This is a genomic window from Achromobacter sp. HZ34, from assembly GCF_002209485.1.
Classification (GTDB): domain Bacteria; phylum Pseudomonadota; class Gammaproteobacteria; order Burkholderiales; family Burkholderiaceae_B; genus Bordetella_C.
On record NZ_NJIX01000002.1, the window covers coordinates 745,803 to 859,535 of the forward strand.

Sequence of the window (113,733 nt, forward strand, 5' to 3'; positions counted from 1 at the left end):
GCTGCACACCCGCTTCGTGCATGCCCTGGTAGACGCCGGCCTGGTAGGAGCCCAGCGCACCGCCGCCTTGCAGCACCAGGGCGATGGTGTCGTATCCGGATTTGGAACGCTTGACGCGCCCGTTCGCGTAACCTGCCATGTCACTCCCGCCATCGAAAACGATGGCGGGTATTGTGCCGCGTTTCTCCGTCCGGCGTCGTTGCGGCGGGAACCGCGGCCGGCGCCAGGACTGGAGCCGGCGCCGGGGCCACGCATCGCCCCAGGGGCGGCTACCCCAGCAGCAGCGCGTCGTCCGACAGATTCTCGCCGCGCACCTGCTCGAACATGGCCAGCAGGTCGCGCACCTGCAGCCCCTTGCGCTGCTCGCCCGCCACGTCCAGCACCACGCGCCCCTCGTGCAGCATCACCGTGCGGTCGCCCACCTCCAGCGCCTGGCGCATGCTATGGGTCACCATCATCGTGGTCAGCTCGTGCTCGGCCACGATGCGCGCGGTCAGTTCCAGCACGAACTGCGCCGTGCGCGGATCCAGCGCGGCGGTGTGTTCGTCCAGCAGCAGGATGCGCGACGGCTGCAAGGCCGCCATCAGCAGGCTGACCGCCTGGCGCTGCCCGCCCGACAGCAGGCCGATACGGTCGCCCAGGCGGTTTTCCAGCCCCAGGCCCAGGCTGGCCAGGCGTTCGGCGAAACGCGTGCGCAAGCCGTCGTTGAGCGCGCGGCCCAACCCGCGGCGCCCCCCGCGCGACTGCGCCAGCGCCATGTTTTCCTCGATGGTCAGGTCTTCGCAGGTACCCGCCAGCGGGTCCTGGAACACCCGCGCCACGCGTTGCGCACGCGCCCAGGACGGCAGGCGCGACACGTCGATGCCGTCGATATCGATACGGCCGCTATCGATGGCGATATCACCCGCCACCGCATTCAGGAACGTCGACTTGCCGGCGCCGTTCGAACCGATGACGGTGACGAACTGGCCGCTGGGGATGTCCAGCGACAGGCCGCGCAAGGCGCGCGTTTCCACCGGCGAACCGGCGTTGAATGTCACTTCCAGGTTTTCCGCCCGCAACATGTCAGCCTCCCTTGCCGCCGCGGCGTCGTCTGAGCCTGGGCAGGACCAGGGCTATCGTCACCAGGACGGCGGTGACCAGGTTGAGATCCTGCGCCTGCAGGCCGATGAAATCGGTGTTCAAGGCCAGGGCGATGAAGAAACGGTAGACCATGGCGCCCAGGATCACCGCCAGCGTGGCCAGCGCCAGCCGGCGCGAAGGCAGGATGCTTTCCCCGACGATGACCGCGGCCAGGCCGATGACGATGGTGCCCAGGCCCATCGAAATATCCGCCCCGCCCTGCGCCTGCGCGAACAGCGCGCCGGCCAGGGCCACCAGGGCGTTGGACAGGGCCATGCCGCCCATGACCAGGCGGCCGGTGTTCACGCCCTGCGCCCGCGCCATGCGCGGATTGGCGCCACTGGCGCGCAGCGCCAGGCCGCTGCGGGTGCCCAGATACCAGTCGAGCAGGCCCTTGCATATCGCCACCACGATCAGCAGCAACAGCGGCCGCATCAGGTAGTCACTGATACCCGCCGGCTGCAACAGCGTGAATACGGTGGGATCGGTGATCAGGGGCACATTCGGCCGGCCCATGATGCGCAGATTGACCGAATACAGCCCGATCATCACCAGGATGCTGGCCAGCAATTCCATGATGCGCAGCCGCACATGCAGCCACGCCGTCAACAAGCCGGCCAGGGCGCCGGCAAGGATGGCGGCGCCGGTTGCCAGGAAAGGGTTGCAACCCGCCGAGATCAAGGTCGCCGCCACCGCGGCGCCCAAGGGAAAACTGCCGTCGACCGTCAGGTCGGGAAAGCGCAGCAGGCGGAAGGAAATCATCACGCCCAGCGCCACCAGGCCGAAGATCAGGCCGATCTCCAGCGCCCCCATGAAAGAAAACAAGGACATGTGCTAGCGCCGCCTCAAGGGATGACCTGGGCGGCTGATTTGAGCATCGCGTCGGACAGCGTGACGCCCTGCTTCTGCGCCGCCGTCGAATTGACGTAAAGCGCCAGCTTGCCGGCGCTCTCCGGCGGGATGGCGCCCGGCTTGTCCCCTTTCAGGATACGGACCACCATGCGGCCGGCCTGCACGCCCATGTCGTGGTAGTTGACGCCCAGTGCCGCCACGGCACCGCGCTTGACGCTATCGGTGTCGGAGGCGATCAAGGGAATCTTGGCGTCGTTGCTGACCTTGGCCAGGGCTTCGAAGGCGGCCACCACGTTGTTGTCGGTGTTGGCGTAGATCACGTCGGCCTTGCCGATCAGGCTGCGCGCCGCCGAGCCGACGTCCACCGTGCGCGGGGCGGCGGCTTCGATCAGGCTCATGCTGGATTTCGGCAGCACGTCCTGCATCTGCTTGACCACCACCACGGAATTCGCCTCGCCGGGGTTGTAGACCATGCCGATGCGCTTGGCCGTGGGCACCAGTTTCCTGATCAGTTCGATCTGGCGATCCAGCGGCAAGGCATCGCTGACGCCGGTGACGTTGGTGTCCGAGCCCTGTTGCGTCGAGGGCAGCAGCTGCGCCGCCACCGGATCGGTCACCGCCGCATAGACCAGCGGCACGTCCTTGGTGGCGGCCGCCACGGCTTGCGCCGCGGGGGTGGAGATGGCGACGATGGCATCGGGCCGGTCGCCGACGAATTTGCGGGCAATCTGTGCTGCCGTGGCGTTATTGCCCTGCGCGCTCTGGAATTGCCATTTCAGGTTCTTGGCGGGATCGTAGCCGGCGGCCTTCAAGGCATCGCGCACGCCGTCGCGCACGGCATCCAGTGCCGGATGGTCGACGATGGCAATCACCGCCACCGACTTCGGCGCGGGGCCCGCGGCCCAGGCCGACGGCCCCGCCATTACGGCGGCTTGGGCCAGCAGGCCCATGACGGCGGCACGGAGTACTTTCACCATAATTTGGCAATCCTTTTGTCTGATGTCTGTTTCGGGTATCTCGTGAATACCGTACGCGGGCGCGCGCCGGGCTTGTCGCCCCGCGCCGTAGCCTGTCGCCCGGGCGTTGCCGCGGGCAAACGAAGGGTACAGCACGCCAGCGGTCGCATGCCGCAATACATAGTCTAACGGACGGCGTGCCGCGGCCGGGGGCGGATGGGCACGGGAAATCCCTGAGGCCATAGGCGTCGCAGCCGATTACGCTTATTGGTCGATATACTGCCTTGGAGCAGGTGTGAAAAGGAGTAGCGGGCAGGATCAGCGTAAGTCCGAGGCACGAGCTTGGGAACAGGCTGAGGAGTAGACTCAATCACCATAAAAAGAACATCAAATACGATGTCCCCAAACCTAGTAGAGACACACGATGCAACTACGCCAATTGGGCCGTTCAGGCCTTACCGTCCCTCCCCTGGCCTTCGGTGGCAATGTGTTCGGCTGGACCGTCGGCGAGGCCGACGCGTTTTCACTGCTGGACGCCATGGTTGATGCCGGGTTGAATTTCATAGATACGGCCGACGTCTATTCGCGCTGGGCACCGGGCAACCGGGGTGGCGAATCGGAAGTCATCATCGGGAAATGGCTGGCCAAGAGCGGCAAGCGTGACAAGGTGATCATCGCCACCAAGGTCGGCATGGAGATGGGACCCAAGGCGCAAGGCCTTGCGCCCGGGTACATCGCGCGTGCCGTGGAGGATTCGCTGGCGCGCCTGCAGACTGATTACATCGATCTGTATCAGTCCCATAAGGATGATCCGGATACGCCGCTGACCGATACGCTGGCTGCCTATGGCAAGCTGCGCGACGAGGGCAAGGTGCGCGCCATCGGAGCGTCGAACTACACCGCGGCGCGGTTGGCGGAAGCCTTGGTCTTCAGCGAGCGCAACGGCCTGCCGCGCTACGAGAGCATCCAGCCCGAGTACAACCTGTATGCGCGCGAGCCCTTTGAAAGCGGCCTGCAGGATGTGGCGGTGGCGCAGGGGGTGGGGACCATCAACTACTACGCGCTGGCCAGCGGTTTCCTGTCGGGCAAGTACCGGTCGGTTGCCGATGCCACCAAGAGCGTGCGTGGGCGCAAGATCGTCGACACGTATCTCAACGATCGTGGGCGGCGGATCTTGGCGGCACTGGACGAGGCCGTGGACGCCACGGGGGCGAACCATACGCAGGTGGCGTTGGCGTGGACGATGGCACAACCGGGCATCACTTCGCCGATCGCCAGCGCGACGTCGCTGGAACAGTTGGATGATCTGGTGGCGGCGACACGGCTGACGCTTCCGGGTGAGGTGATCCGGAAGCTGGATCAGGCGAGCGCCTGGCGCTAAGTTTCTTGCGCCATCCGCCGGCGGCGAAGTGATTTTTTGGTGGCATTCGCTGCCGGCGGAGATAATTTTTTTATTGTGGGGGGTAACCCCCCACACCCCCTCGCCCCCCTTCGTCCGCCCCAGACCACAGCGGACCATAAGTTTTTTTGCCAACGAAATCCTCCTGAACCGCAGGCTTCCAAGCCATGGGGCGCCAGCCCAAGTGAGGGGTGCAGGGGGTTATCCCTCCGAAAGAACTGGCGCACCAGGAGCGCGTTCTCCAAGACCGACTGGTGCAGCGCCATGGGGCGCTAGCCCAAAAAAAGGGGCTTGGGGGTTTACCCTCCAAAATAAAAATACCTCTTTGCGAGCAGCGAACGCTGCCCACTCGCCCCTTCGTGCGAACGCCCTAGTCCACCCCACCAAAATCGTAATCTGTTGACAATCTGCAAATTACCTCCTAGCCTTCATCGCTAGAAGTGAGCCAGCGGGAGTCATAGAAACCGGCCACTTAAAGGAGGCTTGGGTGTCTTTCCTAGAATTGGATGGGCTGACCAAGAGCTATGGCTCATTGGCGGTCGTCAAGGACGTGAACCTCTCGGTCGACAAGGGCAAGCTGGTCTGCCTGCTGGGCCCTTCCGGCTGCGGCAAGACCACCACCCTGCGGCTTATCGCCGGCTTCGGCAAAGCCAGCGGCGGCGAAATCCGCGTGGGTGGACAAACGGTCTCCTCGGTGCAAACCACCGTCCCGCCCGAATCCCGCAACATGTCGATGATCTTCCAGAGCTACGCGCTGTGGCCGCACATGACGGTGTTCGACAACGTCGCCTACGGCCTGAAATTGCGCCGCCTGCCCGCCCGCGACCTCGCTGAAAAGGTCAGCACCATACTCGCGGCCACCCAGCTCACCGCGCTGCAAGAACGCTACCCCGGCGAACTCTCCGGCGGCCAGCAGCAACGCGTGTCCCTGGCCCGCGCCCTGGTGGTGAAACCGGAAATCCTGCTGCTCGACGAACCGCTGTCCAACCTCGACGCCAACCTGCGCGAGGAAATGCGCTTCGAAATCCGCCGCCTGCACGACGAATTCCGCTACACCACCGTCTACGTCACCCACGACCAGGCCGAAGCGATGACCACCGCGGACATCATCGTCGTCATGAACGAAGGCCGCATCGAACAGTCCGGCTCGCCCGAAGACATCTACGAACGGCCGCAAACCGAATTCGTGGCGCGCTTCATCGGCGGCACCAACATCCTCAAGGGAACCCGCGCCGGCGACGACGCCGTGCGCTGCGACGACGGCCTGGTGCTGCGTTGCGCCAGCGGCACCTTCCCCGCCAGCGGCCACACCGCCGTCTCGGTGCGCCACCACGACATCCAGCTTTCCCCGACCCGGCCCGATGACACCACCACGAATTGGGCCACCGGCACTGTCCAGCGCCAGATCTATCTCGGCTCCCACCGCGATTACCTGGTAACCCTTCGTGGTGGAGCAACCGTGCGCACGATCGCACCCGTCAATGTCGCAATCCCGGTCGGCCAGGAGGTCAGCCTGTACTTCGCGCCGGAAGTCTGCCGGGCCCTTGCGCATTGAAGGCATAAGAAAGCACACAGGAGACAAGACATGAAGAAAATCGCCATCATCGCCCTGCTGGCCAGCGCCGGCACGGTCTGCACATCCGCGGCCCTGGCCGCCCCGCCCGCCCCCTACGACATCACGCCCGACCTGGTGAAAGCCGCCACGGCAGAGAAAAAAGTCGTCTTCTACACCTCCACCGACGTCGCCGTGGCCCAAGGCCTGGCCGCGGAATTCAAGAAGGAATATCCCGGCATCGACGTGCAAGTGGAACGCTCCGGTTCCGAACGCGTGTTCCAGCGCCTGGGCCAGGAGTACTCCACCGGCATCCACAATGCCGACCTCATCGAAACCTCCGACGCCGTCAACTTCGTGTACTTCAAGCAGCAGGGCTGGCTGCGCGCCATGGTACCGAAAATCGTGGCCGACAAATGGCCGGCTTCGGCGCGTGACGCCGACGGCTTCTACGCCGCCTACCGCGCCCACCTGTCCGTCATGGCCTACAACACTTCACTGATGAAGGAAGCGGACGCCCCCAAGACCTGGACCGACCTGCTCGACCCCCGCTACAAAGGCAAGATGGTCAAGGCCCACCCGGGCTATAGCGGCACGATCATGACGTCGACCTACGTACTCAGCCAGTTACTGGGCTGGGACTATTTCGAGAAGCTGGGCAAGCAGGACGTCATGCAGGTGCAGTCCTCCACCGAGCCGCCCAAGAAGTTGGCCGAGAAGGAAAGAGCCCTGGAGGCCGACGGCAACGAATACAACGTCTTTCGCCTGCAGGACCAGGGCGTGCCGCTGAAGATCATCTATCCGCCCGAAGGCACGCCCATCGCCACCGGCAATGCGGCCGTGCTGAAGGACGCGCCCCACCCGAACGCGGCCAAGCTGTTCTACGCCTTCATCTTCTCCACGAAGGCGCAGCAGATCAACAGCGACGCCGGCGGCCTGCGTTCCTTCAATCCGGACGTCAAGGAAAAAGCCGGCCGCACGCCGCTGTCGCAGATCAAGGTGCTGAACTCGGACCCGACGAAGATCCTGCCGCAGATACAGACCATCAAGTCGAACTATGAGAAGTACTTCGGTACTTGAACCGTCAGCACTTCGGACCCTCTGCCTGGTGAAGGAACCATGACCACTGCCCCGCTTGCGTACAAGCACGATCAGCCGCAGACCACGCCGCAAGAACAGGAACAGCGGCAGGACCGGCAACCGCGCAAGCAGCCGTCGCGCCGCATCGAGTTCTCGACCGTGGTCTTCGTGCTGCTGGCGCTGCTGCTGGGGGTACTGGTCATTCTTCCCCTGTTCTGGCTGCTGTACTACGCCCTGCGCGGCGACGATGGCACCTTCACCCTGCAGAACCTGGCTGCCCTGTTCTCCGACGACAGCCTGTTCCAGGCCTACAAGCGCACGCTGGGCATGGGCCTGGGCGTGGCCGTCCTCACCTGCGCCGTGGCCACGCCGATGGCCTGGCTGGTGGCCCGTACCGACCTGCCGCTCGCGCGCCATGTCCGCATGCTGGTGACGGCCTCGTTCGTCACCCCGCCCTTCCTCGGCGCCATCGCTTATGAAATCCTGGCCGCGCCCAACAGCGGCCTGGTCAATGTGATCTACCGCGCCCTTTTCGGCCTGGAACGCGCCGACCGGCTGGTGAACATCTATACCTTCACCGGTCTGGTCTTCGTGCTGGCCTGTTTCACGTTCCCCTATGTCTTCACGCTGGTCGCCAACGCCCTGGACAAAGTGCCGTCCGACCTGGAAGACGCTTCATCCATGCTGGGCGGCAAGCCGCTGACGACGTTGCGCAAAGTGACCATCCCGCTGGTCCTGCCGGCCATGCTCGCCGGCATGCTGATCGCCGTCCTGCAATCCCTGACGATGTTCGGCTCGCCGGCGATACTGGCGCTGCCGGCCGGCTTCCACGTGGTCACCACCAAGATCTGGAGCTTCTTCCAGTTCCCGCCTCGGCTGGGCATGGCGGCGGCCGCCTCCATTCCCCTGCTGTTGATCACGGTGGCGCTGCTGCGCGCCCAGAAAGCCATCCTGGGCCGCAAAGGCTATACGGTGCTGGGCGGCAAGAGCGGCACGCCGCGCGTCACCGAACTGGGCCGCTGGAAAGCCGTGGCCATCGCCTTCGTCCTGGCGGTGCTCTGCCTGACGGTTTTCCTGCCCTATGCCGCGCTGCTGAAGGTTTCGCTGACCCGCACGGTGGGCGACCCCATCAACTTCAGCACGCTGACCCTGCACCACTGGCACTTCGTGCTGTTCGAGCTTTCCGCCACCCGGCTGGCCCTGACCAATACCTTGATCCTCGGCCTGTCCAGCGCCACCGTGGTGACCGCGCTGGCGCTGGTGGTGGCCTACCTGGCCGGCCGCCGGGCGCTGGGCGGCGCGTCCATCCTGGGCATGCTGGCGACCGCACCGGTGGCCATCCCCGGTATCGTGCTGGGCGTGGGGTTGTTCCTCAGCTACGCCAATCCCACTTTCCAGCTTTACGGCACCCTGTGGATCCTGCTCATCGCCTTCGTCACCATCGAACTGCCGGCCGGCTACCAGCAGATATCGTCCGCGTTCTCGGGCGTGCATCCCGAACTGGAGGAAGCCAGCCGCATCCTGGGCGCGTCGCGCATGCGGGCCCTGTGGCAGATCACCGCACCCCTGCTGCGCACCAGCGTGGTCGCCACGTGGTGTTTCGTGTTCGTCGGTACCATCCGCGAACTGTCCGCCACCATCCTGCTGACCACGGCAAATACCAAATTGGTATCGGTTATCATTTATGACTTGAATGAGAGCGGCGATCTCGGCGCGATCTGCGTGCTGGGCATCATTCTGCTGGTGGTTTCGTTCGCCGTCGTTTCCGTCGCCAATGCCGTTCCCATCCTTGGCGGATCCCACGCGGGATCCCGCCACCGAGCAGGGGACGCGACATGAGCATCGTGCGAACAGCGCCATCCGCGGGCCGCGAGTCAATGCAGGACTCAATACAAGCCGCGGCGATGCCGTCCGCGGCCGCGGACAACTCACCACGCCACACGATGTCGGACACCCAGAATCCCCCCAGCAGCTTCTCCGCGATCGACTTCCTGCGCACCAAGTCGCTGACCAATGTCGTGCAGGCCGAGATCGAGCGGATGATCATCGATGGCGAGTTCCAGCCCAACGAGCGCGTCAACGAGAACGGCCTTTCGCAGCGCCTGGGCGTCAGCCGCGGACCGATCCGGGAAGCGTGCAGCGCGCTGGCGGCGCTGGGGCTCATCGAGATCATTCCCAATCGCGGATTCTTCATCCGCGCATTGTCGAACGAGGAATCGCTGGATCTGTCCGAAGCGCGCGCGGGCATTTTCGGCTGCATGACCATGATGCTGGCCGAACGTGCCACGGACGCGCAGGTCGGTATCCTGCGGGCCCTGATCGCGCGCATGGACGAGATCGTCGCGCAGGGCGAGGTGCATACCTACTACCCCGTCAATCTGGAATTCCACAAGCAGATCGCGTCGATGTCGGGCAATAACCGGCTCAACTCCATCTACCAGAGTTTCGTGCGGGAATTGCACATCCAGCGCTTCCGCGCGCTGTCCAGTCCGGACGTCCTGCATATCTCCAACTCGGAGCATCGCGAGATCGTCGACGCCGTGGAGGCGCGCGATCCGGTACGGGCGCTGATCGCCGGCCGCGCGCATATTCTCAATGGCATCGTGCGCTCGAACCGCGCGCGGCCGCCGGAAGGCGGGGTGGTATCGGGCAGCGCGGCGGCGACCACGACCGCCAGGGTCGCCAAGACAGCGGCGGCCGCCAAGACCGCCAAAACCACCAAGGTCACCAAGGCGACCGGTAGCGGTGCTGGCACGGCCGGTACCCGCACGGCAGGGGCCGGCTCCGCCAAACCGGCACGAGGCACACGCCGCACGATCTGAATTCAGTCGTCCCGGACCACTCCGGGTTTACCTAGTATTGTTGACAATTTACAGTTATCAAATTTCACGCCACCTCGGAGGAAGACATGCAGAAAAACGAATCGCCCGACATCGAACTCACCAAATACGTCGCCGAGTTCATCACCCGCAGCACGGCCGCCGACCTGTCGCCCGAGCTTGTCGCCCTGGGCAAGAAGTCCATCCTCGATGGCCTGGGCCTGGCCCTGTCCGGCTCGGTGTCGAAAACCGGCGAACTGGTGCGCCGCCACCTGGACGACTTGAACCTGGGCGAAGGCAGCGCCACCGTCATCGGCGGCGGGCGCAAGGTGGCGCCGCGTTTTGCCGCGTTCGCCAACGGCGTCGGCATTCATGCCGATGATTACGACGACACGCAACTGGCCGTGGCCAAGGACCGCGTGTACGGCTTGCTGACGCACCCCACCGCGCCCGCCCTGCCGGCCGCGCTGGCCATCGCGGAACAGACCGGGGCGTCCGGCCGCGATTTCATGCTGGCCTATCAGCTGGGCGTCGAGGTGGAGTGCAAGATCGCTGAAGCGATCGCCCCGCGCCATTACCAGACGGGTTTCCATGCCACGGCCACCTGCGGCACGTTCGCCGCCGCGACCGCCGCCGCCAAGTTGCTGGGCTTCGACGTCGCCACCACGCGGCGCGCGCTGTCCATCGCGGGCAGCCAGTCCGCGGGCCTGCGCGAAAACTTCGGCACGATGACCAAACCGTTCCACGCCGGCCGCGCCTCCGAAAGCGGCGTGGCCGCCGCCCAGTTCGCCTCCTACGGCTGGACGGCCGCGCCGCGCATCCTCGAAGCGCCGCGCGGCTTCTTCTCCGCCGCGGGCGGTGGCTATGATCCCGCCGCCATCCACGGCAAGCTGGGCGCGCCGTGGACCTTCGTGGATCCAGGGGTATCGATCAAGCCGCACCCGTCCGGCTCGCTTACCCACCCCGGCATGACGGAGATGCTGCGCCTCATCAAGCAGCACGGCATCCGCGCACAAGACGTGCGGCACGTGCGCGTGGGCACCAACCACAATATGCCCAATGCGTTGATCCATCACAGGCCCAAGGACGAACTGCAGGCGAAGTTCTCGATGGAGTTCTGCATGGCCATCCTGCTGCTGGACGGCCGCGCCGGCCTGAACGAGTTCACCGACGCCGCGGTGGAGCGCGAAGACGTCAAGGCCATGATAGAGAGAGTGGACTTCGTGGTGGACGAGGTGGCGGAAGCGGCGGGTTATCACTTGATGACCACGATCATCGACATCGACCTGGCCGACGGCCGGCGCGTATCGGGCCGGGCCGACATGGGCAAGGGCAGCCCCGCCATGCCCATGAGCTATGAGGAAGTGGCGGGCAAGTTCCATGAGAACGCGGAGTTCGCCGGCCTGAACCGGCACACCGCCGCGGAGATCGTCGAACTGGTAAGCAAGCTGGAGACGCTGGCTTCGGCGGACCTGCTGACCCAACGCCTGATCCGCATTTCGTAAGGGGGCATCTCCCACCGCTGCACTGCCTGCCGCCTCACTGGCCGATGCCCGACCGGCCGATGCTTCATGGCGCGCCCGTGTGGGTCGCGCATCGCTCCGACCGCCGACGGCGGAGGCGGCGGCGGCGGCCGAAATCTCATCATCAATTTCAAAGGTCTGTTCCTATGCATACTCCCTTGGTAATCGCCGTCCTCAACGGCGACGACATCGGGCATGAAATCGTCCCCGCTGCCGTGGAGGTCACGCGTGCCGCGGCGGATAAGGCCGGGCTGCGCATCGACTGGCGCCCCATGCCCATCGGCCGCAAGGCCCTGGACACCCATGGCTCGACTTTTCCCGACGGCACACTGGAGGCCCTGACCACCATGGACGGCGTCATCCTGGGCCCGATCGGCCATCAGGCCTACCCCAAGACGCCTGGCGCCATCAATCCGCATCCCATCCTGCGCAAGCGCCTGAACCTGTTCGCCAACGTCAGGCCGACGCGGTCCTATCCCGGCCTGGGCGCCATTCGCGACGATATCGACCTGGTCATCGTGCGCGAGAACAATGAAGGCTTCCAACCGGATCGCAACGTGGTGGCGGGCTCGGGGGAGTTTCGCCCGACCGAGGACATGACCATCTCCGTGCGCGTCATCACGCGGGTCGGCTCCGCGCGGGTCGCGCGCGTGGCGGCGGAGATCGCGCGGCAACGTGGCAAGCGCCTGACGCTGGTGCACAAGGACACCGTGTTCAAGCTGGGCTGCGGCATGTTCGTGGAGGAATGCCATCGCGTCGCCCGGGAATTTCCCGACGTCACCGTGGACGAGGTCATCGTCGATACCATGGCCATGCGGCTGGTGCGCGACCCGCAGTCCTTCGACGTGATCGTCACCACCAATATGTTCGGCGACATTCTTACCGACGAAGCGGCGGGGCTGGTCGGCGGCCTGGGCATGGCCCCCGGCTTATGCATCGGCGAGGGTAATCTGGCGATGGCGCAGGCCACCCATGGATCGGCGCCCGACATCGCGGGCAAGGGCATCGCGAATCCCTATGCCATGATCGAATCCACACGCATGATGGTCGATTGGCTGGGGCATAACCGCAAGCTGCCGGAAGCGGTGCACGCGGCCGCGCTGATGGAACGGGCCATCACCGCGGCGCTGGCACAACCCGCCACGCGCACGCGGGATATCAAGGGGACCGGTGACACGAAGGCCATGACCCAGGCCATCGTCGCCGCGATAGGGAAGGAATAATCCCCGCGCCCGCTGACGCAGGCCCCTCAAAAAAGGGCCGCGTTCTTGCTGCGGTAGCGGCGCCTCCGCGGGCGCCGCTCAAACTTCGATTCTTTCCGGCTCGCGCCCGCCGAAGAACTCCCACAGCGCCCGATACACCAGATCGGGACGCTGTTCGGCGGGATAGTGCCCCGTGGGAATCGCCCATCCGCGCAGGTCGGGCGCCCAGGGCTGCCACGCTTCGACCGGCTTGAAATGGCGCCCGCAGTGGCTGTTCGACCCCCACAGCACCAGCACGGGGCAGGCAATCGTCTTCTTGCCGAAGTCGGCCGTGTCCATGGCCAGATCCACCGTGACCGTGGCGCGATAGTCTTCGCAGATCGCGTGTATCTGTTCCGGCGTCGTGCAGCGCTTGTATTCGGCCATCGCCTCCGGACTGAAGATCTGCAAGCCCACGCCCTTCTTGTTCAGCTTGTAATCCATGTAGTAGTTCAGGTCGGAGGTAATCAGCTTCTCCGGGAACGGCGCTTTCTGCGCCATGAAGAACCAGTGGTAGGACTCCAGTCCCCAGCCCAGGCTGACGTTGGTCAGCACGTGATGCGTGGGCACGATATCCAGCGCGACAAGGCGTTCGATCCGTTGCGGAAAGTCCAATGCCATGCGAAACGCCACCCGCGCGCCGCGATCGTGGCCGGCGACCGGAAAGCGGTCGAAGCCGAAGTGCGCCATCACCGCGACATTGTCCTCGCCCATCGTCCGGAAAGAGTAAGCCGCATGGTCGTCGCCACCATCGGGCTTGGAACTGTCGCCATAGCCGCGCAGATCCGGCGCCACCACCGTGTAGTGCTGCGCCAGTGTGGGTGCGATGCGGTGCCAGCTGACATGCGTCAAGGGGTTGCCATGCAGCAGCAGCAAGGGCGGCCCCTCGCCGCCGATGGCGACGTTGATCTCCGCGCCGGCGGTGCGCACTTTCTCATAACGAAAACCGTGCATCAAACCGCCCTGGCATTCAGGAATCGGCGGCATTTCACGCGTCTGCATGGCTGTCTCTTGGCCCATTATCTTCCTCCAGAATTCGTGCTATCGTCGTCTTGCACCTGTAAATTGTCAACAGTCTTTAATTTACAAAAACATGAATACGCAGGTGCCCGGCAGGTACATGCGTGCGTTCGCGCTGTCGTCCCAGTGAGCGAATTCGCGCCCGTACGGCCTGTACGGCCCGAACGAGACCTCCACCACGAAGGACATCATGAGCCAACTACCCATCATCGCCCTGACTCCCGGGGACTGCACCGGCATCGGTCCGGAGCAGCTTGCGCGCATCCTCCATGACCGCCGCCTGGCCGGCATTGCCCGCATCGTCGTGGTCGGCGACGCGCGGGTGCTCGACCTTGGCATGCGGCAGGCCGGCGTGTCGTTCGACTACCGGCGCTACGACAGCCCGGCGCAGGTGGATTGGTCGCACAGCGCGGTGCCCCTGATCGACCTCGCCAACACGGATCCCGGCCTGTACCCGCCCGGCATCAACAGCGCCGAGTCGGGGCGCGTCACGGGCGAGACGCTGGCGCGCGCCATCGAGTTCGCCAAAGCGGGTGTCGTCGACGCCATCAGCTTCGCGCCCCTGAACAAGCGCGCCATGTTCGACGGCGGCTGGAAATTCCCGGACGAGCACAAGATGTTCGCCCACCTGCTGGATCATCACGGCTATTTCAGCGAGATGAATGTGCTGGGTAATCAGTGGATGTCGCGCGTGACCTCGCATATCGCCTTGCGCAAGGCGCTGGACCAGATCACGCGGGACGCCATCGAAGAGGCCATCGAGCTTTCCGACGTGATGATGAAGAAGGCCGGCATCGCGCAGCCGCGCATCGCTGTCGCGGCGCTCAATCCGCATGGCGGCGAGAACGGCCTGTTCGGGACCGAAGAGATCGACATCATCCGCCCTGCCGTCAAGGCCATGGCGGCGCGCGGCATTGCCTGTGCCGGCCCTTTCCCTTCGGACACGGTCTACTTGAAGGCCTTTGCCGGAGAGTATGACGGCGTCGTGTCCATGTATCACGACCAAGGGCAGATCGCCACGAAGATGCAGGGCTTCAATCGCGGCGTCACGATCACCGCCGGGCTGGATACGGTGTTTACGACGCCGGCGCATGGAACGGCTTTCGACATTGTCGGCCAAGGCGTCGCCAACACCGGCGCGATCGAGGCGGCCGTGGCCCTGGCCAGCCGCTTGGCCGCCAAGGCTTGAGCAGCGCGGGCTGACAGAACCAGCGCCAGGCCTGCGTCCAGCCCCCACGCCAGGTGCGGCGGCGGCACGCTCAGGACGCGCTGCCTGTTACCCCATTGCTTGCCGGTGCGCTTGCGCCATGGCGGCCATGCTCTTGAAATGGAAGTCGACGTGCGGCGTGCGGGCCACGGGCACGGTGGCGCCCCAGCCGGCCTGGTCGTGGCGCCGGTCTATCCACGCCGACGCCAGGCCGAAGGCATTGGCCGATGCATGGTCGTGGTACAGGCTCTGCGCCGTATGCAGGATGTCAGCCTTCTCGAAGCCGAAGTCCGCGCGCAGATGCGCCAGCATGTAGTCGAAGTTCCTGCGGCTGGGTTTGTAGGCGCCGATGTCCTGGGCCGAGTAGATCGCATCGAATTCCACCTTCAGCCGCTGGTTGCTGCTGCGGAAGGAAATGCGGTCGACGTTGGACAGGATGACCAGCTTGTAGTGCTTCCCCAGATACGCCAGCGCCTCGGCGGAGTCCGGGAACTCGGGCCAGTCCGGCACAGATGCGCCGAAGATATTGGCCTCGGCATTCATCACGGGGATGGCCCACTCATTGGCCAGGCGCCTGTACACCACCGAAAGCAGCTGGGAATACGGCATGTCCGGCGTCCTTTCCTGCTGATCGGATTCATGCCGCGCGAAGATTTCCAGCGCCTGGTCCTTGGTCAGCATGGCCTTGTGCCTGGCCAGCAGCGGCTGCAGGCCATTGTGGATCCCGGTTTCCCAATCGATCAGGGTACCGTAGCAATCGAAGGTCAGTACTTTGAAATCGGTCAATTCCATAGGGGCTCCCGCTCAGTTCGACATGTCTTGCGACGTGGTGTACGACGTTGCCTGCATGCACGGCTACCCCTGACGTTACCTCATTCCCGTTATCCCCATCCTGCTTTTCCCCATTCCGGCCTCCCTCATTCCGGCTTGATCCCGGCTTCCGTGACGACGCGTTTCCAGCGCGCGGCCTCCTCGGTGATCAACTGCCCATAGCCGGCGCTATCCCGATACGCGATGGCGGCGCCCTGCCCCTTCAGCCTTTCCGCCAGGCCGGGATCCTGCAAGGCCTTGCTGGCCGCCGCATTCAGCGCCTGGATGACATCGGCCGGCGTCCCCGCCGGCGCGTTCAATCCCACCCAGCCGAACACCGTGGCCTTGGGATAACCCAGTTCGGCGACCGTGGGCACGTCGGGCAGCAGGCCGATGCGCTGCGGGCTGGTGACCGCCAGCGCCCGCAGCTTGCCGGCCTGCACCTGCGGCAGGGCCGCCGGCAAGGAAGGCGTGGCCACCTGCGCCTCGCCGCTGACCGCGGCCATCAGGGCGGGGCCGGCGCCCTTGTAGGGAATATGGGTCCATTTCAGGCCGGTTTCCAACCGCAGCGCCTCGCCGGCCAGATGCAGCGGCGAGCCGATGCCGCCAGAGCTGAAGTCGATCTTGCCCGGCTGCTTTTCAGTCAGCGCGATCAGCGCCTTCAGCGTATCGGCCGGCAGCGCGGGATTGACCACCAGCACATGCGGCACGGTGACGAACAGCGTGACGGCCCGCAGATCCTTGAGCGGATCCATGGGCATGCTGGGGTAGAGACTGGGCGCCGTGGCCACGCTGGCGTCCCCCACCAGCAGGGTGTAGCCATCCGGCGTGGCGCGCGCCACATAGGCCATGGCGGTCTGCCCCCCCGCGCCGGCCTTGTTCTCGACCACGATGGACTGCCCCAGGATGGGCCCCATGGCCTGCGCAAGATTACGCGCGATGACATCGGTGCTGCCACCGGGCGGATAGGGCACGACCCAGGTGATGGCATGGTCGGGATAGCCGGCGGCGTGGCTGGCCTGCATGGCCAGCATCAGGCCGCATGCGGCGAACCAGCCGGTACGGCGGGAAACCGCTGTCGGGCGATTGGGAATGGAAGCGGTGTACATAAGCATGTCTCCGGTTCGGCGATGGCCGGCGCTGTGCCGGTCCCGCGCTTATTTGCTCGGCGGCAGCTCACACGACGCGAATCCGTCGCGGACGCGTGGCAACCGCGTGCTGTGGAACGCCGACCTCAGCGTCCCGGTTCCGCCACTTCATACAACAAGGCATACACGCCGTAGGCCTCTTCCTGCCAGCCACCCGCGGCCAGCGCGGCGGGGGCGAACAGGTCTTGCCGCAAGGCGTGCAGGTCTTCGACGCGCGTGGCCTCGACCAGCACCACGTGTTCCACCTTGGCATCGGCCAGGCCGGTCACCCGCACGGAATCCATGCTGGCGCGGACTTCCGGCGCGGCCTCAAGGCTGTGCGCACCGACCACGGCATGACGCTGCATGGCGTCGCGCAGGCGCGCTTCCAGCCAGGCATGTGCCGCGTCGGCGGCCTTGTTCGGGTCCAGCTTCAGCCGCAGGCTGATCATCACCGCGCCCAGGCCGCGCCCATGCGTGGCCCGCACCCGAAAGGTATTGCGCGCCACATTGGAGAACCCGGCGCGGATGCGCCTGGACTGATCGCTGATCTTGCCCACCAGGCTAAGGTAACCCTGGCTGGCCAAGGCCGCGGGCGTATCCGCCTCGAACAGCGTCAGGTAACGCGGCGTCCCTTCCAGCGCCTGCAGGCGGCGCGCGCGGCGGTAAGCGCCAATGTCGATACGCTCGGGCATATGTTCTTCGATGTACCAGGCATCCGACTCCCTATCCAGGGCCGGGTCCACGTCTATCCACAGCGCCAGCGCGCCGGTTCCTATCATTGCTGCCATGGCGCTTCCCTCAATCTGCCTTGATGCCTGCTTTCTTGATCACGGCCGACCAGCGAGCATAGTCGGCGCGAATGATGGCCGCGAATGCTTGCGGCGCTGTGTACGTGGTTTCCGCGCCGACCAGTGCGAACTTCTGCTGGATGGCAGGGTCTTGCGTCGCCTGCTTGAGCGCCTGCGCCAGCTTGTCGATGACGGCAGGGGGCGTGCCGGCCGGCGCGATGACGCCGTTCCAGGTGGTGACGACGACGCCAGGCAGGCCGGATTCCTGCGCCGTCGGGACGTCGGGCAGTGCCGCCGAGCGCTCGGTGCCGGTCACCGCCAGCGCGCGCAGCTTGCCGCTCTTGATCAGCGTCACGGCCGACGGTAGCGTCGCGAACATGGCATCGACGTGGCCACCCGTCAGGTCGACCAGCGCCGGGCCGCCGCCCTTGTAAGGAATGTGCGTGATGGTCACGCCGGCCTCGGTCTGATAAAGCTCGGCGGTCAGGTGGTTGGTGCTGCCCTGGCCCGACGAGGCGAAGGTCAGGCTCTTGGGCCTGGCCTTGGCCAAGGCGGTGAGATCCGCCAGCTTGTCGGCCTGTACCCGGGCGCTGACGACCAGGACGTTGGGAAACTGCGCCACGATGGACACCGGCGCGAAGTCCTTGGTCGGATCGTACGGCAAGGTGCCGTACAGCGTGGGGCTCATCGCCATTTCATTGGTAGTGCCCAGCAGCAGGGTATAGCCGTCCGGCGCGGAATGGGCCACGTAGGCCGCGCCTATGGTGCCGGTGGCGCCGCCGCGGTTTTCCACGATGACCGGCTGGCCCAGCGACAACGTGAGCTTCTCCGCGATGGGACGCGCGATGATGTCGGCCACGCCGCCCGGCGGGAAAGGCACGATCAGGTGGACAGGCTTGTCCGGATAGGATGATTGCGCGGTGGCGGCCAGCGGGAAAAGCCAGGCCGCAAGCCATGCCAGGCGCCTGAAATAAGAGCGGTTCATGTTTGTCTCCGTGCTGCGGCGCCTTGCGCCGTATCGTTGTTGTCGTTGTCGGCATCAGTTCAATCCGGCGCGAGCAGTGGCGTGAAATCACGCAGGTCCTGGCACTCATCGAGATGCAGCACCGCATCGCGCAAGGCTGCTGCGCGCATGTGGCCCAGCACGGGCTGCGCATAGCCCAGGAATTTCGCGGCCAGTTCCTCATCGCTCAGTGCCAGCCGGGGATGACCCGGCGGATAAGGGCACATGCGCGACACCGTCGTGCCGTCATGCAGATGCAGCACGATGCCGCCACCCGCGGCCTGCGGCCAACGCGTATCCAGCTCGGCGTCTTCCCGCAGTTCGATCTTGGCCAGCAGCGCACGCAAGGCGGGATCGTCCAGCACGTCTGCCTGGAACTGTGCTTCTCCGCATGCACCGTCACGCAGCGCCACGGCGGCACAGAAGTAGAAGCTGTGCTGGGCGCTTTCAATGCCGGCGGGGTAGCGTCGATCGGGATGCGCTGACGGCGTGCGCAAGGCAAAGCTGGGCAGGCGCACTTCGATACGGGCGATGGCATCGGCGGCGGGCAAGCCTTGCCCATGCAGATCGATGGCGGCGCGCACCGGCGCCGACGCCGTAGCCACCACGGGATAAGGCTTGATGCTGGTCTCCAGCAGGCGGTAGCGGCCGTCCAGGGGCGCCGTCAACGCCGCGATATCGACTTTGCCGGCGACCGTATCCGCCCAGCCGTTCGAGCCTTCGATCAACTGCAGCGGCCCCGTCATGCCGTGACGCGCCAACAGCGCGGCCTCGACGCCGGCCTTCGCAACCCAGGCTTCCGCGGTCGCCTTGATCATGGAAATGGCGCCGCTCTGCAACTGCGCCAGGGTGTTCTGGTGACTGCCGGCGATGGCCATGGCGTGCGCCGTGCGCAGGGGATCCAGGCCCGCCAGGCGCGCGGCCAGCGCCGCACTGGAAAACTGCGCGTTGGTGCCATGGTGCCACCCGCGCTTCCACAGCGAGGGTTCACCCGCATGGTCGGCCAGCCGCAGATGGACTTCATACGCGGCCACCAGGCCGGCGATCAGCGTCCTGCCATCGCGCCCTTCCCGCTCCGCCAGCGCCAGGGCCACCGCCAGGTTGCCGCTGGGATGCGCCGGGTCGCGGCCGAAGTAGTAGTCATTGCAATCCAGGTAGCGCAGCAGCCCGCCGTTGACCAGGGTGGCCAAGGCCACCGAGGTCTTCACGCCGCTGCCTATCAGGGTGGCTTGCGGCGCGCCGCCTGCCTCTTCGGCGTAGCGGCGCAAGGCATGGGCGACGTCACTGTCCATGGCACCGAAGGCGCAACCCAGCGTATCCAGGATCAGGCGTTTGGCGTAGCTGACCACTGGCGGCGGCAGTGGCGTGTCGCTCACGTCATGAACGAAGGCGGCAAGCTGCTGCAGCACCGTCGAGGTAGCGCGATCGGCAGGCGCGGCCATGGCGGTCAGAACGCGAAGCGGCTGGAGCCGCCATCCACCGGGATGACGGTGCCGGTGACATAGCTGGCCTGCTCGGAAGCCAGGAACAAGGCGACCGCGGCGATTTCCTCCGGTTCGCCGAAGCGCCCCACGGGGATTTCGGCCTGGGCATATTCACGTTCGCTTTCGGCGGTGGGATAGCGCTTGGCGATCTGTTCGCTGTGTATGCGGCCGGGCTGCAGGCAGTTGATCGTGATGCCGTGCGGCGCGACTTCGCGTGACAAGCCCTTGGCCCACACATGGACGGCGGCCTTGGCGGTAAAGGCGGCGTTCAGCATGCGCGGTTCGGACGTGCCCGTGAACGTGACGATGCGGCCCCAGCCGTGTTGGCGCATGCCGGGGACGATGGCGTGGGTGAGTTCACGGATGCGGAAGAAGTTCAGCACCATGCCTTCGTGCCATTGCTCGCGGGTCGCGTCGAAGGGCACGGGGCGGCTGGCGCCGGCGGCGTTCATCAGGATGTCGACGCGGCCGAGCAGGCGTTGCGCTTCGGCCGCGACGCGGTCGGGCGCGTCTTCATCGTAGAAATCCGCCGCCAGCGGGATGATCTTGCCCCCCTTGCCCTGCTTGCCCACCTGCTCGGCGATCTCCGCCGCGCTCTGTTCCACCAGTTCCACGCGGCGTGCCACGGCGACCACGTTGGCGCCGGACAGCGCCAACATGCGCGCCGTCGTGCGGCCTATGCCTTGGCTGGCGCCCGTGACCAGGGCGGTACGTCCGTTGAAGTTCAGTTCCATGTTGTCTCTCTGCCTGTTGAGCCGGTCCGTGGGACTGGCATTGCCCGGGCATTGCATGTCGCGGTGCCCGCTGTTATTCTGATATGTCTCACTGAGTGAGACATAAGTCCATTGAGTGATAATTGTGAAGCGGGACCCGGGCTTTTGTCAACGACAGGACAACGCGACGCGGCTCTTACAATCCCCCGGCACGAGACCGAGCAGCAAACCCGCGCAGCGAACGACGCAGCGAGCGACGCAGCGAGCGACGCAGCGAGCGACGCAGCGAACAACGCAGCGAACGGCGCAGCGAATTCGCCCGCGTCAGCGGGCGAATTCAAAACCCTCCGCGCGTGCACAACGCCACCTAATGCATCCAATCAGTTAAATGAAACAAACGAAGATCGAGGACGAAGCCACGCCCGGTGAAGGCAAGGAGCCAGGCACCGTGAAGCGCATTCTGTTGCTGCTGCAATGCCTGGTGGATCACCCCGGTGAATCCGCACAGGCGCTGGCCCAGCGCCTGAACCTGCCGCGCAGCACCGTGCACCGCCTGCTCGCCACGCTGCGGGAGAACGACTACGCGGGCCATGAAACCGGCGGCACCTTCGGCCCCGGCCTGGAGCTATATCGCATGGCCGCCAGGCTGGGCGGCGACATGCCTTATCGCCGGCTGGCCGAACCCTGCCTGCAGGCACTCTCCGAGGAATTTCACGAAACGTCGCTGCTGACCTTGCTGGAGCGGCGGCATTTGAAGATGTTCCATGCCGCCAGCGGTTCGCCCGACGATCCGATGCGCTACAACATCAGCTTGAACGTGTTGGAACCGCTGGTATGGGGCGCCACCGCGCGCGCCATCCTGGCCCATCTGAGCCCCGCCGAGATCCAGGCCGCCATCGACGCCAGCGGACCCTCGCCGGTACAGGGCTTGACGCCTGACGCCAGGGAAATCAACGCGGCGCTGGCGGACATCCGCCGGGACGGCCACGCGGTGACGTACTCGCACCGCACGCCGAACACGGTGGGCGTCGGCGCGCCGTTCTTCAATGCGGAAGGACAGGTAGTGGGCAGCCTGGGCTTCCTGATCCCCACCTTCCGCTGGGAGCAATCTGACATCGAGCGGGTGCTTGCGGCCCTACGCGAAGCCGCCGGCGCCCTGTCGGCGCAGCTCGGCTACCGCGTGGCGGCCCCAAACACCTAATACCCGTTGTCGAGAGCCTGCTGCACTTGCGCGGGCGCGGTCACGCCATTGCCTATGAGCAATTGGGTAAGCAGCGTGGCTTTCTGCGGGTTGAGGTCATAGGACACGACAAAGCCGGCCTTATCGTCCGCCACTTCGACGTTGCGATTGACCAGGCCTCCGCCGGCGTCATAGGCGATGGTGCCGCCGGTGGCAAGCACCAGGATGCGGGGAAGATGTCACCGCGAGGACGGCAAATCACACATCGATCATTGCGTGAAACGCGTGCCCGCGCCCGGACACGCCCGCGTCATGCCGCATACAGCGACGTATATAGATCTTCCCCGAACAGCGGATCGAGTCCGCTGGCGACGATCTCGGGCGCCGCTGCATCGGAGGCGAGGAAACGCACGACCGCCCTCGCGCTTTCGATATCGCGACTCCAGGCCAGCGCGCCGGTGGCGACCCACACATAGGACTGAAGCTCGTCGGGAATGGGGGTGATGTGCGCAATGCCCGGTACCGGCCGCAGTTCGCTGACCTGCTGGAAGGCCAGATCGGCTTCGCCCCGCGCCACCACGGCGCCGGTGCGCTCGCCATTGCCGACGAAATGGCTTTTCGGCAGGCACTCACCATCGATGCCAAGACGATGGTAAAGCTTGGTGATCAGGTACTTGCCGCTTTCGCTGGCTGAATAGGCGATGCGGCCGGCCCGCAAGAAGGTGTGTTTCAGCGCCTCCGGCGTCCTCGCATCAGGAGGCGGCTGCCCCGCGCGGACAGCGACAGCGGCCACGGATCTGGCGATCAGTGTCCGCGTGTCCGCCGCGATGTGGCCGGCACGGACGAAATTCGTCATATTGGGTTCGGCGACGATCACCAGATCGGCCGGTTCGCGTCGCTGCAAGCGATTCGGTATGGACTGCTCACCCGTGCCTATGGAAGTCGTCAGGGTCACGACCGGTTTGCCGATGAACGCTTCTATCGCCGGCACCAACGCCAGGTGCGCGGCGGTGAATACCCCGGAAGTCATGACGCGAAACGCGTCGTCGCTGCTGTGTGTCATTACTCAACCTTGATATGGGCTTGCGCAACCACCTTCTGCCACTCGCCCACCTCGGCCTGGATCTGGGTACGCAGTTGTTCCGGTGTGCCAGGCGACGCTTGATCGCCCTCCATGCTCAGTTGCTGCGCGACCTCCGGCTTGACGATCGCGGCGTTCAGCGCCTGATTCAGTTTCTGCTGCACGTCCTGCGGCAAGCCCTTGGGCGCGATCAGCCCGTACCAGATCACCACCTGGTATCCGGGCAGCCCCGTCTGCGCCACCGAGGGCAAGTCCGGCATGTCCGACCAGCGCTCCGGCAAGGTCTGCGCCAGCACCTTCAGACGGCCATCCTTGATGTAAGGAATCGCCGCGCCCGGTGTGCTGAAAAAGACATCGGTGCGGCCGGCCAGCGTGTCCATCACCGCGGGTCCCGTACCCCGATAGGGCACATGCGTCATCTTGATGCCGGCGTCCATCATGAACAGCTCGGTGGCCAGATGCGAAATGCCGCCCACGCCGGACGAAGCGAACGACAGGCTGCCCTGCCTGGTTTTCGCCAGCTGGATCAGTTCCGCAAGGCTCTTTACGGGCAGCTTGCTCGACGTCGTGACCAGGAAGGGCCCATGGGCGATCATGCCGATCGGCGTCATGTCCTTGACCGAGTCGAACGGCAGTTGGTAGAGGGCGGCGTTGACCGCATAGCTGTTCGAAATCAGCGTAAGCGTGTAGCCGTCCGGCTTTGCACGTATGCCGTTGGCGGTACCGATCTTGCCGCCCGCGCCAACCACGTTCTCGACCACCACGGACTGGCCCAGGGACTCGGTCAGCAGTTTGCCGATGGTGCGCCCGACCGCGTCGTTGCCGCCGCCAGGGGCGAAGGGGATGATCAGCTTGATCGGGTGATCCGGGTAAGCCGCGTGGGCCGGGGCGGTTGTCGCCAGGACTGCCGCTATCGTCGCCGCAGCGGCTGCCAGGACGTGCGCTGTCCGCCTGCCGAGCCGATTCCGGGTATGGCTTGAAAACATTCTGGTCTCCTCACTTGCACATCTTCTGGTGCATGCGGAGCTTATAAGCAATATGTATGCCAATTTTTGGTGGCAAATAAACTTCCGACAAAACAATGGCTTGCACAAACCCGACGTTCCACTGCAGGTTTCATGTTTCAATTGAACCATTCTTTGAAACGGCGCAGCAACATGAGCCAGACCTCGGCGAACGAGCCCTTACCCGTCATCTGGGCGATCAGCGGCTATCGACTGACTGACGTTTTCCGCCAGGTCGCCCCGGAACTGGACGGCCGCGCGTCGGTGTCGATCATTCACCGCGGCTACGAAGAAGCACTGGCTGAAATAGAGCGGCGCAGCGAGCGCCACCATTGCGACGTCATCGTGGCGGCGGGAAGCCATGGTGCGTACTTGCGGCGCAATCTGCCCCATCCGGTCGCTTTGGTGAAGGTCGGCGGGTCGGACTTGCTGGCGGCGCTGTGCAAGGCGCGGCAGCTCTCGGACAGAATCGCCATCCTGATGCTCAAGCGCATTCCACCGGAAATCCAGCGCTTCGCCGATCTGTTTTTTCTGCCGCTGGTGTTGCGCTCATATGAGACATCCGAGGAGGCCCGCCATTGCCTGCGGCAATTGGCCAGCGAGGGTATCCAGGTGGTGGTGGGTCCCGGCCAGGTGGCTGATCTTGCCGACGAGGCGGGGCTGACGGGAGTATTGGTGTACTCCGCGGAGTCCGTAAGGGCAGCCTTCGATGATGCGATCGAAATGGCCACGGCGCAGCGCGCGGAAAAATCCCGGCGCACGCAGCTCGATTCCATTCTTTATCACCTGGGCGACGGCGTCATTGCCGTCAACATGGACGCCCGCATCGTGATGGCGAATCCCGCCGCCGAGCAGCTTACCGGCAAGTCGGTACGCACGACCTTGGGCAAGCCCTTGCGGGACGTGCTGCCGGCATTGCAACTGGGGCACGTCCTGGCAACCGGCAAGGCTGAATTGGGTGCGGTCGAGGAACTTGCCGGAAAATCCATCGTGGTGGACCGTGTGCCGTTGTTCGACGAGGGCAAGCAGACGGGCGCCATCCTGGCGCTGCACGGTTCAAGCCGGCTGGAACTCGCGGTCAGCAAGCTGCGCGCGCACACGCACAGGCGTTCGCAGGTCGCGCGTTACCGGCTGGATGACGTGGTGTCCGCATCGCCGGCGATGCAGCACGTCATCGCGCAGTGCAAGGTGTTCGCGCAGCATAGCGACGCCGGCATCCTCATATATGGCGAAAGCGGTACCGGCAAGGAGTTGCTCGCGCAGGGCATCCACAACGCCAGCCGCCGCGCGCGTCATCCCTTCATTGCCATCAATTGCGGCGCCTTCACCGAGACCTTGCTGGAAAGCGAACTGTTCGGCTATGACGAGGGGGCGTTCACGGGCGCGCGCAAACAGGGGAAAGCCGGCCTGTTCGAGGCCGCCAATGACGGCACGCTGTTTCTCGATGAAATCGGGGAAATGCCCTTGCCGCTGCAGACACGTCTGTTGCGTGCCTTGCAGGAGAAGGAAATCATGCGCGTGGGCAGTGTCGACGCCCTGCCGGTCAATGTCCGGGTAGTGGCGGCCACGCACCGGGATCTGGCGTCGATGGTGGCGGGGGGCTTGTTTCGGGAAGATCTGTACTACCGCCTGAACATCCTTCGCGTCGACGTCCCGCCGTTGCGGGAACGGCGGGAAGACATCGAGGTCCTGGTCCGTAAACTGGTTCCCGCGGCGTTGGCGCGGACGGGGCTGGAAGCCCTCTGCCCTGACGTCTTGAAGACCGTGCAGCCTGTCATGCAAAACTATGGGTGGCCAGGCAATGTGCGCGAACTGGAGAATGCCGTTGAACGGCTGACCATGATCTGCCTGGCAACCGGCAGGGCAGTAAAGCCCTTCGAGATGAGCGAAGCGCTGGACCCGGCCGCGAGCCGTGCGCACGGGCCGGGCGTTCGACCCGCGCCGCCGGCGAACGCGCCACTACCCAAGCGCCGCGCGCGCATCAGCCCGGAAGACATGGAGCGCATGCTCGTGGACTGCCAGGGCGACCACCAGGAAGCCGCTCGCCGGCTAGGCGTCAGCCGCACCACGTTGTGGCGTTGGCGGACACGAGGATGAGCGCAACTCACTGGGTTGGCGCCGGTCAATGCACCGGGCGCAGAGGCTGGTCCAGTATCTCGAACAGGGAGACGCCCATCAAGCGCGTGGGATGGCCACCCGTACACAAACGACCGATGACTCTCACGTAGGCACCGATCGTCTTATGCGCGGTGATCGCCTTTTCATAGCCGTCCGCGTCGAGCGTCACTGACGCCAAGACCATGCGGCCCCCGCCAGGCAGGAGCAGGTTGAGCATCGCGTCCCCGGCTCGGCGCCCACCCCTGTCGATGAAACCGTCCAGGCATTCCACGGTGCCGACGAAAACGCCAACCCCGCCACCGACCAAGGGCTTGACATCGGCGAGAAGCACTTCCAGCATGTCCTGGCTGAGGGTCGTGATTGCCGGACGAATTTCGTCTTCTTGGCAGCGAGCCGTGGTGGTCGGACGAATGCCATCGTCCCGCCAGAGTCGAACTCTCGCAAGCAGCGTAGGCACGGGAACGCTCGTCAAACTCGACAGATGCTCTATCGTGCGTGACACGCAACGCTCATAGTCGAAGACCGACTCGTCCATCGGGAACACGATCTGGCGCGCAGGGTAAGCGTCATGTTCCAGTACGTAAAAACGATCGCGCGATCGAGTGGCAAGCGCTTTCCAACCTTGGGATATCAAGTAGTCCAATAGTTGCAATGGGTCCATGACATTTTCGAAATTTGAGACCCGCGGATGATGATGCCGCTGCACGCCAACGTCCAGAATTGATTCTTCCACGGAGAATCGCGATACGCCATGAGTGCATCAGATCGTTTCGGCTAATTCCGTGTGGTCTGTTGCTGTTCCCGATGACTGAATCCTGCGCTTGCAAGACCTGGGGATAAACCTGCTATCCGCCAAATGACCTTTCTTGGCAGTCAGGGACGTTTTCGCGATCCGCAGGTCTACGTCCATTTCCTTAAAGGCCTTTGTGAGCTTTTTGCAGGAAGTTTTCCCCTCTCCTGCTCCATGGGACGAACTTGTACGATCCAGGACGCCAGCTGCTGGGTAGCGCATGGGCAAACCTAGGGATGGTTGACAATTCAACGTCATGGATTAGAGTCCTGCTGAGTTCCGATGTGTCATCCCGAAAATCACGCATATAGACAAAAGCCTGTGGCATACATGACTAATTACGCATCGAGCGCACTGTTGGGAACATTGCTCCTTGCCTTCAGCGCCAGCGCGGCTGCCTTCGATTGCGCTGCCGCCAGAAACGATGCAGAGCACACCATCTGCGGCGATCCCGATCTGTCGAAGCTCGAAGAAGCACTGAGCGCCCAGTATCAAATCTCCCTGCGGGACACCAACTCGCCCGAGGCATTGCGGCGGGACGAACTAGGCTGGCTGAGCCGGCGAAACGCATGCCGCAAAGATGCGCGCTGCCTGTCTCTGCAGTATCGGCAGCGGCTGTTGGAACTCTCGTCCGAGGATCGCGGGTCGACCAACGATGACATGAAGCGCTCATTGCCCGTGCTTCCGTGTGAACATGAGGCAAGTCTGGCGTCGATCGAAAGCCATACGCCAACGGAAGTGACTTTTTTGAACGACTCTGACGAGCGCGTAACCGTCTACTGGCTCGGCTTCGACGGCAATCGTGTGAAGTACATGGACCTCGCGGCAGGCGGCAGCTATCGGCAGCAGACCTACCTATCGCACCCATGGGTCGTCGCCGGCGCCAACGATCGCTGTCTGGGTCTTTACTTACCGCGCGCTACTCGCGGCGTCGCGGTAGTCGGCTCACCCGCGACTCGCTAAAAAAACGGCCCCATGCGAGGAGACATGGAGCCGTCGTACTGCGTCGAGAGGACATTCTGAACTGCACCCCGCCTCTCGTCGGAGAACCCGCCAAGCCAGCACGCCTGGCGAGCCGGACTTATGTTGGGATCGCGCGCATGGCGCGGTTTACTATTCGCGGACCAGCCAGTCGCGGCTGCCCGCCGCATTCTTGACCGCGATCTCGCGATTCGTCCCCGGCGACCTTGCGACCGGCAAGCAGACAAACCCGAGATTCATACTTCATCGATCCCGGGATCACCCTTGGAACGGCACGTTGTTCGAGTCACCGAAGGCAGTGGCGCCGGGCGTTGCCGCAACGTCAGCAGCAACTTGGGCACGCGACACGCTGGAATCGGCTTGGGCCGAGAACGCGACGTTGTCGCTGTCACCGAAGGCAACCAGGCCTTCGTTCTTCGCTTGTTGCAGTTCGGCTTGAATCTGGGCACGGCTGGTCGAGTTATCGGCTTGGCCGTAGGTACCTTGGAAAGGCACGTTGTCGATGTCGCCGCGGGGCGTGCCGGCTTGGGCGGCACCAATCAGGGCAAACGAAACGATCAGCGAGGTGGCGATGGTTTTCATGGCAGTTCTCCTAGTCCTAGTCAGTGGGAGCAGACCGTGTCGGCTAATTCCGTGTGGTCTGTTGCTGTTCCCGATGACTGAATTCTGCGCTTGCAAGACCTAGGGATAAACCCGCTATTCGCCAAATGACCTTTCCAAAAATCGCGGCAATGTGGCTATTGCGCTCATAAGCAGCACCTATTGAAGCCCGCCGACAGCGGCCTACGTCGCCAGCAAAGCCGCCTGCGCGCGCTCGAAATCTGGCGTGCGATATAGCTCTTCGGCGATTTCACCCAGTCTCGACGGGTGTAGCTTGGGCCCCAGGCCGTAAAACTCCTGGAAGCTCATGATCAGCGGGCGCCATTTGTCAGGATCGATCCGATTCGGGTTGCCCGCCATCAGAATGGATTCGTCGACATGGACGCGTTTGATACGCGCTTCCAGCACGGCCACGTACCCATTCAAAGGACCGTCCTGGTCATAGCTGTGTTCGTGTTCGAAGACGGCTTCGAGTTGCACGGGGCACTCCGCCACCCGCGGCGGCGCCACGGTCTCCGCCGCAACGGCGGTGAGTCCGGCGGCCGCGAACTTGTCTTTCACATGGTAGTAGCCGCGCTTGACCTTATCCTGCGGAACGGGATCGGACCCCGTGGTTCGCGCGAGCCGATCGACGGCCTCGACCTGCGCCGGTGACGGCAGATTGATTACCAACTCTCCATTGCGACGCATATTCTCGACGGTCTTCGAGATGGATTGCAGGCCCAGATAGCAGCGCCAGCCGATCCAGAACACCGATGACATAGGCGCCAGGTTGATCGAGCCATCTTCATTGACGGTGCTCAGTAACGCGACGGGCGTGCCGAAATAAAGAATGGACGGGTGTGCGGTGACATGCATGTTGAAGTTCCTTTGAAATGACCCAGTCAGAATGACGGATCGCGCAAAGGACCACACTCCGTTTCTTATCGTGGTATCGGAACAGGTTTCATGGCGCCTCCCGCCGCATCCGGCCGTAGCAGCGACGACGGCAGGCGGCCAGTTGTGCGCAGGAACGCGCGGCGCATGCCCTGCTCGGAAACGAAGCCGCTGCGCCGCGCCACCTCCTTGAGCGACGCGCTGGTCGAGCCGAGCAGCGCGCCAGCATATTCCACACGGATACGTTCGAGCGCGGAGGCAGGCCCCTCCCCCGTCGCTTCGACGAACTTCCGATAGAACGATCGCACCGAATGGTTGCTCGCTTCAGCCATGTCAGCGATGCGCCACGGCGCCGCGGGCCGCGCGGCCATCTCCGCCAGCAGCGGCGCGAACGGCTGGGCTTCGACGTCCTGGAATCGTAGGGCATCGCTGTACTGCGCCTGTCCGCCAGGACGCCACATATGCACGACCAATCTGCGCGCCACAGCATGCGCACACACGCGACCGGCGTCCTCTTCTATCAGCGCGAGCGTGAGGTCGATACCCGCGGTCACGCCGGCAGAGGTGTACACCCTGCCGTCTCGCAGATAGATAGGCTGCGGATCGACGTTCACCTCGGGATAAGCCGACGCCAGCCGTTCCGCCGCCCGCCAATGCGTACACGCTGAGCGGCCATTCAACAATCCCGTGGAAGCCAGCAGGAACGCGCCAGTACAAACCGCGCAGACCCGTCGCGCGTCGGCCGCCAGCGTTTTTACCGCCTGCACGACCAGCGCATCCTTCGATGCGTCATCGACGCCCGGCCCGCCAGGCACGATAAGCGTATCGACCCGGTCCGCCAAGGCGGCATACGGCTCGGTTGAAACCTCGAACGGGCCTGCCCCTTTCACAGGACCACCAGCCGCGCTGACGATACGCAAATCGTAATGCACCCCACCCTCTTCCGCCGCGGTGGCGAAGGCTTGCAACGGACCTGCCAGGTCGACCGGCTGAAAGCCTGGGTAAACCAGAAAGAGGACAAGCGATGGCACGGTTTGATTGTGAATTGGCAGGGGCATGACCGTGCGCATTCCTATTATCGACAGCTGGACATCCCGCCGGGATTCACTCAAGCGGCCACTGCGGCCGCCATACACAAGGGGAATACAGCAATGCGTGCAAATTTTGCGCTGTTCGAAGGTGTGACGCAACTGGACCTGACGGGTCCATATGAAGTCCTGGTTCGTGCTCCGGGTTTTCAATGCGAGCTGGTCGCCAAGGCGCCAGGAAACGTCCGCACGGATAGAGGCCTCATGCTGGTGCCGACCACGACTGTCGCGCAAGCTGGACCGTGCGATCTGCTGGTCGTTCCCGGCGGTCCCGGAACGGATGCCGCGTTGGAGGATCCGACATGGGTGGATTTCGTCCGCACCCAGGCGGCTTCGGCCAAGTGGGTCTTCGGCATCTGCACCGGTTCCCTGCTGCTTGGCGCCGCAGGTCTGCTGCAAGGCCGCCGCGCATCCTGCCACTGGCTGGCCCGTGATCTTCTTGCCGAATTCGGGGCACGGCCCGTCGATGATCGGACCACGATAGACGGCAAGTACTTTACGTCGGGCGGCGTCACCGCGGGCATTGACATGGCGTTGCTGGTAGTGGCCAACGTTCTGGACCAGGCCGCTGCGGAACAGATTCAACTGCAAATCGAATACGATCCCGCGCCGCCTTTCCCGGGAGGGACACCGTTCACCTCGCGCGCCGAAATCGTGCAGCGCTGCGTATCGGCCGGCGCTGAACGGCGGGCGTTGCGCGAGGCAGCAGTCAAGGCCGCCGCCGCCAAATTGCGTGGCGAGGAACCGGTGCGATGAGGACCGCTTTCATGCCTTCCCTACGCCGGATGGCTGCTTTCGTGCCCCTCCCGCGGCGGCTGACCGGTCTGCTGCTGTCATCGGGTGCGACAGGCATCGGCATCGCATTGCTGGCCGCGCCTGCACAGGCTGCGGGGTATCCCGAACACGCTGTCACGCTGGTCGTGCCCTATGCGGCCGGCGGCCCCATGGACCTGGTTGCGCGGCAAGTCAGCAATACCCTGGCCGCGCAGCTCGGCGTCGCCGTCATTGTCGAGAACGTCCCGGGCGCCGGCAGCACGATAGGCACCTTGCGGGCAATACGCGCCAAGGCAGACGGCTACACCCTGCTCCTTCAACACGTGGGTCTGGCGACGTTGCCGGCACTCTATCCGAAACTTGGCGCGGACCTTCGGCGCGATCTCGTGCCATTGGGTGTCGTCGCCGACGTGCCAATGGTGATAGCAGTCAAGGCGTCGTCAAGCATCGCCGGACCGCGCGAATTGCTTGCCCGGAAGACGGCATCGGCGCTCAACTGGGGCACGGCCGGCGTGGGATCGGCATCCTCGCTTTGCCTGCGCCAGATCACCGAAGCCGCACACGCAGGGGCAACGGAAGTGCCTTACAAAGGCACGGGCCCCGCCCTGGTGGATCTGCTGGGCGGACAGATAGACGCAATCTGCGACCTGTACACCAATCTGAAACCCATGCTGGACAGCGGCAAACTGCGCGCGCTTGCAAGCCTTTCCGAAGCGGGACATTCGCCTGTGGCCGGCATGCAGGCGTTGGGCGAGACCGTGCCGTCATTGCAGGTCTTTACCGCATGGTATGGCCTGTTCGCGCCACGCCAGACGCCGGATGAAGCGCAGGTTCGCCTGCGGGCCGCGACGGCGTCCCTCGTGGAAGACAAGGCCTACCGCAATGCGCTCGGCGTCGCGGGCGCAACGATTCCGTCGGGTGAAGATGCCAGCGCGCAAGCACTGGCTACGCTTCTGCGACGTGACATGACGCGTTGGAGCGGGTTAGGCGCAACCGCCAACGCGCAATAAAGCCGGGCACGAGAGAGCCTCGACCTTGCAGTGGAAAGCGACACGGCCCCATGCGAAGAGACATGGGGCCGCGTTACTACATTGCGATGCGCGATCAGGTGGTTGTCGGTCAGCAGAACTTTCATCGACCGAGCTTGCGATCGCTGATCAGCGATCGCTGATCAGGCGACCCCGCGATCAGCCTTGGAACGGTACGTTATTCGTGTCACCGAAAGCGGTGGCGCCGGGCGTCTTCGCAACGTCGGCGGCGACTTGGGCACGCGACACGCTGGAATCGGCTTGGGCCGAGAACGCGACGTTGTCGCTGTCACCGAAGGCAACCAGGCCTTCGTTCTTCGCTTGTTGCAGTTCGGCCTGAATCTGGGCACGGCTGGTCGAGTTGTCGACCTGGTTGTAGCTACCTTGGAAAGGCACGTTATCGATGTCGCCGCGGGGCGTGCCGGCTTGGGCGGCACCAATCAGGGCAAACGAAACGATGAGCGAGGTGGCGATGGTTTTCATGGCAGTTCTCCTAGTCCTAGTCAGTTGGGAGCAGACCTTGCCGGGTGATTCCGGGAGGTCTGTTGCTGTTCCCGATGACTGAATTCTGCGCTCGCAAGACCTAGGGATAAACCCGCTATCCACCAAATGACCTTTCCAAAAATCGTGGCAATGTGGCTATTGGCCCTATAAGTAGCGACTATCCGTGCCAGGCAACGCGGCTGCCTTCGGTACGCTATGCCTCATTTGGTGGAATTTCTTGCAGAGGTGATTCGGGTTAGACTGGAGTCCTAAGTGGATTGGGGGTTCCCGGTCGGCGTCTTGGCCTCGGTGGGTACACCGGGGCCTTTCGCTTTCTGGGGCGGAAAAATTATCAATCCTGCGTCCTCGTACCCCGTGCCCACACGCAGGCGCCCGCCATCGCAGAAGAACTTCATCTTAAGCAAGGCGAACGCCTGGTTCGATTGCGTCGGCCGGATGTAGCTGAGACCTATGGGCCGGGCCACCAAATCGGCCAGTTGCAAGCCCACCAGATTGGCTTTTTTGTCTGCAAAGACAATGTCGAACGGCAAGGCTCGATTGCCAGGATGATTACCGGCGCAAATACGACGAAATTCGAGTTCCAACTGCGTGTCTTCTTTCCTTCCGCGGCACTCTACGACCACATACGTGGTAGCTTCAACTTGCCCTTTCTCCGCAAGAAAGCCGCACAACTTTTCCAGGCAGATGCCTAAAGCAATGTGATAGGGGTTGGAAACGGCTTCTGCCGTTCTGCTCACGCGAGCCTTGTCCACCACGCAGGCGATAAGAATGAAGTTGCTTGCTTCCATGATGGAAGTCAGATCGTTCATGAATGCCTCTCGCGTCGGGCGATGGACCAGGAATGAAAAGCTCCCCTTCTGCCTACGGATCTCGTTCTCGTGCAGGACCACACTGTCGTGACCAAAGTAGCTGAACTTCAACCTCTCGACGGCAGGAATAATTTTTTCCGCGTAGTGCCGTTTGTGAAAGATGCACAATGCAAGAACAAAGACAGGATAGTCTTTGTCGACACTCACCAATGAATGATCGCCGCTTTCATCGACGTACACCACATAGTCACTGAAATGTCGACTTCGAGGATGGCAGGCACCAGATCCTGGCGCCATGGCCTGAGATGAATCAGAGGGTCTGTGCGAAGTGGCAGGCGCGCTCACCCTCTCACCTCGTCAACGGAAACGGGGCGTCAAGGCAGAAACGCTTGTTGGAGAGGGCCATCGATAAATTGCGACCGTGGACATGGCGTTCACCTGAAGACGGTCCGCCGGTCGAGTGTCTGAGGTAACCCTGAGTCGATCTTGCGCTGATTCGGTTCCAAGCCGCAACTCCAGTTTTTCCAGAACACAGAAATAAAACGACCCCGGGGCCAGAAGACCCGGGGTCGTCATACCGCATCGAGAGGACATCCTGAACTGCGTCCCGCCTCTCGCCGGGAAACCCGTCAGGCCAGCACGCCTGGCGAGCCGGACTTTCATTCGGACCGCGCTCATGCGCGCGGTTTGCTCACAGCAGGCTAGGCCCGTAGGCTGCCTGTCGAGTTGTTCACTGCAATCCTGCGATCAGCCTTGGAACGGTACGTTGTTCGAGTCACCGAAGGCAGTGGCGCCGGGCGTCTTCGCAACGTCGGCAGCAACTTGGGCACGCGACACGCTGGAATCGGCTTGGGCCGAGAACGCGACGTTGTCGCTGTCACCGAAGGCAACCAGGCCTTCGTTTTTCGCTTGTTGCAGTTCGGCTTGAATCTGGGCACGGCTGGTCGAGTTGTCGACCTGGTTGTAGCTACCTTGGAAAGGCACGTTATCGATGTCGCCGCGGGGCGTGCCGGCTTGGGCGGCACCAATCAGGGCAAACGAAACGATGAGCGAGGTGGCGATGGTTTTCATGGCAGTTCTCCTAGTCCTAGTCAGTTGGGAGCAGACCTTGCCGGGTAATTCCGGGAGGTCTGTTGCTGTTCCCGATGACTGAATTCTGCGCTCGCAAGACCTAGGGATAAACCCGCTATCCACCAAATGACCTTTCCAAAAATCGTGGCAATGTGGCTATTGCACTCATAAGCAACACCTATTGATGCCTACCGCCAGCTGTTTAGGTCGCCAGTAAAGCCAGTGAGTTCAGCTGCACCTCCAGGTCCTGCATGGATCCGAGCACCTCTGCGAGATCCGGCAAGGGTCCAAAGATCACGGTGCCCATGGCCTCATAATCACGCGCGAGTGCGTCGCGCATCGCAGTTGACGGGGATAAGGTCAATGAGCCACGCCTGGCATTCACGTTGCCCGGTTACGGGCAATCGCCTGGACAACCGCCTTGTAGCCAGAAGACGTGACGCGCTGCATCAGCCAGAACCACCGGCGGCGGCAGGGCGGGCAACAGAGGATATGATGGTGGCCACGCGGGCACGCACGTGCGCACCCGCAACGACCACCGCCCCCGCTTCAGGCAGAACCGCTAGTGCAACAGGCGAAGCTTTTGCCCGAAATCTCACCAAAAGGCCGACCATGAAAACGATTACCGTCGAAGCACTGTTCGGGAAGCTCACGGCGCAGACGTCGTTGATCTCGTCGCTGATACGCGTATTGCCGCTGGATGCGCTGCGCACGCTGGAGGCGGAGTTGATGCGCGAGGCCCAGAAAGCCAAGGTCTACCTGGTCGGCCAGGCCGTTTCCGCGGAGGTGTTGGAAAACCACGACCAGCAAACCGCGGCAAACCTTGCGCTGGTGCGCGAGGTTTGCACGCAGAAAGAGTATCAGCGCCCTTCCGATAACGGCGGCGGCTGAACCAACACGATCAATCCAACGTCACCCCCGCATCCTTCACCACCTTCGCCCAGCGCGTAATCTCGCTATCGACAAAGGCGCCGAAGGCCGGGCCGCTCAGGTCCGGAACATCAGAACCATTGCTGGCCCATTGCTCCTTGAGCTTGGGCGTGTTCAAGGCAACCTTCACCTCGCGAATCATGCGGTCGATCGCCGGTTGCGGTGTCCCCTTGGGTGCCCATAAGGCATACCAGGTCGACACCTCGAAATGCTTCACGCCCGCCTCGGCCGCCGTCGGTACGTCCGGGAAACTGGGCGAACGCTGCGCCGAAGCCACCGCCAAGGGCTTGATGGTGCCCGCCCGTATCTGCTGGGCCGACGATCCCAAGCCATCGAAGGCCAGATCCACCTGCCCGCCCATCAAGGCCGACATCATGGGCCCGGCGCCCTGGTAAGGCACATCCACCAGATCTATCCCCGTCTGCATGGCAAACAATTCGCCCGCCAGGTGATGCGTGCTGCCCTTGCCCGCAGTGCCGAAATTGATCTGCCCCGGCCGCGCCTTGGCGTAGGCGATGAACTCCTGCAGCGTCTTGACGGGCAGCTTGCCGGTGTTGATGACCACCACCTGCGGCGGCTGCGCCAACAAGGCCACCGGCACGAAATCCTTCTGGATGTCGTAGCTGAGCTGCTTGTACAAGGAAGGCGCCAGGGCATGATGCGCGCCACCCATGAAGAAGGTGTAGCCATCGGGCCTGGCCTTGGCTGCCACGCCCGCGCCCACCGTGCCGCCGGCGCCACCCTTGTTGTCGATGACCACGGCGTGGCCCATCTGCTGCGTCAATTGCGCCGACAACGGTCGCGCGAAAGTATCGGTGCCGCCGCCCGCGGGGAACGGCACGATGATGGTGACGGGTCGGTCCGGCCAGTCGGCCCGCGCCGACTGGGGAACGATCGATGCCGCGACCGCGGCCGCCACGGCGGCACACGCCGCGATGCTGTTTCGAAGCTTCATGTCTCTCCTCCCGATGCTGCGTAGGATGGGCAATAACCCATCGGTTGTGACAGCGCCATGCGGGCCGTCGTTATTACTGTTCTTACGCAAACCACCTTGGCGATATTTTTCTGGCGCATCCTCCTGTTGCATCACAATGACGTTGATCACACTGACGTTGAATCACGCTCCGGCGCCACCCGGCCGGCACGAGGCCAGCCGGGCGGCAGGATCAACGCCCGCCGTCACCCTTGCCCGTACGTATCCCGCAACACGTTCTTCTGTACCTTGCCCATGGTGTTGCGCGGCAACTGATCGGCAACATGGATCCGCTTGGGCACCTTGAAGTTGGCGATCCGAGTCTTCAATTCCGTCTGCATGGCGGCCGGATCCAGATTGGCCCCCGCGCGCGGCACCACCACCGCGACCACGGCCTCGCCAAAGTCCACATGCGGCACACCAATGACAGCGGATTCCGCCACCCCCGGCATTTCATCGATGATGCTCTCGATTTCCTTGGGATAGACATTGAACCCGCCGGAAATGATCAGGTCCTTGCTGCGCCCGACGATGGACAGATAATCGACCGGAATCGGATGCCCGGCCGCCTCGCCGCCCCAGCGGCCGACGTCGCCGGTCTTGAACCAGCGATCCTCGGTGAACTCTTCGGCCGTCTTCTCCGGCATACGCCAGTAGCCTGAAAACACGTTCGGACCGCGCACCTGCACATTGCCGATCTCCCCCGGCGGCAAGGCCACCCCCTTGTCGTTGACCACCCGCACGTCCACGCCCGGCAAGGCCGGCCCCACGGTGCCACCCACGCGCGGCCCCAGCACGGCGTCGTAGGGATTGGACGTCAGCATGACGGTCTCGCTCATGCCGTAGCGTTCCAGGATGGTATGGCCGGTGCGCGTCTGGAATTCGTTGAAGGTCTCGGTCAGCAGCGGTGCCGAACCGCTGATGAACAGGCGCATGCGGGCGCAGGCTTCGCGCGTGAAGCGCGCATCGGCCAGCAGCCGCACATAGTAGGTGGGCACGCCCATCATCACCGTGCTTTGCGGCAGGTAATGCAAGGCCTGCTCGATGTCCAGCTTGGGCAGCCAGATCATCTTCGCGCCAGCCAGCAGGGCGCCGTGCGACGCCACGAACAAGCCGTGCACATGGAAGATGGGCAGCATGTGCAGCAGTACATCGTCGCTACGCCAGCCCCAGTACTCATTGAGCGTGCGCGCATTCGCCGCCAGATTGCCGTGCGACAGCATGGCCCCCTTGCTGCGGCCGGTCGTGCCCGACGTGTACAGAATGGCGGCCAGGTCGGCGGCATCGCGCTGCACCGTGCGGAAGGTCTGCGGCTGCGTGGCGGCGGCCTGCAGCAGCGTGCCGGTACGGTCTTCGTCCAATGTGTATACGTGCGCCGCGCCCGTCTTGTCGGCCAGCTTGCGCACCCACGCTTCATTGGCACTGGCGCACACCACCACGTCAGGCTCGGCATTGCCCAGGAAATATTCGATCTCCGCTTCGCGGTAGGCCGTGTTCAGCGGCAGATAGACCAGCCCGGCACGCAGCGTGGCCAGGTACAGCAACAGCGCCTCCGGCGACTTCTCCACCTGCACGGCCACGCGAGCGCCCTTGGGCAAGTCGAGCGATTTCAGCAGATTGGCCAGGCAGGCGCTGGCGCGATCGATGTCATCCCAGGTGTAACGCAGCGTCGGCGTCTCCAGGGCCACTAATCCGCGGTCTTGCGGGAAACCCGCCTCCAGCACGGCATACAGATTGGCATTACTCACCGTCTTCAGTCTCCGGAAAATGTTGGTTCTTCACCTGCCAGGAAGGCACGCACGCCTTCCCGATGATCATGGCTGTCAGCGTAGGAAAAAAAGCCAGGATATTCTTTTTCTTGCAAGGGTTCACCACGCGCCAGCCGGCGCAGGGTCCGCTTGTTGATGCGCGCCGCCAGCGGGGCGCCGCGCAGGATACGGGCAGCGCATTCCTGGGTCGCAGCGGTCACCTCGGCATCGGCCACCACCCGGGTCAACAGGCCCAGCGCATGCGCCTCGGCGGCGTCGACGATGCGGCCTTCGAGCAGCAGCGCCAGGGTCGCGGCGGGCCCGGCCAGGGCCAGCAGGCCCTGCATTTCGTCGGGCGCCATGGGAAAACCAAGGCGGTTGATGGGTACGCCGAAGCGCGCCGACGCACCGGCGATACGCAGATCGCACTGGCTGGCGATTTCCAGGCCTCCACCCACGCAGACGCCTTCGATGCTGGCCACCACCGGATGGGGGCAGTCGGCGATCGCGCGCAGGGTGGGCGCCAGGATATTGCGGTGGTAATTCTGCACCGCGGCGCTATCGCCCCGCTCCTGGGGAAATTCACGGATGTCGGCGCCAGCAGCGAAATTTCCACCCGCGCCCGCGACGATCACGCAGCGCACAGACAGATCCGCCGCCAGCTCGCCGAATACCTGCCCCAACTGCCGCCACATGGCGACGGTGATGGCGTTCATCCGCCCAGGATGATCCAGGGTGACGAAGGCGATTGCGCCGTCGCGCTCATACCGCACTTGCCCGGACGCGGACCGAGCGTGGGGGGCGGCCCCAGGCTGGGCCTCAGCCCCGCGCAGGGTCCGAGCCTGAGGCCCGGCCCCTGACGCGGGCGGCGATGACGCTGCGGACATGCGATCTCCCCACTCAGGACATGCGCGCGATGGCGCGGCTGATGGCGGGCTTGCCCTCACCCAACCGGGTCAGATTGTCGTCCAAGGCGTCCAATTCGTACAGATAGTTCACCATCATCGCCGAGGATTGCGCCAGCCCCTTGCTCGACCGGTCCGCGCCCCAGTTCAGGCGCTCGATGCGGGCACCGTTGCCCAGATGGAAGCGCGCCACTGGATCCACGGGCTGGCCGTTCTTGATCGACTGCAGATAGTGCACTGCCAGCTTGTGCCCGGCCCGCCGCACGGTCTCCGACCCCGCCCCCGTGCCGGCCCGGCTCAGGCGCGCCACCCAGCGCGCGCCGTCGGGCACGCGTTGGCGGGGACGTTCGCGCGTCTTGTCGCGCACGATGGCCTCCACCGCCTCGGCGTCCAGCTTGCCCAGCCATTCGTTGAAACCGGGGATGGGCGACAAGGTGGCGAAGGACTTCAGCTTGGGCAGGTCATCCACCAGCGCATCGATGACCCGCTTGAGCAGGAAATTGCCGAAGCTGATGCCGCGCAGGCCTGGCTGCGTATTGGAGATGGAATAGAAAATCGCCCAACGTGCCTTGTCCAGGTTCTGCGCCGGCTGGCGCGCGTCCAGCAAGGCCTGCACGTTATCGGCCATCTGCGTGGCGAAGGCCACTTCGACAAAGATCAGCGGCGTATCCGGCATCTGCGGATGGAAATAGGCATAGCAGCGGCGATCTTCCGCGACCCGGCGCTTGAGGTCATCCCAGGACTGGATCTCGTGCACTGCCTCGTAGATGATCAGCTTTTCCAGCAGGGACGCGGGGCTGTCCCAGGTCAGGCGGCGCAGTTCCAGCAGGCCCACGTCGAACCATGCCGACAGCAGGCCCTCCAGCGTCTTGTCCAGGGCCGGCAGGCCGCTGACCTGCTTGCGCCAGCGCAGCATGTCGGCGCGCAGGCTGACCAGGAAGCGCAGACCGTCGGGCTGGTTGTTGAAGCGGCGGAACACGCGCGCGGCGGGCTCGCCATCGGGCTGGCCGGCGGGTTGGCAGGCAGCCAGCATGGTCAGCATGGCGCGCCGCCCCTTGGCGTCGGCCGCCGTATAGCTCTGGCACCAGGCGGCCGCCAGGCGGTTGGCCGCGACATCGGTCGAGCGCGCGGCGAACAGCGGCAGCAGTGCATCGGTGCTGGGGAAACGATCGCGCTCCCACAGCCGCACCAGGCGCGCCATCAGACCGGCCTCGGCGCCCACCTCCTGGACGGTGGCGGCGTCCTGCGCGGTGGGGGCAGGCACGGTAGCAACCCCGCTGTTGCGCGCCGGCGTGAGGGCATTGTCAGACGTGCGCGCGGCGCGCACGGGGGCTTGCACTTGCGGATCGTTCATGGTCGGGCTCCGGGATATCGGGATGCGGGGCGGGGGGGATGACGGATGTCGAGGCGGCGGACGTCGCGGCGACGGAATTCAGAGCGGCAGACGACGACGCGGCTGTCGTCGCCGCCGCCGCGGTCAGACCCGGGGTCAGGCCCGGCGCCAGGATGGGCCGGGGTTGCTGCGCGTCCAGCACGCGCAGGGCGTCGAGCTGGCGCAGCAGGTGGCCGCGCGCCAAGGCTTCGGCACCCTCGGCGTCATGGGCGGCGATGGCGGCGTAGATGGCCATGTGCTCGGCGCAGGACGCCTGCATGCGGCCGGGCAAGGCCAGGCTTTTGTGGCGCGACAGGCTCAGCACCTTGCGCAGGTTGCCGATCATGTCGGACAGCCAGCGGTTATCGGCAAGGGCCTGGATGGCTTCGTGGATGACGTAGTTCGCTTCGTAGTAGGCGTCGATGTCGCCGGCGGCGGCATGCGCCTGCAGGGTGTCGTGCAGCCCGCGCAGCCGCGCCATGTCCTCCGGCCGGGCCTTGCGCGCGGCTTCGTGCGCGCAGCGGCCTTCCAGCATGGCCATCAGCGGAAAGATCTCGTCCAGGTCGCGTGGCGACAACTCGTTGACGAAGCAGCCGCGGCGCGGTTCCAGGCGCACCAGGCCTTCGCTGGCCAACAGCTTGAGCGCCTCGCGCAGAGGCGTGCGGGATATTCCCAGCTGCGCCGCCAGACGCAATTCATCGACCCATTCCCCCGCCGCCAACGCGCGCGACTGGATCATGGCGCGCAAGCGGTCAGCCGCTTCCAGGTACAGCGCTTGACGGACGATGGGCGCGTTCATGGGGGTTCCGTAATTCATAATTATGGAGACCTCCATGGTAGTCCGATCCACCGACATTGCAAGCGCTGGATGGCAGGCGGGCCATCGTGCACATGGCGGAGACACGGCCCGCCATGCCGCATGCCGGCGCGCCCGGCGACGGCGGCGACAGGGCAGGATGCTCGCCCTATAAGCGAAAAATTTTCATGAATTGTGGGAATTAATATCGCTTGTTGCAAAGATCATCCCCCCTTAGTCTCATCGGCGTAAACGGCAAAAGCCAATAAAGACGAGGAGACGACAACATGCAGTGGAGAGTTCTTGCAGCCTGCCTGGCGGCAGCCGCCCTGGCCCCCATGGCCGCATCGGCCGATACCTATCCTTCCAAGCCGATCAGGATGATCGTGCCCTTCCCGCCAGGTGGCACCGCGGACATCATCGCCCGGGTGGTATCGGACAAGATGGCGCAGGATCTGGGGGTGGCGTTGATCGTCGAGAACCGTCCTGGCGGCGCCGGCGGCGGTGTCGGCACCATGGAAATTGCCCGCGCGCCCGCCGATGGCTACACGATAGGTATCGCCACGGTAGGCACGCTGGGCACGGCCCCCGCCACCGCGCCGAAGGCCCTCTATGATCCCGCCAAGGATTTCTCCTACATCAGCAATGTCGCGGCGATGCCCATGCTGATCGCCGCGGGCCCCTCCTCCGGCGCCACGTCGCTGGCGCAGTTCATCGAGCTGGCAAAGAAGAGTCCCGGCAGGCTTGCGTTCGCATCGGGCGGCACGGGCGGGGTCGCCCACCTCATGGGCGCACGCTTCGAAGTGGCCAGCGGCACCAAGCTGACCCACATCCCCTATCGCGGCGCCAACCCGGCCTTGAATGACGTCACGGGAGGCCAGGTCGACGTGATATTCGACGCCCTGGCCTCTTCCTGGCCTTACCTGCAGACGGGTCGCATCCACGCCCTGGCCGTATCCGGCGATCACCGCATTCCCGCCCTTGCCCAGGTGCCCACGTTCGCCGAAGCAGGCCTTCCCACTGTCAGCACGCGCGCCTGGTATGGCCTGATCGGCCCCGCCCAGATGGATCCGAAGACGGTGGACAGGCTCTATGCCGCGGTGAAGAAAGCCGTGGACTCACCGGAGGTGCGTACGCGTCTCGGCAAGCTGGACACCGAGGCGATAGGCAGCACGCCCGACGCGTACAAGAAGCAGGTGCTCGAAGAACTCGACGGCTGGAAGCAACTGGCGACGTCGCAACACATCGTGGCCGACTGAATGCCGCACGAGGCCTGCCCGGCCGGCCGTGGCCTAGCGCATGGGCATGAAGGCGGACGACGCCCGCGTGAAGTCGCATGTATCGGTGGCCAGCGACGTCACGAAGCGAATGAAGTCGTCAGCCGCGGACCGGTCATACAGCATGACGTAGGGCACGCGCGGCAACGCCGGCGTGCTGTGTATCACCCGCAGTTGCCCGGACCCGATGGCCGGATCGAACATGCGCCGGGGCAGGTAGCTGATGCCCAGGCCGGACAAGGTCAGCGACGCCAGCGCGGCCAGGCTGCTGCTGGACAGCGAGTTCTCGATCTGCACGCCGTTCTCGCGCAGCCACCGTCCGACCATATCGCCCAGCCCGGACGCATGCAGCTGGACGATGATGGTGTGTTCGGCGAGCGCGCGCAAGGGCACATCGTCGACCCCGTCCAGATAGGCAGGACTGCACATCCAGGCATATTCGACCGAGTCCAGCGGCACGGTCTCGAAATGCGTGTCGCGGAAAGCATCGGGCACGACCGCCATGTCGAGCTCGCCGGCGCGCACGCTTTCCACCAGGCGGACGCTGGTGTCCACCACGGGGGAAAGGGTGACCTGGGGATGGCTGTTGCGTATGCGCTGGATCCAGGCCGGCAACCACGTCATCGCCGTCAGCTCGGTGACGCCCAGTCGCAGCGTGCGCGTCACGGGCGTCAACGCCGTGCTGAGATCCATGATGCGATCCCGGTTCGACAACATTTCGCGCGCGTAGGTGAGCAAGCGTTCGCCTTGCGGGGTGATTTGCGCGCGACGCCTGCTGCGGTCGAACAGGTCTATCCCCAGCACGCTTTCAAGCTCTTGCAGCCGCTTGGAGATGGCCGACTGGGTGGTATTGAGACGCTGCGCGGCAGGATCGAGTCCGCCAAGCTCAGCCGCCCAGTAGAAGGCCTCCAATTGTTTGAGCGTGATCATGCAGGTCCCGAGGCGATGCTCTCATTCGAATGAATTCACTTGCCGCATCTTATCTCACCGGCTGCGGCACATACCGACCATCAAAACGCGCAACAAGGAATCACATGGATCTCGGACTTGAAGACAAAACGGCACTCGTACTGGGCGCGGGCGGAGGCCTGGGTTCGGCTATCGCGCAAGCCCTGGCCCGGGAAGGCGCCCGGGTAGCCCTGGCCGACATCGACGACAAGGCCGCCGCCCACGCCGCCGCCGCGCTCGATCCCGCCAGGACACTGGCTTTGCCATGGGACCTGGCCGACCTCGACGGCATTGCAGGCCGCCTGGCCGCGATACGCGAAAAGCTCGGGCACATCGATATTCTCATCAACAATACCGGCGGCCCGGCGCCCTCGCCCGTCAACGGCCAGCCCACCGCCACGTGGCGCCAGCGCTTCGAAAGCATGGTGCTGCCCGTGATTGCGATCACCGATGCGGTGTTGCCGGCCATGCGTGAACGCCGCTGGGGCCGCATCGTCACCAGTACGTCGTCCGGCGTCATCGCCCCCATCCCCAATCTGGGCTTGTCCAATTCCCTGCGATCCACCCTGGTCGGCTGGTCGAAGACGCTGGCCCGCGAGGTCGCTGCCGACGGCATCACCGCCAACATCGTGGTGCCGGGCCGCATCGCGACAGACCGCATCCGCTTCCTCGATGAAGAAAAAGCCCGCCGGGAAAACAAGTCCGTCGACGACATCAGCAGGCAGAGTACCGCTGCCATTCCCGTCGGGCGCTACGGCGAGCCACAGGAATACGCCGACCTCGTGGCCTTTCTTGCCAGCCAGCGCGCGGCTTACATCACGGGATCCATCGTCCGCGTCGACGGTGGACTCATCTCCAGCATCTGAACCTTCCACGTAGGCCCAATCCGCTCATGGACATCCAAACCACGCCCCTGGCTCCCCACATCGTCGAGACGCTTTCCCAGGTCACCACCGCGACGCTGACGACGATTCTCTTCAAGAAAGGCCTGCGCAACATCTGGATCCGGCAGACGGCGCCCCTGATGCCAGGACAGAAGCGTATCGTCGGTCCCGCATTCACGCTGCGCTTCATCCCGCAACGGGAAGACATCACTTCGCCCGCCTCGTGGTCTTCGCCTACGTCCACGCGGGCCGCCGTGGAAGCCATGCCGGCCGGATGTGTCGCCATCGCCGACACCGCGGGCATCGTCGACAGCGGGATCTTCGGCGACATCCTTTGCGCCCGCATGCACCAGCGCGGCGTAGCCGGGCTGGTCACCGCCGGCGCCGTGCGCGACCGCGCCGGCATCCAGGTTGCCGGACTGCCCGTCTGGAGCAGCGGTGTTTCCGCGCCGCCCGCCGTAGCGCAACTGGCCTTCGTCGGCTGGCAGGATGCCATCGGCTGCGGCGGCGTCGCCGTCATGCCCAATGACATCATCGTGGCCGACGAGGACGGCGCCATCGTCATCCCGGCGGCCTTGCTTGACGACGTACTGGAGACGGCACTCGACCAGGAGCAGACCGAAGCCTGGATCCTGGACGAGGTCCGCAAGGGCGCACCGCTGACGGGCCTGTATCCGATGAACGAAGAAAACAAGGCCCGCTACGCGGCCTCCCGGCGCGGTAGCTAAGTAGCCGCGGCCAGGCCGCCGGGCGCAGCCGGACTCAGGGCGCGGGCGCCCGGACCCGCCCCCGTCCGGCATGCTCCATGTCCTCCGCCGGCGGCGGCACGCCGTCCGGCGCGGGCATGCCTGCCGCGGGAATGATGCGGGCCGGCACGCCGACCGCGGTCGCGCCGGCGGGAATGTCCCGCAGGACGACGCTGCCCGCGCCAATGCGTGCGCGCGCGCCCACGGTAATGTTGCCCAACAGCACCGCCCCCGCCCCGATCAGGACACCCGTGCCGATCTTCGGGTGGCGCTCGCCGGCATGCTTGCCCGTACCGCCCAAGGTCACGTTCTGCATGATGGACACGCCATCCGCGATGCTGGCCGTCTCGCCGATGACGATGCCGGTGACGTGATCCAGCATGACCTCCGCGCCCACCTGGCAGGCGGGATGGATGTCGACACTGAACACCCGCCCCGCCATCTCCTGCAGGTAGCGCGCCATATCCGGCCTGCCGTCCAGCCACAGGCTGCCGGCCAGGCGATGCGCCAGCAAGGCCTTGAATCCCTTGTGATGCAGGACCACGTCAAGGGCGCCGCGGCTGGCGGGATCCCGCCTCAGGATGGCGGCGACATCGCCCACGGCCAACTGCAGAAGCTGGGGCGCATGCCGATACTGCCCCAGAAACAGATTGGTGAGCCTGGCGGCGTTGATGTCCGCGTCGGCCAGGCGGCCGCCCAGCAATCTGGCCAGCCACCCTGCCAGGCTCGGCGCCGGACCGGCAAGCCGGCGCAAGGCCGGACCGAGGATAGGCTCTCGCTGGGCGAGTTCGAACGACGCGTCGAGCAGGACGTCCAGCAGTGCCTGCGCCGAGCCAGGCCGCACGGCGGTCTCGTTCATGCGGCGCGTATATCCGCGACGAACTTCCTGGCGCGGGGATGTTCCGGTGCCTGGAAGAATGCCTGGGGTTCGGCGCGCTCCAGCACCCGGCCATCGGCCATGAACCACACCCGATCGGCCACTTCCCGGGCGAAGCCCATCTCATGGGTCACGCAGATCATGGTCATGCCCTCGCGAGCAAGCTCCTTCATGACCTGCAGCACCTCGCCGACCATCTCCGGATCCAGCGCGCTGGTGGGTTCGTCGAACAGCATCACGGGAGGCTCCATCGCCAAGGCCCGCGCGATGGCCACGCGCTGCTGCTGGCCGCCCGACAGTTGCGTCGGATAGGCATCGGCCTTGTGCGCCAGCCCGACCCGTTCCAGCAGCGCATGCGCCTGCGACTTCGCTTGCTGGCGCGTCTTGCGGCGCAACTGCACAGGGGCAAGCATGATGTTGTCGAGTACGGACAGGTGGGGAAACAGATTGAACTGCTGGAAGACGAAGCCTATGCGCGAACGCAGGCCGTTCACATTGACGCCGTCCGCCGCGACGTTCTCGCCATTCACCTCGATGCGGCCGCCTTGTATCGGCTCCAGCCGATTGACCGTGCGGATCAGCGTGGACTTGCCGGACCCGGATGGACCGCACACCACCACCACTTCGCCGGCGTTGACTTCTTCGTTGATGTTGTCGAGCGCCTGGTAATCGCCATAGCGCTTGTTCACGGCGATGAATCTGATCATGCGGAAGCCTCCGTCAGGGGAGCTTGGGCGATGGGCCGATTGCGGCGCAGCGTCACCCGACGCTCAAGTAATTTCGAGAGCCGGCTGAGCGCGTAGCACAGCACGAAATAAATACCCGCCAGGATCAGGTAGACCCGCAGCGGTTGAGTCAGCAGTTGCGCGTTGATCTGGGTGGCGGCAAAGGTTGCCTCGTGCGCGCCCACGATATAAGCCAGGGATGTGTCCTTCACGATCATGATGAACTGGTTCACGATACTGGGCAGGCAATTGAATAGCGCCTGCGGCAGGATCACATGGCGCACGGTCTTCCAATACCCCAGGCCCAGGGCGCGGGACGCTTCCATCTGGCCCGCGGGCAACGCCGCGATGGCGCCCCGTATGGCCTCGCCCAGGAAGGCCGCCTCATAGACGATGAGTGCCGCCACCACCGTCACCGAAGCCGGCGCATCGAAGCCCGTCAGCAAAGGCAGGACGAAGTACGCCCAGAAAATGAGCAGGAGCAGCGGAATGCCACGGATCACATAGACGTACACGGCGGCAACGCGGCGTATCGGCGTGCAGGTCGAACGGCGCGCCAACGCGACCAGGATGGCCAGGGGAAACGCCAGCACCAAAGCCGCCAGCGACATGAGCAGCGTCAGCGCGACGCCGCCCAGGGGACCATGGGGAGCCTGCCCGATCAACAGCGACAGGCCGAAGCGGTCGAGAATATCCAGCATGTCCTTACCTCGTCGCCAGGCGGTTTTGCAGCCACTCGCCGCAAGCCATCAGGCTGAGGGTGCAGGCGAGATACAGCACGGTGGGAACCAGATAGGACGCGAAGGTCGCATACGTTGCGCCGTCGATCTGCCGGGCGATGTACATCATCTCGGCAACGCCTATCGCCATGGCCAGGCTGGTCGCCTTGAACAGGCTGATGGCCTGGTTGATCAGGGCCGGCAGGGATGCCCGTACGGCCTGCGGCATCAGCACCCTGCGCAAGGTCGTCACGTAACTCAATCCCAGCGCCCTGGAGGCTTCGTATTGGCCGTGCGGCACGGCACGGAAGCCGCTGCGCAGGTCTTCCGAGATATAGGCGGCCGCATTCAGCGTGAGCGCGACCACCGCGAAGAAGAAGCCGCTCAGATGCGCGTCGGTCCATCCTGTCCAGGATTGCGGGAACAGTTGCGGAACGCCGAAATACCAGACCATGAACTGCACGATCGCGGGCACGTTGCGGTGGTAACCGACGAAGACTTGCACCAGCAGCGACGGCACCCTGCCGACGAAGTGCAGCGATGCCAGGACGGCGCCCAGCAAGAACGCGGCCACCGCGGACCAGGCGAACAGCTTCAAGGTGACACCCAGGCCCTGCAGGAATAGCAGCATGACATCCCGCTGCTGCAGGATGTCAAACGAGGAAGAGGAAAACATGATGACTCCCTGCCAGTCCCCGGCGCGGCGCCGCCGCCCCGGAGAGCTACTCGATTACTGGGCCTGGATCTGCGCCAGGGGAGTCACTTTCCGGTCGCGCTTCAGCTTGTACTCCGTGTCCGGGCCGAACCATTTATCCCAGATCACCTGCAGCTTGCCGGAAGTCTCCAGATCGTCCAACGCCTTGTTGACGGCTCCCAGCAAGGCGGTCTCGCCCTTCTTCACACCGATGCACTCCGGCTCCCAATGCAGCACCTCGTCCATGAAGACGACGCCACCCTGCGAACGGTTGCGAAAACCGATGCCCGCGCCTTGCGAGATGGCCATCGCCTGGACCTTGTTCTGTTGCAGCGCCAGGTAGGCGGCCGGGCCGTCGTCGAACGTCATGACCTCGGTATCCTTCAAGGCCTGGCGCGCGAACAGTTCCGGCGTCGACGCGCGGATGGCACTGACCTTCCTGCCCTTGAGATCGGCGAAGGTCTTGTACGGACCATCCTTCTTCACCAGCAGGGGAATGGGCGTCTGGTAGTACGCAGAAGAAAACTCCACCTGCTTGGCGCGGTCGGCCGTGTAGCCCAGGGCCGCGGCGACGATGTCGACACGGCCCGTGCTCACCGCCGGTATGCGCGCGGCCACGGAAACCGTGCTGATCTGCAGTTGCACGCCCAGGCTGTCGGCAATGGCGGCGCAGATATCGACATCGAAGCCGGCGGGCTTGCGCGTGGCGGGATCCTCGAAACCCAGCGGCACCAGGTCACCGAACACCCCGCACACCAAGGTTTTCCTGGCCTTGATGTCCGCCAGTTGATCGGCTGACGCCGCGCCGCAGATCGTGAATGCCAACAAAGCGGCAGTGATGATTTTTTTCATGGATATTCCCCTTGGAAGGTTGTTGCACGACGATGGAGGGTGTGGGTCGGTCAGGTCAGGTCAGGGCACGGCAGGCTTCAAGAATGCGTTGGCAGGCTTTTTCGATGACGTCCATCGAAGTGGCGAAGGAAATACGGAACGCGGGCGAGACACCGTAGGCGGCGCCCTGCACGGTGGCGACCTTGAACTCGTCCAGCAGGTACATGACGAAGTCGCTGTCGTTCTCGATCACCTTGCCGGCAGGCGTGCGCTTGCCGATGAAGGCCGCGCAGGACGGATAGACGTAGAACGCGCCGGCCGGGGTCGGGCAAGCCAGCCCATGCTGGCCGTCCAGTTTGCGCACGATGTAGTCGCGGCGGCGCTGATATTCCGCGCGCCAGGCCTCGAAGAAGTCCAGCGGCGCCTGCAGCGCGGCAATGGCGGCGGCCTGGCTCACCGCGGCAGGATTGCCGCTGGTCTGCGATTGCAGTTTCTCCATGGCCTTGATGAGGTCGCGCGGCCCGGCGGCGTAGCCGATGCGCCAGCCCGTCATCGCGAATGTCTTGGACACGCCGTTGACCGTCAGCGTGCGGTCCGCCAGCCGCGGATTGACTTGCGCGAAGGTCGCGTAGGGTACATCGTCATAGCGCACATGCTCGTAGATGTCGTCCGTCAACACCCGCACATGCGGATGGCGCGCCAGTTCCTCGCCCAAGCCGCGCAGTTCGTCTTCGGTATAGATGGCACCGCTGGGATTGTTGGGGGAGTTCAGCACCAGCCATTTCGTGCGCGGGCCGATGGCGGCGCGCAACTGGGCGGCCGAGATCTTGAAGCCGCGGGCGGCATCGGTCGGGATGAAGACCGGCTTGCCGCCATTGAGCTTGACGATATCCGGATAGGAAACCCAGTAAGGCGCGGGCACGATCACCTCGTCGCCGGGATTCACCGAGCAGGTGAAGGCGTTGTACAGCACCTGCTTGGCGCCGGCGCCGACCGACACCTGATGAGGGGTGACCGCCAGGCCATTCTCGCGGGAAAACTTCTCACAGATCGCGCGTTTCAATGCCAGCGTGCCGTCGACCGCGGTGTAGCGGGTTTCGCCCGCCAGCAAGGCCTTGTGCGCCGCCTCGATAATGAACGGCGGGGTGGGGAAATCCGGCTCGCCCGCGGCCATATTGCAGACATCCTGGCCCTCGGCGATGAGGGCCTTGGCACGATTCATGGCCGAGATACTGGGCGACGGCTGTATCAAGTCCAGCCGATCTGCTATCCATTGCATAAGGTTAGATCCTGGTGGGAAAGTCGCCGTACTGTGCGGCGGCCCCAATAGGATCGTCAATGGAATAATTAGCGCAAATAAGATTCCCTTAGGGAATCCAATAGCGACTCCCCTATGACCTTGTCGCGCCGGTCCCGGCGCGACTATCCGAGGATGCGAGAAAACCCCTAGGCCCCATCCGCATTGCGCGGACGGCAGGCAGTGTCCATGGAAAAAAACAACCACCCGCAGGTGGTTGGTTTTGCGTGCTCGGCTTAGCCGGCGCGATTTGCACCGACGCAAGCGCGGAGACAGGGGTTCTTCAGACCACGACGCGGTCGGACAGTACGGGGGCCGCAGGCAGCAGCTCCGCGCGGATTTTTCGCCATTGCAGTTCGAGCGTCTCGGCGTCGATGTCGTCAGCCTGGCAGGCGTCCGAGCCGAAGGCATCCTCGTCCGCCGGTTCCGCATCGTCGAGGCAGGTGATATCCCCCCAACGATCCAGGATCTCTTCGCAGATCGAGTCTGAAAGCCCCGTCAGGTTCTCCACGATGGCAGTCGGAGATACCCCCTCGCGCAGGCAGTAGTCCACGTCGAACACGGCTCGAACATGTTCGGCCAGCAATTCGAGAGGCCAGCACTGCTGCCCCTCCTGGCCACAGCTCATGCATTTGCCCGGTTTTCCACTGGCGGCGATTTGTTCCGACAGGAAGTGGTCTGTCACACAGTCAGCGCAGATGGATAGATACGCGTCGGTCATGGGCACTCGCTGTCTCTCACAGCGCTCGGAGAAGGCTTACCCGGTCGGGGCAATAACTGCGCCAGCCGGGTCCGAAGCATCGCGGACTGTCGAGTGCACGCCCATGGCCATAACAGACCCAAGGCTACAAATATGCACTCCCGTACTGGAAGTTACACATTGTATGCTTAAGTTTATAACTGCGATATTGGGAGAAGTACCCCCCGGGTTTTTGCTCAGGGGCGCAGGGACGCGCGGCGGCCGGGCTCCGGGGAGGCGCAGGATGCCGAGCCAGGGCGACGCAGGCGGAGGCGGCCGCCTGCCCCGCGCAATACCCGTTATCTAGTAGCTGACCACGCCATCCTTGGCATCGCCGACCAGCGAGCGGGCCCAGCGGCGGGCCGGCAGGCCATAGGTCGACTCGACCACCTCCGCCCGGGCCAGCAGGTCGGCAGCAGGAATGGCGATGGGCGGGCCGGAGAACGCCAGCACGATGCGGTTGCCGGCGTCGATTTCCGGCAACAAGGCCAGGCGGCCGTTGAACGCCGCGCTCAGGTTGTCGATATTGCGGGGAAAACTGTCGTGTTCGCCAAACAGGTTGACGGCCAGGATGCCGGTGTCCCCCAGCACGCGCCGGCAGTCGCGATAGAACTTCACCGAATCGCGCACCGGACCGCGCGCCTGGGCATCGTACAGATCCACCATCAACACGGGGCAGCTACCGGCATTCACCGGATCGCCCACCCACACGCCGGCGTCCGCATGCTCGATCGTCAGGCGGGACGAACCCGGCAGGCGGAAGAACATATAGCAGGCCCCGGTCACCTTGTGATTCCACTCCACCGCCACCACCGGGCTGCGCGTGCGCTTCAGGCAGAAGCGCGCCAGCGAGCCCGCCCCCAGGCCCAGCAGGCCGATGGCCTGTTCGCGCGGCGGCTCCAGGAACAACAGCCAGGCCATCATCTGCGCCGTGTATTCGAGCACCAGCTCGGCGGGATCCTGCAGGCGCATGGCGCCCTGGATCCAGTCGGTATTGAAGTGCAGGTAACGCACGCCATCCGATTCGGAGATGGTCGGCTGGTCCAGTTCGGAGGGTTGCGTACCGCGGTTTTGGCGTGGGCCCGACATCTTGCTTATCAAATCCTCTCGAAAATCGCGGCGATGCCCTGCCCGCCGCCTATGCACATCGTCACCAGGGCATAACGGCCCTGCACGCGCTGCAGTTCATACAGCGCCTTGACGGTGATGATGGCACCCGTCGCGCCCACCGGATGGCCCAGCGCGATGCCGCTGCCGTTGGGATTGACGCGCGCCGGATCCATGCCCAGTTCGCGGGTCACCGCGCAGGCCTGGGCCGCGAAGGCTTCGTTGGCCTCGATCACGTCCATCTGGTCTATCTTCAGGCCGGCTTTCTTCAGCGCGACCGTGGTGGCCGGCACCGGACCGATGCCCATGTACTTCGGGTCGACCCCGGCATGGCCATACGCCACCAGGCGCGCCAACGGACGCACGCCGCGGCGTTGCGCCACGTCCGCCGTCATCATCACCACGGCGGCGGCGCCGTCGTTGATGCCAGACGCGTTGCCGGCCGTGACGGTGCCGTTTTCCTTCTGGAACACCGGCTTCAGGCCGCTCAGCGATTCCAGCGTGGCGTCGCGGCGCACGTGTTCGTCCTGCTCGAAACGGATCTCGCCCTTGCGGGTCTTGATGACCACCGGCACGATCTGTTCCTTGAAATAGCCGGCGTCGATGGCCGCGGCCGCGCGGCGATGCGATTCCAGCGCCAGCGCGTCCTGGTCGGCGCGGCTCACGCCATACTTGGCCGCGACGTTCTCCGCCGTCACGCCCATGTGGATGCGGTCGAAGGGATCGGTCAAGGCGCCGGTCATCATGTCGGTGAAGGTGCTGTCGCCCATGCGAGCGCCCCAGCGCAAGGCCGGCGCGATGTAGGGGCTGCGGCTCATGGCCTCGGCGCCCGCGCCCACGGCGATCTCGGCATCGCCCAGCATCAGCGTCTGCGCCGCCGACACGATGGCCTGCAGGCCCGAACCGCACAGGCGATTGACGTTGAAGGCCGGCGTGCCCAGGCCGACGCCGGCATTCACCGCCGCCACGCGCGCCAGGTACATGTCGCGCGTTTCCGTATTGATGACGTGGCCCACCGCCACATGGCCGACCTCTTCGCCCGCCACGCCGGCGCGCTCCAGCGCCGCGCGTATGACGGTGGCGCCCAGATCGATGGGCGGCACATCCTTGAGGGCCCCGCCGAAAGTGCCGATCGCGGTACGCGCGCCGGCAGCGATGATGACTTCATTCATGATTTGTCTCCTGATGCGACGACGCGCCGCCACGGTGCGAAGACCGTGGCGGCGCGCCGGATCACAATGATAAGCGCAGTGCAGTCAAGCAACACTGCCCGGGACGACACCTTTCAGCCGATACCTTTCAGCCGAAAGGTTCAGCCGATACTACTCACCGGCCAGTGTTCTTCGCGCTGACACCGTTGGCCATGCCCATGTCCGTATTGGGCACGTCCTGGACGATCACCCGTACGTTCTCTCCATCGACGCCGAGCGTGCTGCCGGCAGCCTGGGTCAGGGCGGTGAACATGGCCTGCTTCTGCGCCTCGTCGCGCCCCACGATCATGTGAACGTGGAACACCACCGAATCGCGCCCGGCCTCGCCTCCCACCATGATGTCTTCGCGCGCAACGTCATGCAGCATCAAACGCACGCTGCGCAGCGGCGCGCCCAGGCTGTCGACCACGGCCTGCGAGGCAGCCGTCAGCAGGGCCTTCTTTTGTTGCGCCGACGGACCGGCGGTGATGTAGGCGTGTATGGTAGGCATGTCTGCTCCGGTGTTTTAGGTCGTGAATGGCCAGGACCGGATCGTACGACCGGGCCCTGTCCGAATACAAGTACAAGGACAACTACGAGGCCCGAATCTTACGATCAGGCCTTGTCCGCATACATATAGTCGCGCCGCCAAGGATAGGCCAGGTCGGACGGCATATCCAGTTCATCGCTGCGGCCGGTGGCCAGATGCTGGCCGACGATCTGGTGCAGGGCGATCCAGCCGTGCTCGAACGCCATGGCGCAGCCGGCCAGGTACAGGCGATATGCGCGCAGGGAACGGGCGCCAGCGTCGCCGCTGAGCAGCTTGCTGGCCTCGTCCAGGCGCGCTTCCAGCTGGTCGCTCCACGCCCACAAGGTACGGGCGTAGTGCGGCCGCAGGTTCTCCATGTCGGTCGCTTCCAGCCCGCCCAGGGCCATGGCTTCCTGCACATGGCTGACGTGCGTCAGCTCGCCGCCGGGGAAGATGTACTTTTCGATGAACTCGCCCATGCCATTGCCCAGCTCGGCGTTATGCACGCCGCCCGCCGTGATGCCATGGTTCATCACCAGCCCGCCCGGCCGCAACAGGCGGCGCAGCTTGGCGAAGTAGTCCGGCAGTTGGGCACGGCCCACGTGTTCGAACATGCCGACCGAGGAAATCTTGTCGAAAGGCGCCGTCTCGTCGAGTTTGCGGTAATCGAGCAGCTCCATGCGCACGCGGCCTTGCAAGCCCTTTTCCTGGATCAGCCGATTGACGTAGGCGTGCTGGTTGCGCGACAGCGTGATGCCGGTGGCATCGACGTTGTAGTTCTCGGCCGCCCACAGCAGCAGGCCGCCCCAGCCCGCGCCGACGTCGAGGAAGCGCTCGCCCTCGTGCAGGCGCAGCTTGCGACAGATGTGGTCCAGCTTGGCTTCCTGCGCCTGCGCCAGGTTCATCTGCGGCGTACGATAGTAGGCGCAGGAATAGACCCGGCGCGGGTCCAGCCACAAGGCGTAGAAGTCGTCGGAAAGGTCGTAGTGGAATTCGATCTGCTTGGCATCGCGCTCGACGGAGTGACGCCACACCGAAACCACGCGCCGCACCAGTTCGGTCAGCCAGCCGCCGCGCGCGGCGTCGACGGGGGAACCGGGCAGCATTTCCGCGGCGGCGCGCATGACATCGTGCATATTGCCCTCGATGTCGATGCGGCCCTCGACGTAGTCCTGGCCAAGCACGCCGACGTCGCCGGCGGCCAGGTGCGCCAGGGCGCCTTTGTCGTGTGCAACGAATCGCACTCGGGGGTCGGCCGCGCCGACTCTCGTGCCATCCGGCATCTCTAGTTGAACAGGTACGGAAATGGCTTCAAGCTTGCTGCCGATGGCGGACAACAGAGGATTCACGACACTCAACCCAGGAAGATTTGACTGAGGGACTTTATCGGAATTTGTTTCCGTTTTGAACCCAGTTTTTACGTGATACATTTGCCCGCTTGGTGTTGCGAAATTTGTCCCTGTATGACACTCAACTTTCAGAGTCATTTCAGGCGACCTCTGCTTACGCAACACTCCACCGCTCGCAGTTCCCCTGCTCCCGCTCATGCCTGCCTCATTACCGACTCGCAGCTTTCCCGGATGGTTGATCCTGATGGGGGCGCTGACGGCGATCGGTCCGTTCTCCATCGACCTTTACCTGCCCGCCTTCCCCGCCATCGCGGCCGGCCTGCAGGTCTCGCAAGGTGATGTCGAACGGACCATGGCCGCGTACCTGGTCGGGCTGGCGGGCGCGCAGATTTTCTACGGTCCGCTGGCCGACCGCTATGGCCGCAAGCCGCCGCTGCTGGTCGGCCTGGCGATTTACGTCGTGGCCTCGCTGGGCTGTGCGCTGTCGAGCGACATCGCCAGCCTGACCGCGTGGCGGGCGGCGCAGGCCTTGGGTGGCGCCGCGGGCATCGTGATTCCCCGCGCGGTGATTCGCGACCACTACGAAACGCAGGAGGCGGCGCGCGCCATGTCCCTGCTGTTGTTGATCATGGGCCTGGCCCCCATCCTGGCGCCGTTGATCGGCGGACAACTGCTGCTGATCACCGGCTGGCGGGGCGTGTTCGGCCTGATGCTGGCCACGGGCGTGATCCTGATGGCGGCGATTCTGCTGAACATGCGTGAATCACTGCCGCCCGAACGCGTCGTGCCCTTGAACTGGCGCACCATCGCCAGCAACTACAACGCCCTGGTGCGCCACCGCGGGTTCATGGCGCACAGCCTGGCCGGCGGCTTCGGGCAGGCCGGCATGTTCGCGTACATCGTCGGGTCGCCGCGCGTCTTCATCGACATCTATCACGTCGATCCGCAGCACTACGGCCTGTTGTTCGGCTTGAACGCCATGGGCTTGATCCTCGGCTCCCAGGTCAGCGCCCGCCTGCTGCGCCGGCTGACGCCGCAGACACTGCAACGGCGCGCGCTGCGCACCCTGGCGCTGGCCAGCCTGGCGGCACTGCTGATCACACTGGCCGGGTGGATGACGCTGCCGCTGCTCATGGCCTGCCTGATCGGCTATATGAGCAGCCAGGGCTTCGTCAATCCGAACTCGGCGGCGTTGGCCTTGTCCGACCAACGCAAGCGCCTGGGCGCGGCCTCGGCGTTGATGGGAACCTTGCAGCTGTCCTGCGGCGCGCTGGCCGGCCTGTTCGTCAGCCTGTGGCAGAGCGACACCCCGCTGCCCCTGACCACCGTGCTGGCGGTGTGCGCCTGCCTGTCCTGGCTGTCCGGCCAGATCGCGCGCAGGGCGTCCGATCCGGTTGCCGGCTGAGGCAGCGGTGGCATCCGAGCCCGGCCCGGGGGCCGGCATGCGCCTTTTTTGCGCACCAGCTTGACCGACCGTTCCTTTCCATATTAGAATCGCGGTCTTATCGAAGTTTTACCCGTGCCTGCTACTATGCTTTGTAGCCGGGCACTCCGACCCCCGCTGGCTGCGGAATACAGCTAGGGGCAATGAAAGCGCAACATCCTTTCATTGTCCGACGGCGCAGGGAATCGGCGGGCACAAGCACTTGGCGATCGAATCCCGACTGGCCTGGCGACAACGCCGGTCGATGTGGAAACGGTACCGACATCCCGACGGGATGGCCAGCGCAAGGCTGGCGGCTTGAAGTCCCGTCCATCCCCTCCCGCCTTTGCTGTTCATGCGGCACGCATAGAACCAAAAAGGTACGAATCATGGCACGTAAATGCCAAGTTACGGGCAAGGGCCCGATGGTGGGCAACAACGTTTCCCACGCCAACAACAAGACGAAGCGCCGCTTCCTGCCCAACCTGCAATCGCGCCGGTTCTGGGTTGAAAGCGAAAACCGCTGGGTGCGTCTGCGCGTGACGACCCGGGCCCTGCGCACCATCGACAAGAACGGCATCGACGCCGTCCTGGCCGACATGCGCGCCCGCGGCGAACGCGTCTAAGCGACCGTCACCCGCGTCTGAACCCACTACTTCTTCCAGGAGCGCGACATGGCCAAAGGCATCCGCGAAAAAATCAAGCTCGAGTCGACCGCCGGCACGGGCCATTTCTACACCACCACGAAAAACAAGCGCAACATGCCGGAAAAAATGCTGATCAAGAAATTTGATCCGGTTGCCCGCAAGCACGTGGACTACAAGGAAACCAAGCTCAAGTAATCGAGCCTGGATTTCGCCCAGAACGGGCCGGCGCAGATTCTGCGCCGGCCCGTTTTGTTTTGCTTTCACGCCCTCGCTGCGGTAATCCCGTTGCGACCAGGGAACAGGGAGATTTTTCGCACAGACAAAGGAGACCTCGACGGCCAAGATGCGCCGGTCCGCGTGCCGCAATCCGAATCCGGCGCGAGTTTTATCGAATCGATCATGACCGACCTCTCCTTGCCCTCCCCGCCCTCCCAGGGCAGCGCCCGCGCATTGGCCAGCCGGGAAACCCTGCGCCTGTCGCTGCTGCTGGTCGCTCACAGCATGGTCTGGATCGTCGGCGCGTGGCTGTATCGCACCAACCTCGACACCGCCGCGGACATGCTGGAAAACTATGTCTGGGGTATCGAATGGCAGCCCGGCTACTACAAGCACCCGCCCGCCTTCGCGTGGATGGCCGCCAGCTGGTTCAAGATCTTTCCCCGTACCGACCTGGCGTATTTCGCGCTCTCCAGCTGCAACGCCACGCTGGGCCTGTGCGGCATCGTGGCGCTGGCGCGGCGCTTCCTGCCCATGCGCGATGCCCTCATCGTCGGGCTGGCGATGGCGGTGACGCCGATCTACACGACGCTGGCCATCAAGTTCAATGCCAACACGGTTTTGCTGTCCTTGTGGCCCTGGGCAGCCTATTTCTTCGTGCGCTATGTGCAGACCGGCACCTGGAAGTCGGCGCTGGCGCTGGGCGCGGCGGCTGCCCTGGCGATGCTGGGCAAGTATTTTTCCATCACCCTGCTGGCGGGCCTGGGCCTGGCCGGCCTGTCGCGCCCGGCATGGCGCGCGCAATTGCTGCGGCCGCGCACGCTGCTGGCCGTGCTGGCCGGCACGGTGGTGCTGGGACCGCACCTGGTCTGGCTGGTACAGAACGACTTCCCCACCTTCGCCTACGCGGATGAACGCATCCAGGAGATCAGCGACCCTTTCCACGTGATGCTGCTGGAGAAAATCCCTTATTCACTGGCGCAGCTCGCCTACCTGTTGCCCGCCATGGCTTTCCTGGCACTGTTGATGCCGCGCCAGCGCCTGGCGGCGGTGGGGGCCATGCTGCGGTCCATCTTGCGGCCGTCGCTGGATCGCAACCTGTGGTGGCTGTCCATGGGCACCTTCTTCGCGGTCTGCGCCGTGTCGGTGGTGACGCGCACGCATCTGTCCTCGTTGTGGGGCAATACGCAATGGTTTGCCATCGTGGCGTTCTGGCTGGTCATCCTGCAACAGCGCGGCTTTGAACTGGACACCCGAGGCGTCGTGCGCGGCATGACGGTGTATTGGGTGTTCGTGCTGGCCCTGTCGGCCCTGCTGGGTTTCACGGAAGCGGCGCGCCACCATCGCGGAGCGATCGAGCCGCGCGCGGAACTGGCCCACGCCGCGCGCCAGCTGTGGCAGGAACGGGTGGGACTGCCGCTGGACATCGTCACCGGCAACGACAAGGAAGCCAAGGCAATCGCCTTTTACGGCAACGACCTGACGCATTATTGGGACATGTACGAGCCGGCCAACACGCCGTGGGTGGCGCGCGCCGACGTGATGCGCGAGGGTGCGCTCTTCGTCTGCCGCGGCAGCGACGACCGCTGCAACAAGATCGCCGCCGCCTTCACCCGCGCGCGGGCCATCCCCATGAGCGTGCACAAGCGGGCCTGGGGCCTGCGCCTGCCGGACTACGGCTACAACGTGTACCTGCTGCCGCCGGACGGCTGGCACGAGGCCGCGGATCGGGCCAGGACCGGATCGAAGACCGCGTCCTGAAGCCTCCGGACGGTTATAGTAGGCCGCGATCGGCGCCGCCACTGGCTGGCGCCGGTACGTTCCACTTCCGGGCCGGTTCATCCATGACGTTTTTCTCTTTGCCACGCCTGCGTTGGCTGGCGACACTTTGCCTGCTGTCTTCCACGCTGGGCGCCAGCGCCGCGCCGGCAGCACCCGCGCGCGGCAAGCCGGCCAAGGCCGCGCCGGCCCCCGCGCCCGTGCCGGTTCTGCGCATAGGCGAAATCAACACGTACAAGAAGCAGCCTGATTTCTCCCTGCCCTATCGGCAAGGCTGGGAACTGGCGCTGGCACAGATCAATGCGGATGGCGGTTTGCTGGGCCAGAAAGTGGAGATCCTGTCGCGCGACGACCAGGGCGTGGTCGACGATGCGGTGAAGGCGGCGCAGGCGCTGGTGACGCAGGACAAGGTCACCGCGCTCTTCGGCGGCTATTCGTCCGAGGTCGGCCTGGGGCTGGCTCATTACGCTGTCGAGAACAAGGTCTTTTATCTGGCGGTAGCGCCCTTGACGCAGCGCCTGACCTGGCAGGAAGGCAATGCCTACACCTGGCGCCTGCGCCCGGCCGCCTGGATGCAGGCCGCCGCGGTGGCGCCCAAGGCACTGGGGCAGCGCAAGCCCCGCTGGGCGCTGGTGTATCGCGACGACGAATCGGACCGCGCCACGGCCGACGCCTTCAAGTCGCTGATGAAGACCTTCCAGAAGGTGGAGTTCGTCTACGACAAGCCGCAAGCCAAGGACAAGTTCGACGCGGAAGCCCTGGTGACGGCGATTGCGCAGACCAAGCCGGATGCGATATTCAATATGCTGACGGGGGAGGCCTTGCGGCTGTTCGTCGGCGCCGGCAACGCGCAGCAGCTGTTCGAACAGCGGCCCGTCGTTTCCCTGTTCACCGGCGACCCGGAAAACCTGCAGGCGCTGGGCGGCCTGGCGCCGGCCGACTGGATCGTCACCGGCTATCCCCGTGACGCCGTCGACACGCCGGCCAACCGGGATTTCGTCAAGGCCTACATTGACAAGTACGGCAGTCCGCCGCAAACGGCGTCGGTGCTGGGGTATTCAGCCCTGATGTCACTGGCGGCCGGCATCAAGCGCGCCGGCTCGGCCGATGCGGAGAAGCTCACGGCAGCCTTTGCCAAACTGGCGGTGGCCACGCCCTTTGGCGACATCGAATATCGCGCCATCGATCACCAATCCACGCTGGGGACCTGGCTGGGCTACACCAGCCGCGTCGACGGCGTCGATGGCATGGACCGCTACGTCTACCTGGGCGGCGCGCGCCTGCAGCCACTGGACGAACACATCCGCCGCCTGCGTCCGGACACTGGCGAACGCTGGCCCCGGGATACGGTGGAAGCGGCCAGCGCCGCCGCCGCCGGTGCCACTGCCGCATCGACGACTGCGGCGCCGACGGGTATCAATCCATCGGCCGGCGCCGCGAGCCTGCCCGCGCCGGGAAATCACTTGGCGCCGCGCCGGCGGCTGGATACCAATAACGGCACTGACGGTGACCACGGCGAAGAGAGCGACCCACCGGTCACTACCCCCGGCGACGGCTCGCCCGCTTCCACGGCGGGATCGGCGGCCACGCCCATCATGAAAGTGGCCCCGGCGATCCTCGTCCCGCCCGCCGGCATGAATCGCACGCATGCGCCACAAGCCCTGCCGGCGTGGCCCGGCGGCCTGACCGACGAGCGCTCACCGCTGCTACCACCCGTGCGCTGAACCACACGGCCGACCATGGGCCCGCGGTGGCAAGCCATGGTTTGGCCGCCGGCCGCGCCTGCGGTCTGGCGATCGGAGACCGCCAATCGCATGGCGTCGCCCCTGGACCGCGGCTATCAAGACTCCAGCAAATGACGGCGCAGTTCGTTAAGGGTCTTGATCATCTCGCCCGCCTCTTCCAGGCTGCATTGGGCAGCCTTGCCCACGCCCAGCGGCACCGCACCCGCCTTGCGCTTCAAGGCGCGGCCGGCATCGGTCAACGACACGATCACCTGCCGTTCATCGGCCACTGATCGCGCCCTGGCGATGCAACCGGCCGCCTCCAGCCGTTTCAGCAGCGGCGTCAGCGTGGCGGAATCCAGGAACAGCCGCTCGCCGATGGCCGACACGGTCACGCCGTCCTGCTCCCACAACACCAGCATCACCAGGTATTGCGGATAAGTCAGGCCCATGTCCGCCAGCAGGCGGCGATACACCTTGCTCATCGCCAGCTGCGTCGAATACAGGGAAAAACAGAGCTGGTTGTCCAGCAGCAGGGCTGCCGCGCCGTCCAGCTTGGGAGGAGAAGAGTGTGCCATGGCTCGATAGTAGATCGCGCGCGATGCAAGTGCCAGCCGCCGTCACGGCGGCGCAGCGTTTACGCCAGGACTCACGCCCAATCCATCATTCCTACGAAATATTCTGCCGTTTTTGGAAAGATGCTTTCTATTCCTACGGGTTTATCCTAGGATTCATTCGGCTCAGAATGCACGGCATGGATGAAACGCATAGCGCCCGATTACGACGCACAGCGCCACGCTAACAAGCGCGATCCCGATACCAAGCCAACAATTCACGGAGAGCCAATCATGAAAACCCGTACCCTGAGCCTGGGCGTTGCCGCCCTGTCGTTTGCCCTGATGGGCGCCGCCCACGCTGGTCCCGCCGGCTTCGGCGACACCGATAACCAGCCCTTCCAAGGTGTTTATGGTGCGTCGGAAGGCCACTCGCTGAGCCGCGCCGAAGTGGTTCAACAACTGCAGCAAGCCAAGGCCGCCGGCTACCAGACCGTCGCCGAACTGAATGCCACGCCCTTCCAGGCCGGCGCCGACAGCAATGTGACGCGTGCCCAGGTTGCCCAGCAGGTCGAAGCCGCCCCCGGCGCCACCGCCTTCGGCGATCCCAACAACCAGCCTTTCCAAGGCGTGTACGCCAGCACCCCGTCGAACACGCAATCGGCCCAGGCCAACGACGGCACCTACGTCCGTTAAAGCTGGCTGGGCAATCCCTCAAAAGGGGGTTGCCCGCCGGACCGGCGACGTTTTCTATCGCCAAAGCACAAAGGCCGTCCGCGACATACGCGGACGGCCTTTGGCTTTTGCTGCACCAACGTTCAGGCGCGCGGCACTGTGCTGAGCGTCGCTGCCTGAAGTTCCACCCCAGGCTCCGTGCTGAGAGCCCGTGGCGAAACGCCGGGTGACCGCCCGACTGCTTCCTCAAACGATGGTCAACGTCACGTCGATGTTGCCACGCGTGGCGTTCGAGTACGGGCAAACGGTGTGCGCCTTCTCGACCAGCTCGTGCGCCTTGGCGGCGTCCACGCCCGGCAGGGAAATCTTCAGTTCCACTTCGATGCCGAAGCCGCCGGGAATCTGGCCAATACCCACTTCGCCGGTGATGCTGGCGTCGGCGGGCAGCGCGAATTTTTCCTGGCTGGCAACGAACTTCAGCGCGCCGATGAAGCAAGCCGAATAGCCGGCCGCGAACAATTGCTCGGGATTGGTGCCGTTGCCGCCAGCGCCGCCCAATTCACGCGGCGTGGTCAATTTCACATCCAGCACGTTGTCCGACGAGACGGCCCGGCCGTCACGGCCGCCGGTTGCAGTGGCTTGAGCGCGATACAGAACTTTTTCGATCGACATGGAAGACTCCGTTTTGCAAATGTGTAGATGCAGGATAGCTGCTGGTTGAAGATCGCCCCGATCGCGCCGGGCCGGCTTGTCCGTCCCGTGTCCGCTGCGATTCGTGCGTCCATGTGTGCATATTAAATAGCGCGCTATTCTTTTGCAAGCGATTTTTTAACGCGATTAGTTCTGCGCAAAAAAAAAGCGGCCGCAGGATCGCTCCCGCGGCCGCGCCTGGTGTCAGGTCACCGCCCCTCCTGCTCGTCCGCCTCTTCCGGCGCAGCGGTATCGGGCGCAGCGGCATTGGCATCGTTACCGGCGCCCTCGGCATTGCCTTGCTGCTTGCTGCCCGCATGGCGCTTGGCCGCGGCCGCGCGCGCTTCCTGTGAATTGAATCGGTGGGCCTTGCCCAGGCGGTGCGCGGCGCGCCCCCCTTGTGCAGCGATTTCTCGCTGGAATTCAGGCCCCATTGCAGCAAAACCTCGTGGCTTGCGCGGCGCTTTTTGCTCGGTGTTGTCGGTCATGTCTATGCCCCTGTAGGTGTCTCACGGCCAGTTGCGATGACTGCATCGTCCCTACCAACCCAATCAGCATGCCCGGTGGATTTTCCGGACACATCAAGGATCAGCAAGGTTTACGCCGTCATGTAGGGCTTACCGCGGCGCGGCAAACCCCTAGTCAGGTTGTTCCCGACGGCACTTTCATCGGCCTGTTCCTCAGCCGCGACTTGTCCGCCTCACATGCCGAGTAAGCAAGCGGCAAGCCCAAGAATCCCTCAGGTAACGGCTTAGGCCATTTGACACGGCCCTCCCAGACGACTATCTTCACGTCGAAATACTTTACGTCAAAATACTTTGCCATGACTTTGCCTTCCTCCGACAACGCCGACTTCGTCGATCACATCCTTGCCCAATGGAGCACGGCGCGGCCCGATCTGCCCATCGGCCCGATGGCCGTCTTCAGCCGGCTGTTCCGCCTGCAGGCCGTGGCGTCGCGCGATATCGACCGCAGCCTGCGGCCCCTTGGCGTGAATCCCGGCGAGTTCGACGTCATCGCCACCCTGACCCGCCATGGACCGCCCCACGCATTGAGCCCGCAGCAGCTGGCCGAATCGATGCTGTTGTCCTCCGGGGCAATGACCAACCGCCTCGACCGCCTGGAGCAAGCCGGCCTGGTGGCGCGCCAACCCAATCCCGACGACCGCCGTGGCGTCATCGTCACCTTGACCAAACGGGGGCAGCAAACCGCCGACGCGGTGTTGCGCGCCTACCTGGGCGTCCTCGACCAGATGCTGGCCCCCCTGCCACCCGCCCGCCGCGACGCCCTGGCCGGCCTGCTACGCGAATTGCTGCTGGCGCATGACCAGCAGGCGCCCGGCGGGATAAAGCCTTGAAGGCCTCGAATTCACGGGCGCCGATTTCACGCTTGTTGAATCCAGCGTATTGAATCCAGCTCATTGAATTCACGACTATCGAATTCACGCTTCCTGATTCCTCACATGACTCATCCCCACACTTCCGCTCCGCCGCTCCTGACCCACGCCATGGTGCTGCTGATGGCCGTTGCCACCGGCGTGATCGTCGCCAGTAACTACTACGCCCAACCCCTGCTGCACGCCATCGGCAATGAATTCGGCGTCGGCTCGACAGGCACCGCGCTTATCGTCACCGTGGCGCAAAGCAGCTACGCCGTCGGCCTGATGCTGCTGGTACCGCTGGGCGATCGCCTGGAACGGCGCGGCTTGATCACCCGCCTGACGCTGATCGCGGCCGCCGGCCAGGCGCTCGTGGCGTACGGCCCCGGCATGGGCAGCGTGCTGGCCGGCACGGCCATCACCGGCGCCACGTCGGTGGTCGCCCAGGTCATGGTGCCCTTCGCCGCCACCCTGGCGGCGCCCCAGGAACGGGGCCGGGTGGTCGGCACCATCATGAGCGGCCTGCTGCTGGGCATCCTGCTGGGCCGCACCGTATCGGGCCTGCTGTCCGACCTGGGCAGCTGGCGCACGGTCTACCAGGTGGCCGCCGTCCTGCTGGTCCTGGTCGCGGCCAGCCTGCGGTGGGTGCTGCCGCGCCACGCCGGGACGTCGACCATGGGCTACATCGCCCTGCTGCGCTCGGTCGGCACGCTGTTCGTGCAAGAACCGCAGTTCCGCGCGCGCAGCCTGATCGGCGGGCTGACCTTCGCCCAGTTCAGCGTGCTGTGGACCTCGCTGACCTTCCTGCTGGTGAATCCTCCCTACGGCTATTCGAACAGCACCATTGGCCTGTTCGGGCTGGCCGGCGCGGTCGGCGCCGGGGCGGCACGCATCTTCGGCCGCATGGCCGACCGCGGCCACGCCAACCGCAGCACCCGCTTCGGCCTGTGGCTGCTGCTGCTTTCCTGGCCCCTGCTGTGGTGGGGTGGCGCCTCGGTCCTGGCCCTGCTGGCGGGCATCCTGGTGCTGGACCTGGCCATCCAGGCCGTGCATATCACCAACCAGACCTGCATCTACCGCTTGCAGCCGGACGCCCGCAGCCGTCTGGCGGCCGGTTACATGACCTCCTACTTCATCGGCGGGGCGGCGGGCTCGCTGGCTTCGGCGGCGGCTTATACCCACGGCGGCTGGATGGGCGTCTGCCTGCTGGGACTGGGATTCAGCCTGGTGGCGCTGCTGTATGGCAGCCTGGCACCGAACGCCCGGGCGCAAGAAATCGCCGTCGAAACAGCCCCTCGCCCTAAGGCGGCCTAGCAGAACCTATAATCGAGGGTTTTGATCGTCCGCCGCCCGGGCCCGGTCCCCGGCGGCCCCTTTTTCCGGTCCATGGAACTCATGCAGGAACGCTACCTCCCCAACGCCGTTGAAGCCACCGCCCACCAAGCCTGGCTGGCCAGTGATGCTTACCGCGTCGTCGAACACGCGACCGATGCCAACGGCGTCGAAAAGCCCAAGTTCTATGCCTGCTCGATGCTGCCCTACCCCAGCGGCAAGCTGCATATGGGGCACGTGCGCAACTACACCATCAACGACATGATGGCGCGCCAGCTGCGCATGCGCGGCTACAACGTGCTGATGCCCATGGGCTGGGACGCCTTCGGCATGCCGGCGGAAAACGCCGCCATCAAGTCCAAGGTGCCGCCGGCCAAGTGGACCTACGACAACATCGCCTACATGAAGAAGCAGATGCAGGCGATGGGTCTGGCCATCGACTGGTCGCGCGAAATGTGCGCCTGCGATCCGGCCTACTACAAATGGAACCAGTGGCTGTTCCTGAAGATGCTGGAAAAAGGCATCGCCTACCGCAAGACCCAGGTGGTCAACTGGGATCCGGTGGACAACACCGTGCTGGCCAATGAACAGGTCATCGACGGCCGCGGCTGGCGCTCGGGCGCGCTGGTCGAAAAGCGCGAGATCCCCGGCTACTACCTGCGCATCACCGACTACGCCGAAGAACTGCTGGACCAGGTCAAGACCGGCCTGCCCGGCTGGCCCGAGCGCGTGCGCGTCATGCAGGAGAACTGGATCGGCAAGAGCGAAGGCCTGCGTTTCGCCTTCACCCATGACATCCGCGACACCGACGGCGCCCTGATCCAGGACGGCCGCCTGTACGTCTTCACCACGCGTGCCGACACCATCATGGGTGTCACCTTCTGCGCCGTGGCGCCGGAACATCCCCTGGCGACGCATGCCGCCGCCAGCAATCCCGCGCTGGCCGCCTTCATCGAACAGTGCAAGCTGGGCGGCACCACCGAGGCCGAACTGGCCACGCGTGAAAAAGAAGGCATGAAGACCGACATGACGGTCACTCATCCCATCACCGGCGCGCAGGTCGACGTCTGGGTCGGCAACTACGTGCTCATGAGCTACGGCGACGGCGCTGTCATGGGCGTGCCTGCCCACGACGAACGCGACTTCGCCTTCGCCAAGAAATACGGCCTGCCCATCGAACAGGTCGTCGCCGTGGAAGGCAAGACCTACTCCACCGACGCCTGGCAGGAATGGTACGGCGACAAGCAAAGCGGCCGCACCGTCAATTCCGGCAAATACGATGGCCTGGACTACAAGGCGGCGGTCGACGCCATCGCCGCCGACCTGGCGCCGCAAGGCCTGGGCGAGAAGCAGACCACCTGGCGCCTGCGCGACTGGGGCATCTCGCGCCAGCGCTACTGGGGCACGCCCATCCCCATCATCCACTGCCCGGACTGCGGTCCCGTGCCGGTGCCGGAAAAAGACCTGCCGGTGGTGCTGCCGGACGACCTGATCCCGGACGGCAGCGGCAATCCGCTGGCCAAGAACGAAGCCTTCCTGTCCTGCTCCTGCCCCACTTGCGGCAAGCCCGCGCGGCGCGAAACGGACACCATGGACACGTTCGTCGACTCGTCCTGGTACTTCATGCGCTACACCACGCCGGGCAACGACCAGGCCATGGTGGATGCCCGCAACGATTACTGGATGCCGATGGACCAGTACATCGGCGGCATCGAGCACGCCGTGCTGCACTTGCTGTACGCGCGCTTCTGGACCAAGGTCATGCGCGACCTGGGCATGCTCAAGTTCGACGAACCTTTTACCAAACTGCTGTGCCAGGGCATGGTGCTGAACCACATCTATTCGCGCAAGACGCCCCAGGGCGGCATCGAGTATTTCTGGCCCGAGGAAGTCGAAAACGTCTATGACGCCAAGGGCGCCATCGTGGGCGCGCGCCGCAAATCGGACGGCAGCGATGTCACCTACGGCGGCGTGGGCACCATGTCCAAGTCGAAGAACAACGGCGTCGACCCGCAATCGCTGATCGACACCCTGGGCGCCGATACCGCGCGCCTGTTCGTCATGTTCGCCAGCCCGCCCGAGCAGACGCTGGAATGGTCCGACTCCGGCGTCGAAGGGTCGAACCGCTTCCTGCGCCGCCTGTGGTCCTACACCCACTCGCAACGCGACACCGTGGCCAGCGGCCTGGCGGCGACGATCCAATGGCAGGATGCGCCGGCGCCGGTCAAGGATCTGCGCCGTGAGGTCTACAACCTGCTCAAGCAGGCGGACTACGACTACCAGCGCATCCAGTACAACACCGTGGTGTCGGCCTGCATGAAAATGCTCAACGCCATCGAAAGCGCCGACCTGCCGGCCGGCGCGCCGGCGGACGCGGCGCGTGCCGAAGCCATCGGCGTGCTGCTGCGCGTGCTGTACCCGGTGGTGCCGCACATCACCTGGAACCTGTGGAACGAACTGGGCTACGGCGCGCGTTACGGCGACCTGCTCGACGCGCCGTGGCCGCAGGTCGACGACGCCGCGCTGGTGGCCGATGAGATCGATCTGATGCTGCAGGTCAACGGCAAGCTGCGCGGTTCCTTGCGCGTGCCGGCCACCGCCGCCAAGGCTGACATCGAGGCCCAGGCAGCCGCCCATGAAGCGGTGGCCCGCTTCCTGGAAGGCCGCCCGGCAAAACGGGTTATCGTTGTGCCCGGCAAACTGGTCAACGTCGTTGGTTGATGTTGCGGGCTCCTGAGGCCTGGGCGTGGGTCCGGGCTTCAGGGCTGAGCTTCGGCGCAGGGCCGGTTACGGGACCGGGCTGGGGCCCAAGCTTTATTTAGCATGAGTTTTTACGGGGTTGCGCATGAATCTGGGCGGGTTATCGGCCAAGGCCGTTTTACTGAAGGTGGCGTCTCTGCGCCGGCCGGCGCGCGTCGCCAGCCTGGGCATGGTGCTGCTGCTATCCGCGTGTGGCTTTCACATGCGCGGTGAAACGCCGCTGCCGTTCGACACTTTCTACCTCGGACTGGGCGACAACACCCGCTTCGGCGCCGAAGTGAAGCGCGCCATCGTGGCGGCCTCGCCGAATACGCGCCTGGTCAGCAGTCCCAAGGAGGCGGAAGCGCAACTGCAACAGGTCGCCAACGTCCGCGGACAGCGCGAGGTATCGCTGAACTCGCAGGGCCGGGTGGAAGAATACGAACTGAGCCTGCGCTTCACCTTCCGCGTCATCGATGCCAAGGGCCGCGCCATCATCCCCGACACCACGCTGGAAACCTTCCGCGAGATGCCGTATGACGACACGGTGGTGCAGGCCAAGGAAGGCCAGGCCGAGCAGCTGTTCCGCAGCATGCAGACCAGCCTGGTCAGCCGGCTGATGCGCCGCCTGACCTCGGACGACGTGCGCGCCACCGTGGCCCGCCTGGAGCAGTCCAAGCCGGGTGATGAGGAAGGGCCGATCTACAGCACCACCCCACCGCAGCCGCCGGCCAACCAGCCGACGCGCTCGCCGGGCCTGATCAACGGTCCGTCCTCGCCCAACGACTACGACTGAGCGCCTTGAGCATGGCGCAGATGCTGGACGCCGATCGCTTCCCCGACTACCTGCAACGCGCGGGTAATCGGCTGGCGCCCCTGTACACCATCAGCGGCGATGAGCCCCTGCTGGTCATCGAGGCCATGGACGCCCTGCGCGCCGCGGCGCGCGCGGCCGGTTTCGTCGATCGCACGACGATGGTCATGGACGCCCGCAGCGACTGGAGCGCGGTCATGGCCGCTACCCAGAGCGTGTCGCTGTTCGGCGACCGCAACCTGCTGGAACTGAAGATACCGACAGGAAAACCCGGCAAGACGGGGGCGGATACGCTGGTCAAGTTAGCCGAACAGGCACAGGCCCAGACCGACCCGGACACCGTGCTGGTGCTGGGCCTGCCGCGCCTGGACAAGGCCACCCGCGAAAGCCGCTGGGCCCTGGCGCTGGCAGCGGCCGGTGTCTCGGTGGACGTCGGCACGATAGACCGCAATCGCCTGCCCGCCTGGATCGGCGCCCGCCTGGCGCGCCAGAAGCAACAGACGGACAATGCCACGCTGCAGTGGATGGCCGACAAAGTGGAAGGCAATCTGCTGGCGGCGCACCAGGAAATCCTGAAGCTGGGCCTGTTGTATCCCGAAGGCGCGCTGGCCGCCGAGGATGTCGAGCGTGCCGTGCTGAATGTGGCCCGCTACGACGTGTTCGGCCTGCGCGACGCCATGCTGGCGGGCGATGTCGGCCGCACGGTCCGCATGCTGGACGGCTTGCGCGCCGAAGGCGAGGCCTTGCCCCTGGTGTTGTGGGCCGTGGGCGAGGAAATCCGCATTCTGGCGCGGGTTGCCGAAATCCGCGCCAATGGCGGCGACACCGGCGGCGCGATGCGCCGCCTGCGCATCTTCGGCGCCCACGAAAAACTGGCCTTGCAGGCATTGGGCCGGGTGCCCGCGCGCGCCTGGCCGGCCGCCGTGCAACACGCGCATGAAGTGGACCGCATCATCAAGGGCCTGTCCGTGCCCGGCCGCCTGGCCGATCCCTGGGAAGAAATGACCCGCCTGGCGCTGCGCGTAGCCGCCGCCGGCCGGCGCGGCGCCTGAGCGGATACAGATACACTTACGCTTTCCGCAAGTATTACGGGCGCCACGCGCGCCCCGCCTGCCATGTCGACGCAAACCGTAGAACAAGCCATGCTCACCCTGGGCGAAAACGCCCGCCAGGCCTCGCGCGAACTGATGCGCGCGCCGGGCTCGGCCAAGACCCGGGCCCTGCTGGCGATGGCCGACGCCATCGCGGCGCGGCGCCCGGCCTTGCGCGAAGCCAATCGCCAGGACGTCGAGGCCGCGCGCGCGAATGCCCTGGATGCGGCCATGCTGGACCGCCTGACGCTGTCCGAACGCAGCCTGGATCTCATGATCGAAGGCCTGCGCCAGGTCGCCGCCCTGCCCGACCCGGTCGGCAGCCTGGGCCCGACGACGGTACGTCCCAACGGCATGCGCGTGGCGCAGATGCGCGTACCGCTGGGCGTCATCGGCATCATCTACGAATCGCGTCCCAACGTCACCATCGACGCCGCCGCGCTCTGTCTGAAGTCCGGCAACGCCGCCATCCTGCGCGGTGGCAGCGAAGCGCTGCGATCCAACCTGGCGCTGGCCGAAGTCGTGCGCGACGGCCTGCGCGCCGCGGATCTGCCCCAGCACGCGGTGCAGGTGGTCGAGACCACCGACCGTGCCGCGGTCGGTAAGCTGATCACCATGACCGAGCACATCGATGTCATCGTGCCGCGTGGCGGCAAGGGCCTGATCGCCCGCATGGCGGCGGAAGCGCGGGTGCCCCTGATCAAGCATCTGGACGGCAATTGCCACGTCTATATCGACGCGGCGGCGGACCCGGAAAAAGCCCATGGCATCGCTTTCAACGCCAAGACGTATCGCTACGGCGTATGCGGCTCGATGGAAACGCTGCTGGTCAACGCCGCGGTGGCGGTCTCCATCCTGCCCAAGCTGGCCGCCGCTCTGCTGGCGCACGGCGTCGAACTGCGCGGCTGTGCCCGCACGCGGGAACTGGTGCCGCAGGCCCTGCCCGCCACCGACGAGGATTGGGCCACGGAATACCTGGGTCCCATCCTGGCCGTGCGGGTCGTCGACACGCTGGACGACGCTATCTCGCACATCGCGCGTTGGGGCTCGGGACACACCGACGCCATCGTCACCGAAGACCTGGGCGCGGCGCAGCGGTTCCAGCGGGAAGTGGACTCCGCTTCGGTCTACGTCAATCTGCCCACGGTTTTCGCGGACGGCTATGAATATGGCCTGGGCTCGGAGATCGGCATCTCCACCAACCGGCTGCATGCACGCGGCCCGGTGGGACTGGAGGGCTTGACCACGTATAAATGGGTGCTGACCGGCGACGGCCAATTACGCGGTTGAGCGGGCGGGTTCGGCCCTTCTAACGCCACCCCTGCGCCTCTGCCCTTGATCCACTCGTTTCAAAGCCTCGTTTCAAAGCCCCGTTTTAGGGCCCCGTTTTAGGGCCCCGTTCCACAGCCCCTTCATCTGCCCTTACTGAGGACCGCCATGCCCTGGATTGCCATGCCCTGGATCAAGACGCTGCACATCGTATTCGTGGCGGCGTGGTTCGCGGGGCTGTTCTACCTGCCGCGCATCTACGTCAACCTGGCCAGCCAGAAAGAACCGGCAGTACAGGCCGTACTGCTGGGCATGGCGCGCCGCCTCTACCGTTTCACGACGATACTGGCCGTGGTGGCGTTGGTCTGTGGCTTGCTGCTTTATGTCGGCTACCGCATCGGCATGGGCCCCGGCAATGGCTGGATGCACGCCAAGCTGTTCTGCGTGCTGCTGATCATCGGCTACCATCATGCCTGTGGCGTCATGCTGCGCAAATTCGAACAGGGCCGTAATACGCGCTCGCACAAGTTTTACCGCTGGTTCAACGAAATCCCGGTCCTGTTCCTGTTCATCGTCGTCGCCCTGGTGGTCGTCAAGCCATTCTGACGTTCGCCTCTCTCACTCTGCTTTCCCCCTGCCATGACCGCCGACGATCCGGACCGCCCCCGCAAGACTCTTTCCGTCAAGAAATCGCCCCGCCCGGCTGAAGCCAGCGACGCGGGTGGTCCACCGCGCAAGCGCAGCGGCGCCCGCGCCCGCGCGGCTGCCCAGGTCGAGCGATCGCGCGACCAGCAGGAAAGATCGGCGGCGGCCGAAGAACGTGAAATCGTCCAGGACGCCGACGCCCGAGTCAGCTATGTCCGTAGCGACAGCCAGGACTATCGTGGCGAGCGTAGCGGCGGTTATGACGCTGGTGATCGCGGCGAACGTCGCAGCGGTCACGGCGCCGGTGATCGTGGCGAACGTCGCAGCGGTTACGGCGCCGGTGATCGTGGCGAACGTCGCGAGGCCAATCGTGACGGCGGCGAACGTGCGCCCCGTGCCCGCCAGGCTGCCGATGACCGTCACGGCGACCACGCCGCGCGCGGTGGCGACCGCAACCGTGCCGAGACGCCCGACGAGGGCGCTTACACCGGCCGGGTCGGGCGCCACGACGACGGCCGTTACGGCGATGCCGACTACGGCCGCAGAGTCCGTGAACGCCATGAGCCACGCCGTCACGAACGCTACGATCGCAACGAGATCTACACGGTCTTCACCCCCTGCCCCCAAGGCATCGAGGAAGCATTGACCGCGGAACTGCAGGCCCTGGGCTTCGATGACGCTGAAGCCGGCCGCGCGGGCGCCCGTTTCAGCACGGACTGGCAAGGCATCCAGCGCGCCAATCTGTATTCGCGCCTGGCCACGCGCGTGCTGGTGCAAGTGGCCCACGGCCCCGTGCAGCACGAAGACGACCTGATGGAGCTGGCCTACAACACGCCTTGGGAACGCTGGTTCGGCGCGGAACACTCGCTGCGAGTCGACACCTCGGCGATCAAGAGTCCCATGCGCAGCCTGCAATTCTGCAATCTGCGGGTCAAGGACGGCATTTGCGACCGCCTCACGGACCGTGAAGGCGCAAGGCCCGACATCGATACCGTGCGTCCCGACGCCCGCGTGTTCTCCTTCCTTACGCAAGACACCGCCACGCTTTACCTTGACACCTCCGGCGAATCGCTGTTCAAGCGTGGCTGGCGCCTGGACAAGGGCGAGGCCCCGCTACGTGAAAACCTGGCGGCCGGCATGCTGGCCCTGGCGGGTTGGGATCCCTCCGAGCCCTTGCTCGATCCCTTTTGCGGCAGCGGCACCATACTCATCGAAGCAGCCTGGATTGCGCTGGGGGTGCCCCCCGGCATCGCCCGTCCCTTCGGTTTCGAGCGCATGCGCGACTTCGACAGCCGGCGCTGGCGCGACCTGAAGGACGATGCGCGCGCCCATATCCGGCCGCAACTGGAAACGCCGCTGTATGGTTGCGACCTGAATCCGGACGCCATCGCCTTCGCGCGCAACAATGCCGAGCGTGCGTGGCTGACCGAAGACACCATCCAGTTCGAAGTGGCCGATGCCCGCAGCTTGGAGGCCCCGGCCAAGTCAGGCTGGATCGTGACCAATCCACCTTATGGCGAGCGTTTGGAAGCGGGTGCCGAAGCGGATCTGTGGCGCGACTGGGCCAGTTGCCTGAAGAAGCAGTTCGGCGGCTGGCAACTGCATGTGATTTCCAGCGACATGACCTTGCCGCAGCAGCTGCGCCTGAAGCCGGCGCGCCGCACGCCACTCTACAACGGCGCCCTCGATTGCCGCCTGTTCAGCTTCGAACTGGTCGAAGCCGGCTACCGCGACACCGACCGTGCGCAACGGCGCACGCAGGATCCGAAGCCTGCTGAAGACGACGATCAAGGCGAAGACTGAACCAGCCCGCACGGCCCCCGGCGACAACTTCTGCCAGGGGCCGATAGCCCCGGAAGGTAGATGATGGGGATCCCCCATCACCTGAAGATCCATTTCCCCTCGCGCGCCGAAGACAACTTCGGCCGCAGGGGCGATAGCCCAAGAAGGGGGCGATGGGGGCTCCCCCCATCATTTAAAAACCCATTCTTCCTTGCGCATCGGCGACAACTTCGACCGCAAGGGCGATAGCCCAAGAAGGGGGGCGATGGGGGTTCCCCCATCATTTAAAAATTCTTTATTCCTGTGCGTCAGCCGCGCCGCCGCCCTGAGGCGTCGCGGGCACGGCCATCGCCGCCCGCACCTGCTCACGCAGGGCAGCCAATTCGTCAACACGTGCCAGATAAAGCGCCTGCGCTTCCTCCATCTCGACGATGGCAAACCGCAACGCCGCGCCCGGCAGCGACTGGGCCAGCAGCGGCAGATCGACACTGGCCACATAAGCGATCTTGGGATAACCGCCCGCGCTTTGCCGATCCGCCATCAGCACGATGGGATTGCCATCCGGCGGCACCTGCACCGTCCCGAAAGCAGTCGCCTCCGAAATCATCTCCAGCGGCTGCGTCAGCTTCAGCACTTCGCCCCGCATGCGGTAGCCCATGCGATCCGACTGCGTATCCACCGTGAACGGCGTGGACACAAAAGCTTCGCGCGCCGCTTCCGTGAACGCCTGCCACTGCGGCCCCCGCATCGCACGCACCACCTCCGGCGCCTCGGTGGTCCCGCGCGCAGGCAGGTCGAACACCGCCGCCGACACGAACGGCGTACCGCACTGCACCAGCAGGCGCCTGGCCTTGGGATAGCCGGTATCCGCCGCCCGTAGCGGCAGGCGGTCGCCCCTGGCCAGCGCCCGGCCGGCAAAGCCGCCAAAATTCCCGCGCGTAAAGGTGCTGGTGCTGCCCATCACGGGCTCGACGTCGAAGCCGCCTCGCACCGCCAGGTACAGCCGCGCCCCCCGCCGGCATTCACCGAACGTAAGCGTCACGCCACGGCGTAACAGCACCGGTTCATTCAAGGGCAGCAGCACACCGTCCGCGCTCGCCCGCATATCCGCGCCACACAGGGCGATCAGGCGTTCGTCCTGGAACTGCAGCGTCGGACCGGTCAGGGTGCATTCCAGCGTGGCTTCGGTCTCGTCGTTGCCGACCAGGATGTTGGCCACCCGGTGCGACCATTCATCCATGACGCCGTTGACCGGCACGCCATAGCGTTGATAACCATAACGTCCCAGGTCCTGCAGCTGGGTCAACGCCCCGGGTTTGAGTACTCGTATCATGAGCGCGCCTCGTACAGACGATCGAATTCGGCGGGCGTCACCGGGACGAAACGCAGGCGGTCACCCAGCTGCAGGCGCACCGGCGGGTCCTGCTTCAGGTCGAACAGATTCCAGGGGGTGCGCCCGATCAGGTTCCAGCCACCGGGCATGGCCAGTTGATAGATGGTGGCCAGGTTGTTGGCAATGGCCACGGATCCCGCCGGCACCTGCGTGCGCGGCGTCTGCCGCCGCGGCAGCGACAGGCGCTCGTCCAGGCCGCCAGCAAAGGGATTACCGGGCGCGAAATAGAACGTGTAGACCACCAGGGGCGATTCGCCATGCAGGCGTATCACGTCGTCCGTGCTCAAGTTGCAGCGCTGCGCAACTTCGTCCAGGTCGGGACCGTATTCGCCGCCGTAGCAGCACGGTATCTCCACGGTGCGCCCACCCAGTTCTACGTCAGGGACGCCGCGGGCCAACACGTCCTGCACCTTACCCAGCAACTGGTCGAAGGGCGTGGCCGTGGAGCCGCTGCCGGCGTAGGCCTCCGGCTGATAATGCAGTGCCACCGTGGTGAAGGAAGGCACCACATCGACCACCCCAGGCAAAGGATGATCCAGCAGCCAGGCGGTAAAGGACAACACGGTGCGATTGACTTCCGCGCTCACGCGATCGCCGAAGGCGACCAGCAGGCACCGGTCACCGACCGGTTCGATGCGCCAGGACGAATTGGCGATAGCGTCTGGACTTGAGTTCATGCCGATGATTCTACGATGCGTCCCCGCTATGCGCGGCAGTAGCGGTGCCTGGAACCCCGGCGAAGGGAGCGGCGCAACATAAACTGTTGTAAATGTGCCGCTTGCATAGTCTAGGGTTAACCCCTACAATCCGGGTTATCCCGTAGTCAAGCACGGAATATTGTCTGAAGAAACAGGGAACGACGTGCTTGGCGGTGCTACTCAGAGATACTATCGTGATTGACCACAACACTATGCTTTTGACCGACGAACTGGAACGTCAATTGATGCGCCAGGCAATCGAAGAACAATTCCGTCCCCGTCCGCTGCGCGCGCTGGGTAAGCTGCTGAGCAAGATGGTTCACACCGTCCGCTCGCCGGCCCAGCGTCACACCGGCGAAACCGCTAACGCCTAAACTAAGAACTTAGCCAGAACACCACGGCGTCAGCATCTGTACCGATCCCCTTGGGGGCTGCAAAGCCCCTTTTTAAGCCCGTCACCTAGTGACGGGTTTTTTTTTGCCCCACATAATGCGCGGATGCCCACGCCCTCTACGCCAACGACGTCCGCTTCATCCGCCGCCCCTGCGCTCCCGTCCAATGCCCCTGGCGCAGCGCCGCCCCGGCTGCGCCGGTTCGCCTGCATGATGTATGAAGCCGTGCTGCTGTTCGGCGTGGTGTTCCTGGCAAGCTATCTGTTCGACACCCTGACGCAGAGCCGCAGCGGGATGATGTACCGGCATGGCCGGCAAGCGTGGTTGTTCCTGGCCTTGGGCGCCTATTTCATCACCTGCTGGCGCCGCAGCGGGCAGACCCTGCCGATGAAGACCTGGAACATCCGGCTGGTCGGCAGCACGGGACAGCCGCCGACGATGGCGCGCCTGGTCCTGCGTTATGTACTGGCCTGGGTGCTGCCGCTGGCCGCTGCCGGCCTGATCCTGGGCGCGACCATCTGGAGCGGCTGGCCGACCATGCAACTGCTTATTGTCGTGGCGCCTTTCGCCGTCTTCGCCGGCAGTTGGCTGGATAAGGACGGGCAGTTCCTGCACGATCGGCTTGCCGGTACCCGCTTGATCAACACGCCGTCAGCTGCGACAAAACATGTCAATGCGACCGCCTCAATGTAACAATTCTTAGAGCACGGCGGCCGCTGGTGCTATCCAGCCAGGCCCGCTGCGCGATGCGATTCATAAGGGAAATCCCTTGAGCGCTCTATCCCGGCGGGAATAGCGCTGCCTCGCCCGTCGATTTTTGGCACAGCTTTCCCTTAACTCGCCTTACCTTTGGCGACACATTGGGAACAGCCATTCAGAAAAGAGTCAGGCGGCCCCTTCGACAATGGCGCGGTCTAAAAGTTCAAGAAAAAATCCGACTATGTACGCCAAACTGCTCGCATCCCTTGCCATCTTCGGTACCGCTTTCGGGTTCGCGCCCAGCGCCTCCGCCCAGTCGGAAACCGCGCAGCGGGAAATCCAGGCCGCCACTGAATCGGCCTTCCGCGCCGCCCAGGAAAGTGGCGTTGTCCACCTGGGTGACCAGGCCACGCTGAAGTTGCCGCCCAACACCATCTTCGTGCCGCGCGCCCAGGCCAACCGCCTGATGGAAGCCTACGGCAACGGCAAGGATGACACCCTGATGGGGCTGTTCATGCCGCCGGCCGACTCGCCGGATGACTGGATCGTCACGGCCAACTTCGAGAAAGCCGGCTACATCAAGGACGACGACGCCAAGAACTGGGACGTCAAGGAACTGCTGCAGAGCCTGCGCGACGGGACCGAGGAACAAAACAGCGAGCGCCGCACGCGCGGCATTCCGGAACTGGAAGTGGTGGGCTGGGTGCAGCCGCCGCAATACGACAGCGCGCACCAGCGCCTGGTATGGTCGGTCGAAGGCCGTGACAAAGGCAGCGCCGCCGATGCCGACGCAACCGTCAACTACAACACCTACGCCCTGGGCCGCGACGGCTACATCAGCCTGGACCTGCTGACCAGCAAGAGCATGGTGGCGGCACAGAAGCCTGCCCTGATCGGACTGCTGGACAACCTCAACTACAACGACGGCAAGAAGTACGCGGACTTCAACTCGTCCACCGACAAGATCGCCGAATACGGCCTGGCCGCGCTGGTGGCCGGCGTGGCGGCCAAAAAGCTGGGCCTGCTGGCGATCATCGCGGCTTTCGTGCTGAAGTTCGGCAAGCTGGCGATCATTGCCGTCGCAGCGGGCGGCGGTGCATTCTTCAAGCTGTTCCGCCGCAAGAAGGCCGAGCAGCCCAAAGTCGAAGAACCGAAGATCGAAGAACCGAAGTCGCCGGGCGCGGTGTAATCCCGGCGCGATGATGGCTTGATCCTGCGATAACCGCAGCGCCAGGTAAGGGCTTGCGCCAGACGCAAGCCCTTTTCTTTTTTCCTCTTCCTGTGACACGAATCGCGCCGTGAAATTGCTCTTCCTCCTGTTTTCGGCCTTCAAATACCTGAAGTTCAGCAAAGTGCTGCTGACGGGCGGCACCATGCTGCTGTCGGTGCTGGGTTATGCGCTGGTCTTCGGCTGGCGCTATGCGGTCGGCTTCGTGGCGCTGATCTTCGTGCACGAGATGGGCCATTACATCGCTGCCCAGCAACGCGGGCTCAAGGTGGGCGCACCGACGTTCATCCCCTTCGTCGGCGCATGGATCGAGATGAAAGAGATGCCGCACAACGTCGAGACCGAAGCCTATGTCGGACTTGGCGGTCCGTTCCTGGGGACGGTGGCGGCGCTGTGTTGCTATCTGATCGCGCGTAACGAGGGTAGCCGCCTGCTGCTGGCCTTGTCCTACGCCGGCTTCTTCATCAATCTGTTCAACCTGATTCCGCTGTCGCCTTTCGACGGCGGGCGCATCACCGCCGTGCTTTCCCCCCGCATATGGCTGGTGGGCGTGCCCATACTGGGGGCGCTATTCTTCTATCGGCCCAGTCCCATGCTGATCCTGGTGGCCGTGCTGGCCATTCCCAAGGTGATCGAGGCCTGGCGCTACGATCCTGCGGCGCCGGAGAACGAGGCCTACTACGCCACCAGCGCCGCCACCAAGATCAGCTACGCCGCCGTCTACATCGGCCTGGTGGGGTTGCTGGCGATCATGACGCACGATGTGCACGAGATGCTCGGCGGCGCGTAAAGGAAAGGAGCATTCCAACCCTTCTTTCTTTTCCAGGTATTCCTATCCTTCTTCCTATGGAAGAAGGAAAAGGCCGCCGCCACCGCCTGCGACCGGGCTGACCATCCTTCTTCCTCTGGAAGAAGGATGGAAGATCTGCCGATCCGTCGGCGCCGATTTCCGGTGCCGGCGGGAATGATCAAAAAAGAAGAAGGAATATGACGGCGTCCCAGGGCATGTCATAAAGCGTTCACCCATTTTTAACAGTGCCGTCATCCCCAGGTGTTCCCATGCCTACGTGGAAGCAGCCTGTAAGGACGCACGCCGTGAACGAAATCCGCCCTACCCACTGGCGCACGCTGTGGATCTCCGACATACATCTGGGCACCGCGGGGTGCAAGGCGGAGTTCCTTCTCGACTTCCTCGAACATAACGAAGCCGAGACACTCTACCTGGTCGGAGACATCGTCGACGGCTGGCAGTTGCGCAAGCACTGGCACTGGCCACGCGCGCACAACGACGTGATCCAGCGCATCCTGCGCAAGGCCCGCAACGGCACCCGCGTCGTGTTCGTCCCCGGCAACCACGACGAATTCGCGCGCGAGTTCGCCGGCTACGCCTTCGGCGACATCGAGATCCTCGACGAGGACGTCCACATCACCGCCGACGGCCGCAAACTGCTGGTGCTGCACGGCGACCAGTTCGACGGCGTGATCCAGCACAGCAAGTGGCTGGCGCACCTGGGCGACAGCCTGTACCAGATGGCGCTGTGGCTGAACCACCATTTCAATCGCCTGCGCCACCGCATGGGCCTGCACTACTGGTCGCTGTCCCAGTACCTGAAGCACAAGGTCAAGAACGCCGTCGCCTTCATCAGCGACTTCGAGCAGACGCTGGCCGGCGAAGCACGCCGGCGCGGCATGGACGGCGTGGTCTGCGGCCACATCCACAAGCCCGAACTGCGCGACATCGAGGGCGTGCTGTACTGCAATGACGGCGACTGGGTGGAAAGCCTGTCGGCCTTGACCGAAGACCACAGCGGCCAGCTGCGCCTGCTGGATTGGGCCGCCGTCATGGCGGAGCGCAACGAAACCACCCCCACCACGGGCCGCCGGCGCGCCGTCGAACTGCCCGCCCTGCCCTCGGCCCTGCGCCGCCAGGGCAAATAGCGCCAAGGGCGGCCGCCGGCCGCCCCGCCCCCCGTTGCATATCAGTGGAAACCCTAGCCTACGGCAAGGTGAGCCAATTGAAATGAACGGGAATGTTGCAGTTCAACGCCCTCTCAGTCATGCTTGCGATTGGGGCACTCTGGCCCCAAAAGCACTGCCGACGAGTCTCCCATCGTTGTAACGGGCGGATGGCCGCCTTCCTCTCACGACAGGGCCATGAACGATCAATACCAGGCGCTTTACCAATCCTTCCGCTGGCTCGTGCCCACGCAGTTCAACATCGCGGATGTCTGCTGCCATCGCTGGGCGGCGAATAGCCCCGACGCGCGGCGTATCGCGATTTATTACGAGGACGAGGCCGGCAACCGCGAGGTATGGACGTATGCGCGCCTGGCCGAGGCGGTCAATCAGTTGGCCAACGGCCTGGTACGCATGGGTGTGGCCAAAGGTGACCGCATCGGTGTTGTATTAGGACAACGGCCAGAAACCGTCGTCGCCCACATGGCGGCCTACACCGTCGGCGCCGTCATCCTGCCGCTTTCATCCCTGTTCGGCCCGGACGCCCTGGAAGCGCGCCTGCGTGACGCCGAGGCCCGGGTGGCCATCGTCGACGCCGCGTCCAGCGGCAATCTGCTGCAGGTGGCGGACCAGTGCCCCAGCCTGCACCAGATCATCGGCATCGGCTTCGCCGACGAACGCGTGCTGCCCTGGCGCAGCCTGCTGGCGCGCCAGCCTTCGGAATTCAAGGCGGTGCCGACGCTGGCGACCGATCCGGCCATCCTTCTGTACACCTCCGGCACCACCGGCGCGCCCAAGGGCGCCCTGCTGCCGCATTCGGTGCTGATAGGCAACCTGCCCGGCTTCGTCGCCTCGCAGGACTGGTTCCCCAAGATCGGCGACGTGTTCTGGTCGCCCGCGGACTGGGCCTGGACTGGCGGCATGATGGATGCCCTGCTGCCGACGCTGTATTTTGGCCACCCCATCGTCGCCACCCGCGCCCGCTTCTCGCCCGAGCGCGCCTTCGAGCTGATGGAGCGCTATCAGGTCACCAACACCTTCCTCTTCCCCACCGCCTTGAAGGCGATGATGAAGACGGTGCCGGCGCCCCGCGAACGCTATCGGCTGGCCCTGCGCGCCATGATGAGCGCCGGCGAAAGCGTCGGCCAGGCCGTGTTCGACTGGTGCCAGACGGCATTGGGCATCACGCCGAACGAAATGTTCGGCCAGACCGAAATGAACTATCTGGTGGGCAACAGCCAGCGCCGCTGGCCGGCCAAGGCTGGCAGCATGGGGCGGCCCTATCCCGGCCACCAGGTTGCCGTCATCGACGACGCAGGCCAGCCGGTCGCGGCCGGCGAGATCGGCGAAGTGGCGCTGAACCGCCTGGATATCCACGGCTATCCCGACCCCATCCTGTTTCTCGGCTACTGGAACAACCCGGCCGCCACGGCGGCCAAGTACACCGGCGACTGGTGTCGTACCGGCGACCTGGCGCGCATCGATGCCGAGGGCTACCTGTGGTACGCCGGCCGCAGCGATGACGTGTTCAAGTCCGCCGGCTACCGCATCGGCCCCGGGGAGATCGAAAGCTGCCTGGTAAGCCATCCGGCCGTCGCCAACGCCGCCGTGGTGCCGAAGCCCGACGCCGAGCGTGGCGCCCTGGTGAAAGCCTACGTGGTGCGGACGCCCGATTATGCGGAGCGCGAGCCGCAAGCTTTGATCCAGGAATTGCAGGACTATGTCCGTGATCGCCTGGCGGCTTATGAATACCCCAAGGAAATCGAATTCCTGGACGAACTGCCGATGACGACCAGCGGCAAGATACAGCGCCGGGTGTTGAGATTGAGAGAGGAAGAGCGCGCGGTCCAGGCGGCCCAGGCCACGGCTGCCGCGCCGGGCCAGGCCACGCCCACTGCGCCGGCATCTCCCGCGAATCCATCCACACCGGCCGCGACCTGACGGAGACAACGCCGCATGGCGATCTATCAACTAGAGGACCTCATTCCCAACATCGACCCCGACGCCTGGGTGGCAGACAGCGCGGTGGTGATCGGCAACGTCACCCTGGAAGCGGGCGTCAGCATCTGGCCGCAAGTGACGATACGGGGCGATAACACGTCCATCGTGATCCAGCACGGCAGCAACATCCAGGAATCCAGCGTCCTGCATGTGGATGCCGACAAGCCCCTGGTGGTGGGCCCGAATGTCACCGTGGGCCACCAGGCCATGCTGCACGGCTGTACCATCCACGAGGGCGCCCTGGTGGGCATGCAGGCCATCGTGCTGAACAATGCGGTGGTGGGGCGCAATTGCCTGATCGGCGCGGGTGCCATCGTGCCCGAAGGCCGCGTGATTCCTGACAACAGCCTGGTGATCGGCATCGGCAAGGTCGTGCGCGAACTGTCGCCCGACGAGATCGCCAACATGCGCAAGAATACGGCGGGGTATGTGCTGCGCGCCGCGCAGTACAAGCGGGCGCTGAAGCGGATCGCCTAGGAAGGCAGGCGGACCGCCCTGCCGGCCGGGGCGGGCTCACCGTGAGTTCGTCATGCGTTCGTCATGTGTCCGCCATGCCCCTGCCGGCCACGCGGGCGCCATGCCGGCGTCATGGCGGATCGGCTAACATTCCTGCATGACCGATCTACTCAAGAAATACCTGTTCGAAGACCGCACTGTGCGGGTCCAGGCCGTGCGTCTGCACCAGACGTGGCTGGATGCTCAAACCAATCACCAATACCCCCTCGCCATCAAGCGCCTGCTGGGCGAACTGGTAGCGGCGTCCACCCTGCTGGCCGCCAACCTGAAGTTCGAGGGATCCCTGCTGCTGCAATTGCAAGGTGACGGGCCGATTTCCCTGCTGGTGGTGGAATGCCGTGCCGATCTCAGCCTGCGCGCCACCGTCAAGCTGCGCGAGGGCCATGAGGTGCCGGAAGACGGTACCTTGCAAAGCCTGATGAATCCCGGCGGCAACGGCCGCTTCATCGTGGTGCTGGATCCGCAGCGCAAGGTGCCCGGGCAGCAGACCTATCAGGGTATCGTGCCCATCACGGGCGAGTCCGTGGCCGAAGCGCTGGCCCACTATATGCAGCAGTCCGAACAGCTGGATACGCAACTGTGGCTGGCGGCCGATGAGCAGCATGCCGCCGGCGTGCTGCTGCAGCGCCTGCCCGACCAGGGCGGTAGCGGCGACGTCACTGCGCCAGGCAGCGCCGAGCTGACGTGGGAACGGGCCGGGGCGCTGGCCGCCACCATCAAGGGCGAAGAGTTGCTGCAGCTGGACATCGATACGCTCATCCATCGGCTGTTCTGGGAAGAGACCCTGCTGGCGTTCGATCCCATCGAAGTGCAATGGCGCTGCAGCTGTTCGCGTGAGCGGGTCGCCGGCATGTTGCGCATGTTGGGCCGGGAAGAGGTCGAAAGCATCCTCGCCGACCGGGGCGATGTGGAAGTCGCCTGCGACTTCTGCGGCAAGCCTTATCTGTTCGACGCGGTCGACTGCGCCCGCGTCTTTGCCGGCGCGCAAACGCTGCCGGAACAGGATCCGCCTACGTTGCATTGAAGGGGGTGAGGGCTGGAGGGCTAGCACCTGCCGTATCCTGGCCGGCTGACGGCCTTTGCCTACGTAGATCTACGCACGTAGATCTACGAATGGACGCGGGGCGGCTGGCGGCCGACACTGTGCGGCATGAATGCGCCTGCGTACCCTTCCCTTCGTTCGTGGTTTCCTGCCTGCGGCCAGCGGGGCGCGGCCATGGCCAGCCTGGTGGTTTCGTTGCCGGTGCTGCTGATGGCGGGGCTGGCGGTCATCGAGGTCGCGTATTGGCATGTGACGCGGCAAGTCCTGAACGTCGCCCTGATGGAAGCAGCGCGCGCGGGGGGCACCGGGCACGGATATCCGCCCACGATGGCAGTTGCCTTCATGAAGGGGCTGCGACCACTGCCCACCAGCAAAGCCCGCTGGCGGCGCATCCGCTACGATAGCGGCGCGCCTGCCTGGCGCATAGACATCCTCTCGCCATCACCCGAGGCATACGCGGATTTCGGGATGCGGGGCCTGCCTGTCAGGCCGGGCGTCAGCGAAGGTGGCGCGCAAGGCGTTGTGCAACCGCTCATGCAAGGCCTTGGGCAAGACTCCTCCCGGGGCGTCGGCGCCACGGACCGCCTCGTCGCCATACGCAATGACTACCAGGCCGAGGAACATGCCCGCCGCCTGCAGGCAGGCTGGCCTGAAGGACGTGGGCCCCGATCCGGACTGACGATATTCCAGGCGAATGTCCTGCGGCTGCGACTAAGCTATCAGTTGCCACCGCTGACGCCCATCACGCGCGCGGCATTACGCGCGCTGGCGCCCGGCAGCGGCAAAGGCAGCCTGTCCGCCGTGGCAGCGCGTGCCGGCAATGTCCTAATCGTGCAGGACTTGGCGATAGAAATGCAGTCTCACGCCGCCGCGTGGCCGCAACGCAAGATAGAACCAGGGTGATCGCTCAATGCCGCGCGGCGGGACGTGCCGGCGAAGACGGGCGATTGTTGGGAACGGCGCCGGGGGCGGCGGGGGCAGCGGCCGGGGCGGCCACGGAGGCCCCACCTGCGGGGGGCGCCGCATTCTGCGGCAGGATCTGCACGAAGATCTCGCCGTCGCGCATCATGCCCAGCTCGCTACGGGCACGTTCTTCGATGGCGCCGGTACCCGTCTGCAGATCGTGCACTTCGGCATCCAGCGCATTGTTGCGGGCGCGCAGGCCGTCATTGGTCGCCTGCTGCTCCGTCAGTTGCTTCTGCAGGTCCCAGACCTTGAACCAGCCGCCCTTCCCCGCCCACAAAGGGTATTGGATCAGGCCGACCAGCGCAAACAGGACCAGGAACAGCAGACGCATGGGTAAATATCCGTGCAAAAGGCGCGCGCCTGACGACGCGCGCCCTCAGGCGATCAACGCAGATTGTAGAAGGCTTCGATGCCGGGGTAGGAAGCGACCTCGGCCAGTTCCTCTTCGATACGCAGCAGTTGGTTGTACTTGGCCATGCGATCGGAACGCGACAACGAGCCGGTCTTGATCTGCATGGCGTTGGTAGCCACGGCGATATCGGCGATGGTCGAATCCTCGGTTTCGCCCGAACGGTGCGACACGACGGCGGTGTAGCCGGCGCGCTTGGCCATTTCGATGGCGGCGAAGGTTTCAGTCAGGGTGCCGATCTGGTTGATCTTGATCAGGATCGAGTTGGCCACGCCCTTCTGGATGCCTTCACGCAGGATGCGGGTGTTGGTGACGAACAGGTCGTCACCCACCAGCTGCACCTTCTTGCCCAGTTGCTCGGTCAGGATCTTCCAGCCGTCCCAATCGTTTTCGGCCATGCCGTCTTCGATCGAGATGATGGGGTACTTGTCGCACCACGTCGCCAGCAGATTGGAGAATTCCTGCGAGGTCAGCGACACGCCGCCTTCGCCGGCCAGGGTGTACTTGCCGTCGCGATAGAACTCGGAGCTGGCGCAATCCAGGCCCAGGGCGATCTGCGTGCCCGGCTCGTAGCCGGCTTCGGTGATGGCCTTGAGCACCAGCTGGATGGCCGCTTCGTGGTTGGCCACGTTAGGCGCGAAACCGCCTTCGTCACCCACCGCGGTGGACATGCCCTGGGCGTTGATCAGCTTCTTCAGCGAGTGGAACACTTCCGCGCCCCAGCGCATGGCTTCACGGAAGCTGGCCGCGCCCACCGGCAGGATCATGAATTCCTGCATGTCCAGGGTGTTGTTGGCGTGCGCGCCACCGTTGATGACGTTCATCATCGGCACGGGCATGCTCATGGGGCCGCTACCGCCGAAATAGCGATACAGCGACAGGCCCGACTCATCGGCGGCGGCACGGGCCACGGCCATGCTGGCGGCCAGGATGGCGTTGGCGCCCAGGCGTTCCTTGCTGTCGGTGCCGTCCAGTTCGATCAGGGTGCGGTCGACGAAGGTCTGTTCCTGGGCATCCAGGCCCATGAGTGCTTCGGAAATCTCGGTATTCAGGTTCTCGACGGCGCGCAGCACGCCCTTGCCGAGATAGCGGTTCTTGTCGCCGTCACGCAGTTCGACGGCTTCGCGCGTACCGGTCGACGCGCCCGACGGCACGGCGGCCCGGCCCATGGCGCCGGATTCGAGCAACACGTCGCACTCGACGGTGGGATTGCCGCGCGAATCCAGAATCTCGCGGCCGATGATATCGACAATTGCACTCATGGTTTTGTCCCTAGAACGTTTGAAAAATCTGACCCTCTCCCGGCGCTATGGTAACGCGCCACCCCACCCGTTCGCGGGTGTGAGCGGCGTAAACCATGCTGGCCATCGAGGCGACGGTCCCGGGCGGCGAAACTCACCGCCCCGGGACGCATCATGCAGCGTCCTTGTTACGCTTGGACTGATTGGCCAAGGCGGCTTGGATGTAGCTGCTGAACAGCGGATGGCCGTCGCGCGGGGTGGAGGTGAATTCGGGGTGGAACTGGACGCCGACGAACCACGGGTGCTTGGGCAGCTCCATCATCTCCGGCAGGTTTTCCGACGGCGTGCGAGCGCTGATCACCATGCCGGAATCTTCCAGGCGGGGCACGTAGACGTTGTTGACCTCATAACGGTGGCGATGGCGTTCGTTGACTTCCGGGCCATAGATGCGCGAGGCCAGCGTGCCGGCCTTGATGGGAACGCGTTGCGCGCCCTTGCGCATGGTGCCGCCCAGGTCCGAATTGGCGTCGCGCTTCTCGACGCTGCCTTCACGGTCCATCCATTCGCTGATCAGCGCAACCACGGGGTGCGGCGCGGCGGGGTCGAACTCGGTGCTGTTGGCGCCGCCCAGGCCGGCCACGTGGCGCGAGAATTCCACCACGGCCAGTTGCATGCCAAGGCAGATGCCCAGGTAAGGGACGCCATTCTCACGGGCGTAGCGGATGGCGGCGATCTTGCCTTCCGTACCGCGCTTGCCGAAGCCGCCCGGAACCAGGATGGCGTCCAGGTGCTTGAGCTGGTCGGTGCCACGCGTTTCGATGTCTTCGGAATCGATGTACTCGATCTTGACGCGCGAACGGGTGTGGATGCCGGCGTGCACCAGCGCTTCGGTCAGCGATTTGTAGGACTCGGTCAGGTCGACGTACTTGCCGACCATGCCGATGGTGACTTCGTGCTCAGGGTGCTCCAGCGCGTCGACCAGGTCATCCCACATGGACAGATCGGCCGGCGGCGGCGTCAGGGCCAGCGCCTCGCACACCAGGTTATCCAGGCCCTGCTTCTGCAGCATGGCCGGGATCTTGTAGATGGAGTCGGCGTCCCACACCGAAATCACGGCGTCCAGCGGCACGTTGGAGAACAGCGAGATCTTGGCGCGCTCGTCGTCCGGGATGCGGCGATCGGCGCGGCACAGCAGCGCGTTCGGATAAATACCGATTTCGCGCAGTTTCTGCACCGAGTGCTGGGTGGGCTTGGTCTTCAGTTCACCCGCCGAGGCGATGAAAGGCACCAGGGTCAGGTGGATGAAAGCCGCGTTGTTACGGCCCAGGCGCAGGCTCATCTGGCGCGCCGCTTCCAGGAAGGGCAGCGATTCGATGTCACCCACCGTGCCGCCGATTTCGACGATGGCCACGTCGGTGGCGCCATCGAAGCCGGCTTCCGCGCCGCGCGCGATGAAATCCTGGATTTCATTGGTGATGTGGGGGATGACCTGAACGGTCTTGCCCAGGTAATCGCCGCGCCGCTCCTTGCGCAAGACCGATTCATAGATCTGCCCGGTGGTGAAGTTGTTCACCTTGCGCATGCGGGTGGAGATGAAGCGCTCGTAATGGCCCAGGTCCAGGTCGGTCTCGGCGCCGTCTTCGGTCACGAAGACTTCACCGTGCTGGAAGGGGCTCATCGTGCCCGGATCGACGTTGATGTACGGATCCAGCTTGAGCATGGTGACTTGCAGACCGCGCGATTCAAGGATGGCGGCAAGAGACGCGGCGGCGATGCCTTTCCCCAGGGAAGACACCACGCCACCGGTGACAAAGACGTATTTGGTCATCGTAATGAGCACCCGGTTCGGCCGGGCGCGTGCGGGAAATTTGGATTATAGCTGGGAGCTGGCCGCTGTTTGGGTTTTCCCTGAGCGTCGGGGCGTAACAAAGCAACACCTTAGAGACATCCGGGTATGTAGCGATCCAACCCCATTTTGATAAGATCGAGCGCCTTGGGAGGACCCCGTCCATTCTTCGGGAAGGACCCGGCCGCCCGCCAGGAAGTAATCGTCCATCCTTCGGGAAGTGCCCGTCCATATAAGAAAAGGAAGCCTGCATGTCCGACACTGCCAGCGATCGCCTTCCCCTGCCTCGACTGCTCGCCCTGACCGCCGCCATCACCGCCCTGCTGATGTCGTTGGCGTTCATGGCGGTGCAGCTGTCCGTCGGCGAACATGCCGCGGAGCTGCGCAGAGTCTATATGGGCTGGAGCTACGTACTCACCCTGGGGCTGGACTGGGCGGCCAACCTGGCGCTGACCGGCCTGGTGGTCTACGCCTGCACGCGCTCCTACGAAGAGAACCACGGCGCCCTGCCCGTGGGCGCGCGCCGCCGGGTGCAGGGACTGATGGTGGCTGCCGTCGTGGCCATCACCCTGGCCATGCAGATGCTGTGGATCGCCCTGTACCCGGTGGTGATGATGCCCATCCTGCGCTGGGGCATGGAGAATTACAGCCCCTACGCCGGGCCGCTGGTCATACAGGCCATCGGCTTGGTGCAGACCATCATCGCCGGCCTGTTGATGAGCGTGGCCACGCTGGCCTACGCCCGCCGCATCGCGCCGGCGCTGAGCCACGACGACCAGGCCCGCCCCGTGGTGCCCGCCGTGCAGTCGGCTGCCGTGATCTTCGCCTGGACCTGGCTGGTGCTGCAGGTGCAGTTGGTGCGACCCGCCGTCGGCTTGTACACGTCGCAACTCAGCAGCCAGACGCCCTGGACCTTGCTGTTGTACCTCGTTCTGCCCTTGCTGATCGCCCTGCTGTCCAAGGTGGCCGTGGCCAAGCCGCTGACTGAGATCCAGCCCTGGCGGGCCGCGCCTGGCCGGGCCATCCTGGCCGCGCTGTGCGCCTTCCTCAGCGCACAGTTGGCCCAGTTCGCCGTGGCGTTCGTGCTTGCCTACTCGCTGCGCCTGTCCACGCTCTTGCGGGGCGGGCTGCTGGTACTGATCATCGGCGCGCTGATCACCTACCTGGCCTTGATGGTGCCGCTGAGCCGGCTGTTCATCCGCCTCTTCTACCGCCGCGAAGGCAGCGCCGCCACGAACGTCGCCGCGGCGTAGGCCCGCGCTGGCGGGCAGCCCCCATTACGCCGTCAACGTGCGCGGCTCGGTCGCCAAGACCAGCCAGGCCTTCGCCGCGCCGTCCACATGCGGCAGCAGGCGTTCGCGCACCTGGGCGTGGTAGGCATCCAGCCAGGCGGCCTCGTCGGCCGTCAGCAACGCGCGGTCGACACAGCGCGTATCGATGGGACATAGCGTCAGGGTTTCGAACTCCAGGAATTCGCCCAGTTCGGTCGTCTGCCACGGCCGATTCGCCACCAGGTTCTCGATGCGCACGCCCCAACGCCCCGGCCGATACAGCCCCGGCTCGTTGGACGTGATCATGCCCGGCTCCATGGCCGTGTGCGGTCCCGCCGGGGCGCGATGGGAAATCACCTGCGGCCCTTCGTGCACGTTCATGAAATAGCCCACGCCGTGCCCCGTGCCATGGCCGTATTCGGCGCCGCCGGCCCAGATGGGCGCGCGCGCGATGGCGTCCAGCATGGGCGACAGCACGCCCCGCGGGAAGCGGGCGCGCGACAGCGCGATCATGCCCTTGAGCACCAGCGTGTAGTCACGCTTCTGCTCGGCGCCGGGCTGGCCCACCGCGACCACCCGCGTGATATCCGTGGTGCCGCCGACATACTGCGCGCCGGAATCGATCAACAGCAGGCCGTCGCCGGCAATGGTGGCGTGCGATTGCGCGGTGGCGCGATAGTGCGGCATGGCGCCGTTGGCGTTGAAGCCGGCGATGGTGCCGAAGCTCAGTGACACGAAGCCCGGCTTGCGGGCGCGCGCCGCCGACAGGACTTCGTCCACGGTCAGCTCGGTGACGGTCTCGCCACGCGCCAGGGCGGCTTCCAGCCAGGCGAAGAATTCGCACAGGGCAGCGCCGTCCTGTTCCATGGCGGCGCGCACGTGCACCAGTTCCGCATCGGTCTTGCGCGACTTGGCCAGCGTGCTGGGGTTGATGGCTTCGATGCGCCGCGCCGACGCCGGCAGGTCTGCCAGCACGCCTACCGTCACCCGCGCGGGATCGACCAGGATGGCCAGGTCCGGGCCCGCGCCCGTCGCCGCAGCGGAGCCGGTGCCTGCACCTGCACCCAAGGTTGCCAGCGTGGCGGCCAGTTCGGTGTACGGCCGCACGGTGACACCGTCTTCGCGCAGCAGCGCCTGCAGCGCCGCGTCCACCTTGCCCGGCGCCACGAACAACGTGGCATCGTTTTCACGCAGCAAGGCATGGGCGACGAAGACGGGGTTGTAGTCGACGTCGGCGCCACGCAGATTGAACAGCCAGGCAATGTCGTCCAGGCTGGAAATCAGATGGGCGCCGGCCTTGCGCACCCGCATGGCTTCGCGCACGGCTTGCAGCTTCTGGGCGCGGGAGACGCAGGCATACGGGGCCTGGTGTTCGTAGATCTTGTCTTGCGGCAGTCCTGGCCGCTCGGGCCAGACGGCGTCCAGCACGTCCTGGCCGATGTCCAGCACGATGCCGCGCGGCGTCAGCGCGGACTCCAGTGCATGGAAGGCGCCCAGCGCCAGCACCTGGCCGTCCACCCCGACCCGTGAGCCGGCCGGCAGATTGGCCGCCAGCCAGTCGATATGGCCCGGTATGCCTACCGCGGCGATTTTCATCAGGTTCACGCAGCTGCCCGCCAGTTGGGCTTCGGCCTGCACCCAATAGCGGCTGTCGACCCAGACCCCCGCGAAATCCGCCGTCACCACCAGGGTGCCCACCGATCCGGTGAATCCCGACAGCCACTGCCGGCCCTGCCAGCGCGCCGGCAGGTATTCGGACAGATGCGGATCGGCCGACGGCACCAGACAGGCGGCCAGTCCGCGCGTGGCCATGACCGCGCGCACGGCGGCGATGCGGGCATCGGTAGTGTGCGCGGCGGACGGCGTGGACGATGGCGTCTGCGGTTGGGTCATGGATTCCTCGAAAAAAAATTATCGCAACATGAAAGACATGGCGGCCAGGCTGTTGAGTGTGCGTATGGCGGCCTGCATGCTGTCGGTATTAAACCGCAGGTTCACGCCATCCACCCGCTCCAGCGAGGGCAACATGCAGAACAGGTCGGCCACGGCCGTGGTCTGCGTCTGCAGCTGGCATTCTATAGGCGGTGCGATGCGGAAGGGTTGCAGCGTTTTGATATTGTGCATGGCGGCTTCGGCGGCCTCGGCGATGGCCGCGCGCGATGCCGCGGGCGACAGGGTGGCGCCGCTGCCCTGCCCGCGCGCGATCTTGGTCTGCACCCATACCGCGTCGGGAAACAGCTCGCGGGTTTCACCGATGAAGACGTCATCGCCGGTGGCCAGCGCCACGGGCACGCCCAGCTCGCCCGCCAGCGCGCCGTACAGGCCGGCTTCGCCCAGCTCCATCCCGTTGATGCGTACTTTTGCAAAAGCGAAACTGTTGATCGTATGGGCCAGGACACCGCGGCCCTGCGCGCGCGAGTGGTAGCCGATCATGAAGACGCCATCGCAGGGTTCTTCCAGGCCGCCCATCATGCCCAGGTAGCGCGGCTTGCCCATGACCAGGCGGGCGCGTTCGTCGATACCGTCGGGCAGCAGATTGCGGAAACCGCCGTGGGAATCGTTGACCAGGACGTCGTCGGCGCCGCCGGCGAAGGCGCCGCGCACGGCGGCGTCGGCCTCGCCGGTCATCCAGGCGCGCGCCCTTTCATATTCGCCGTTGCCGGCGGTGATCTGCTGGGAGTGGAAGACGCCGGCGACGCCTTCGATATCGGTGGAAACAAGTATGCGCATGGTCTGATTCTGAAAAAAAGTCTGTTCGAGTAATTCTGCTATCGGGCCGTCTGGCGTCGCCGGACAGCACTGCGCCGCCGGCACGGCGAACGCCTGCTAGGGCAAGTTGCGGGCAAGCCAGGCGGACCAGTCGGAAATCGCTGCGGTGATGGCCTGGCGGACATGGCCATCGCGGCCGTGCACGGTGACCGCGCGCCACATGGCATGGATGATGGCCTGCTCGGTGGCCTCGGCGGCCGCTTCGAACAAGGGATCGATACGGGTTTCGTGCAGCAGTCGCGGCGCGGGCATGCCGCGCTCGGCCAGGTGGGGCACGGTGTAGGCGGTGGAAAACGCCAGGGCGATGTCGCCACTGCCGTGGCCATACACCGAGCCGGTGCGCGCCAGGCCCGCGCCCGCGCGCACGGCCAGCCGGCGCAGTTGGCGCGCGTCCAGCGGCGCATCGGTGGCCAACAGCAGGATGATGGAGCCCTTCTCCGGGCCGCTGGCGGGGCCGCCCGTGCGGGCGCCGGTCGCGTCGGTCGCCGCGGTCGCGTCCGATGCGCCGGTGCCGGCCGCACCAAGCGCGCAGCCAGCGCCGGCATCCGCTTCCGCCTCGCTCAGCCAGCGCCCGAAGGGCCGGCCGGCCACGGTCAGGTTGGGCTTGCGGCCGTAGTTCGCCAGCACCAGCGCGCCGACCGTATGGCCGCCGGCCACACGCGAAGCCGATCCGATGCCGCCTTTGAAGGAAAAGCAGGACATGCCGCGCCCCGCGCCCACGGCGCCCTGGTCGAACACCTGGCCAGCGGCGACCAGCGCCTGGCCGTAATGCGCCTCTGTCACCGCCAGGGCCTGGATGTCGTTCAGATACCCGTCATTGCATTCGAAGACCAAGGGGTTGACCGTCGCCCACTCGCGGCCGACTTGCGGATTGTCCTTCACGGCCGCGCGGATCTGGGCATTGGCCACCGTGCCGACGCCGAAGGTATTGGTCAGCGCGATGGGCGTTTCCAGCACGCCCAGTTCCTCGATCTGCACCAGGCCGATGCTCTTGCCGAAGCCGTTGATCACCGCCACGCCGGCCGGCACCTTGTCACGGTAGGAATCGCCGCCATGCGGGCGCAGCACCGTCACGCCAGTCTGGATCGGGCCGTCATCCAGGGTGACGTGGCCGACGGTCACCCCGGCCACATCGCAAATATTATCCAGGGCGCCCGCGGGCAGCCTGCCGATACGCGGCGCTTGATTCTTGCCGTCCATGGTGTTGCTTACTCCTCATGAACAACGGCCCGTCACGGGCCGTTGTCGTCGTTTTACTTGCGGTCGATCTTCGGATCCAGCGCGTCGCGCAGCCCGTCACCCAGCAGGTTGAAGGCCAGGACCGTCAGGAAGATGGCCAGCGCCGGGAACACGGCGATGTGCGGCGACGTCACCATGTCGGCGCGCGCTTCGCTCAGCATGGCGCCCCACTCCGGCGTCGGCGGCTGCGCGCCCATGCCCAGGAAGGACAGGCTGGCGGCCGTGATGATGGACGTGCCCACGCGCATCGTGCCGTACACCACGATGGGCGAGATCGTCCCCGGCAGGATGTGGCGCATGATGATGGTCCAGTCCGACGCCCCCACGCTCTTGACCGCCTCGACATAGGTCATGTGCTTGATGGCCAGCGTATTGCCGCGTACCAGGCGGGCGAAAGCCGGCACGCTGAACACGGCCACGGCCACCACCACGTTGACCATGCTGGAGCCCAGGATGGCCACCACGCCGATCGCCAGCAGCATGCCGGGGAAAGCCAGCAGCACGTCCGACACCCGCATGGTGATGCGCTCCCACCAGCCTTCGTAATAGCCTGCCATCAGGCCCATGGCGGTACCGACGATGGCACCCAGCGCCACCGACACGAAACCGGCGATCAGCGAAATGCGCGAGCCCATCAGGATGCGGCTGAAGATGTCGCGGCCCAGCGAATCCACGCCCAGCCAATGGGTCAGCGACGGCCCCGCGTTGAGCTGGTCGTAATCGAAGAAGTTCTCGGCATCGAAGGGCACCAGCCAGGGCGCGAACACCGCCGCCAGCACCAGCAGCAGGACGAAGAACGCCGCGGCCACCGCCAGGTGCTGCTTCTTGAACTTGCGCCAGAACTCGCTGAACGGCGTGCGCACATCGGTGGGCGCGGCCGGCGCGGCGGCGGGCGCCGACGAGGGAGTAACAGTATTGATATTGCTCATGGCCGGCTCACTTGTAGCGAATGCTGGGGTTGATGACGCCGTAAAGCACGTCCACGGCCAGGTTGATCACGATGAATTCGAAAGAGAACAGCAGCACCAGCCCCTGGATCACGGGGTAGTCGCGCTGGGTCACCGCGTTGACCAGCAGATTGCCCAGGCCGGGCCAGCTGAACACGGTCTCTACCACGATGGAGCCGCCCAGCAGGAAGCCGAACTGCAGACCCATCATGGTGATCACGGGAATCATGGCGTTGCGCAACGTGTGCTTGACCACCACCACGCGCTCGGACAAGCCCTTGGCACGGGCGGTACGCACGAAGTCTTCCTGGATCACCTCGACGAAGGACGCGCGGGTGAAGCGCGCCATCACGGCGGCCACGGCGGCCCCCAGCGTGATCGAAGGCAGGATGTAGTGTTTCCAGCTGGACGCGCCGACGGTCGGCAACCAGCCCAGGCCCACGGAGAACACCTGCATCAGCATCATGCCCAGCGCGAAGGCGGGGAAGGAGATGCCGGAAACGGCCAGCGTCATGCCCAGGCGATCGGGCCATTTATTGCGCCAGACCGCGGATACGATGCCGATCACCATGCCGAACACCGTCGCCCAGACCATGCTGGTCAGGGTCAACAGCAGCGTGGGATTGAAACGGTCGGCGATTTCAGTCGTCACCGGACGCTTGCTGCGCAGCGAAGTGCCCAGGTCGCCGTGCAGCATGTGCTGGAAGTAACGCACGAATTGCCGCGGCATGGGCAGATCCAGGCCCAGCTCCTTGCGCATCAGTTCGACGGTCTGCTCGTCGGCATCCTGGCCGGCGGCCAGGCGCGCGGGATCACCCGGCAGCATATGCACGAACAGGAACACCACCACCGAAACCAGCAGCAGCGTGGGGATCATGCCCAGAAGGCGTTTGACGATATAGGAGAACATTTAGATCATTCCAGCGCGCGGTGCCCCGCATTGAATCTACCGCGAGGCGCCGCGTGAACTTGCGGCAAAACGGCGCGCGCCGCTTCCGTATGACGGACGCGGCGCGCGGATCGTCGCGATTTACTGCTTGAGGTCGATGTCGCCGAACCAGAAATTGGTGTCCGGCTGCACATACACACCCGTCAGGTTCTTGGATTTCGCATACACATTGTTCTGCGTCACCAGGAATGCCCAGGGCGCATCCTTCCAGATGGTTTCCTGTGCGTCCTTGTACAGCGCGGTCTTCTCGTCGCGGTTGGACGTGCTGAGGGCCTTGGTCAGGTCCGCATCAACCTTGGGGTTCGAGTAGTACGACACGTTGTTCAGCGTGGGCGGATACGACGTGCTGGCCAGCAAGGGACGCAGGCCCCAGTCGGCTTCGCCCGTCGAGGACGACCAGCCCGCGTAGTACATGCGGACCTGCGCGTCTTCAGGCTTCTGCACCTGCTGCACGCGCTGCACGCGTTGGCCGGATTCAAGCACTTCCACCGACACCTTGATGCCGACCTGGGCCAGCTGCTGCTGCAGGAACTGCACCACCTTGACCGACGTGCCGTCGTTATAGGCCGACCACAAGGTGCTTTCGAAACCGCTGGGGTAGCCGGCTTCCTTCAGCAGTTCACGCGCCTTGGCGGGATCGTAGGCGTACTGGCCGATATCGGTGGCGTAGTCCACGCCCTTGGGCACGACGCCCGACACCGGGTTGGCGTAGCCGGCGAAGGCTACCTTGGCCAGGGCCTGCTTGTTGATGGCGTAGTTGACGGCCTGGCGCACCTTGACGTTGTCGAAGGGCTTCTTCATCGTGTTCATGGACAGGTAGCGCGCCATGATCGAGTTCTTGTCGTCGATCAGGTCCAGCTTGTCGTTCTTGGCCAGCACGGCGGCCTGCTCGAACGGCACTGGGAAGGCGAACTGCGCCTCGCCCGTCTGCACCACGGCGGCACGGGTGTTGTTGTCCGTGACGGTGCGGAAGGTCAGCGTATCGACCTTCGGATAGCCCTTCTTCCAGTAGCCGTCGAACTTCTTCACCTTCAGGTATTCAGCCGGCTTCCATTCGACGAATTCGAAGGGGCCGGTGCCGACCGGATGGAAGCCGATGTCCTTGCCCCACTTCTTCAGCGCCGTCGGCGAGATCATCATGGCCGACGAGTGCGCCAGCGCGTTGATGAAGGCCGAGAACGGCTTCTTCAGCGTGATGCGCACGGTGTAGGGGTCGACCACTTCGGTCTTCTCGACCTGGTTGAACTGCGTGTAGCGGCTCAGGTGGTTCTCGGGATTCGAAACGCGGTCGTAGTTGACCTTGACGGCGTCGGCGTTGAAATCCGTACCGTCCTGGAACTTGACACCCTGGCGCAGCTTGATCGTGTAGACCAGGCCGTCCGGGCTCACTTCGTAGCCTGTGGCCAGCAAGGGCTGGATCTTCAGGTCCTTGTCGAACTCGAACAGGCCTTCATAGTAGGCCTTGCCGACAGCCTGGTTCAGCGTACTGATGGTGTTGTACGGGTCCAGCGTTTCCAGCGCGATGGCGACAGCGAAGGTCACGTCCTTGCTGGCGTGGGCCAACGGGGATGCGAGCACGCCAAAGGCCAGCGCGGCGGCAGCCATCATGCGAGTCGGGCGAAGCAGTTTCATGATGAAGCACTCCTGAGTTCAGTAAGGAGGTTTGGTGGTGAAAAACGAAGTTCAATACGCACCGCCCAGCGCATGCCGGGCAACGTAGTGATCGGGACCGACATTGACCAGCGGCTGGACCAGGGGCTCGTCGCCCGGCTTGCGCACCGGGCTGGGAATCTCTTCGGTCAGCAACTGGCGCTTCAGGTGCCGGCGCGCCGGATCGGCGATGGGCACGGCCGCCATCAGCTTCTTGGTATACGGGTGCTGCGGATTCTCGAAGATGGCGCGGCGCGGACCGATCTCCACGATCTGGCCCAGGTACATCACCGCCACGCGGTGGCTGATGCGCTCGACCACCGCCATGTCATGCGAGATGAACAGGAAGGACACGCCCAGGTCGCGCTGCAGGTCGATCATCAGGTTGACGATCTGCGCCTGGATGGATACATCCAGCGCCGACACCGATTCGTCGGCGATCACCACCTTGGGATTCAGGGCCAGGGCGCGCGCGATGCAGATGCGCTGGCGCTGGCCGCCGGAGAATTCATGCGGATAGCGCTGCGCCATTTCCGGTGGCATGCCGACGCGTTCCAGCAGCTCGGCGACACGGCGCTCGGCCTGCTTGCCGCTGGCCACGCCGTGCACCAGCAAGGGTTCCATGATGGAGAAACCCACCGTCACGCGCGGATCGAGCGACGCGAACGGGTCCTGGAACACGAACTGCATGTCGCGCCGCAGCGTCTGCATTTCGGCGCCCTTGAGCTTGCCGATGTCGCGCCCTTCCAGCAGGATGGTGCCGGACTGGCTTTCCGTCAGGCGCAGCAGGGAACGGCCGGTGGTCGACTTGCCACAACCGGATTCGCCCACCAGCGCCAGGGTTTCGCCGGGATACAGGTCGAAGCTGACTTTCTCGACGGCGTGCACGCGGCCGCGCACACGGCCCAGGATGCCGCCGCGCAGATCGAAGCGTGTCACCAGGTCGCGCACGCTGAGGATGGGTTCACCGCTGGCGCGCGGCGATACTTGCTGCTCGTCAATGACAGCTTCGCCGGGACGATCAGCTGCTGCCGCGATGGCCGCGCCGTCCACCTTGGCCGCCTTGTCCACCTGGACCAGCTCGAAGCGGGCCGGCAAGTCGGTGCCCGTCATCGAACCCAGGCGCGGCACGGCCGACAGCAAGGCCTTGGTATAGGAGTGCGACGGCGCGGAGAAGATCTGTTCGGACGGGCCTTCCTCGACCTTGTCGCCGCGATACATGACCAGCACGCGGTCGGCCACTTCCGCCACCACGCCCATGTCGTGGGTGATGAACACCACGCCCATGTGCATTTCTTCCTGCAGCGCACGGATCAACTGCAGGATCTGCGCCTGGATGGTCACATCCAGCGCGGTGGTCGGCTCGTCGGCGATCAGCAGGGCCGGCTTGCAGGCCAGTGCCATGGCGATCATGACGCGTTGGCGCATGCCGCCCGACAACTGGTGCGGGAAGCGGTTCATGATGGAGCGCGCTTCCGGGATGCGGACCAGCTCCAGCATGCGCAGGGCTTCGGCGCGCGCGGCGGCGCTGTCCTTGCCCTGGTGCAGGCGGATGGACTCGGCGATCTGGTCGCCGGCCGTGAACACGGGGTTCAGCGAAGTCATCGGCTCCTGGAAGATCATCGCCATGTCGGCGCCGCGCACGCCACGCATGGCACGCTGGCTGGCGCCGGTCAGCTCCAGCACCGCGCCGTTGCGGCGGCGCAGCTGGATGCTGCCCTGGGCGATGCGGCCACCGCCGTGCTCGACCAGGCGCATCAGCGCCAGCGAGGTCACGGACTTGCCGGAACCGGACTCGCCCACGATGGCCAGGGTCTCGCCCCGATCGACGTGGAAATTGAGGTTGCGCACCGCTTCCACGGTACGCTCCGCGCCTACGAAGCGCACGGTCAGGTCACGGACCTGGACGACCCGGTTATCCGGCATTGCCAGGTGTTGGGCTCCATCGGCCATCGTTCTATATCCTTGCTTGCACGATACGGCAGGCTGGCGCGCCAGTCCGCCGTTCATCCATGAATGCGGTAAATACTTATCGGTAAATCGAAGCCACCGGGGCTTCGCCCACCCGGGCGTAGCCCCGGTACATGCCCTCGGTGTTGAAAGGCAACGTCACATTGCCCTGCGCGTCCACCGCGATCAGGCCACCCTTGCCCTGGATGCGCGGCAGTTTCTCGTGCACCACGCTGGCCGCGGCCTGCTCCAGGGTCACGCCGCGATATTCCATCTGGGCCGCCACGTCATACGCGGCCACCATGCGGATGAACATCTCGCCGGTGCCGGTCGTGGACACGGCGCAGGTGGCGTTGGCGGCATAGCAGCCCGCGCCGATCAGCGGCGCGTCGCCGACGCGGCCGACCTGCTTGTTGGTGATGCCGCCGGTGGAGGTCGCCGCGGCCAGGTTGCCTTGCGCATCGACGGCCACCGCGCCCACCGTGCCGAACTTGCGGTCGGCGTCGATGGGTTCGGCGGGGGTTGCAGCCGCGGCCGCGGATTCGGCGACAGGCTGGGCGCGCGCCACCATGGCCTGGCCGTCGTGGTCCAGCACCGCCGCATCCGGCTGTTCGCGCTGCACGCGCAGCAGTTGTTCGCGCCGTGCCTCGGTGGAAAAGTACGAGGGATCGACGATTTCCAGGCCCTGCTCACGGGCGTAGTCCTGTGCGCCCTCGCCCACGAAGAACACGTGCTTGCTGTTCTCCATGACCTTGCGGGCGGCCAGCACCGGATTGCGCACGCAGTTCACATTGGCGATGGCGCCCGAACGCAGCGTGGCGCCGTCCATGATGGAAGCGTCCAGTTCGTGCGTGCCGGCGCTGGTGAAGACCGCGCCATGGCCGGCGTTGAACAGCGGACAGTCTTCCAGCAGGCGCACGGCTTCGGTGACGGCGTCCAGGGCCGATCCGCCCTGGGCCAGCACAGCCTGGCCAGCGCGCAGGATGCCTTCCAGCGCGGCGATGTACTTGCCTTCCTGCTCGGCGGACATGGCTGCGCGCGACATGGCGCCGGCGCCGCCGTGGATGGCGATAACGGGTTGCTGCTTCATCTTTTACGGTCTCCTGCGCCGTGGATCAGCCACGGCATGACGGACCGGGTGACTCCCACGGCCGCTTGAATGGAATCCTTGGCCTTGTAGGCCACTGCCGCGCTCAGTGCCTCGATCAGGCACAGGGCAGCGGCTTCTGAATTGGACGAGTACTGTCTTTCGCTCTGGGCGTACAGCGCGCCGACGGTGGTGGTGGGGGCCAGCGGCGAAGTCGGCTTGTCCGTCAGCGCCAGCACCTGGACGCCGGCGGCCTTGGCGGCCGTGGCCAGCGTCACCGTGTCGTTCAGGTAGCGCGGAAAGGAAATCGGGATCAGCAGGTCTTTCGGCGTCAGGCGATAGATCTGCCGAGCAGCCCACGATACACCCGCCGGCGTCGCCAGCGAATCCACCGAGCCGCAATAGACGAACAGCGCGCGCTGCATCAGGCCGGCCAGATAGCCGCTGGCGCCGAATCCGACGATGGCGATGCGGTCGGCGGACAGGATGGCATCGACGGCGCGGTCGATCACGCGCGGGTCCATGGCCTGCAGGGTACGTTCGATATTGCTGGCGTCTTCCCGCAGGGAGTTGGCGAACACGTCGGCGGCGCTGGCCGGCTGGGCCAGCTGGGTGCGCAACCTTTCCACCGGCGCCAGGGCCGATTCGAAGCCGCGCGCCAGTTCGGCGCGGAACTGCGGGTAGCCGGGCAGGCCCAGGGTGCGCGCGAAGCGGTTGGCGGTGGCGATGGACACCCCATTGGCCGCCGCGAACTCGTCGATGGTCATGGTGGCCGCGCGGAACTGATGCGCCAGCACGTACTCGGCCAGCTTGTGCTGGGAGCGGCTCATCGTGTCCTGGACGCTGGCGATGCGTTCGGCGATCGAGGGGGCGGGGGTGTCGGAAAGGTTCAAAACCAGAAGAAAATGTAAATTTAATTACGGTGCAATTTTAATTAAGAAAATAAATTTTCAAAGTCGGGGTAAACCCGGAAGAAGCCGGACGCCCCGGCCTCGGACTGGCGAGCCGAAGGAAGAAATGAAAAAGTCCCCTCGCGGGGACTTTTCTGTGACGGGATTGCCCCAGCGGGGCGCCACTCTGCGGCCCGTGCCGGGACCTCTCTCCTGGCCTATGAGTGGAAGATGCGCGGCGTGCCGGCGCTGTCCTTGCCGGCGTGGGCATCCTCGTCCTCGGACTCGTTTTCATCCTCCTGGGCCAGCTTCGGAAACCTGGCTTCCAGGATGAAATACAGCACGGCGGCGACGGCGAAGGGGGCCAGGTAGTACACCGCGCGATAGGCCAGCAGGGTGCCGATGATCTCGTAGTGCGGCACCTGCCCGCCCAGCATGGCGACGAACACCGCTTCGACCACCCCCAGCCCACCGGGTATGTGCGTCACCGCACCCGCGATACCACTGAGCAGCAACACGCCCAGGATCAGCGCAAAAGACACGTCATGGCGCATCAGCGACCACACCACCAGGCCGATGGACAGCCAGCAGGCACTGCCCAGCACACTCTGCGCCACCGCAATCTTGAAGGACGGCAGCTCGATTTCATGCCCGCGTATGCGCCAGGATCGCTTGCGCGCCAGTCCGCACAGGGCGACATAGGCAATCGCCGCCACCACCATGCCCGCCCCTATCCCCCGCAGGGCGTAATTGCTGATGTTCCAGCCATCGGGAATCGGCAGCACGCCCCAGGCAAACAGGCCGCCGGCCACCCATAGATAGCCCAGCCAATTGGTCGTCAGGCTCAAACCGATGATGCGGGTGATCTCCCCCGCCGCCAGCCCCAGCCGCAGATACAGGCGAAAACGAAACCCCACGCTGCCGACCAGCGACCCCATGTTCAGGTTGAAGGCATACGCGACGATACCCACCGGTATCACCCGGGCCGGGGGAATCATGTGGCCCAGATAAGGAATCGCCAACAGATCGAAGCAGCTGTAGATCAGGTAACTCAGCGCCGCCAACCCGGCGGCGCGCAACAGCACTGGCCAGGTGTAGGCCTGCACCGCCTCCAGCACCTTGTCCCATTCGACATTGCGGGCCTGATCCACCAGCAGGCCGATCACCAGCAAGGCAAAGGCAATGAAGAAAACCTTCTTCAGCAACGGCCAATGCCGCCGCCAGCCACTGGCGGGCTTACGCGGTTTCGCGGGCATCGCTCACCTCCGCATCGTGCCGCATCGCGTCGCGCACCTTCAACTGCCGCGACTCCCTTTCCATGCGACTCAAGCCCTCGGAAGGCACTGCCGGCTGATCCTCCTCCTCGCCTTCCACCTTCCCCGAAGACTCGGAGTCGGTGGCGATGACATTGTCCTTGGGGCGCCAGGGCTGCAGCCGCGGCTGGTGCGCGGGCAACCAGCCTATCCAGGACGGGTAGAGCCGCAGGAAGTGATAGACGAAGACCCCGAAGAACAGCCTGCGCAGCTTGCGGCTGCCGGGTGGCGCCGGCTCCGGCTGGCGGCAATGATTTTCGATCAGCCATTCCAGCCTCTCGTTGAGAACCCCGGCAAAGTCGCGATCGCGGATCATCACATTGGCCTCGAGATTCAAGGCCAGGCTCAAGGGATCCAGGTTGCTGGATCCCACCGTGGACCAGGTGTCGTCCACACTCGCAACCTTGCCATGCAGCGGCCGTTCGCAATACTCATAGATCTGCACGCCGGCGGCCGTCAGATGGTCGTACAGCATGCGCGCCGCCACCGGCACGATGGGCATGTCGGCCTCGCCCTGCAGGATCAGGCGTACGCGCACGCCCCGCTTCGCCGCATTGCGCATTTCGCGCAGCAGGCGATAGCCGGGAAAGAAATAGGCGTTGGCGATGATGACGTCACGCCGCGCCAGACGGATGGCAGCGCGGTAATGGCGCTCGATGTCCGTGTGGTGCCTGTGGTTGTCGCGCACCACGAACATGGCTTCGGCCGAACCCACTTTGGGCGGATTGCTGGCCGCGTGCGAACTTTTGCCCCACCAGCGCCGCCGCCGCGGCGGCTCCAGCGCACGCAGCCCGAAGCGATGGATCTCCCCCACGATGGGGCCATGGATCTCCACCGAATAGTCCTGCTTGGCCTGCGGACCGAAGTCGCCCAGGTGGTCCGCGGAAAAATTGATGCCGCCGACGAAGGCGAGCTCCCCGTCGATCACCACGATCTTGCGATGCATCCGGCGGAACACGTTTATCCGCTTGCCGAACACGCGGGCACGCGGATCGAAGGCCTGGATCACCACCCCTGCGTCCGTCATGCCGCCGATGAACTCGTCTGACAGCCCTTCGGACCCGTAGCCGTCCACCATCAGGTTGACGTGCACGCCGCGCCTGGCCGCCCCGATCAAGGCTTCCCGCAAGCCCTGCCCCACCTTGTCGTCGAACAGGATGAAGGTCTCGATCAGGACCTCGGTACGCGCCTGGCCGATGGCCTCGAATACGCGCGGAAAGAAAGCCTCGCCGTTTTCCAGCAGCTTGAAATCATTGCCGGGTATCCATTGTTTGCTCATAGCTCCACCTCGGCGGCCAGGGGGGCATGATCGGACAGGTGGGTCCACGGACGCGTCGCCAGTGCCAACGGCCGGAACCGCCCGGTATTGCGCACGTAGATGCGGTCCAGCCGCAACAAGGGCCACCGCGCGGGAAAGGTGCGGGCGGCAACGCCCTGCGTGCTGACGAACACTTCCTTCAGGCCGGCGCAGTCGCTCAGCCTGGCGTGCGCGCGCAGGCGCCAATCGTTGAAGTCTCCGGCGATCAGTACCGGATCGCCCTGCGGGATCTGCTGTTCGATGCGGTCGCACAGCAGCTTGATCTGGCTTTGCCGGTGCGCCTCCTGCAGGCCCAGGTGCACGCAGATGGCGTGTACCTGCGCGCGTCCGGGCGGCGCGATGACGCAATGAAGCATGCCACGCTTTTCGTGGCCATCCACGGAGACATCCAGATTCTCGTACTGCACGATGGGAAACTTGGACAGCACGGCGTTGCCGTGATCGCCTTGGGGATAGACGGCATTGCGCCCGTAGGCGAAGTCGGCCCAGATGCTGTCGGCCAGGAATTCGTATTGCGATGTCGCTGGCCAGCCCGCGAACCGCGCGGCATGGCCCTCGTGGGCACCCAGCACTTCCTGCAGGAAGACCAGGTCCGGCCCCACCGCGCGCACCGCGTCGCGCAGCTCCGGCAGGATGAATTTGCGATTGAAAAAAGTGAACCCCTTATGGGCGTTCACCGTCAATAGTTTGAGAGACAGGGGAGCTTCCCCGTTCGAAACGGACATGGGTTCCCGCGATCGTTACTGGATCGCCGGGTCGAGCAAGCCGCGTGCCCGGGCATGAAAAACGGCGGCCAGTCAGACTGGCCGCCGCCTTTATTCCGCTACGCCTCGGATCAGGCCGCGATCTTGCCCGTATCCAGCGGAGCGCCGGTCTTGGCCTTGATTTCCTCGACCGTCACGCCGGGCGCCAGTTCAACCAGCTTCAGGCCGGCGTCGGTGACTTCGATCACGCCCAGGTCGGTGATGATCAGGTCGACCACGCCCACGCCGGTCAGCGGCAGATTGCATTCCGGCAGCACCTTCAGATCTTCGGTACCGTCCTTCTTGCGCGCCACGTGCTCCATCAGCACCACCACGCGGCCGACACCGGCCACCAGGTCCATCGCGCCGCCCATGCCCTTGACCATCTTGCCGGGGATCATCCAGTTGGCCAGGTCGCCCTTGGCCGACACCTGCATCGCGCCCAGGATGGCCAGGTTGATCTTGCCGCCGCGGATCATGCCGAAGGAATCGGCCGAGGAAAAGATCGACGAACCGGGCAGCGTCGTCACGGTCTGCTTGCCGGCGTTGATCAGGTCGGCATCCACTTCAGCGTCGGTGGGGAAAGGACCGATGCCCAACAGGCCGTTTTCCGATTGCAGCCACACCTCGATGCCGGCCGGCACGTGGTTGGCCACCAGGGTGGGCAGACCGATGCCCAGGTTCACGTAGAAACCGTCTTGCAGCTCGCGCGCGGCGCGCGCGGCCATTTCTTCACGGGACCATGCCATGGTTGTGTTCTCCTTACGCGGCGGGGCGGATGGTGCGTTGTTCGATGCGTTTTTCCGGATTCGCGTTGACCACGATCCGATGCACGAAAATGCCCGGCAGATGAATCTGGTCCGGATCCAGGTCGCCCGTGTTCACCACCTTCTCCACTTCCACGATGGTGATCTTGCCGGCCTGCGCCACATTGGGATTGAAGTTGCGCGCGGTCTTGCGGAACACCAGGTTGCCGCTGCGGTCGGCGATATGCGCCTTGACCAGCGACACGTCCGGCACCAGCGAACGCTCCATGACGTATTGATGGCCGTCGAATTCGCGGATTTCCTTGCCCTCGGCCACCAGCGTGCCCACCCCGGTGCGGGTGAAGAAAGCCGGAATGCCGGCGCCGCCGGCGCGCAGCTTTTCCGCCAGCGTGCCCTGCGGCGTGAATTCCAGCTCCAGTTCGCCGGACAGGAACTGGCGTTCGAATTCCTTGTTCTCGCCCACGTAGGACGCGATCATCTTGCGGATCTGCCGCGTGGTCAGCAGCTGGCCCAGGCCGAAACCGTCGACGCCAGCGTTGTTGCTGATGCAGGTCAGCCCCTTGACGCCCGAATCGCGCAGGGCGGCGATCAGTGCTTCCGGGATGCCGCACAGCCCGAAGCCACCCACGGCAATCATTTGGCCGTCCTTGACGACGCCGGCCAACGCCTCGGCGGCGCTCGCATAAACCTTGTCCATCGCTCCAACTCCAGTAAGGTCAGTAAACGGCCTGTCCCGTATCCGCCGCGTCCCCGCAGGGCCCGGCGCGGGTGGCCGGATTTGGTGTTATTGGTCCAGCAAGTTTTCGCATCGGCAACCACGTGTGGCCGGCTGCCGATGGGCGCGATCGATTTTACGGGTGAATGCCGCAATGCGGAAACGTCCGTGCAGCGGACAGCGGCATGTCGACAGATCGCGATGATTCGCTGCCCCCGCTTTCTGGTTTCGTATCCGCTGCGCACGACATCGCGGCGCCCGCGCTTCGCGTCATCCCGCTTCGGGGCCACCAGCCGCCGCCCCCACGGCCGGCGGCGTCAAGACACGCGCCAGCGCGGCCAGCGTCGCGGGCGGCCAGGGGGCGGAGCGGTTGGCGACGTAGTCCATCCAGACCCAGACGTTACGCCCGCGAGCATAGGGCTTACCCTGATTCTCCTCGCCCACCTTCTCCAGCATCAGTTCGAATTCGATGCTGGACCGCCCCACGCGGATCAGGGTGTGGGTCACCCGCACGGACGCCGGATACGTGAGCGGGCGCAGGAAATCGCAGGAAGCGTGGGCCAGGATAGGCCCGACATCGTCCGGCACGCGCAGCTGGGCGGCATACAGTATCTGTATGCGCGCCTCTTCCATCAGGCGGAAGTACAGGGTGTTGTTCAAGTGATTGAGGGCGTCGGAATCGCCCCAGCGCAGGGGCAGTTCGCAGAAGTGGGTGGCGCCGGGCGACAGCAGTGCATCCGAGGGCGTGGCCGCGGCCACTGATTCAATAACTGAGCTGCTGACCGCGGCTGCAGCCGAGGCACGATCTGGAGTTGATTCGGACATGGATAACCTGATGGAATGGACCTGGGCCGACCGTTATTCGCGCGCTGCACGCGAGCTTGTTCGCGGCTGCAATACAATCGTGGGTTGAGTCTGGATCATACTTCCAGCCAACGTCGCCACGAGGCGGCATTTGTTGCCAGGGACAGAGAGGGGCAAGAGCGCATGTCAGAACGCGAAAGTATGGAATACGACGTTGTCGTGGTGGGTGGCGGGCCTGGCGGCCTGGCCGCGGCAATTCGCCTGAAGCAGTTGGCGGCCGAGAAGAACCACGAGGTCAGCGTCTGTGTCCTGGAGAAAGGCGCCGAGCTGGGCGCGCACATCCTGTCCGGCGCGGTCATGGATCCGGGCGCGCTGACCGAGCTGATCCCCGACTGGAAAGAAAAGGGTGCGCCGCTGAAAGTGGCCGTCACGGAGGACAAATTCCTTTTCCTCAGCGCCAACGGCGCGCGCCAGACGCCCGATTGGATGCTGCCGGAATGCTTCCACAACAAGGGCAACTACATCGTCCGCCTGGGCGACGTGGTGCGCTGGCTGGGTGAACAGGCCGAAGCGCTGGGCGTGGACATCTTCCCCGGCTTCGCCGCCGCCGGCGTGCTGTATGACGAACAGGGCGCCGTGCGCGGCGTCGTCACCGGCGACATGGGCGTGGCGCGCGATGGCAGCCATACCGACCAGTATCAACCCGGCATGGAATTGCTGGGCCGCTACACCATCTTCGCCGAGGGCTCGCGCGGCCAGCTGGGCCGCGAGCTGATCGCCCGCTACAAGCTGGACCAGAACGTCGACCCGCAGGCCTACGGCATCGGCCTGAAGGAATTGTGGGAAGTCGACCCGGCGCAGGCGCGCCCCGGCCTGGTGGTGCACACCGCCGGCTGGCCGCTGGACGCCGACACCTACGGTGGTTCCTTCCTCTATCACCTGGACAACAACCTGGTAGCGGTGGGCATGGTGGTGGGCCTGGACTACGCCAATCCCTGGCTCTCGCCCTTCGAGGAATTCCAGCGCTACAAGACGCATCCGGCCATCCGCCCCACGTTCGAGGGCGGCAAGCGCATCGCTTATGGCGCACGCGCCATCACGGCCGGCGGCCTGCTGGCCCTGCCCAAGCTGGTGTTCCCGGGCGGTGCCCTGGTGGGCTGCGAAGCGGGCTTCCTCAATGCCTCGCGCATCAAGGGCAGCCACGCCGCCATCAAGACTGGTTCGATGGCCGCCGAAGCCGCCTTCGACGCCCTGGTGGCCGATCGCCGCCAGGATGAACTGGCCACCTACCCCACGGCTTTCCAGTCCTCCTGGCTGCACGCGGAACTGAACAAGGCGCGCAATTTCAAGCAGTGGTTCAAGAAGGGGCGTACCGTTGCCACCCTGATGACCGGCATCGAACAGTGGCTGCTCAAGGGCAAGATGCCCTGGACCATCCATCGCACCAAGCCCGATTACGCCTGTCTGCAGCCGGCCTCGGAATGCGCGCGCATCGACTATCCCAAGCCGGACAGCAAGATCACCTTCGACCGCCTGAGTTCGGTGTTCATCTCGAACACGAACCACGACGAGAACGAACCCGTCCACCTGACGCTCAAGGATCCCAGCGTGCCGGTGGCCGTCAATCTGGCCAAGTACGGCGGCCCGGAGGCGCGCTACTGTCCGGCGGGGGTGTACGAATTCGTCAAGGACGACCACGGCGCCGATCGCCTGCAGATCAACGCGCAGAACTGCGTGCACTGCAAGACCTGCGACATCAAGGATCCCACGCAGAACATCGTGTGGGTGGCGCCGCAAGGCGGCGAAGGGCCTGTCTACAGCGGCATGTAGGCTGGACCGGGCCTTGCCATGAACGTTGCCTCTGACCGGGTCGCTGACCGGACCTCAGCCCCGGCTTCTGCCGCCGAACGTGTGCTGCTGGTCGGGGGCGGCGATCTTGGAATGCGCGTGGCGGCGCGGCTGCTGGGGGCGGACGCCATGCCGCCAGGGCAGGCATTACCTGCAACGCAAATGCCACCAGCGGCGACCCCACGGCCGCCCGCCATGAATCCGCCCGCGGTCTGGGTATTACGCCGTCATCCGCCGTCCGGCAAGAGCACGGGCCCGCTGCAATGGCTGGCGGGCGACGTCAGCCGGCCCGATACTCTGACCGTCCTGCCGCGCGGCATCACCCGCGTGGTCTATGTCCTGGCACCGGACTCGCGTGATCCCCAGGCTTACCGGGACGTCTTCATCGACGGACCGCGCAACCTGCTGGCCGCCCTCGACACCAGTGCCTTGCGCCGGCTGGTGTTCGTGTCCTCCTCCGCGGTCTACGGTGACCACGCCGGCGACTGGATAGACGAAGACACCCCACCCGCCCCCCAAGGTAAAAACGGCGAAATCCTGCTGCAAGCCGAGCAATGGCTGGCCGGCCAGCGCCTGCCCGTCACGGCCCTGCGCCTGGCCGGTCTTTACGGCCCGGGTCGCGTGCAGTTGCTGGAACGCCTGCGCCAGGGCCAGGCCCGCGTCCCGCGCACGGTCCCCCACTGGGCCAACCGCATGCACGCCGACGATGCCGCGGCGGCGATCGCCCATTTGGTCCACTTGGCGGGCGCCCTGCCCGTCTACCTGGGCGCCGATGACACACCACTGACATTGGATGTGCTTTACGATCACCTGGCCCGCCTGCTGGGTGCCCCCCTGCCGGCCGACGGCCCGGCGCCCGGCGGCGTAGGCAGCAAACGGATGCGCAATACCCGTTTGCGCGCCAGCGGGCTGCAGCTGGCCTGGCCGGATGCCCGCCAGGGCTATGCGCGGCTGATCGAATCGCTGTAAAGTGCGCGGGTCCGCGTGACGGGTCCAATGAATGTGCCGGATCGACACAGGCCTACCCGGCCTGTTGCCAGGCGACTTTGCAGGGGCATGACACCAACCTGTCTGTTACCTTAACTTTGTCGCTACTTAGACACAAATGGCGTATGCTGCCGTCACACGGTGAGCCCAACAATGGACCCACGTGCCGTTCCACGTAGACGGGAGCCGCTATGCTAGACCATGTCCAAGCGTTTCGCCCAACCGCCTTACAAGTAGATCTGGCGCGCCGCATCGCCCGCGAAATACTCGCTGGCGCGCATGTGACGGGAACCCACTTGTCGGAAGAACTGCTGGCGCGGCAATACCAGGTCTCGCGCACGCCGGTGCGTGCCGCGCTCAAGCTGCTCGCCATGCAGGACATGATCGCCTACAAGCAGAACAGCGGCTACTTCGTCCGGGAGCTGGCCGACGACGCGCAAACGCCCGAATGGCAATCGCAGGGGCTGACCAGCGACGAACTCTATCGTGTCCTGATCGAAGACCGCGCCGGCCGCCTGCTGCCGGACACCTTCACCGACCGCGACCTGCTGTTGCGCTATGCCGTGACGCGCAGCGTGCTCGCCAAGACCCTGGTGCGCCTGAGCGCCGAAGCGCTGATCGAAAAGCGCAAGGGCCATGGCTGGCGTTTTCCCAACTCACTGGAAGATGCGCAGGCACGCGCCGAAAGCTTCCGCTTCCGTTCCGCGGTGGAATGCGCCGGGCTGCTGGAGCCGGATTTCCGCGCCGACACCACGACGCTGCTGCGTATGCAGGCCAGCCATCTGACGCTGGCCGAGGAAACGAACGTAGACACCATGGCGCGGGAGTTCTTCTCGCTCAATGCGGAATTCCATGAAATGCTGGCGCGCTTTTCCGGCAACCGCTTCGTCCTGCAGACCGTGCAGCAGCAGAACCAGCTGCGCCGCCTGGCCAGCCGCGCCACGCTGTTCCAGCTGCCCCGCTACGCCGCCTCGATCCAGGAACACCTGCAGATCATCGAGGCGGTGTCGGACAAGGAGCTGGAATTCGCGTCGGCGCTGATGCGCCAGCACCTGCGCCTGGATTTCCGCGCGACCGGCGCGTAGCCGCCCGGCCGCCGGCTTCCTTTACCTGGCGAAGTAGGACTTGAAGATCGCGACGGTGCGATCGATGTCCGCTTGCGACACGTCCAGGTGGGTGACCAGGCGCATGGCCGCGCCGTACACGGGCTTGATCATCAAGCCTTGTTCCTTCGCATAGGCCCCCAGCGGATCGCAGTGCTCCGGCGGCACCGTGACGAACACCATATTGGTGGCCTGGCCGTTTACCGTCACACCGTCGATCGCCGCCAGGCCTTGCGCCAGGCGCTCCGCATTGGCGTGGTCCTGGGCCAGGCGCTCGACATTGTTTTCCAGGGCATATAAGGCGCCCGCCGCCAGGACGCCGGACTGGCGCATGCCGCCCCCCAGCACCTTGCGCCAGCGGCGCGCGCCGTCGATCAGCGCCTTGCTGCCAACCAGTACCGAACCCACCGGCGCACCCAGGCCCTTGGAAAAGCAGATCGACACGGAATCGAACGGCGCGCACAGCTCGGCGATGGCTTTGCCGCTGGCCACGGCGGCATTGCAGACCCGCGCGCCATCCAGGTGGACGCCCAGCTCGTGCTTGCGCGCGAAGGCCGCGGCTTCGACGATGTAGTCCTGCGGAATCACCCGGCCGTGGAAGGTATTTTCCAGCGCCAGCAGGCGCGTGCGCGCGTAATGCGGATCGCCCAGGGGCTTGATCGCGGCCGCCAGCTTGGCAATGGGCAGCGACCCGTCTTCCGCATGCTCGATGGGTTGGGGCTGGATGCTGCCCAGCACCGCGGCGCCGCCGCCCTCGTATTTGTAGGTATGGGCCAGCTGGCCCACCAGGTACTCGTCGCCCCGGCCGCAATGGGCCATGATGCCGGCCAGATTGCTCTGGGTGCCGGTGGGGAAGAACAGGCCGGCTTCCTTGCCGGCGCGCTCGGCCGTCTGCGCCTGCAGGCGCTGCACGGTGGGGTCGTCGCCCATGACGTCATCGCCCACCTCGGCGGCGGCCATGGCCGCGCGCATGGCGGCGCTGGGCCGGGTGACGGTATCGCTGCGTAAATCGATCATGCTGGTTCCCTTGCTACGGTTCTATTGCTATGTGTCGCCGGCATTGCCCGCGCTGCGGGGGCTACCCGGAACGGGCCATAGAGTATCAGGTGCATGCTGCACCCCCTCCCCGCACGCCACCGCCCGCTTCAACGATCCTTCGTGATCGACAGCGCCGAGAACGACTGCGCCACCGGCATCACTTCCAGGCTGTTGATGTTGACGTGCGCCGGCAGGTTGCTGACCCAGGCCACGGCTTCGGCGATGTCGCCGGCATTCAGCGCCGTCACGCCTTCATAGCGGCTGGCCGCCTTGGCCGTGTCGCCCTTGAAACGCACATCGCTGAACTCGGTGCCACCCACCAGCCCCGGCTCGATATTGGTCACGCGCAAGGCGGTGCCGGTCAGGTCCGCGCGCAGGTTCATACTGAACTGCCGCACGAACGCCTTGCTGGCGCCGTACACATTGCCGCCCGAGTAGGGATAGTTGCCGGCCACGGAACCGATATTGATGACGTGGCCGCGATTACGTTGCACCATGCCGGGCAACAACGCATGCGTGACGCGCGCCAGGCCGGTAACGTTGGTGTCTATCATGCCGATCCAGTCGTCCAGGTCGGCACGCTGGGCCGGCTCCAGGCCCAGGGCCAGGCCGGCGTTGTTCACCAGCACGTCGACCTCGGCGAAATCCGCTGGCAGGGAGTCGGCCAGGGCCGCCACGGCGGCGGCATCGCGCACGTCCAGTTGCAGCGGCAGCAGGCGTTCGCCCAACTGGTCGCGCAAGGCCTGCAATTTTTCCTGGCGGCGGCCGGTGGCGATGACCTTGTGGCCGTCGCGAATGAAACGTTCAGCGATAGCGGCGCCAAAGCCCGCCGTCGCGCCGGTGACGAATACGATCATGGGAAAATCCATCCGTAAAAAGGCCGCCGGGAACACCGGCGGCGCAACACAAAAAAGGGGGCGCCGCCTTGCGGTGCCCCCTTGCAACGATCAAACCGACTTCGACAACTGCTCCAGGATCTGCGGATTTTCCAGCGTCGACACGTCCTGCGTCACTTCCTCGCCCTTGGCGACCACCCGCAGCAGACGCCGCATGATCTTGCCCGAACGCGTCTTCGGCAGGTTCTCGCCAAAGCGGATGTCCTTGGGCTTGGCGATGGGGCCGATTTCCTTGGCCACCCAGTCGCGCAACTGCTTGGCCACCGCGACGGCCTCGTCGCCTTCCGGCCGCGCGCCCTTGAGCACCACGAAGGCCACCACCGCTTCACCGGTGGTGTCGTCCGGACGTCCCACCACGGCCGCTTCGGCCACCAGCGGATGCGCCACCAGGGCCGACTCCACTTCCATGGTGCCCAGGCGGTGGCCCGAGACGTTCAGCACGTCGTCGATACGGCCCATGATCCAGAAGTAGCCGTCGGCGTCGCGCTGCGCGCCATCGCCCGCCAGGTAATAGCCACGCAATTCAGCGGGGAAATAGCTTTTCTTGAAGCGCTCCGGGTCGCCCCAGATATTGCGGATCATCGCCGGCCAGGGCTTCTTGATCACCAGGAAACCGCCATTACCCTGGTCCACGTCCCCGCCCGTCTCGTCGACGATGGCCGCGGCGATGCCCGGCAGGGGCAGCGTGCAGGAGCCCGGCTTGGTGGGCGTGGCGCCCGGCAGCGGGGTGATCATGTGGCCACCGGTCTCCGTCTGCCACCACGTGTCGACGATGGGGCAGCGTTCGCCGCCCACCTTCTTGTGGTACCACATCCAGGCTTCCGGATTGATGGGCTCGCCCACCGAGCCCAGGATGCGCAAGCTGCTCAGGTCATAGCGTTCCGGATCCGTATCGGGCGCCGCGGCCGAAGCCTTGATCAGCGAACGGATGGCCGTGGGCGCCGTGTAGAACGTCGTCACCTTGTGCCGCGCGATCATGTCCCAGAAGCGGCCCGCGTTGGGATAGGTGGGCACGCCTTCGAACACTACCTGCGTCAGGCCGGCCGCCAGCGGACCATAGGCGAT

At 65.0% G+C, this 113,733-nt stretch carries 108 protein-coding genes (2 of these 108 running past the window's edge); 44 read left to right on the forward strand and 64 right to left on the reverse strand.

Annotated elements, in window-relative coordinates:
- The 4 genes from CEY05_RS10020 to CEY05_RS10035 all read right to left on the reverse strand — a co-directional run.
- A protein-coding gene (locus tag CEY05_RS10020) for a DUF3734 domain-containing protein (RefSeq protein ID WP_088598316.1) crosses the window boundary here: on the reverse strand, positions 1–139 show its beginning. It extends 1,043 nt beyond the left edge of the window; 139 of the gene's 1,182 nt are visible here — the first part of the coding sequence; its start codon is at positions 137–139; its stop codon lies off the left edge, out of view.
- A 130-nt stretch (positions 140–269) separates the two neighbouring features.
- A complete protein-coding gene (locus tag CEY05_RS10025; protein ID WP_088598317.1) occupies positions 270–1,064 on the reverse strand; it encodes an ABC transporter ATP-binding protein in 795 nt (264 codons plus the stop codon).
- 1 nt (position 1,065) lies between these two features.
- The gene (locus CEY05_RS10030; protein WP_088598318.1) at positions 1,066–1,953 is read right to left on the reverse strand and encodes an ABC transporter permease; all 888 of its coding nucleotides are present in this window, start codon (positions 1,951–1,953) and stop codon (positions 1,066–1,068) included.
- 14 nt (positions 1,954–1,967) lie between these two features.
- On the reverse strand, positions 1,968–2,897 hold the full coding sequence (locus CEY05_RS10035; protein WP_369825931.1) for an ABC transporter substrate binding protein: 930 nt from the start codon (positions 2,895–2,897) through the stop codon (positions 1,968–1,970).
- Between the two features lie 457 nt (positions 2,898–3,354).
- Here CEY05_RS10035 and CEY05_RS10040 point away from each other — a divergent pair, with 457 nt between their 5' ends.
- The 7 genes from CEY05_RS10040 to CEY05_RS10070 all read left to right on the forward strand — a co-directional run bounded on the left by CEY05_RS10040 (position 3,355) and on the right by CEY05_RS10070 (position 12,526).
- Positions 3,355–4,311 carry an aldo/keto reductase gene (locus CEY05_RS10040; RefSeq protein WP_088598320.1) on the forward strand — a complete coding sequence of 319 codons (957 nt, stop codon included), beginning with the start codon at positions 3,355–3,357 and terminating at the stop codon, positions 4,309–4,311.
- A gap of 505 nt (positions 4,312–4,816) precedes the next feature.
- Positions 4,817–5,884 (forward strand): ABC transporter ATP-binding protein, encoded by a 1,068-nt coding sequence (locus CEY05_RS10045; protein WP_088598321.1) that lies wholly within the window; start codon positions 4,817–4,819, stop codon positions 5,882–5,884.
- A 30-nt stretch (positions 5,885–5,914) separates the two neighbouring features.
- Positions 5,915–6,961, forward strand: coding sequence for an ABC transporter substrate-binding protein (locus CEY05_RS10050; RefSeq protein ID WP_088598322.1), 1,047 nt, complete (start codon positions 5,915–5,917; stop codon positions 6,959–6,961).
- A 39-nt stretch (positions 6,962–7,000) separates the two neighbouring features.
- Complete coding sequence (locus tag CEY05_RS10055) at positions 7,001–8,800, forward strand: iron ABC transporter permease (RefSeq protein WP_088598323.1); 1,800 nt, start codon at positions 7,001–7,003, stop codon at positions 8,798–8,800.
- A 38-nt stretch (positions 8,801–8,838) separates the two neighbouring features.
- The gene (locus CEY05_RS10060; protein WP_158219306.1) at positions 8,839–9,783 is read left to right on the forward strand and encodes an FCD domain-containing protein; all 945 of its coding nucleotides are present in this window, start codon (positions 8,839–8,841) and stop codon (positions 9,781–9,783) included.
- Between the two features lie 86 nt (positions 9,784–9,869).
- Positions 9,870–11,285 carry an MmgE/PrpD family protein gene (locus tag CEY05_RS10065; protein ID WP_088598325.1) on the forward strand — a complete coding sequence of 472 codons (1,416 nt, stop codon included), beginning with the start codon at positions 9,870–9,872 and terminating at the stop codon, positions 11,283–11,285.
- A gap of 164 nt (positions 11,286–11,449) precedes the next feature.
- A complete protein-coding gene (locus CEY05_RS10070) occupies positions 11,450–12,526 on the forward strand; it encodes an isocitrate/isopropylmalate dehydrogenase family protein (RefSeq protein WP_088598326.1) in 1,077 nt (358 codons plus the stop codon).
- A gap of 78 nt (positions 12,527–12,604) precedes the next feature.
- On the opposite strand, the gene CEY05_RS10075 is transcribed toward CEY05_RS10070, so the two are convergent.
- The gene (locus tag CEY05_RS10075) at positions 12,605–13,546 is read right to left on the reverse strand and encodes an alpha/beta fold hydrolase (RefSeq protein WP_088598592.1); all 942 of its coding nucleotides are present in this window, start codon (positions 13,544–13,546) and stop codon (positions 12,605–12,607) included.
- Between the two features lie 208 nt (positions 13,547–13,754).
- Here CEY05_RS10075 and CEY05_RS10080 point away from each other — a divergent pair, with 208 nt between their 5' ends.
- Positions 13,755–14,753: a PdxA family protein gene (locus CEY05_RS10080; protein ID WP_088598327.1), complete on the forward strand. Its 999-nt coding sequence runs from the start codon at positions 13,755–13,757 to the stop codon at positions 14,751–14,753.
- 87 nt (positions 14,754–14,840) lie between these two features.
- Here the strand turns inward: CEY05_RS10080 and CEY05_RS10085 are convergent, their stop codons facing one another.
- The 6 genes from CEY05_RS10085 to CEY05_RS10110 form a co-directional block, all read right to left on the reverse strand.
- On the reverse strand, positions 14,841–15,563 hold the full coding sequence (locus tag CEY05_RS10085) for a haloacid dehalogenase type II (protein ID WP_088598328.1): 723 nt from the start codon (positions 15,561–15,563) through the stop codon (positions 14,841–14,843).
- 125 nt (positions 15,564–15,688) lie between these two features.
- Positions 15,689–16,690, reverse strand: coding sequence for a tripartite tricarboxylate transporter substrate binding protein (locus tag CEY05_RS10090; protein ID WP_158219307.1), 1,002 nt, complete (start codon positions 16,688–16,690; stop codon positions 15,689–15,691).
- A gap of 125 nt (positions 16,691–16,815) precedes the next feature.
- Complete coding sequence (locus CEY05_RS10095) at positions 16,816–17,499, reverse strand: DUF4286 family protein (RefSeq protein WP_143220353.1); 684 nt, start codon at positions 17,497–17,499, stop codon at positions 16,816–16,818.
- Between the two features lie 10 nt (positions 17,500–17,509).
- Positions 17,510–18,484, reverse strand: a complete 975-nt coding sequence (locus tag CEY05_RS10100; protein WP_088598331.1) for a tripartite tricarboxylate transporter substrate binding protein — start codon at positions 18,482–18,484, stop codon at positions 17,510–17,512.
- A gap of 59 nt (positions 18,485–18,543) precedes the next feature.
- Entirely contained in the window at positions 18,544–19,944 is a 1,401-nt protein-coding gene (locus CEY05_RS10105) for an MmgE/PrpD family protein (RefSeq protein ID WP_088598332.1), read from the reverse strand.
- A 5-nt stretch (positions 19,945–19,949) separates the two neighbouring features.
- Positions 19,950–20,720, reverse strand: a complete 771-nt coding sequence (locus CEY05_RS10110; protein ID WP_088598333.1) for an SDR family oxidoreductase — start codon at positions 20,718–20,720, stop codon at positions 19,950–19,952.
- Positions 20,721–21,087: 367 nt separating this feature from the next.
- Here CEY05_RS10110 and CEY05_RS10115 point away from each other — a divergent pair, with 367 nt between their 5' ends.
- Positions 21,088–21,900 carry an IclR family transcriptional regulator gene (locus CEY05_RS10115; RefSeq protein ID WP_088598334.1) on the forward strand — a complete coding sequence of 271 codons (813 nt, stop codon included), beginning with the start codon at positions 21,088–21,090 and terminating at the stop codon, positions 21,898–21,900.
- Here the strand turns inward: CEY05_RS10115 and CEY05_RS10120 are convergent.
- From CEY05_RS10120 to CEY05_RS10130, 3 genes are all read right to left on the reverse strand, one after another.
- A complete protein-coding gene (locus tag CEY05_RS10120; RefSeq protein WP_088598335.1) occupies positions 21,897–22,100 on the reverse strand; it encodes a hypothetical protein in 204 nt (67 codons plus the stop codon). The genes CEY05_RS10115 and CEY05_RS10120 overlap by 4 nt on opposite strands.
- Before the next feature lie 89 nt (positions 22,101–22,189).
- On the reverse strand, positions 22,190–22,942 hold the full coding sequence (locus tag CEY05_RS10125; RefSeq protein ID WP_088598336.1) for a substrate-binding domain-containing protein: 753 nt from the start codon (positions 22,940–22,942) through the stop codon (positions 22,190–22,192).
- Positions 22,942–23,946 (reverse strand): tripartite tricarboxylate transporter substrate binding protein, encoded by a 1,005-nt coding sequence (locus tag CEY05_RS10130; RefSeq protein WP_158219308.1) that lies wholly within the window; start codon positions 23,944–23,946, stop codon positions 22,942–22,944. The genes CEY05_RS10125 and CEY05_RS10130 overlap by 1 nt, the downstream gene beginning before the upstream one ends.
- A 171-nt stretch (positions 23,947–24,117) precedes the next feature.
- On the opposite strand from CEY05_RS10130, the gene prpR reads away from it, so the two are divergent.
- Positions 24,118–26,061, forward strand: coding sequence for a propionate catabolism operon regulatory protein PrpR (gene prpR / locus CEY05_RS10135; RefSeq protein ID WP_158219309.1), 1,944 nt, complete (start codon positions 24,118–24,120; stop codon positions 26,059–26,061).
- 25 nt (positions 26,062–26,086) lie between these two features.
- Here prpR and CEY05_RS10140 read toward each other — a convergent pair whose 3' ends face one another.
- Positions 26,087–26,815 carry a hypothetical protein gene (locus CEY05_RS10140; RefSeq protein WP_143220355.1) on the reverse strand — a complete coding sequence of 243 codons (729 nt, stop codon included), beginning with the start codon at positions 26,813–26,815 and terminating at the stop codon, positions 26,087–26,089.
- 387 nt (positions 26,816–27,202) lie between these two features.
- Here CEY05_RS10140 and CEY05_RS30890 point away from each other — a divergent pair, with 387 nt between their 5' ends.
- Complete coding sequence (locus CEY05_RS30890; protein WP_158219310.1) at positions 27,203–27,835, forward strand: hypothetical protein; 633 nt, start codon at positions 27,203–27,205, stop codon at positions 27,833–27,835.
- Positions 27,836–28,111: 276 nt separating this feature from the next.
- Here CEY05_RS30890 and CEY05_RS10150 read toward each other — a convergent pair whose 3' ends face one another.
- From CEY05_RS10150 to CEY05_RS10160, 3 genes are all read right to left on the reverse strand, one after another.
- Complete coding sequence (locus tag CEY05_RS10150) at positions 28,112–28,435, reverse strand: DUF4148 domain-containing protein (RefSeq protein ID WP_088598339.1); 324 nt, start codon at positions 28,433–28,435, stop codon at positions 28,112–28,114.
- 201 nt (positions 28,436–28,636) lie between these two features.
- Positions 28,637–29,311 carry a flavin reductase family protein gene (locus CEY05_RS10155; protein ID WP_088598340.1) on the reverse strand — a complete coding sequence of 225 codons (675 nt, stop codon included), beginning with the start codon at positions 29,309–29,311 and terminating at the stop codon, positions 28,637–28,639.
- A 65-nt stretch (positions 29,312–29,376) separates the two neighbouring features.
- A complete protein-coding gene (locus CEY05_RS10160; protein WP_233161445.1) occupies positions 29,377–30,297 on the reverse strand; it encodes a GlxA family transcriptional regulator in 921 nt (306 codons plus the stop codon).
- A gap of 183 nt (positions 30,298–30,480) precedes the next feature.
- Between CEY05_RS10160 and CEY05_RS10165 the strand changes: the two genes are divergently transcribed.
- Positions 30,481–31,173: a DJ-1/PfpI family protein gene (locus CEY05_RS10165; protein WP_088598341.1), complete on the forward strand. Its 693-nt coding sequence runs from the start codon at positions 30,481–30,483 to the stop codon at positions 31,171–31,173.
- A gap of 11 nt (positions 31,174–31,184) precedes the next feature.
- Positions 31,185–32,201 carry a tripartite tricarboxylate transporter substrate-binding protein gene (locus tag CEY05_RS10170; RefSeq protein WP_158219311.1) on the forward strand — a complete coding sequence of 339 codons (1,017 nt, stop codon included), beginning with the start codon at positions 31,185–31,187 and terminating at the stop codon, positions 32,199–32,201.
- 177 nt (positions 32,202–32,378) lie between these two features.
- Here the strand turns inward: CEY05_RS10170 and CEY05_RS10175 are convergent, their stop codons facing one another.
- The 3 genes from CEY05_RS10175 to CEY05_RS10185 all read right to left on the reverse strand — a co-directional run bounded on the left by CEY05_RS10175 (position 32,379) and on the right by CEY05_RS10185 (position 34,603).
- Entirely contained in the window at positions 32,379–32,702 is a 324-nt protein-coding gene (locus CEY05_RS10175) for a DUF4148 domain-containing protein (RefSeq protein WP_088598343.1), read from the reverse strand.
- A gap of 269 nt (positions 32,703–32,971) precedes the next feature.
- The gene (locus tag CEY05_RS10180; protein WP_233161446.1) at positions 32,972–33,772 is read right to left on the reverse strand and encodes a DUF3800 domain-containing protein; all 801 of its coding nucleotides are present in this window, start codon (positions 33,770–33,772) and stop codon (positions 32,972–32,974) included.
- Positions 33,773–34,279: 507 nt separating this feature from the next.
- Entirely contained in the window at positions 34,280–34,603 is a 324-nt protein-coding gene (locus tag CEY05_RS10185) for a DUF4148 domain-containing protein (protein ID WP_088598345.1), read from the reverse strand.
- A 612-nt stretch (positions 34,604–35,215) separates the two neighbouring features.
- Between CEY05_RS10185 and CEY05_RS10190 the strand changes: the two genes are divergently transcribed.
- Complete coding sequence (locus CEY05_RS10190; RefSeq protein WP_088598346.1) at positions 35,216–35,494, forward strand: hypothetical protein; 279 nt, start codon at positions 35,216–35,218, stop codon at positions 35,492–35,494.
- Between the two features lie 10 nt (positions 35,495–35,504).
- On the opposite strand, the gene CEY05_RS10195 is transcribed toward CEY05_RS10190, so the two are convergent.
- The 5 genes from CEY05_RS10195 to CEY05_RS10215 form a co-directional block, all read right to left on the reverse strand.
- Positions 35,505–36,488: a tripartite tricarboxylate transporter substrate binding protein gene (locus tag CEY05_RS10195; RefSeq protein ID WP_088598347.1), complete on the reverse strand. Its 984-nt coding sequence runs from the start codon at positions 36,486–36,488 to the stop codon at positions 35,505–35,507.
- A gap of 224 nt (positions 36,489–36,712) precedes the next feature.
- Positions 36,713–38,254 (reverse strand): malonyl-CoA synthase, encoded by a 1,542-nt coding sequence (locus CEY05_RS10200; protein ID WP_088598348.1) that lies wholly within the window; start codon positions 38,252–38,254, stop codon positions 36,713–36,715.
- A gap of 5 nt (positions 38,255–38,259) precedes the next feature.
- Complete coding sequence (locus CEY05_RS10205) at positions 38,260–39,003, reverse strand: enoyl-CoA hydratase/isomerase family protein (protein WP_255407759.1); 744 nt, start codon at positions 39,001–39,003, stop codon at positions 38,260–38,262.
- Positions 39,004–39,154: 151 nt separating this feature from the next.
- Positions 39,155–40,513: a malonyl-CoA decarboxylase domain-containing protein gene (locus CEY05_RS10210; protein WP_088598350.1), complete on the reverse strand. Its 1,359-nt coding sequence runs from the start codon at positions 40,511–40,513 to the stop codon at positions 39,155–39,157.
- The gene (locus tag CEY05_RS10215; protein ID WP_088598351.1) at positions 40,464–41,330 is read right to left on the reverse strand and encodes a GntR family transcriptional regulator; all 867 of its coding nucleotides are present in this window, start codon (positions 41,328–41,330) and stop codon (positions 40,464–40,466) included. Before CEY05_RS10215 ends, CEY05_RS10210 begins: the two co-directional genes overlap by 50 nt.
- A 284-nt stretch (positions 41,331–41,614) precedes the next feature.
- Here CEY05_RS10215 and CEY05_RS10220 point away from each other — a divergent pair, with 284 nt between their 5' ends.
- A complete protein-coding gene (locus CEY05_RS10220; protein WP_088598352.1) occupies positions 41,615–42,586 on the forward strand; it encodes a tripartite tricarboxylate transporter substrate binding protein in 972 nt (323 codons plus the stop codon).
- Between the two features lie 33 nt (positions 42,587–42,619).
- Here CEY05_RS10220 and CEY05_RS10225 read toward each other — a convergent pair whose 3' ends face one another.
- Positions 42,620–43,534 carry a LysR family transcriptional regulator gene (locus tag CEY05_RS10225; protein ID WP_088598353.1) on the reverse strand — a complete coding sequence of 305 codons (915 nt, stop codon included), beginning with the start codon at positions 43,532–43,534 and terminating at the stop codon, positions 42,620–42,622.
- Between the two features lie 104 nt (positions 43,535–43,638).
- Between CEY05_RS10225 and CEY05_RS10230 the strand changes: the two genes are divergently transcribed.
- Together CEY05_RS10230 and CEY05_RS10235 are read left to right on the forward strand one after the other, a co-directional pair.
- Positions 43,639–44,418: an SDR family oxidoreductase gene (locus tag CEY05_RS10230; RefSeq protein WP_088598354.1), complete on the forward strand. Its 780-nt coding sequence runs from the start codon at positions 43,639–43,641 to the stop codon at positions 44,416–44,418.
- Between the two features lie 26 nt (positions 44,419–44,444).
- The gene (locus tag CEY05_RS10235; protein WP_088598355.1) at positions 44,445–45,164 is read left to right on the forward strand and encodes a ribonuclease activity regulator RraA; all 720 of its coding nucleotides are present in this window, start codon (positions 44,445–44,447) and stop codon (positions 45,162–45,164) included.
- 34 nt (positions 45,165–45,198) lie between these two features.
- Here the strand turns inward: CEY05_RS10235 and epsC are convergent, their stop codons facing one another.
- From epsC to CEY05_RS10290, 11 genes are all read right to left on the reverse strand, one after another.
- Positions 45,199–46,041 (reverse strand): serine O-acetyltransferase EpsC, encoded by an 843-nt coding sequence (gene epsC, locus CEY05_RS10240; RefSeq protein ID WP_088598356.1) that lies wholly within the window; start codon positions 46,039–46,041, stop codon positions 45,199–45,201.
- Positions 46,038–46,766, reverse strand: a complete 729-nt coding sequence (locus CEY05_RS10245; RefSeq protein ID WP_088598357.1) for an amino acid ABC transporter ATP-binding protein — start codon at positions 46,764–46,766, stop codon at positions 46,038–46,040. The genes epsC and CEY05_RS10245 overlap by 4 nt, the downstream gene beginning before the upstream one ends.
- The gene (locus CEY05_RS10250) at positions 46,763–47,485 is read right to left on the reverse strand and encodes an amino acid ABC transporter permease (RefSeq protein ID WP_088598358.1); all 723 of its coding nucleotides are present in this window, start codon (positions 47,483–47,485) and stop codon (positions 46,763–46,765) included. Before CEY05_RS10250 ends, CEY05_RS10245 begins: the two co-directional genes overlap by 4 nt.
- A 4-nt stretch (positions 47,486–47,489) precedes the next feature.
- Positions 47,490–48,179, reverse strand: a complete 690-nt coding sequence (locus CEY05_RS10255) for an amino acid ABC transporter permease (RefSeq protein WP_088598359.1) — start codon at positions 48,177–48,179, stop codon at positions 47,490–47,492.
- 54 nt (positions 48,180–48,233) lie between these two features.
- A complete protein-coding gene (locus CEY05_RS10260; protein ID WP_088598360.1) occupies positions 48,234–49,049 on the reverse strand; it encodes a transporter substrate-binding domain-containing protein in 816 nt (271 codons plus the stop codon).
- A gap of 55 nt (positions 49,050–49,104) precedes the next feature.
- Positions 49,105–50,307, reverse strand: a complete 1,203-nt coding sequence (locus tag CEY05_RS10265) for a pyridoxal phosphate-dependent aminotransferase (RefSeq protein ID WP_088598361.1) — start codon at positions 50,305–50,307, stop codon at positions 49,105–49,107.
- 301 nt (positions 50,308–50,608) lie between these two features.
- Complete coding sequence (locus CEY05_RS10270; RefSeq protein ID WP_143220358.1) at positions 50,609–51,046, reverse strand: hypothetical protein; 438 nt, start codon at positions 51,044–51,046, stop codon at positions 50,609–50,611.
- Positions 51,047–51,367: 321 nt separating this feature from the next.
- Positions 51,368–52,153: a spermidine synthase gene (locus CEY05_RS10275; protein WP_088598363.1), complete on the reverse strand. Its 786-nt coding sequence runs from the start codon at positions 52,151–52,153 to the stop codon at positions 51,368–51,370.
- An 8-nt stretch (positions 52,154–52,161) separates the two neighbouring features.
- Positions 52,162–53,343, reverse strand: coding sequence for an acetyl-CoA C-acyltransferase family protein (locus tag CEY05_RS10280; protein ID WP_088598364.1), 1,182 nt, complete (start codon positions 53,341–53,343; stop codon positions 52,162–52,164).
- Positions 53,344–53,497: 154 nt separating this feature from the next.
- Positions 53,498–53,872: a tautomerase family protein gene (locus CEY05_RS10285; RefSeq protein WP_088598365.1), complete on the reverse strand. Its 375-nt coding sequence runs from the start codon at positions 53,870–53,872 to the stop codon at positions 53,498–53,500.
- A 104-nt stretch (positions 53,873–53,976) separates the two neighbouring features.
- A complete protein-coding gene (locus tag CEY05_RS10290) occupies positions 53,977–55,239 on the reverse strand; it encodes a class I SAM-dependent methyltransferase (RefSeq protein WP_088598366.1) in 1,263 nt (420 codons plus the stop codon).
- Positions 55,240–55,435: 196 nt separating this feature from the next.
- Here CEY05_RS10290 and CEY05_RS10295 point away from each other — a divergent pair, with 196 nt between their 5' ends.
- The 5 genes from CEY05_RS10295 (at position 55,436) to CEY05_RS10315 (ending at position 61,028) form a co-directional block, all read left to right on the forward strand.
- Entirely contained in the window at positions 55,436–56,644 is a 1,209-nt protein-coding gene (locus tag CEY05_RS10295; RefSeq protein ID WP_233161448.1) for a Bcr/CflA family multidrug efflux MFS transporter, read from the forward strand.
- A gap of 407 nt (positions 56,645–57,051) precedes the next feature.
- Positions 57,052–57,288 carry a 50S ribosomal protein L28 gene (rpmB, locus tag CEY05_RS10300; protein WP_088598368.1) on the forward strand — a complete coding sequence of 79 codons (237 nt, stop codon included), beginning with the start codon at positions 57,052–57,054 and terminating at the stop codon, positions 57,286–57,288.
- Positions 57,289–57,336: 48 nt separating this feature from the next.
- Entirely contained in the window at positions 57,337–57,504 is a 168-nt protein-coding gene (gene rpmG, locus CEY05_RS10305; protein ID WP_003810296.1) for a 50S ribosomal protein L33, read from the forward strand.
- A gap of 204 nt (positions 57,505–57,708) precedes the next feature.
- Complete coding sequence (locus CEY05_RS10310) at positions 57,709–59,286, forward strand: glycosyltransferase family 39 protein (RefSeq protein ID WP_143220360.1); 1,578 nt, start codon at positions 57,709–57,711, stop codon at positions 59,284–59,286.
- Between the two features lie 83 nt (positions 59,287–59,369).
- Positions 59,370–61,028, forward strand: a complete 1,659-nt coding sequence (locus CEY05_RS10315) for an ABC transporter substrate-binding protein (protein ID WP_088598370.1) — start codon at positions 59,370–59,372, stop codon at positions 61,026–61,028.
- 116 nt (positions 61,029–61,144) lie between these two features.
- Here the strand turns inward: CEY05_RS10315 and CEY05_RS10320 are convergent, their stop codons facing one another.
- Positions 61,145–61,606 carry a MarR family winged helix-turn-helix transcriptional regulator gene (locus CEY05_RS10320; RefSeq protein ID WP_088598371.1) on the reverse strand — a complete coding sequence of 154 codons (462 nt, stop codon included), beginning with the start codon at positions 61,604–61,606 and terminating at the stop codon, positions 61,145–61,147.
- Positions 61,607–61,876: 270 nt separating this feature from the next.
- Here CEY05_RS10320 and CEY05_RS10325 point away from each other — a divergent pair, with 270 nt between their 5' ends.
- Positions 61,877–62,278 (forward strand): DUF4148 domain-containing protein, encoded by a 402-nt coding sequence (locus CEY05_RS10325; protein WP_158219312.1) that lies wholly within the window; start codon positions 61,877–61,879, stop codon positions 62,276–62,278.
- 225 nt (positions 62,279–62,503) lie between these two features.
- On the opposite strand, the gene CEY05_RS10330 is transcribed toward CEY05_RS10325, so the two are convergent.
- Positions 62,504–62,929 (reverse strand): organic hydroperoxide resistance protein, encoded by a 426-nt coding sequence (locus tag CEY05_RS10330; RefSeq protein ID WP_088598373.1) that lies wholly within the window; start codon positions 62,927–62,929, stop codon positions 62,504–62,506.
- Positions 62,930–63,156: 227 nt separating this feature from the next.
- The gene (locus CEY05_RS10335) at positions 63,157–63,435 is read right to left on the reverse strand and encodes a KGG domain-containing protein (protein WP_088598374.1); all 279 of its coding nucleotides are present in this window, start codon (positions 63,433–63,435) and stop codon (positions 63,157–63,159) included.
- Between the two features lie 335 nt (positions 63,436–63,770).
- Here CEY05_RS10335 and CEY05_RS10345 point away from each other — a divergent pair, with 335 nt between their 5' ends.
- The 8 genes from CEY05_RS10345 to CEY05_RS10380 all read left to right on the forward strand — a co-directional run bounded on the left by CEY05_RS10345 (position 63,771) and on the right by CEY05_RS10380 (position 74,018).
- Entirely contained in the window at positions 63,771–64,304 is a 534-nt protein-coding gene (locus CEY05_RS10345; protein ID WP_088598376.1) for a MarR family winged helix-turn-helix transcriptional regulator, read from the forward strand.
- Positions 64,305–64,409: 105 nt separating this feature from the next.
- Complete coding sequence (locus CEY05_RS10350) at positions 64,410–65,639, forward strand: MFS transporter (protein WP_088598377.1); 1,230 nt, start codon at positions 64,410–64,412, stop codon at positions 65,637–65,639.
- 81 nt (positions 65,640–65,720) lie between these two features.
- Positions 65,721–68,378 (forward strand): leucine--tRNA ligase, encoded by a 2,658-nt coding sequence (gene leuS, locus CEY05_RS10355; RefSeq protein WP_088598378.1) that lies wholly within the window; start codon positions 65,721–65,723, stop codon positions 68,376–68,378.
- Positions 68,379–68,502: 124 nt separating this feature from the next.
- Positions 68,503–69,192 (forward strand): LPS assembly lipoprotein LptE, encoded by a 690-nt coding sequence (gene lptE / locus CEY05_RS10360; protein ID WP_088598379.1) that lies wholly within the window; start codon positions 68,503–68,505, stop codon positions 69,190–69,192.
- A gap of 11 nt (positions 69,193–69,203) precedes the next feature.
- Positions 69,204–70,262: a DNA polymerase III subunit delta gene (gene holA / locus CEY05_RS10365; RefSeq protein WP_088598380.1), complete on the forward strand. Its 1,059-nt coding sequence runs from the start codon at positions 69,204–69,206 to the stop codon at positions 70,260–70,262.
- 63 nt (positions 70,263–70,325) lie between these two features.
- Positions 70,326–71,591: a glutamate-5-semialdehyde dehydrogenase gene (locus tag CEY05_RS10370; protein WP_088598381.1), complete on the forward strand. Its 1,266-nt coding sequence runs from the start codon at positions 70,326–70,328 to the stop codon at positions 71,589–71,591.
- Positions 71,592–71,753: 162 nt separating this feature from the next.
- On the forward strand, positions 71,754–72,176 hold the full coding sequence (locus CEY05_RS10375; RefSeq protein ID WP_088598596.1) for a CopD family protein: 423 nt from the start codon (positions 71,754–71,756) through the stop codon (positions 72,174–72,176).
- Positions 72,177–72,209: 33 nt separating this feature from the next.
- A complete protein-coding gene (locus CEY05_RS10380) occupies positions 72,210–74,018 on the forward strand; it encodes a THUMP domain-containing protein (protein ID WP_088598382.1) in 1,809 nt (602 codons plus the stop codon).
- Positions 74,019–74,292: 274 nt separating this feature from the next.
- Here the strand turns inward: CEY05_RS10380 and CEY05_RS10385 are convergent, their stop codons facing one another.
- Entirely contained in the window at positions 74,293–75,330 is a 1,038-nt protein-coding gene (locus CEY05_RS10385) for a biotin-dependent carboxyltransferase family protein (RefSeq protein WP_088598383.1), read from the reverse strand.
- Positions 75,327–76,067, reverse strand: coding sequence for a 5-oxoprolinase subunit PxpB (pxpB, locus tag CEY05_RS10390; RefSeq protein ID WP_088598384.1), 741 nt, complete (start codon positions 76,065–76,067; stop codon positions 75,327–75,329). Before pxpB ends, CEY05_RS10385 begins: the two co-directional genes overlap by 4 nt.
- Before the next feature lie 215 nt (positions 76,068–76,282).
- Between pxpB and CEY05_RS10395 the strand changes: the two genes are divergently transcribed.
- The 9 genes from CEY05_RS10395 (at position 76,283) to CEY05_RS10435 (ending at position 84,825) form a co-directional block, all read left to right on the forward strand.
- On the forward strand, positions 76,283–76,462 hold the full coding sequence (locus CEY05_RS10395; protein WP_143220362.1) for a hypothetical protein: 180 nt from the start codon (positions 76,283–76,285) through the stop codon (positions 76,460–76,462).
- A 123-nt stretch (positions 76,463–76,585) separates the two neighbouring features.
- On the forward strand, positions 76,586–77,173 hold the full coding sequence (locus CEY05_RS10400) for an RDD family protein (RefSeq protein WP_088598386.1): 588 nt from the start codon (positions 76,586–76,588) through the stop codon (positions 77,171–77,173).
- Between the two features lie 247 nt (positions 77,174–77,420).
- Positions 77,421–78,368, forward strand: a complete 948-nt coding sequence (locus CEY05_RS10405) for a DUF2167 domain-containing protein (RefSeq protein ID WP_088598387.1) — start codon at positions 77,421–77,423, stop codon at positions 78,366–78,368.
- A 109-nt stretch (positions 78,369–78,477) separates the two neighbouring features.
- Positions 78,478–79,197, forward strand: a complete 720-nt coding sequence (locus CEY05_RS10410; RefSeq protein WP_088598388.1) for a site-2 protease family protein — start codon at positions 78,478–78,480, stop codon at positions 79,195–79,197.
- A 269-nt stretch (positions 79,198–79,466) separates the two neighbouring features.
- Positions 79,467–80,345, forward strand: a complete 879-nt coding sequence (locus CEY05_RS10415) for a UDP-2,3-diacylglucosamine diphosphatase (RefSeq protein WP_088598389.1) — start codon at positions 79,467–79,469, stop codon at positions 80,343–80,345.
- A gap of 216 nt (positions 80,346–80,561) precedes the next feature.
- On the forward strand, positions 80,562–82,304 hold the full coding sequence (locus CEY05_RS10420) for an acyl-CoA synthetase (RefSeq protein WP_088598390.1): 1,743 nt from the start codon (positions 80,562–80,564) through the stop codon (positions 82,302–82,304).
- Between the two features lie 15 nt (positions 82,305–82,319).
- Positions 82,320–82,841, forward strand: a complete 522-nt coding sequence (locus CEY05_RS10425; protein ID WP_088598391.1) for a gamma carbonic anhydrase family protein — start codon at positions 82,320–82,322, stop codon at positions 82,839–82,841.
- 136 nt (positions 82,842–82,977) lie between these two features.
- Positions 82,978–83,904, forward strand: coding sequence for an Hsp33 family molecular chaperone HslO (hslO, locus tag CEY05_RS10430; RefSeq protein WP_088598392.1), 927 nt, complete (start codon positions 82,978–82,980; stop codon positions 83,902–83,904).
- Positions 83,905–84,096: 192 nt separating this feature from the next.
- Positions 84,097–84,825, forward strand: coding sequence for a TadE/TadG family type IV pilus assembly protein (locus tag CEY05_RS10435; protein WP_088598393.1), 729 nt, complete (start codon positions 84,097–84,099; stop codon positions 84,823–84,825).
- A gap of 4 nt (positions 84,826–84,829) precedes the next feature.
- Here the strand turns inward: CEY05_RS10435 and ftsB are convergent, their stop codons facing one another.
- From ftsB to CEY05_RS10450, 3 genes are all read right to left on the reverse strand, one after another.
- Positions 84,830–85,219 carry a cell division protein FtsB gene (gene ftsB, locus CEY05_RS10440; RefSeq protein WP_088598394.1) on the reverse strand — a complete coding sequence of 130 codons (390 nt, stop codon included), beginning with the start codon at positions 85,217–85,219 and terminating at the stop codon, positions 84,830–84,832.
- 53 nt (positions 85,220–85,272) lie between these two features.
- Positions 85,273–86,559: a phosphopyruvate hydratase gene (gene eno, locus CEY05_RS10445; RefSeq protein ID WP_088598395.1), complete on the reverse strand. Its 1,287-nt coding sequence runs from the start codon at positions 86,557–86,559 to the stop codon at positions 85,273–85,275.
- A 151-nt stretch (positions 86,560–86,710) separates the two neighbouring features.
- Positions 86,711–88,366 carry a CTP synthase gene (locus tag CEY05_RS10450; RefSeq protein ID WP_088598396.1) on the reverse strand — a complete coding sequence of 552 codons (1,656 nt, stop codon included), beginning with the start codon at positions 88,364–88,366 and terminating at the stop codon, positions 86,711–86,713.
- A gap of 269 nt (positions 88,367–88,635) precedes the next feature.
- Here CEY05_RS10450 and CEY05_RS10455 point away from each other — a divergent pair, with 269 nt between their 5' ends.
- Positions 88,636–89,637: a hypothetical protein gene (locus CEY05_RS10455; RefSeq protein ID WP_088598397.1), complete on the forward strand. Its 1,002-nt coding sequence runs from the start codon at positions 88,636–88,638 to the stop codon at positions 89,635–89,637.
- A 24-nt stretch (positions 89,638–89,661) separates the two neighbouring features.
- Here the strand turns inward: CEY05_RS10455 and CEY05_RS10460 are convergent, their stop codons facing one another.
- From CEY05_RS10460 to CEY05_RS10530, 15 genes are all read right to left on the reverse strand, one after another.
- On the reverse strand, positions 89,662–91,548 hold the full coding sequence (locus tag CEY05_RS10460; RefSeq protein WP_088598398.1) for an aminopeptidase P family protein: 1,887 nt from the start codon (positions 91,546–91,548) through the stop codon (positions 89,662–89,664).
- 18 nt (positions 91,549–91,566) lie between these two features.
- Positions 91,567–92,385: a M55 family metallopeptidase gene (locus CEY05_RS10465; RefSeq protein WP_088598399.1), complete on the reverse strand. Its 819-nt coding sequence runs from the start codon at positions 92,383–92,385 to the stop codon at positions 91,567–91,569.
- 96 nt (positions 92,386–92,481) lie between these two features.
- Positions 92,482–93,624 carry a P1 family peptidase gene (locus tag CEY05_RS10470; RefSeq protein ID WP_088598400.1) on the reverse strand — a complete coding sequence of 381 codons (1,143 nt, stop codon included), beginning with the start codon at positions 93,622–93,624 and terminating at the stop codon, positions 92,482–92,484.
- 53 nt (positions 93,625–93,677) lie between these two features.
- Entirely contained in the window at positions 93,678–94,592 is a 915-nt protein-coding gene (gene gsiD, locus CEY05_RS10475) for a glutathione ABC transporter permease GsiD (protein WP_088598401.1), read from the reverse strand.
- Positions 94,593–94,599: 7 nt separating this feature from the next.
- Positions 94,600–95,520: a glutathione ABC transporter permease GsiC gene (gene gsiC / locus CEY05_RS10480; RefSeq protein WP_088598402.1), complete on the reverse strand. Its 921-nt coding sequence runs from the start codon at positions 95,518–95,520 to the stop codon at positions 94,600–94,602.
- Positions 95,521–95,640: 120 nt separating this feature from the next.
- Positions 95,641–97,194, reverse strand: coding sequence for a glutathione ABC transporter substrate-binding protein GsiB (gene gsiB, locus CEY05_RS10485; RefSeq protein ID WP_088598403.1), 1,554 nt, complete (start codon positions 97,192–97,194; stop codon positions 95,641–95,643).
- A gap of 48 nt (positions 97,195–97,242) precedes the next feature.
- Positions 97,243–99,162: a dipeptide ABC transporter ATP-binding protein gene (locus CEY05_RS10490; protein ID WP_088598404.1), complete on the reverse strand. Its 1,920-nt coding sequence runs from the start codon at positions 99,160–99,162 to the stop codon at positions 97,243–97,245.
- Positions 99,163–99,238: 76 nt separating this feature from the next.
- Entirely contained in the window at positions 99,239–100,249 is a 1,011-nt protein-coding gene (locus tag CEY05_RS10495; RefSeq protein ID WP_088598405.1) for an isoaspartyl peptidase/L-asparaginase family protein, read from the reverse strand.
- On the reverse strand, positions 100,246–101,139 hold the full coding sequence (locus tag CEY05_RS10500; protein ID WP_255407756.1) for a MurR/RpiR family transcriptional regulator: 894 nt from the start codon (positions 101,137–101,139) through the stop codon (positions 100,246–100,248). The genes CEY05_RS10495 and CEY05_RS10500 overlap by 4 nt, the downstream gene beginning before the upstream one ends.
- Before the next feature lie 215 nt (positions 101,140–101,354).
- Positions 101,355–102,392, reverse strand: a complete 1,038-nt coding sequence (locus CEY05_RS10505; protein ID WP_088598406.1) for a lysylphosphatidylglycerol synthase domain-containing protein — start codon at positions 102,390–102,392, stop codon at positions 101,355–101,357.
- Positions 102,373–103,728 carry a cardiolipin synthase ClsB gene (clsB, locus tag CEY05_RS10510; RefSeq protein ID WP_088598407.1) on the reverse strand — a complete coding sequence of 452 codons (1,356 nt, stop codon included), beginning with the start codon at positions 103,726–103,728 and terminating at the stop codon, positions 102,373–102,375. Before clsB ends, CEY05_RS10505 begins: the two co-directional genes overlap by 20 nt.
- The gene (locus tag CEY05_RS10515; protein WP_088598408.1) at positions 103,725–104,492 is read right to left on the reverse strand and encodes an endonuclease/exonuclease/phosphatase family protein; all 768 of its coding nucleotides are present in this window, start codon (positions 104,490–104,492) and stop codon (positions 103,725–103,727) included. The genes clsB and CEY05_RS10515 overlap by 4 nt, the downstream gene beginning before the upstream one ends.
- 110 nt (positions 104,493–104,602) lie before the next feature.
- A complete protein-coding gene (locus tag CEY05_RS10520) occupies positions 104,603–105,259 on the reverse strand; it encodes a CoA transferase subunit B (RefSeq protein ID WP_088598409.1) in 657 nt (218 codons plus the stop codon).
- A gap of 13 nt (positions 105,260–105,272) precedes the next feature.
- Complete coding sequence (locus tag CEY05_RS10525) at positions 105,273–105,974, reverse strand: CoA transferase subunit A (RefSeq protein ID WP_088598410.1); 702 nt, start codon at positions 105,972–105,974, stop codon at positions 105,273–105,275.
- Between the two features lie 288 nt (positions 105,975–106,262).
- Entirely contained in the window at positions 106,263–106,817 is a 555-nt protein-coding gene (locus tag CEY05_RS10530; protein WP_088598411.1) for a thioesterase family protein, read from the reverse strand.
- A gap of 162 nt (positions 106,818–106,979) precedes the next feature.
- Here CEY05_RS10530 and CEY05_RS10535 point away from each other — a divergent pair, with 162 nt between their 5' ends.
- The 3 genes from CEY05_RS10535 to CEY05_RS10545 all read left to right on the forward strand — a co-directional run bounded on the left by CEY05_RS10535 (position 106,980) and on the right by CEY05_RS10545 (position 110,716).
- Entirely contained in the window at positions 106,980–108,626 is a 1,647-nt protein-coding gene (locus CEY05_RS10535; RefSeq protein WP_198952735.1) for an electron transfer flavoprotein-ubiquinone oxidoreductase, read from the forward strand.
- Between the two features lie 180 nt (positions 108,627–108,806).
- A complete protein-coding gene (locus tag CEY05_RS10540; protein WP_233161492.1) occupies positions 108,807–109,613 on the forward strand; it encodes an NAD-dependent epimerase/dehydratase family protein in 807 nt (268 codons plus the stop codon).
- Positions 109,614–109,822: 209 nt separating this feature from the next.
- Positions 109,823–110,716 carry a GntR family transcriptional regulator gene (locus tag CEY05_RS10545; RefSeq protein ID WP_088598412.1) on the forward strand — a complete coding sequence of 298 codons (894 nt, stop codon included), beginning with the start codon at positions 109,823–109,825 and terminating at the stop codon, positions 110,714–110,716.
- Positions 110,717–110,737: 21 nt separating this feature from the next.
- Here the strand turns inward: CEY05_RS10545 and ltaE are convergent, their stop codons facing one another.
- From ltaE to acs, 3 genes are all read right to left on the reverse strand, one after another.
- On the reverse strand, positions 110,738–111,751 hold the full coding sequence (gene ltaE / locus CEY05_RS10550) for a low-specificity L-threonine aldolase (RefSeq protein ID WP_088598413.1): 1,014 nt from the start codon (positions 111,749–111,751) through the stop codon (positions 110,738–110,740).
- A gap of 128 nt (positions 111,752–111,879) precedes the next feature.
- The gene (ydfG, locus tag CEY05_RS10555; protein ID WP_088598414.1) at positions 111,880–112,629 is read right to left on the reverse strand and encodes a bifunctional NADP-dependent 3-hydroxy acid dehydrogenase/3-hydroxypropionate dehydrogenase YdfG; all 750 of its coding nucleotides are present in this window, start codon (positions 112,627–112,629) and stop codon (positions 111,880–111,882) included.
- Positions 112,630–112,719: 90 nt separating this feature from the next.
- Positions 112,720–113,733, reverse strand: the 3' portion of a protein-coding gene (acs, locus tag CEY05_RS10560) for an acetate--CoA ligase (RefSeq protein ID WP_088598415.1). Its footprint extends 966 nt past the window's final position; 1,014 of the gene's 1,980 nt are visible here — the last part of the coding sequence; the start codon falls outside the window, past its right edge — the gene reads right to left on this strand; it ends in the stop codon at positions 112,720–112,722.

Bases quoted from the DNA above. Each gene is read 5' to 3' on its own strand.
- CEY05_RS10025 (WP_088598317.1), bottom strand. From the start codon at position 1,064: ATGTTGCGGGCGGAAAACCTGGAAGTGACATTCAACGCCGGTTCGCCG.
- CEY05_RS10030 (WP_088598318.1), bottom strand. From the start codon at position 1,953: ATGTCCTTGTTTTCTTTCATGGGGGCGCTGGAGATCGGCCTGATCTTC.
- CEY05_RS10035 (WP_369825931.1), bottom strand. From the start codon at position 2,897: ATGGCGGGGCCGTCGGCCTGGGCCGCGGGCCCCGCGCCGAAGTCGGTG.
- CEY05_RS10040 (WP_088598320.1), top strand. From the start codon at position 3,355: ATGCAACTACGCCAATTGGGCCGTTCAGGCCTTACCGTCCCTCCCCTG.
- CEY05_RS10050 (WP_088598322.1), top strand. From the start codon at position 5,915: ATGAAGAAAATCGCCATCATCGCCCTGCTGGCCAGCGCCGGCACGGTC.
- CEY05_RS10055 (WP_088598323.1), top strand. From the start codon at position 7,001: ATGACCACTGCCCCGCTTGCGTACAAGCACGATCAGCCGCAGACCACG.
- CEY05_RS10060 (WP_158219306.1), top strand. From the start codon at position 8,839: ATGCAGGACTCAATACAAGCCGCGGCGATGCCGTCCGCGGCCGCGGAC.
- CEY05_RS10065 (WP_088598325.1), top strand. From the start codon at position 9,870: ATGCAGAAAAACGAATCGCCCGACATCGAACTCACCAAATACGTCGCC.
- CEY05_RS10070 (WP_088598326.1), top strand. From the start codon at position 11,450: ATGCATACTCCCTTGGTAATCGCCGTCCTCAACGGCGACGACATCGGG.
- CEY05_RS10075 (WP_088598592.1), bottom strand. From the start codon at position 13,546: ATGCAGACGCGTGAAATGCCGCCGATTCCTGAATGCCAGGGCGGTTTG.
- CEY05_RS10080 (WP_088598327.1), top strand. From the start codon at position 13,755: ATGAGCCAACTACCCATCATCGCCCTGACTCCCGGGGACTGCACCGGC.
- CEY05_RS10085 (WP_088598328.1), bottom strand. From the start codon at position 15,563: ATGGAATTGACCGATTTCAAAGTACTGACCTTCGATTGCTACGGTACC.
- CEY05_RS10090 (WP_158219307.1), bottom strand. From the start codon at position 16,690: ATGTACACCGCTTCCATTCCCAATCGCCCGACAGCGGTTTCCCGCCGT.
- CEY05_RS10095 (WP_143220353.1), bottom strand. From the start codon at position 17,499: ATGGCAGCAATGATAGGAACCGGCGCGCTGGCGCTGTGGATAGACGTG.
- CEY05_RS10100 (WP_088598331.1), bottom strand. From the start codon at position 18,484: ATGAACCGCTCTTATTTCAGGCGCCTGGCATGGCTTGCGGCCTGGCTT.
- CEY05_RS10105 (WP_088598332.1), bottom strand. From the start codon at position 19,944: ATGGCCGCGCCTGCCGATCGCGCTACCTCGACGGTGCTGCAGCAGCTT.
- CEY05_RS10110 (WP_088598333.1), bottom strand. From the start codon at position 20,720: ATGGAACTGAACTTCAACGGACGTACCGCCCTGGTCACGGGCGCCAGC.
- CEY05_RS10115 (WP_088598334.1), top strand. From the start codon at position 21,088: ATGAAACAAACGAAGATCGAGGACGAAGCCACGCCCGGTGAAGGCAAG.
- CEY05_RS10125 (WP_088598336.1), bottom strand. From the start codon at position 22,942: ATGACACACAGCAGCGACGACGCGTTTCGCGTCATGACTTCCGGGGTA.
- CEY05_RS10130 (WP_158219308.1), bottom strand. From the start codon at position 23,946: ATGTTTTCAAGCCATACCCGGAATCGGCTCGGCAGGCGGACAGCGCAC.
- prpR (WP_158219309.1), top strand. From the start codon at position 24,118: ATGAGCCAGACCTCGGCGAACGAGCCCTTACCCGTCATCTGGGCGATC.
- CEY05_RS30890 (WP_158219310.1), top strand. From the start codon at position 27,203: ATGACTAATTACGCATCGAGCGCACTGTTGGGAACATTGCTCCTTGCC.
- CEY05_RS10150 (WP_088598339.1), bottom strand. From the start codon at position 28,435: ATGAAAACCATCGCCACCTCGCTGATCGTTTCGTTTGCCCTGATTGGT.
- CEY05_RS10155 (WP_088598340.1), bottom strand. From the start codon at position 29,311: ATGCATGTCACCGCACACCCGTCCATTCTTTATTTCGGCACGCCCGTC.
- CEY05_RS10165 (WP_088598341.1), top strand. From the start codon at position 30,481: ATGCGTGCAAATTTTGCGCTGTTCGAAGGTGTGACGCAACTGGACCTG.
- CEY05_RS10170 (WP_158219311.1), top strand. From the start codon at position 31,185: ATGCCTTCCCTACGCCGGATGGCTGCTTTCGTGCCCCTCCCGCGGCGG.
- CEY05_RS10175 (WP_088598343.1), bottom strand. From the start codon at position 32,702: ATGAAAACCATCGCCACCTCGCTCATCGTTTCGTTTGCCCTGATTGGT.
- CEY05_RS10185 (WP_088598345.1), bottom strand. From the start codon at position 34,603: ATGAAAACCATCGCCACCTCGCTCATCGTTTCGTTTGCCCTGATTGGT.
- CEY05_RS10190 (WP_088598346.1), top strand. From the start codon at position 35,216: ATGAAAACGATTACCGTCGAAGCACTGTTCGGGAAGCTCACGGCGCAG.
- CEY05_RS10195 (WP_088598347.1), bottom strand. From the start codon at position 36,488: ATGAAGCTTCGAAACAGCATCGCGGCGTGTGCCGCCGTGGCGGCCGCG.
- CEY05_RS10210 (WP_088598350.1), bottom strand. From the start codon at position 40,513: ATGAACGATCCGCAAGTGCAAGCCCCCGTGCGCGCCGCGCGCACGTCT.
- CEY05_RS10215 (WP_088598351.1), bottom strand. From the start codon at position 41,330: ATGAACGCGCCCATCGTCCGTCAAGCGCTGTACCTGGAAGCGGCTGAC.
- CEY05_RS10220 (WP_088598352.1), top strand. From the start codon at position 41,615: ATGCAGTGGAGAGTTCTTGCAGCCTGCCTGGCGGCAGCCGCCCTGGCC.
- CEY05_RS10225 (WP_088598353.1), bottom strand. From the start codon at position 43,534: ATGATCACGCTCAAACAATTGGAGGCCTTCTACTGGGCGGCTGAGCTT.
- CEY05_RS10230 (WP_088598354.1), top strand. From the start codon at position 43,639: ATGGATCTCGGACTTGAAGACAAAACGGCACTCGTACTGGGCGCGGGC.
- CEY05_RS10235 (WP_088598355.1), top strand. From the start codon at position 44,445: ATGGACATCCAAACCACGCCCCTGGCTCCCCACATCGTCGAGACGCTT.
- epsC (WP_088598356.1), bottom strand. From the start codon at position 46,041: ATGAACGAGACCGCCGTGCGGCCTGGCTCGGCGCAGGCACTGCTGGAC.
- CEY05_RS10245 (WP_088598357.1), bottom strand. From the start codon at position 46,766: ATGATCAGATTCATCGCCGTGAACAAGCGCTATGGCGATTACCAGGCG.
- CEY05_RS10250 (WP_088598358.1), bottom strand. From the start codon at position 47,485: ATGCTGGATATTCTCGACCGCTTCGGCCTGTCGCTGTTGATCGGGCAG.
- CEY05_RS10255 (WP_088598359.1), bottom strand. From the start codon at position 48,179: ATGTTTTCCTCTTCCTCGTTTGACATCCTGCAGCAGCGGGATGTCATG.
- CEY05_RS10260 (WP_088598360.1), bottom strand. From the start codon at position 49,049: ATGAAAAAAATCATCACTGCCGCTTTGTTGGCATTCACGATCTGCGGC.
- CEY05_RS10265 (WP_088598361.1), bottom strand. From the start codon at position 50,307: ATGCAATGGATAGCAGATCGGCTGGACTTGATACAGCCGTCGCCCAGT.
- CEY05_RS10270 (WP_143220358.1), bottom strand. From the start codon at position 51,046: ATGACCGACGCGTATCTATCCATCTGCGCTGACTGTGTGACAGACCAC.
- CEY05_RS10275 (WP_088598363.1), bottom strand. From the start codon at position 52,153: ATGTCGGGCCCACGCCAAAACCGCGGTACGCAACCCTCCGAACTGGAC.
- CEY05_RS10280 (WP_088598364.1), bottom strand. From the start codon at position 53,343: ATGAATGAAGTCATCATCGCTGCCGGCGCGCGTACCGCGATCGGCACT.
- CEY05_RS10285 (WP_088598365.1), bottom strand. From the start codon at position 53,872: ATGCCTACCATACACGCCTACATCACCGCCGGTCCGTCGGCGCAACAA.
- CEY05_RS10295 (WP_233161448.1), top strand. From the start codon at position 55,436: ATGCCTGCCTCATTACCGACTCGCAGCTTTCCCGGATGGTTGATCCTG.
- rpmB (WP_088598368.1), top strand. From the start codon at position 57,052: ATGGCACGTAAATGCCAAGTTACGGGCAAGGGCCCGATGGTGGGCAAC.
- rpmG (WP_003810296.1), top strand. From the start codon at position 57,337: ATGGCCAAAGGCATCCGCGAAAAAATCAAGCTCGAGTCGACCGCCGGC.
- CEY05_RS10310 (WP_143220360.1), top strand. From the start codon at position 57,709: ATGACCGACCTCTCCTTGCCCTCCCCGCCCTCCCAGGGCAGCGCCCGC.
- CEY05_RS10315 (WP_088598370.1), top strand. From the start codon at position 59,370: ATGACGTTTTTCTCTTTGCCACGCCTGCGTTGGCTGGCGACACTTTGC.
- CEY05_RS10320 (WP_088598371.1), bottom strand. From the start codon at position 61,606: ATGGCACACTCTTCTCCTCCCAAGCTGGACGGCGCGGCAGCCCTGCTG.
- CEY05_RS10325 (WP_158219312.1), top strand. From the start codon at position 61,877: ATGAAAACCCGTACCCTGAGCCTGGGCGTTGCCGCCCTGTCGTTTGCC.
- CEY05_RS10330 (WP_088598373.1), bottom strand. From the start codon at position 62,929: ATGTCGATCGAAAAAGTTCTGTATCGCGCTCAAGCCACTGCAACCGGC.
- CEY05_RS10335 (WP_088598374.1), bottom strand. From the start codon at position 63,435: ATGACCGACAACACCGAGCAAAAAGCGCCGCGCAAGCCACGAGGTTTT.
- CEY05_RS10345 (WP_088598376.1), top strand. From the start codon at position 63,771: ATGACTTTGCCTTCCTCCGACAACGCCGACTTCGTCGATCACATCCTT.
- CEY05_RS10350 (WP_088598377.1), top strand. From the start codon at position 64,410: ATGACTCATCCCCACACTTCCGCTCCGCCGCTCCTGACCCACGCCATG.
- leuS (WP_088598378.1), top strand. From the start codon at position 65,721: ATGCAGGAACGCTACCTCCCCAACGCCGTTGAAGCCACCGCCCACCAA.
- lptE (WP_088598379.1), top strand. From the start codon at position 68,503: ATGAATCTGGGCGGGTTATCGGCCAAGGCCGTTTTACTGAAGGTGGCG.
- holA (WP_088598380.1), top strand. From the start codon at position 69,204: ATGGCGCAGATGCTGGACGCCGATCGCTTCCCCGACTACCTGCAACGC.
- CEY05_RS10370 (WP_088598381.1), top strand. From the start codon at position 70,326: ATGTCGACGCAAACCGTAGAACAAGCCATGCTCACCCTGGGCGAAAAC.
- CEY05_RS10375 (WP_088598596.1), top strand. From the start codon at position 71,754: ATGCCCTGGATCAAGACGCTGCACATCGTATTCGTGGCGGCGTGGTTC.
- CEY05_RS10380 (WP_088598382.1), top strand. From the start codon at position 72,210: ATGACCGCCGACGATCCGGACCGCCCCCGCAAGACTCTTTCCGTCAAG.
- CEY05_RS10385 (WP_088598383.1), bottom strand. From the start codon at position 75,330: ATGATACGAGTACTCAAACCCGGGGCGTTGACCCAGCTGCAGGACCTG.
- pxpB (WP_088598384.1), bottom strand. From the start codon at position 76,067: ATGAACTCAAGTCCAGACGCTATCGCCAATTCGTCCTGGCGCATCGAA.
- CEY05_RS10400 (WP_088598386.1), top strand. From the start codon at position 76,586: ATGCCCACGCCCTCTACGCCAACGACGTCCGCTTCATCCGCCGCCCCT.
- CEY05_RS10405 (WP_088598387.1), top strand. From the start codon at position 77,421: ATGTACGCCAAACTGCTCGCATCCCTTGCCATCTTCGGTACCGCTTTC.
- CEY05_RS10415 (WP_088598389.1), top strand. From the start codon at position 79,467: ATGCCTACGTGGAAGCAGCCTGTAAGGACGCACGCCGTGAACGAAATC.
- CEY05_RS10420 (WP_088598390.1), top strand. From the start codon at position 80,562: ATGAACGATCAATACCAGGCGCTTTACCAATCCTTCCGCTGGCTCGTG.
- CEY05_RS10425 (WP_088598391.1), top strand. From the start codon at position 82,320: ATGGCGATCTATCAACTAGAGGACCTCATTCCCAACATCGACCCCGAC.
- hslO (WP_088598392.1), top strand. From the start codon at position 82,978: ATGACCGATCTACTCAAGAAATACCTGTTCGAAGACCGCACTGTGCGG.
- CEY05_RS10435 (WP_088598393.1), top strand. From the start codon at position 84,097: ATGGCCAGCCTGGTGGTTTCGTTGCCGGTGCTGCTGATGGCGGGGCTG.
- ftsB (WP_088598394.1), bottom strand. From the start codon at position 85,219: ATGCGTCTGCTGTTCCTGGTCCTGTTTGCGCTGGTCGGCCTGATCCAA.
- eno (WP_088598395.1), bottom strand. From the start codon at position 86,559: ATGAGTGCAATTGTCGATATCATCGGCCGCGAGATTCTGGATTCGCGC.
- CEY05_RS10450 (WP_088598396.1), bottom strand. From the start codon at position 88,366: ATGACCAAATACGTCTTTGTCACCGGTGGCGTGGTGTCTTCCCTGGGG.
- CEY05_RS10455 (WP_088598397.1), top strand. From the start codon at position 88,636: ATGTCCGACACTGCCAGCGATCGCCTTCCCCTGCCTCGACTGCTCGCC.
- CEY05_RS10460 (WP_088598398.1), bottom strand. From the start codon at position 91,548: ATGACCCAACCGCAGACGCCATCGTCCACGCCGTCCGCCGCGCACACT.
- CEY05_RS10465 (WP_088598399.1), bottom strand. From the start codon at position 92,385: ATGCGCATACTTGTTTCCACCGATATCGAAGGCGTCGCCGGCGTCTTC.
- CEY05_RS10470 (WP_088598400.1), bottom strand. From the start codon at position 93,624: ATGGACGGCAAGAATCAAGCGCCGCGTATCGGCAGGCTGCCCGCGGGC.
- gsiD (WP_088598401.1), bottom strand. From the start codon at position 94,592: ATGAGCAATATCAATACTGTTACTCCCTCGTCGGCGCCCGCCGCCGCG.
- gsiC (WP_088598402.1), bottom strand. From the start codon at position 95,520: ATGTTCTCCTATATCGTCAAACGCCTTCTGGGCATGATCCCCACGCTG.
- CEY05_RS10490 (WP_088598404.1), bottom strand. From the start codon at position 99,162: ATGGCCGATGGAGCCCAACACCTGGCAATGCCGGATAACCGGGTCGTC.
- CEY05_RS10495 (WP_088598405.1), bottom strand. From the start codon at position 100,249: ATGAAGCAGCAACCCGTTATCGCCATCCACGGCGGCGCCGGCGCCATG.
- CEY05_RS10505 (WP_088598406.1), bottom strand. From the start codon at position 102,392: ATGCCCGCGAAACCGCGTAAGCCCGCCAGTGGCTGGCGGCGGCATTGG.
- clsB (WP_088598407.1), bottom strand. From the start codon at position 103,728: ATGAGCAAACAATGGATACCCGGCAATGATTTCAAGCTGCTGGAAAAC.
- CEY05_RS10515 (WP_088598408.1), bottom strand. From the start codon at position 104,492: ATGTCCGTTTCGAACGGGGAAGCTCCCCTGTCTCTCAAACTATTGACG.
- CEY05_RS10520 (WP_088598409.1), bottom strand. From the start codon at position 105,259: ATGGCATGGTCCCGTGAAGAAATGGCCGCGCGCGCCGCGCGCGAGCTG.
- CEY05_RS10525 (WP_088598410.1), bottom strand. From the start codon at position 105,974: ATGGACAAGGTTTATGCGAGCGCCGCCGAGGCGTTGGCCGGCGTCGTC.
- CEY05_RS10530 (WP_088598411.1), bottom strand. From the start codon at position 106,817: ATGTCCGAATCAACTCCAGATCGTGCCTCGGCTGCAGCCGCGGTCAGC.
- CEY05_RS10535 (WP_198952735.1), top strand. From the start codon at position 106,980: ATGTCAGAACGCGAAAGTATGGAATACGACGTTGTCGTGGTGGGTGGC.
- CEY05_RS10540 (WP_233161492.1), top strand. From the start codon at position 108,807: ATGCCACCAGCGGCGACCCCACGGCCGCCCGCCATGAATCCGCCCGCG.
- CEY05_RS10545 (WP_088598412.1), top strand. From the start codon at position 109,823: ATGCTAGACCATGTCCAAGCGTTTCGCCCAACCGCCTTACAAGTAGAT.
- ltaE (WP_088598413.1), bottom strand. From the start codon at position 111,751: ATGATCGATTTACGCAGCGATACCGTCACCCGGCCCAGCGCCGCCATG.
- ydfG (WP_088598414.1), bottom strand. From the start codon at position 112,629: ATGATCGTATTCGTCACCGGCGCGACGGCGGGCTTTGGCGCCGCTATC.